Source organism: Streptosporangium sp. NPDC000396, from assembly GCF_042898655.1.
GTDB lineage: Bacteria > Actinomycetota > Actinomycetes > Streptosporangiales > Streptosporangiaceae > Streptosporangium.
This window is the reverse complement of record NZ_JBIAZA010000013.1, coordinates 1-110,905: the sequence shown is the minus strand read 5'-3', so window position 1 is coordinate 110,905 and position 110,905 is coordinate 1. Positions and strand designations below refer to the sequence as shown.

Genomic DNA, 110,905 nt, shown 5'->3' with positions numbered 1-110,905 from the left:
GTCACCGAGCAGAACGCGAACGACATCGCCAGCCTGTGCGAGGCGCTCGACGGGATGCCGCTCGCCATCGAGCTGGCCGCCGCGCTGTGCCGGGTGCTGACCGTGGAGCAGATCCACGCCCGGATCAGGGACCGTTTCCGGCTCCTGTCCACCGGCGACCGGACCGCCCCGGCCAGGCACCAGACGCTCCGGGCGACCGTCGACTGGAGCTACCAGCAGCTCAAGGAGCCCGAGCGGATCCTGCTGCGGAGGCTGGCGGTCTTCACCGGAGGCTGGACGCTGGACATGGCCGAGCAGGTCTGCGCGGGCAACGGCCTGTGGGCCGAAGACATCCTGCGCGTGCTCTGTGGCCTGGTCGACAAGTCCCTGGTGCTGGCCGACGCGGAGATCGCGGGCGAGACGCGTTACCGGATGCTGGAGACGATCCGCGAATACGCCGCCGAGCAGCTCGACATCTCCGGAGAGGAGACCGAGCTGAGGCGGCGGCACCGGGATCACATGATCGAGATCGCCGGCCGCATCCATCAGATGATCGTCCGCCGCCCCCGCCCGACCTGGGTGGAGATCTGCCCGATGCTGGTCCTGCTGGACGAGTTGCAGGCCAACGTGTGGGCGGCGGTGCGCTGGTCGGCCGAGGCGGGTGATCCGGAGAGCGCGCTGCGCCTGCTGGTCCTGCTCCGCTGGCCGACCATCGCCGGCGGCAGGTTCACCCCCGCCGACCAGTGGCTGGATCGCCTGCTCGCGGTGGAACCGGCGAGGCTGACCCCGCGCGTGCGGGCCGACGCCCTCGTGCTGCGCGGGCAGGTGGCTTTCGGGCAGGGCGACCCCGACACCGCGCAGACCGTCTGCACGGTCGCGGCCGAGCTGTGCCGGGCGACGGGCCTGCACGGGCCGCTGGGCGGCGCGCTCGCCGTCCTGGCCTGGGTGGCCATCTACCAGCGGCGGCCGGACAGGGCCAGGTCCTTCCTGGACGAGGCGCTGGACGCCGTGCACAAGGTCGACGACCCATGGCACGAGATGGTGATCCGTTCCATGGAAGGGACGTTCGCGCTGTCGGAGGGGCGGGCCAAGGAGTCGCAGCGCTCCTTCGAGGCCGCGCTGGCCATCGCGCACGAGCTCGACAACCACTGGGCGGTCCCCGTCGCCCTCATCGGCCTGGCCCAGGTCGCCTGGCTCCGAGGTGACCTGGTGGAGGCCCGCGCCTACTACGAGCAGGCCCTCGACCTGCTCCAGGACATCACGGCCCACTGGGTGACCATCACCTGCCTGTCGGGGCTGGGCCGGATCGCCCTGGCGCAGGGAGACCTCGCCACGGCGCGCGCCAGGCTGATCGAGAGCCTTCGGCTGTGCCTGGGGACGGGCCAGCGGCTCGGCGTGGCCCGGCGGATCGAGGCACTCGCACAGCTCGCCCTGGCCGAGGAGGACGACCGCCGGGCGGTGCGCCTGGCGGGGGCCTCCGCCGCGATCCGGAGCGCGATGAACGGCGCCGTTCTGCCGTCCGGCTTCGGCGCGCGGATGGAGGAGCTGCTCCAGCCCGCCCGGGCACGGCTCGGCGACGCGCTGGTCGCCCAGCTGTGGTCGCACGGCCAGGAGATGACTCAGGAACAGGCGGTCCGCTACGCGTTGCAGTGCGACGAGCGGCCCGACGCGTCCCCGGCCGGCAGGCATCCGGTCGCCGCTCCGCTCACCACGCTCACCTGCCGGGAATGGGAGATCGCCGAACTGGTCGCCAGGGGCCTGAGCAACAAGGCCATCGCCGACGAGCTGGTGATCAGCCCCGCGACCGCGGCCCGGCACGTGGCCAACATCCTGGCCAAGCTCGGCTTCTCCTCCCGCACCCAGGTCGCCACCTGGGTCATCGGCCAAGACCGCCCCTGAGCTCGACCTCCGGCTCACGCACCGCCGGGCGGTCCCGGAAAACGGCTTCGCCGCAGGAGAGTCTCCGGACGCGTCGCCTACACACCCCGCCTACACATCGGCGACCACGCAGATACACCTCGGGATACGCAGTCCGGAGCATGCGCCGGACCCGCTGCCCGCCGTACGGTTCCCTCGTGTTCGACCGATGACGCCCAGCCTTTCGCGTCGCGCCCGCCACGACGGGGGCACGGTACGGCAGGCCCACACCATCCCCGGCGTCTCGGTCGAGCACGCCGGAGCGTCGCGTGTCTCTTTTGAAGGCCGGGGTCTTCTCGGAGGGGTGGGGGCCAAGGCCGCGGGTCACGCGGCGGCGGGCCTGGGTCGCGCAGGGTCCAGGCCCGCCCTCCAGGGCAGGACGAGCCCGTAGAGGAGTCTGCCCTCTGGGCGCCCTTTGTGGAAGGTCTCAGGAAGATCGGGAAGAACGGCCTCGAATACACACTCGGCTGCATACATCTGCCGATGCCCGGACGAAGAGGCCGGCCGTACCGTCGGCGGCATGAGACCCACGTCCGCCAGGAGCACCGTCACGGACGCGGTGTTCGGCTGCGCGTACGAGCGAGGCGACCGGCCCGCGCTGATCGACCTCGGCGCGGGGGTCATGTACGGCTACCGCCGCCTGGTGGGCGAGGTGATGATGGGAGCCTCGGGGCTGGTCCGGCGAGGTGCACGGAGGCGCCAGGTGGCTGGGATCCACGTGGACAACGCCGCCGCCCAGACCTTGGCGGTGCACACCGTCATCGCGGCCGGCGGGGTGGCCGCGCCCGTCGCGTCCAGGAACGGGGAGATCGTCGACCTGCTGGCCCGGTGGGACGCGCGGCTGCTCATCACGACACCTCACCTGGCGGAGACGTCGTTACGGGCCGCCGAGGCCTCACGGGTCCGCCAGGTGATCGCGTTCGGCCGGGCGCGTGACACCGTCGACTTCGCCGACCTGCTGCTGCTCGAACCCGGCCCGTTGCCTCTCCTCGACCCGTCCGACCAGCCCGCGTTGCTGACCGAGGACGGGGGCGTGCTCACCCACGACGACCTGATCGCGCGGATGCACGCGCTGGACGGGATCGCCGAGCTGGGCAAGTCGGACGTTCTGCTGGTGACCTGGCCCCTGACGTGCGTCCTGGCGATGACGACGCTGGTCGGGCTGGCGCTGATGCGCGGCGCGCTGGTCGTGGTGGCTCCTGGTCTCCAGGCCACCGGGCTGTCGGCGACCATCCACGACTTCGGCGTCACCGTCATGGCCCTGTCCGACGGGGCCGTCCAGCGTGTCTAGTGCGGTGACCGCATACCTTCACCGGGTTCGTGGTGTTTCTGGGTGCCGGTACGGCGAGCAGCGGCACGGGCGTGACCGGCGCCTTCGGACGGCGCGCAACCCGGTAGACCTTCCCGGTCACGGCACTAGGGACCGGCCTCGGGAAAAGCACCTCGCGCCCCGGTGCCGCCGGGCCCTCCGAGCCCATCGGGCCGCCCGTGGATCGTCGCCCCCACCCCCGGAACGATCCACGGAACGCCTGTGACACCGGATGCTCAGAAGTTATTCACACACACCTTGACGTCGCTCGGTGGCAAGTGGGTTGATTGATCTACTGACAACGTTGTCATCTTTCTCGGGGGACCTGTGAAACCTCGACCCCGAAGGGACGGGAAGCTATGCGACGACGGTGGATGGCGGCCGTCGCGGTCACCGTGGCAGGCCTGCTCACCCTGACCGCCTGCGGCGACGGCGGCGGCGCCAAGCAGAGCCCGCAGGCCGACGGCAAGAAGAAGGTTGAGGTCTTCTCCTGGTGGACGGGACCGGGTGAGGCCGACGGCCTGAAGGCCATGAAGGACATCTTCGAGAAGCAGAACAGCAACCTGACATTCTTCGACGCGGCCGTGGCGGGCGGATCCGGCGACAAGGCCCGCGCCCTGCTGGCCAGCAAGCTGCAGGCCAACACCCCACCGGACACCTTCCAGGGTCACGCGGGCGCCGAGCTGCAGGGATACATCAAGGCGGGGAACCTGGAGCCGGTCAACTTCCTCTACGACGAGCTCAAGCTGAAGGACGTCTTCCCGCAGCAGCTGATCGACCAGATCAGCGTGCAGGGCCAGATCTACTCGGTCCCGGTCAACATCCACCGCTCCAACGTGATGTGGTTCAACCCCTCCGTGCTGAAGGAGGCGGGCGTCACCGAGGTGCCCAAGACGATCGACGAGTTCGTCGCGGCGCTGGAGAAGGTCAAGAAGACGGGCAAGACCCCGCTCTCGATCGGCTCGGAGTGGACGATGGTCCACCTGCTGGAGAGCGTGCTGCTCGGCTCGCTCGGCACCGACGCCTACAACAAGCTCTGGACCGCGAACTCCGACTGGTCGGGTCCGGCGATGACCAAGGCGCTGAACGACTTCAAGACGATCCTGTCCTATGCCGGAGAGCCTGCCGACGACTGGCAGCCCGCCGCCAAGCAGGTGGCCGACGGTGAGGCCGCCTTCACCATCATGGGTGACTGGGCCTACGGCTACTTCCACAACCCGCCGGACGGCGGCCTGGGCAAGAAGTCCAAGACCGACTTCGACTGGGCGCCGTCGCCCGGCACCGGTGGCACCTTCATGTGGCTGTCGGACAGCTTCACCCTGCCCAAGGGCGCGCCGAACCGGGACGGAGCGGTGGCCTGGCTGAAGGTGGCCGCGAGCAAGGAGGGCCAGGACGCCTTCAACCCCAAGAAGGGCTCGATCCCGGCGCGCAAGGACGCCGACACCTCCCTCTACACCGACTACCTCGCCGACGCGCTGAAGGACTGGGGGAACAACAAGCTCGCCGGATCCATCCAGCACGGCGTCGTCGTCAACGACGCCTGGCGGGTGGCGATCAACGAGGCGGTCGGGTTGTTCCACACCGACAGGGACGTGGCCGCCCTCCAGAACTCGCTGGCCGCCGCCGCGAAGAGCTCGGGTCAGTGATATCCGGTACGGCCCGCGGCATCGCGGGCCGTACCCCGTGGAAGGGGTGTCCGTGACACGGGTGCGCAGGTGGCTGCCGGGGTTGCTGCTGGTCACGCCGTCGATCATCGCCATCGGGGTCTTCGTGTACGGCATGCTCGGCTGGAACTTCCGGCTGGCCATGACCGACAAGCACGACGAGGTCTCCGCGGGGAGTTTCATCGGCCTGGAGAACTTCATCACGCTCTGGGATCAGAAACGCTGGGGCATCTCGGTCAACCACGCGATCGTCTTCACCGTGGTGTTCGTGCTCGGGGCGCTCGCCCTGGGCTGGCTGCTGGCCTTTCTCATGGAGAAGGGGATCAGGGGCGAGGGGACGTTCCGGACGATCTACCTGTTCCCGATGGCGATCTCGTTCGTGGCGACCGGGGTCGTCTGGCGCTGGCTGATGAACTCCGGCCAGGGGGAGCGCGCGGTCGGGCTGAACCGGCTGTTCGACGGCATGGGTCTGGACTTCCTGCAGTGGCAGTGGTTTCGGGACCCGGACTGGGGGATGGCGGCCATGGCCATTCCGGCTATCTGGCAAATGTCGGGATATGTCATGGCGTTGTTCCTGGCGGGCTTCCGGGGCGTCCCGGAGGATCTCCGGGAGGCCGCCCGGGTGGACGGATGCACCGAGTGGCAGGTCTACCGGCACATCGTGCTGCCGCTGCTCCGCCCGGTGACCCTGTCCGCGCTGATCATCCTCGGCCACATCTCGCTGAAGGTCTTCGACCTGATCGTCGCGGTCTCCGGCAAGCAGATCATCACCGACGTTCCCGCGGTGTTCATGTGGGTGGCGGTCTACGACTCCCATGACCCGGCCAAGGGCGCCACCATCGCCTCCTACATCGTGCTCGCGGTGAGCCTGTTCGTCATCCCCTATCTGGCCTGGAGCCTTCGCCGGGAGAGGAAGTCATGACGGCCATACGGACACGGACTTCCCCCGTGCGCGGCCGCGAGCCGGGCGATCGGGCCGGGCGGCGGGTGAACTGGGCGAACGGCGTCCGGCTGGCGTTGCTGATCGCCTTCCTGACGGTTTTCCTGATCCCGGTCTACGTGCTGCTGGTCACCAGTTTCAAGCCGCTGACCGAGGCCGACCCCAGCCGGGCGTGGGCGCTGCCCGAGGTGTGGACGTTCGAGCCGTGGCGGGTGGCCTGGGAGAAGCTCGCGCCCGGCATCTGGAACAGCGTGCTGCTGGCCGTACCGGGTGCGCTGATCTCGGCGGCCCTGGGCTCCATGAACGGCTACGTGCTGTCGAAGTGGCGCTTTCCCGGTGCCGACGTGTTGTTCACGCTGTTCCTGTTCGGCATGTTCATCCCCTACCAGGGGGTCATGATCCCCCTGGTCCAGCTCCTGGTGAGGCTCAACGAGATCACCCAACCCCTCACCGGGACGCCGGGCGTCTTCTACGGGGCGATCCCGGGGCTGCTGCTGGCGCACGTGGTCTACGGCATCCCGATCTGCACGCTGATCTTCCGCAACTACTACGTCACCGTCCCCGACGAGCTCATCGAGGCCGCCCGGGTGGACGGCGCGGGGATGCTGCGGACGTACTGGTCGGTGGTGCTGCCCGTCTCCGGACCGGCCTTCGCGGTGGTGATCATCTGGCAGTTCACCTCGATGTGGAACGACTTCCTGTTCGCCGTCTTCCTCACCGGCCCGCAGAGCTGGCCCACCACGGTCATGCTCAACAACATCGCCGGAGCCCAGACCGTCCCCTACAGCCAGCAGATGGCCGCGGCCCTGCTGGCCTCGGTCCCAACGATGATCGTTTACGTCCTGCTCGGCCGGTTCTTCATGCGCGGCCTCATGGCCGGAGCCCTGAAGGGCTGACAAGGGAGTCGCCCAGCGCGGTGCGGTGATACAGGACGCCGCGGCCGACGCGGCTCCCGGTGACCAGGCCCGCCCCGCGCAGCGCGGCCAGATGGCCGCCGACGGTGCCGAGGCTCAGGCTGAGCAGGGCGACGAGCTGGCTGGTGGTCGCCGGACAGGCCAGTTCGAGCAGGACGCGGGTCCTGGTGCGGCCGATCAGCCCGGCGAGGCCGTCCGGCGTCTCGTGCGGGATCCCCACCCCGCGGGCCGGATAGCTGATCGCGTAGGGCCAGTCGTCCTCCAGATAGGAGCCCACCCCCTTTGAGAGCACGGTCGGCACGAAGAGCAGGCCGCGTCCGCCGAGCCGGTGCGTCTCGTCCGGGCTTTTCGCGTAGACCTCGATGACGCCGTCCGGGTGCCAGCGCACCTGGGGGCCGAGGTCGGCGAGCGCCGCCGCCCAGCCGTAGGTGGCCAGGCGGCCCGCTCGCTGGACCACGTCCCGCTCCAGGATCGCGTGGAAGCGCGGCCACGAGGGCGCGACGATCTCGTCCCAGACGGCCTGCAGCGCGTCGGCGAACAGCTGGACGACATCGGGGGAGAACAACACGTCCATGACGGCCTTCGGGGGCCGCGCCATGCCGTCCAGGTTCCTGGTGATCTCGGCGTGCGCCTGGGCGACCGGGGTGGCCCGCACGGTCGCCAGCTCCACCTCGAAGGAGGTGTTCACCCCCGTCGGTGGCGGCGCGGGGAAGTCGGCGTTGTATCGCCGGTCACGGAACAGCGACACCATGGGCCGCAGGCCAGGCCGTTCGGCCAACAGGTTCTCGTACGGCTCCCGCGCCCGGTCTGTCCAGGCGCGCCATGTTCCGGCTTCCCTCTTCCCGGACAGAAGCCAGAGCATGTGCTTGGTCACCATGAGCGGGGAGATGGCGAACCTGCTCGCCGCGATGTCCTGGGGGCTGACCTCGATCCGGTAAACCATCGCACGACCTTTCGGATATATCCGAAAGCTTAGCCACCCGCCCCCGGCCACCCGATCATGGCGCGCATGACCCCCACACCGATGACCACCTCACAAGAACGCGCCGCGACCTACGGCGAGGTCTTCGCGAACCGTGAGTTCCGGGTGCTGTTCGGCAGCTTCGCACTCCTGGTCGCCGGAGACCAGGTCAAGATAATGGCCCTGTCGGCGCTGGTGTACGCGCGGACCGGGTCGCCGGGACTGTCCGCCGCGACATACATGCTGGGCTTCCTCCCGTTCATCGTCGGCGGGACGTTCCTGCTCTCGCTGGCCGACCGGATCAGGCCGCGCACGATGATGATCATCGGTGAGCTGGTCCGGCTGGTGACCTGCCTGCTGCTGGCCTTCGCCGGGCTGCCCGTCTGGGCGATGCTGGTGCTGATCCTCGTCACCGGGCTGTTCTCGCCGGTCTTCATGGCGGCTCGCAGCGCCCTGCTGCCCGAGCTGCTGCCGGGCGACGCGTTCGTGCTGGCCAGGTCCGTGCTGTCGATGACCGCCGCCGGGTCGCAGATCGGCGGTCTCGCCCTGAGCGGCGGCATCCTCGTGGCCGCGGGCCCCGCCGGGGCGCTGTCCGTCACCGCCGCCCTGTCCGCCGTGGCCGCCGTTGTGCTGCGGTTCGGCCTGCCCGACTTCCCCGCCCGGGGCGTGGGGGAGGGCGGTGCCGTACGGGAGACCCTGCGGGTCAACCGGAGCCTGCTGGCGGACGCGAGGGTGCGCGGGCTGCTGCTCGCCCAGTGGCTGCCGGTGTCGCTCGTGACGGGAGCCGAGGCGATGCTCGTCCCCTACCTGGGCGACACGGCCGGGATCGCGCTCGCCTCCGCGTCCGCGGGCCTGGCGCTCGGCAACTTCGTCGTCGGCCGGTTCGCCCCGCCCCACGCGCGCGAGCGGCTGGCGCTGCCGCTCGCGGTGCTGGCGGGCGTGCCGCTGCTCGGGTTCGCCTTCCAGCCGGGGCTTGCGGGAGCCGCGCTGATCGCCCTGCTCGCCACGGCGGGCACCGCCTACCAGCTCGGCCTGCAGCGGAGGTTCGTGGAGGCGGTGCCGGAGGAGGTCAGGGGGCAGTCCTTCGGCCTGGCGAGCGCGGGGACGATGACCGGCCAGGCGGTGGGCGCCGCCCTGGTGGGAGGGGCCTCCGAGCTGAGCAGCCCGCACATGGCGGTCGTCCTCGCGGGGGTCGCGATCATCGGGTGTTCTCTCGCGCTGTACCGCCACCTCAGGCCCGCGGCGGAAGCTCTCCCGACCCTCGGGGGATGAGCCGGGTCGGCAGCACGATCCGCTCGGCGACGCCCGGTTTGCCCGCGATGCGGCGGAAGAGCAGCTCCGCCGCGGTCCGGCCGAGTCCGGCCGGGTCCTGGGCCACCACGGTCACCCCGGGGATCAGCAGGTCGGCCAGTTCGAAGTCGTCGAACCCGACCATGGGGAGCCGGTGCCCGGTGCGCAGCACGGCCACGGTGATCCTGCCGTTGCCGGTGAACACCGCCGTGGGCGGGTCGTCGCCGGAGAGCATCCGGGACAGCGCGGCCCCGGCCTGCCCGGCCGGCCCCATCGCGATCAGCGACTCGTCGGCGGCGAGGCCCGCGTCGCCGAGGGCGCGGCGGTAGCCGTACAGGCGCTCGGTGGCGGTGAAGATGGACGCGCTGTCGCCGAGGAAGGCGACGCGGCGGTGGCCGTGCCGGATCAGATGACTCACCCCGGCGTACGTGCCGCCCTTGTTGTCGCAGGTCACCGTGTCCACGTCCAGCCCTCCCGGCCGGTCGGCGAAGACGGCGGCGATGCCCGCGTTGAGCTCGGGCCTCAGGTATTCGTGGTCGGACCCGGCCGGCACGATGATCAGACCGTCCACCCGGCGGGAACAGAAGGTGAGGACGAGCTCCCGCTCGCGCCTGGGCTCCTCTCCGGAGGAGGCGCTGAGCACCAGCGAGCCGTGCCGGAGCGCCACATCCTCGACCGCGCGGCTGATCCCGGAGTAGAACGGGTCGGCCACGTCCTCGATGACCAGGCCGATGCTCGCGGTACGGCCCCGCCGGAGCACCCGTGCACTCTCGTTGCGCCGGTAGCCGAGCCGTTCGATGACGGACAGGACATGTTCGGCCGTGGCGGAGTTGACTCCCGGCTCCTCGTTGACGACCCGGGAGACGGTCTTGAGTGCGACCCCGGCCGCCACCGCGACATCCTTCATGGTGGGCCGTCCACGGATACTGTCTGCCACGGCCCGATCATCGCCCAAGTCCCGCCCGTTGACAACGTTGTCATCATCTCCGGGAGCAGCCGGAGACCGCGTTCACGCCTGTGTCTTCGCGTGGGCGTCGAGCGCCCGGTCGACGAAGACTCCGGCGGAGCCCAGGCAGCTCGACGGGTCCAGGGCGGAGTCCACCTCTCCGAACGCCAGGTCCACGCGGGGATCGGCGAGCAGCGCCTCCCGCAGCGTCACGCCCTCGGCGGCGGCCCTGGCGCAGGCGGCGTCCACCAGCTCGCGAGCCTGGGGCGTGCCACCGAGCCGGGTGACGACGTGCTCGGCCATCACCAGCCCTCCGGTCACGTCGAGGTTGCCCTGCATCCGTACGGTGTCCACGACCAGGCCCTCCAGCACCTCATGAAGCCAGGACGCGGCGCTGCCGGTCAGCCGGAGCAGCTCGCTCAGCGTCTCCCACTCGGCCTGCCAGGGCCCGGCGGCCCGCTCGTGCTCCTGCACCATGCCGCCGAGCACCGAGGCCACCAGCCCGGGAACGCGCTGGACGCAGGCGAGCGCGGACATCGCGCCCACCGGGTTGCTCTTGTGCGGCATCGCGCTGGAGCCACCCCGGCCGGGAGCGGAAGGCTCGGAGACCTCCCCCACCTCGGTCTGGGCCAGCAGCTTCACATCGGCGGCGATCTTGCCGAGGGTCCCGGCGGTCGTGCCGAGGGCGCATGCCAGCCAGGCGACCGGGGCGCGGTCGGTGTGCCAGGGGAGGACCGGCTCGGCCAGTCCCAGCTCGGCCGCCAGGCGAGGCGGCACCTCGTGGCCCCGGTCGCCGAGGACGGACAGGGTGCCTGCCGCTCCGCCGTACTGGACGGGCAGACGCAGGTCCGCCAGCCCCGCCCGCGACCGGTCGAGCGCGCTCAGCCAGCCCGCGGCCTTCAGCCCGAAGGTGACGGGCACGGCGTGTTGCAGGAGCGTGCGCCCGGCCATCACGGTGTCGCGGTGCGTCCGAGCCAGCCGCGCACAGGCGTCGGAACAGGCCGACAGGTCGGCCAGGAGTGGCGCGACGGCGCGCGCGGCGACCAGCATCGACGCCGTGTCGTTGATGTCCTGGCTGGTCGCGCCGTAGTGCACGAACCGCCTCAGGTCGGGCTCGACCCGCTCGCGCAGGGCGGCGACCAGGGGGATCACCGGGTTCCCGGCCGGGGCGGCCGCGCCGCCCAGCTCGGCCAGGTCGAAGAACTCAGGGCGGCAGGCCTTCTCCACCGCCGCGGCCGCCTCGTCCGGTACCAGGCCGATCCCCGCCTGGGCGGCGGTCAGTGCCGCCTCGACGTCCAGCATCGCGGCCAGCCAGGCCGCGTCCGAGACCTCCGGCGAGACCCCGCCCCTGGCGAACATCCCCGAGAACAGCCCGTCGCGTGCTGACGAGGTCATGCTCACCTCCTGATGTGTTGACCACAACAGAGTGTCACGTGCGCAGGTGGGCGTCCCGGGCAACCGGCAAACGCCTTCGGGGGCGAGGCCGTGTCGCTCCCGCCGGACGGCCGTGTGCCCGGTCTCTCGCGGGGGAGCGGCCGGAGGCGTTCCGGCGATCACGGACGTCACGAGGGGCCCGCTGAGGAGCCCGCTTGCGCCCCCCGCCCCGACCCCCGTCGCCGGGGCTGTGGGAGAGTGGGGCAATGTCTGAGCGGGGAGTCAGGGTGTCGCGGGTGCTGCTGATCGCGGGATTCGTGCTCGCCTCGCTCAACCTGAGGCCCGCGCTGGCCGGGATCTCGCCGGTGCTGGGCGAAATCATGGACGACCTGGGGCTGAGCGCCGCCGGGGGCGGGGCGATCACCACGATCATGGTCGTCTGCCTGGGAGTGCTCGGCCCGCTCGCCCCGCCGCTCGCCCGCCGGTTCGGCCTGGACCGCACGCTCATGGCCGGGTTGCTGATCCTGGCCGCCGGGGTGGTGCTGCGCGGCGCGGGCGACGTCCCGGCGCTCTACGCGGGCGCGGCCGTCGCGGGTGTGGCGATCGCCATCATGAACGTGGTCATGCCCGGCATCGTCCGGCAGCACTTCCCCGCGAGGATCGGCCTGTTCACCGGGATATACGTCTCCGGTCTCGTCCTGGGCTCCGCCGCGGCGTCCGGGCTGATGGTCCCCCTGGAACGTGCCACCGCGTACGGCTGGCGCGAGGTGACCGCGATGACCGCGATCCCGGCGATGGCGGCGGCTCTGCTCTGGCTGCCCCAGACGCTGCGGCCCCCGGCGCGCCAGGAGACCGTGCCGAGGCCGTTCCACATGCTGCTGCGCACCCCGATGACCTGGTTCGTCACCTTCTACATGGGCCTGCAGTCGCTGACCTTCTACATCGTGCTGGCCTGGGTGCCGACGATCTTCCGGGACGCGGGGATTCCCGCGGACCAGGCGGGATACCTGCTCAGCCTGACCAACCTGGCCCAGGTGGTGGCCACTCTCACGGTCCCGGTGCACGCGGGACGGGCAAGATCGCAGGTGCCGCACGTCACGGCCGCCGCCGTGCTCACCATCGCCGGGTACGCCGGCGTGCTGGCCGCCCCGGTCACCGTCCCCTGGCTGTGGATGATCATCCTGGGCCTGGGACAGGGAGCCTCGATCGCGCTGGCCCTGCTCATCATCACGCTCCGCGCCCCCGACCCCACCTCGGTGACCGCGCTGTCGGCCGTCGCCCAGTCCGCCGGATACCTGCTCGCGGCGGTCGGCCCGTTCCTGATCGGCGTTCTCCACCAGGCCTCGGGTGGTTGGACGTGGCCGTTGCTGGCCGGTCTCGGCGCGTGCGCGCTCCAGCTGGCCGTGGGATTCCTGGCCGGCCGCCCGGTGGCGTCCGCCCGGACGGAGAAGGCCCACCGTTACCTGAAGTGTGATCGAATGTGAGCACCCATCAGGCAGCCCGCGACTTACGCCGCGAACGTTCTCCCGGAGGGAGTTCCCGCTTCTCCGCCGACCGCCCACCATCGGTGGGTCTCACACCGGCTCCACGGGCGTTTTCCGTCTCCCCGCAACTCTGGGCGACGTCGTGCTCATACCGGGCCGCCAGCGCGGCCAGGTTGCGCGCGGCGTTGGCGTCCCGATCCAGGACCAGGCCACAGGCCGCACAGGAGTAGGTGCGCTCGGACAGGGCGAGCTTGGCTTTCACCGCGCCACAGCCGGAACACGTCTTGGAGGAGGGGTACCAGCGGTCGGCCACGATGAGCCGCCCGCCGCGCCAGGCGGTCTTGTAGGTGAGCTGCCTGCGGGTCTCGGCCATGCCGACATCGGCGATGGCGCGAGCCAGCCGCCGGTTCTTTGTCATCCCGGCCACGTGGAGGTCTTCGACCACGACCGTGCCATAGGTCGCCGCCAGCCGGGTGGTGAGCTGGTGCAGGCCGTCGCGCCGCTGGGCGGCCACCCGGGCGTGCACCCGGGCCAGGTGAATCTTGGTTTTGTGCCAGCGCTTGGAGGCCTGGCGTCTGCTCCCGTCCGGGGTGCGCGGCCCGGCGCGGCGGGCGAGCCGCTTGTTGAGTTTGCGGAGTGTGCGCAGCGCCGCGCGGTGGTGTTTGGGGTTGTCGACCGTCTCGCCGGTGGACAGCACCGCCAGCGCCCTCACCCCGAGATCCACCCCCACCACCGCGTCCGGCTGGGCCAGGGCGCGGTCGTCGCGGTCGATCTGGCAGGTGAACGCCACGAACCAGCGCCCCCCTCGAACCGGATGGTGGCCGACAGGATCCGGCCCGTCCCGCGTTCCAGGTGCCGGGCCAGTTTGCGGGTGGACTCGGCCGTGCGGATCGTGCCCAGCCGGGGCAGCGTGACGTGACGGCGGTCGGCCTCCACCCGGATCGTCCCGGTGGTGAACCGGCACGACAGCGCGGCGCGATGCTTGGACTTGAACCGGGGAAACCCGACCGGGTTTCCTTTCCGGCTGCCGTTGCGGGAGGCGGCCCAGTTCTTCAACGCCCGCGCCAGAGCGTCCAGGCCCGTGTTGTAGGCCTCCTTGGAGTTGTCCGCCCACCACGGCGCGATGCGGCCCTTGGTGGCGTTCCACGCCCGGCGCAGGGCGTACAGCGACCACGGCACCTCGGTCAGCAACTCCTCCGGCACCTCGGAGGACTGCTCGGCCGCCCGTTGGTCGAGCGCATCCTTGACCAGGGCAAGCCCCCAGTTGAACGCGAACCGCGCCGCGCCGCAGTGCGACGCCAACGCGGTGGCCTGCGCGGGGGTGGGGTCGAGGGCGAACCGGTAGGCCTGGGCAACCTTCACGAGGGCACCCGGGCATACGGCGCGGCCCCGCGAGAGTCGGCTGGGCCGGGGTCGTCCACGACGATCGTGCCGGTGGGCAGACGGCGCGCCGGGACGGGCATCTTGCCCTCCCGGAACCATCGGTAAGCGGTTTGCGGGTGAATGCCCTGCGACCGCGCCCACTGGGCAAGCTTCACACCCTCATCGAAACATGCGGTCACTCACGTTCGCCCGCGTTTTCTCAAACAGTTCTGAACCCCCTGTGACAGGGCCGTCCCCCGCGGTAGGCCCGTCTCCTGCCTCCTCGACGTCCCTCCTGTCCACCTCGGCGTGCGATACCCGTTGGGTTGAAGGCACCTGGCGGCCATCTCCCGCTCCTACGGTCCTTGACATGATCCGTAGGCTCCTGGCCGTGACGATGGCCGCCCTCGTGGGCGGTACCGTCGCCGTTGTGCTGCAACAACCCGAACCCGCGACGGCCGATCACCGTGGCCGCGACCCCATCGTCATCGGACACCGGGGTGCGAGCGCGCACCGGCCCGAACACACGCTGCTCTCCTACGAGACCGCCATCGCGCTCGGCGCCGACTACATCGAGCCCGACCTGGTCTCCACCAAGGACCACGTGCTGGTGGCCAGGCACGAGAACGAGATCTCCGGCACCACCGACGTCGAAAGCCGTCCCGAGTTCGCGGCTCGCCGTACCACCAAGACGATCGACGGGCGCCCGGTGACCGGCTGGTTCACCGAGGACTTCACCCTCGCCGAGCTGAAGACGCTCAAGGCCGAGGAGCGCATCCCCGACCTGCGCCCGGACAACACCGTCTTCAACGGCATGGCCCAGATCCCGACCTTCGAGGAGATCGTCCAGCTCGCGCAGCGCCACGGCGTCGGCGTCTACCCCGAGACCAAGCACCCCAGCTACTTCGACTCCATCGGGCTCTCCCTGGAGGAGCCGCTGCTGGAGGTGCTCACCCGGTACGGCTGGCACGGGCGGCGCGACCCGGTCTTCATCCAGTCGTTCGAAACGGCCAACCTCCGCGAGCTCAGGAAGAAGACCCGGCTGCCGCTGATCCAGCTGATCGCCGCCACCGGTGCGCCGTACGACTGGACGGCGGCCGGAGACCCGCGCACCTACGACACCATGGTCACCCCCGAGGGGTTGCGCGAGGTGGCGGACTACGCGGACGGCGTCGGCGTGGACACCCGGCGGATCGTCCCTGCCGGCCCGGACGGCCGCCTCCTGGAGCCCACCACGCTCATCGACGACGCCCACCGGGTCCGCCTGAAGGTCCACACCTGGACCATCAGAAACGAGAACTCCCAGCTTCCGGTGGACTTCCGGCTCGGCGACCCGGCCAATCCCGCCTTCCCGCGCGCCACGGGCAACGTCATGGGCTGGCTGGAGAAGCTCTATCGGCTCGGTCTGGACGGCGTCTTCGCCGACGACCCGGGCATGGCCCGGGCCGTCAGGGAGCGGGTGCTGTAGGACTCTCCCTAGGCGACGGCGGCCTCGTCCATCCGCTCGATCTCGTCCATGGGACGCAACTCGTCGGCGTAGCTGACCGAGACGCGGCGCATCACTCCGCTGTCGCTGATCGAATACTGGCCGAGGCGCCAGAGCGGCGGCGAGTAGGCGTGGATCGAGACGCTGCCGTCCACCGCGCCGGTCAGCCGGTGGATGTGGTCGGGGCCGAAGGAGAACGACTCGCCGGCCGAGACGACGGTCTCCATGTGTTCGCCGCCGATGCGGGGGTTGCACTCCAGCAACGTCCCGGCCACCACCCGGACCGCGCCGGAGGAGATGTCGTGGTCGTGCCAGCCGGTGTCGTCCTCGGGCCGCCAGCACAGGAGCCAGACGTCGACGTAGGCGTCCCGGTAGAGGGAGGCGTAGTGGCGGCCTCCCTCTTCGGGGAAGTTCACCTGCTCCTCCCACAGGGACGGGTCTGCGGCCAGTTCGTCGACCAGGTCGCGAAGTTCGCGCCGGTCGAGGGCGCGGGCGGGAAGGGCCTCGTAGCTCATCGCCGGCCTCCGGACAGCTCACAGCGCTCACGGCCCTGGGACTGGTTCACTTGCTCGACTCCTTTCGGTTCAGCAGGCGGTTGGGGTTGGTGACCGCGATGGCGTGCCGGGCGGCGTCGCCGAGCGCGGGGTCGGGGGCTTCGGCGTAGGGCTGGTCGGAGCCGTTGACCACGACGTCGACGCCGAGCTCGCGGATGATCGCGTCGATGGCGCGCGGGCCGTAGGAGGAGGTCTCCACGAACGTCTCGGGGTCCACCAGGCCCCGGCCCTCACCGCCCCGGTTGATCAGCCGCTCGGAGTGGAGCGGGGCCAGCCCGGCCAGCAGCGCGAAGCAGACCCGTAGCCCCGGGTGGCGCGGGCGGCCGAACGTGGCGAAGGCGAACCAGGCGGCGTGCATCTGCTGCACGTACGGCACGACGGCGGGCCACCAGCCGGGCCCCCCGGGCTCGGCGGCGGGACCGGGATGCACGAAGAGCGGCAGGTCGCGCTCGGTGAGCACGTCGAGCAACGGGGCGACCCTCGCGAGGTCCTCCGCGTTCCGTACGGCTGTCGCCGGTAACTGCAGCCCGGCGAGCCCGTGGTCGAGGGCCTTGGCGAGCCTGGGCGGGTCGATGTGGCTGAGGCAGGTGGCGGCCCATGCGCCGAACGGGGCGGGCAGGGCGCGGGCGTCCTCGTGGTAGGCGTCGATGATCGGCCAGGCGTCCTCGGGTGGCAGCGACTCGATGCCGAGCGGGCTGGACAGTGAGACCAGGGCCAGATCGAGGTTCTCGTTCAGCGCCAGACGCCTGGTGAGGTCGTGGTCGTCGGGATTCACCTCGTAGGCGGGCTCGCCGTCCAGGTGGAGGGTCCAGCCGTCGAGACGCGGCGAGGCGGTGCGACGCCGTAGCGCGTCCACGAACGCGGGCGCCCACAGATGCTGGTGCACGTCGACGGTCATCTCCCTCCTCCTTTCGAGGTATTCCCTACCTAGAATATAGGTAACCTGTCTGACCTTACTACTCACCCGGATGACACGGTTCACTGAAACGGTTCACTGAACCGTTTCAGTGAACCGTTTCACTTAATGTCTGTCAATGCCTGACCAAGCTGATGCGACAGAGGACACCCCACGGAAAGGTTGGAGGCATAGGCTGGCCTGATGTCCCAGCCCCGGAAACGAGCGACGATACGTGAGGTGGCGAAGGCGACCGGCCTCTCGCCGGCCTCGGTTTCGTATGCCTTGCGCGGCATGCAGGTATCCGAGGAAACCAAGGAGCGGGTGCGCCGGGCCGCCGCCGAGCTCGGCTACGAGGCTGATCCGATCGCCCGCGCGCTGGCCAGCGGCCGGACGGGGATGATCGGCCTGCTCTGCGGCTCCCTTGAGGACCTCTGGCAACAGGCACTGGCCGTCGGCATCGGCCGGGCGCTCAAGGACAACGATCGCTATGCGCTCATACTGGACGCCGCGGGTGACCCGGCCCGAGAGCGCACGCTGGCCCGGCAGCTTCGTGACCAGCGGGTGGACGCTCTCATCGTGCAGCCGGTGGACCCGGCGGCGCCACTGTGGAACGAGCTGTGCGAGAGCCTGCCGGTGGTGTCCATCGGTGACGCGCTGGCCGGGGCCCGCACGGCGGGAGAAGTCGTCTTCGACAACCGCGCCGGGGTGACCCTGGCGCTGGAGCACCTGCGAGACCGGGGTCACCGGCGCGTCGCCGTTCTCACCCCGACCCGGGCCAGCACCCCTGACCGGCCCGCCGACGTGCATGTCCTGGCCGAGGCGGAGCGGCTGGGGCTGGACATAGAGGTGGCCACCGCGCCCCAGGCGTTGACGGCCGCCACCGACGTCGCCCGTCAGATGCTGGCCGACGGGCACCGGGCGTTCTTCTGTTTCGCCGACTCGATCGCCTACGGGGTGTACGCGGCGTCGGCCGAGCAGGACCTGCGGATTCCTTTCGACGTGTCCGTGATGGGCTACGACGACCACCCGATGTCGGGCCTGCTCAGCCCTGGGCTGACCACCGTCGACTGGGACATCGACGGCATCGTCCGCGCGGCCGTCCGCATGGTCGTGGCCGCCGCCGACGGCAACACCCGCCGGCGGCGCATCGTCCAGGCCCCCGAGCTCCGCGAGCGCGGCTCGGTCGGCTGAGCCCCGAGCCGGCTCAGTCGCCGAGCACCAGGTCGAGCAGCCAGCTCACCAGGCCGACGATGATCGCTCCCCAGAACGCGGCCCAGAAGCCCTCCACGTGGAAGGGCAGTTGGAGCTGGGCGGCGATCCAGCTCGTGAGCAGCAGCAGGCCGGCGTTCACGACCAGGGCGAACAGCCCGAGGGTGAGCACGTAGAAGGCACAGCCGAGGACCTTGATGATCGGCTTGAGGACCGCGTTGACCAAGCCGAAGACGAGGGCGACCGCGACGAGCGTGCCGATCTGGGTGGTGGTGGTCGAGGCGGACACCGTGATGCCGCTCACGATCCGGGTGGCAGCCCATAAGGCGGCTGCGACGGCCAGGACCTTAATGACGATTCTCATTTTCGGCATCCTCGCACGGAGATTGGATGAGCGATAGATCCGTGCTGTCGGGAGCCCGAGGGGCGGCTCCGTGCATGATCGACCCGGACTCTGGGCAAGAGGGGCGTGAGGGGGTGAGTCTGTTGGAAACGGACGAGCTTGAGGCGCTGTCGGCCCACGAACTACATGATCGCGCGGTCCGTTACGCCGTGCGCCACGGAGACCTCGCCTTCCTGTGGGAGCTGCTCAAGGTGATTCCGGCGGCGGAGGCGTCCGCGGGAAACGAGGGAGAGACGGTCAACGACCTCAGCCGGGTGTCGGCGCTGCTCAGCGATGCCATGGCGTCCGGTGAGGGCGAACTCGGCGAGGCCTTGCGCCCGTTCTACATCGATTATCTGTCCAAACATCCAGAAGCCTAGGCTGCTGTCCGCTCTGACCGTTTCGATAGGCTGATCGGCCAGAGTTATGGGAGGAGCGTCATGGCGTTGGTGAATGTGGAACGAACCGAGAACGGCTTCGTGGCTCGCAACGATCGCGGGGCCGAGGTCGCCATGGGCGGCGGCGACGAGAAGGGGGTGTTCACTCCCGTGGAGCTGCTGCTCGCCGCGCTCGGCGGATGCAACATCGTCACGGTTGAGCCGCTCACCGCCCAGCGCGGCCACCGGCTGGTTCGCCTGGCGATGACCGTCCAGGCGGAGAAAGTCGAGCCGACGCTGCTCGGGCCGATCACCATCACCTACGATGTGGAGCTCCCCGAGGGAGATGAGAAGGCCGACGAGGTCTTCCGCGCGGTCGCTCACCGTGTGGAGGAGAAATACTGCACGGTGAGCCGGGCGCTGCGGGAGAACAGTGAGGTCAGGCTCGAACTGCCCGAATAGCCGGGTGTGCCGCCCAGGCCGTGGACGGTGGTCGTGACCGCGAGCCTGGCACGGCTATACCGGGTCAAGTATGGGTGTAGGGCCAAAATCAACCCTTGTATGACGCGCTCGTTACATTCGGCTCGGTACTGTTGAAGCAGGTCAAGGGGTTCTGCGAAGCCCGGGGGGAGCATTGCAGAGACTTTTCACCGGATAAGGACGCGAGGGGGATCGCGTCCCTGAGCGGAGCCGCCGGCGTCTTGGGGGAGACAAAGGATCAGGCCCGCGAGGAGGCCGGAGCCGGACAGTTGGGGGACTGTCCGGCTCCGAGTCTTTCAGGGATGGGGCCGGACGGTTGGGGGACCGTCCGGCCCACTTCTTTTCGGGGTCACCGAGCGGACATCTGATGTGCACCCGCACCGAAGCTGCTGCTAGAGTTACCTCCGTCGCAAGCGCCGCTAGCTCAGTTGGTTAGAGCAGCTGACTCTTAATCAGCGGGTCCGGGGTTCGAGTCCCTGGCGGCGCACTCGATGCCAAGGGCGCCCTCCACATCGTGGAGGGCGCCCTTGGTCGTTCTGGGCTCCAATGACCGGGCCGGGCCAACTGCACCGGCCGGCCCGCGGTCAATTCCCACTACGCCGCCACGGTGTGATCCCGAGCGCGGTCAGCACGGCTCGTGCCTTGACCTCAATATTGGTTGAGGTTGCAAGCTGGAGGCCGGTAAAGACGAGTGAAGGGGTTGTCGATGAAGGCCGCTGCTTTTTCCGAGTTCGGTGGACCCGAGGTGCTGCGGGTGATGGAGGTCGAGACGCCCGAGGCGGGCGAGGGCCAGGTGAGGGTGCGGGTCAAGGCCGCGGGCGTACAGCCGTTCGACGTGGCCGTGAGGCAGGGCTGGACTCCCGCCGGGGTGACGGGAGACCTGCCGAGGATTCCCGGAAACGAGTTCTCGGGAGTTGTCGACCAGGTGGGCGCGGGGGTCGAGGGGCTCTTGCCCGGTGACGAGGTGCTGGGCTTCACCCTGCTGAACGCCTATGCCGAGTACGTGGTGGTCCCCGCCGAGAACGTCACGGCCAAGCCCGCGAACATGCCCTGGGAGGTGGCGGGCGGCTTCACCGCCGGAACCCAGACCGCGCACATCGCTCTGAAGCAGCTGGGAGTGGGGGAGGGGAACACGGTTCTGATCCATGCCGCGGCAGGCTCGGTCGGCACCGCGGCGGTGCAGCTCGCCCGGCTGTGGGGGGCCGAGGTCATCGGTACCGCACGCGAGGAGAACCATGACTATCTGCGCTCCCTCGGGGCGATTCCCGTCACCTACGGCGAGGGCCTGCTGGAGCAGGTGCGCGAACTGGCTCCCGGAGGAGTGGACATGGTCCTGGACGGCGCGGGCGGCGCGGCACTCGACGTGTCGCTGCGGCTGGTGAAGGGCGACCGCGTCGTCACGCTGGTCGAGCACGCCAAAGCCGAGGAGCTGGGCGTCCAGGTGACTCAGGGGGTACGGCTGGCCTCCCGCCTCGCCGAGCTCGCGGATCTCTATGCCCAGGGCAGGCTCACCTTCCCCGTCCGCCGGGCCTATCCGCTGGACCAGGCCGCGGACGCTCACCGCGAGGTCGAGACCGGCCACGGCCGCGGCAAGGTCGTCCTCGCCGTCGGCTGACAAGACGGGAACCTCCCCAGGGAGGTTCCCCTCGGCAGATATGCCGGGACGTATGGCCTTGCGAACCTAATCTTTAGTAAGGTTTCTTGTTAATAACGTGCTATCCGTCGGCCGTTGGACATCTCTCGCCTGTTCCCCGTCAGGAGGAGTCCACGTGCGTCCACGACACAAGATGGCCACCGGAGCCGCCGCGCTCACCGCCGGATCCCTGCTCGCCCTACTGCCGTCCGCCCCGGCGGTCGCCCACGGATCCATGTCGAACCCGCCCAGCCGTGCCTACGTCTGCAAGACGGAAGGGCCGGAAACCCCCAGGTCGGCGGCGTGTAAAGCGGCGATAGAGGCCGGTGGCACCCAGGCGTTCTACGACTGGAACGAGGTCTCCCGGCTTGAGGCGGGAGGCAACCATCGCGCGATCATTCCGGACGGCAAGCTGTGCGGCGCCGGGCGCGACAAATACCGAGGTCTGGACCTCACCAGAGCCGACTGGCCCGCCACGCGGGTCTCTCCGGGACCGTTGACGATCACCTACCACGCGACCGCGCCCCACGCGAACAGCAACTTCGAGTTCTACATCACCAAGCAGAGCTGGGACCCGACCCAGCCGTTGCGCTGGTCGGATCTGGAGCACATCAAGACGTTCACCAACCAGAACCCCAGCACGTTCACCAACTGGACGATCAACCTCCCGCAGCGGAGCGGACGCCAGCTCATCTACTCGATCTGGCAGCGCGTGGTGGGCAGCACCGAGGCCTTCTACACCTGCTCCGACGTGGACTTCGGCGGCGGTAACCCGACCCCCACGCCCACTCCGACCCCTACTCCCACGCCCACGCCGACCCCGACGCCCACGCCGACCTCGACCCAGCCGGGCGGCACCTGGAGCGCGGGCGTCGCCTACACGGCCGGCGCGCGGGTGACCTACGGTGGCTTGACCTACCTGTGCCGGCAGTCGCACACCTCGCTGCCGGGGTGGGAGCCGCCGAACGTCCCCGCCCTGTGGGAGCTCGTCTGATCCATGGTGACCGGGGCGGTGGGGTGCCCCGGTCCGAGCATCCGTCTCTTCAGAGGTTTTCGTCAGGAGTGTCCCGCCGGCTTCCTCTCCGAGCCGAAGCCCGGGCTTTCGCGCTCTTCGCGATCAAGGAGTTTCGATGAAACGCGCGGTCCTGGTCGTTCTGGGCATACTCCTCCTGGCCGGCTGCGGCGCCCACAGCATCCAGGAGCTTCGCGGCGGACATGCGGGGCATGGCGGGCCTGCGGGGCACGGCGGCGCGAGCACGGGCGTGGGCGTGAGCACGGGTGCGGGTGCCAGTGCGAGTACGGGCGTGGGTGTGAGCACGGGTGCGGGCGGGGGCTTCAACCCCGCCGACGTGATGTTCCTGCAGATGATGGTGCCCCACAACGGTCAGGGCGTGGGGCTGGTACGGCTGGCGCGGGGCCGTGCCGCCCGGCAGGAGGTCAGGACGCTGGCCGAGGCGATCGCCACGACCCAGGAAGTGGAAGCGGCGTCGATGGCCGCCTGGCTGCGGGGCTGGGGTCAGCCCGCCACGGCGGAAGCCGAGGAGCACGCGGCCCACGGCGGCATGCCGGGAGTGAGCGAGGAGGAGATCGCCGCCGTCGCGGGCGCGGCGCCGGCCGACTTCGAGAAGAAGTTCCTCAACATGATGATCGCCCAGCAGGACGACGCCATCCAGATGGCCAGGGTGGAGACGGCCACCGGCCTGAACGCCGAGGTGAAGAAGCTGGCGGCGCGGATCGAGGCCTCACGCGCGGCGCAGATCAAGCAGATGCTGGCGCTGCTGGGCCAATGATCGATTTGGCCGCGCACTCCGCTATATGCAATATTTCCTACTGAATATAAGGGAAATATTGGAGAGTCATGCGTAAGTTGTTCGGGGTTGTGGCCGGTCTGATCCTGGCCGGAGCTCTCACGGCGTGCGGTGGAACCTCGGCCGACACGGCCGGGTCCGCCACCGCACCCAAGGCCGACGCCCCGCTCAAGGTCGGGGTGAACCCCGTGCCCCATGGTGAGGTGCTCAAATACGTCAAGGACAACCTGGCGGCCAAGGCCGGGCTGAATCTGGAGATCGTCGAGTTCACCGACTATGTCCAGCCCAACACCCAGCTCGACGAGGGACAACTGGATGCGAACTACTTCCAGCACATCCCCTACCTGGAGGAGTTCTCCAAGGGCAAGAACATCAAGCTGAGCTGGGTCGCTCCGGTCCACATCGAGCCGCTCGGCCTTTACTCCAAGAAGATCAAGAATGTCTCCGAGCTCGCCCAGGGTGCCTCGGTGGCCCTGCCGAACGACACGAGCAACCTGGGCCGTTCGCTCAAGCTCCTCGCGGACAACGGCGTGATCACTCTGAAGGAGGGGGTCGGCGTCAAGGCCACCGAGCGCGACGTGGCCGGAAACCCCAAGGGGCTGCAGTTCAAGCCGCTGGAGGCCGCCCAGCTGCCCCGCTCCCTGGAGGACGTGGATGCCGCGATCATCAACGGCAACTACGCCCTGGAGGCCGGTCTCCAGCCTGCGACCGACTCCCTGATCCTGGAGAAGGGCGAGGGCAACCCCTACGCCAACGGTCTGGTGACCGTGCCCTCCAAGGTGAACGACCCCCGGATCAAGAAGCTCGCCGAACTCCTGGGCGGCCCGGAGGTCAAGAAGTTCATCGAGGACAAGTACAAGGGCGCGGTCCTGCCTGCGGGACAGTGACCTCCGGTCGCCGGCGGGAGGCACGTCCTTGGGACAGTGCCCCTCAGCCACGGGCGGGAGGCGCGCCTTCCACCGGCGACCCCCGGCCACCGGCGGGAGGCGCGCCCTTCCGCGGGTGGAGCGTCCGCCTCGCCGTACGGCCCCGCGCCGGGGTGACTTTCCCCTGCTTGTGAGGCCTGTGCCGGTGACCGGGCCGCCGTACGTCACGGCGCCCTCGAAAGGGCCGACGTTTGAGATCCGCGTGAGGGATAGGGGAGGAGGCGTTGGCTCGAAGGAGGGATTTCCATGACCATCGCAGGCGGCATCGTCCTCATCATGCTCGGTGCCATCCTCACCTGGGCGGTGGAGTTCGACATCGCCGGATTCGACATCAACGTCGTCGGCGTCATCCTGATGCTCGGCGGTCTGGCGTGGCTGCTGTTCGCGGTCTACCGGCTCAGGGTCGCCCGCCGGGCGATGGCGCCCACCACGGTGATCGAGGACCCGGTGACCCACCGTCGTGTCTACGAGGAACGCTACGACGACCCGCCGGTCGTGTGATTCGCACCCACCCTCCGTCATGAGGGCTTCGGCCGTAGAGGGCCCGCTCGCTCATCCCGCTGTGGGCGTATCCGTTAGTGCCCGGTCATACGGGGTAGGCGTGGTCTTTGCCAAGCGTGAACGGGGGACGGGACATTGGGCAGGATCGTATCCCGGGGGGCGGGCGCCGTCAGTGGAATGATCGGTGGTGCCATCGCCGGGGCCATCTTCAAGCGGATCTGGAAGTTCGCGGTGGGGAAGGACGACGCGCCCCAGGCGACGTCCGACGAGTATGGCTGGAGGGAAGTCCTGGTCGCGGCGGCCATCCAAGGTGCGATCTTCGGCACGGTCAGGGCCGTGATCGACAGGGTCGCGGTCCGGAGCATGCACAGAGCCACAGGTAAATGATCTTTCGTGAAGGACCCCGGCCCTGCTGACAGGGCCGGGGTCCTTCGTTCTTGGCGGGGGGTTTTGAACGCGTTTGACCTCGGGCTTCTCGGGAACGCGAGCTTTTTGAACGAGAGGAGTTCGACGATGGAGGCTCCGCAGTACATCGCCGCCCGTGTGCAGCGCGCGCTGGCCGAGGACGAGAGAACCCATGAGCTGGGCATCCGGGTCGTTGTCCGGGGCGAACAGCTCTTCCTGCGCGGCCAGGTGCCCGGCGCCGAGCGCCGGACGCTGATCGCCAGCGTGGCCAGCGAGGCGGCTCCCGGACTGACGGTCCACAACGAGATCACCGTCACAGAGGTCCGGGGCCCCGGGGAGGAGGAGAAGCTGTGAGAGAGCTGCGGATCGCAGCGGTCGGGGACGTGCACCTGGATGAGAGCCTCAGGGGGCGTTACCGCGAACAGCTGCGTGACATCGACCGGCACGCCGACGTGTTGCTGCTGGCAGGGGACCTGACCCGGCACGGCACGCTGGAGGAGGCGCAGGTCGTGGCGGACGAGTTCCGCGACCTGCCGATCCCCGTGGTCGCCGTGCTCGGCAACCACGACCATCATTCCGACCTTCCCGCGGAGATCGCGACCCTGCTGTCCGACGCCGGGATCAAGGTCCTGCACGACGACGCGGCCGTGCTCGACATCGACGGAGTACGGCTCGGCGTGGTCGGCGGCAAGGGCTTCGGCGGAGGCTACGCGGGCAAGTGCGCCAGCGATTTCGGCGAGCGCGAGATCAAGGCGTTCGTCGAGCACACCAAGCGGATCGCGGACCGCTGGCGGGTGGCGCTCAAGGAGCTCCAGGCCGACCGCAGGATCGTGCTGTCGCACTATTCGCCGGTGAAGGACACCCTGGAGGGAGAACCGCTGGAAATCTACCCCTTCCTCGGCAGCTACCTGCTGGCAGAGGCGGTGGACGCCGAGGGCGCGGACCTGATCATTCACGGTCACGCGCACGCGGGGAAGGAGAAGGGCATCACGCCGGGCGGCATCCGCGTGCGCAACGTGGCCCTGCCGGTGCTGGGGCGGGCGTACGGGGTGTACTGCCTGTAGTCCGAGCCGGAGGTGGAATCGACAGACGCTCCAGCGCATGGGATGGCGGTGCGGAGTGCCTCCCGGTCGTCTGGCGGTGGGGAAGCTTTCCGGGCGTCTGGCGGTGCGGAGTGCCTCCCGGTCGTCTGGCGGTGCGAAGAGCTTTCATGGGCGTCAGGCGAACCGTGAACCGCGGACCACTCGGCTTCGACCGGGAATTCCGGTCTTTCGGGGACCGGGGCGCCAAATAGGACCGCTACAGGTGATGACATGAAGAAGCGGGCCGGGTGTGAACCCGGCCCGTTGTTTTCTTCGGTAATGCGGGGTGAGTCTGGCGTTGGGCGTGAAGTGCTGCGAGTTGTCCGCCCACGTCAGACATTGAAGATGCTCACACCTCCAGGGCCTACGAGGAAGCCGAGGACGATAAGGACGATCCCCCAGAGGAGGTCGCGACGAGCCAGGATCACATAGATCCCGGAGATAACCAGAACGACTGCGATGATCCAGAGCAAAGTAGCCATAAGGGGCACCTGCCCTCCTAATTCACGATTTAACGCCTTTGGCTTGATACAGATCGACAATTGGTTGAAGGAACCAGAGCCAGGCACTGGACAGCGCTATCGAGGCGCCGAGCAGCGCGGCCGGCCATCCGGGGATGACCGTTTCCGCGACGAGTGCGACCGAACTGGTCATTGCGATCGCGAGCGCCACGGCCCCCACGACGCTGAGTTCGTTGGCGCGGCGCACCATCCTCTCCTTCAGCCCCGTCCGAAACAGCAGGCGGTGCTGGGTGGCGGGGGCGATGAAGCAGACAGAGGCCAGAGCGGCGCTCAGCAGCGCGATGAAGAACAGCCAGTAGCCGAGGATGTCGATCTTGTGGAAACCCGCGGCGAACGGCAACGTCAGCAGGAAGGCGAACAAGACCTGCACACCGGTGACGGCGACCCGAAGGCCCTGGAGGAGCTCGACGAGCTCCCGGTCCACGCGTTCCTTGTGGCTCTCGCCGGGCTCCGCCCCTTCGTTCTGTACCTGTTTCGGCTGATTCATAGGCCCCAATTACCCGGGTCAAGGTTTCCCATGCCTACCTGGGGGTTTGTGGGGTACGCGGGGGTTATGGGAAGCCACAGCCATGAGGTAACCGACGCGATCCTGGAAACGCTGAAGCGGGCAAGCACCGGGCTGAAGGACGCGGACGTCAGGTTCGCGCTCGCCGGAGGCTGTGCCGCGTACGCACGTGGGGCCGCGCCTTCGCTGCACGATGTTGACTTCGTCCTTCCGCAGGAGGACGTGCCGACCGCTCTGGAAGCACTGCGCGATCTGGGTTTCGAGACGGTCAAACCGCCGGAGGACTGGCTGGTCAAGGCCTACGACGAGGGGAGGCTGGTGGACCTGATCTTCAGTCTCTGCAACCACCCCGTCACTCCGGAGTTGCTGAAGCGGGCCGAGCCGATGAAGGTGCCCGCGGTGATCGTGCCCGTCCTGGAGGCCACCGACCTGGTCATCTCGTGGCTGCTGCCGCTCTCGGAACACAACTGCGACTACAGCTCGCTGCTTCCGCAGGTCCGGGCGCTGCGCGAGCAGGTCGACTGGAACCGGGTCGCGGCGGTCCTGTGGGACTCGCCGTACGCGTCCACCTTTCTGACCCTGCTGGAACGGCTTGACGTGATCAAAGGCCCCATCGACCCGACAGGCGACCCGTCCTGGCCTTGATCGTCCTGCCCAGGCTGAGGCCCGAGGTCTCCACGCTTGGGGGGCTTCGGCGGGCGCCCGTTCGGCGGGGCCCGCCGAACGGGCGCACTTCGGATGAGCGCCCGCTGGACAGGCGCTTGTTGGATGGGCGTCCGTCGGGTGCGAGCGGGTTGAGGGCGGGTTGAGGGCGGGCGAGGTGGGCGAGGGTGAGTTGAGGGTGTGAGCTGAAGGTGGGCGAGAGGGTGAGTTCAGGGCGAACGGAAGGGCCCCGCCGTGGCGGGGCCCTTTCTCATGGTGCCGGGTCAGTAAACACCGCCGCCGAAGGGGAAACGGTTGTAGTACTCGCCCAGGGTGCTGCGGTAGGCAGACTCCTTGAAGGTCGCCTCGTCGAACTCCGGAGCGTTCTTGATCTCTTCCTTGGTGCGCGCGAGATAGACCTTGCGTTCCTGCGGGTCGATCTTGGTCACGGTGCTCGCCGGGAGCATGACCTTCTTTCCGAAGATCCACGGACCGGTGTCGACGATGATGTAGCTCTCGCCGACTTCGTAGGTCGCCTCGTCGACGGAGCCGATCTTCCCGTCGGTGGCCTCCACGTGGTAGCCCACGATGTCGAGACTCTTGTTGACGTCATAAACATCGGCTCGGTAGTTCCAGAGCTCAGGCTGCATGGTGTACATCTCCCTTTTGGGTTGATTCTCCGTGCCCAACCCCAGTACCCGAGAGAAGAGGGCTAAACGGCCTGCCTTCGATTCGTGGAAACGAACGCGGTGTTGCCTCACCCAGGCCGGAGAACCATGGGATCTAGCCGGGAAAATGATGGCCGAGCCGTTCCGGTCGATGTCAGCGCTGGAACCCGACCTCGGGGTAGCGCTTGGACGGCCGTTCGAGCAGCGGCTGGGACTTCTTGCGCAGGTGCAGGTCGAAGAAGGCGCCGACGTACTTCCGGGTGATCTCCACTGCGCGGCGTCCGGAAAGCGAGCCGCCCGCGCCGGCACTGAGTTGCTCGGTGAGCAGCGGAAAGTCGGTGAACGACCCGTGATCCGCGCCGTCGACCGTGAGCCAGCGCTTCCACCCGGTCATGCGGCTCCAGTCGCGCTTCCACGTGGGATCCGTCGGGCCTTTCCCCGCGCCGATCAGAAGGAACGGGCGGGAAAGCCCTTTCCGGGGGAGCGGGATGAAGAACGTGCCGTCCATGTTGATTCCGGCGCGCACCCGGGAGTCGGCGAGCATGGCCCAGGGGGCGCTGTTGCCGCCGATGGAGTGGCCGGCCATCGCGATCCGGGACGGGTCGATCAGCCGTGCGCCCTTCCAGGCCGGCTTCGGGCCGGTCAGCCGGTCGAGCACGAAAGAGACGTCCGCGGCCCGGCCCCTGGTCACCTTCTCGGAGACCCCCGGAGAGGTTTCGGAACCGCAGGGGACGCAGGTGACGGTGCGGCCGTCGGGGAGGGTCGTGCCGTAGGACTCGTGGGTGTGGTCGATTCCGGCCACGACGTATCCCCTGCTCGCCAGGTCTTCTGCCAGGGCGGTCAGTGAGCCGCGGGGTGCGCTGAAGCCCGGCGACAACACGACGAGGGGCAGGCCGTGCTCGTGGCCGAGCGGCTTGGCGTCGACGACCGCGTTGGTCCGCGTCCCGCTCAGCACGGCCGGGGGCACGCCGTCGACGCCCTGCCCCTTCAGCAGCAGCTCCGACTCCCGCGTGGTCATGTAGGGCGCCCGGCGCCCGTGGGAGGTGCGCGCGGGGTACCACAGCGAGACCATCAGCTGCCGCGACTTCTCCTCGGCCACCCACGGGTCCGGGCGGGAATCGTCGACCAGGTGCAGCGTCGTCATGCCCACCGGGTTCGGGCCGGTCGGCCGGGGCAGGGCGAGGGTCCCCCTCGGGGCGGAGGCGTTGCCCGGCACGACGGCACCGGCCGCGGCGGGTACGGCGGGCGCGGCGGTGGCACCGGTCGCGGCGGGCACGGTGGCCGCACCGGTCGCGGCGGGTGCGGTAGTGGCACCGGCTGTGGCGGGCGCGGCGAGTGCGAACAGGGCGACGGCGGCGGCAAGAGCGCCACGAACGACTGAGGTTGGCATGTGAGCCACCTTCGCGGCGACCGGCCGGAAGCACATTGGCCGAGAGACGATCGGAGAGATACGACTTTGGTAGGGGGTCAGCGCGACGATCGTCGCGGGTGCGTGCCGCCGGGTGCCCTCTACGCTCGGACTATGGAGTACGGCGAGGCGGTGCCGGTCGGTGATCAGGCGTTGAAGCGGATCAACCGTCTGATCGACCGGATCAGTCCCTGGTTGGCCGGTTCGGCGATCTTTCTGCTCTCATGGGTGTCCGGAGAGGGCGTCACGGGAGTGTCCTCTCTCCTGAACCGCCCCGAGATCCTCGTGATGGGGGCGGCGTCGGGGGTGGCGGCAGGGCTCGCGCGGCGGGTCCGATGGCCGCTGTTCGTCCTGGCGGCCATCGGCTGGGTGGCGTTCGGGCTGTGGCCCGCCGTGTTCCTCGCGTCCTACTACGCGGGCACGAGCCCGCGCCGGCGAATCGGCGTCGCCGCCTACGCCGCGGCCGCCATGGTGGTCACGGGCGTGTCCGTGGCGCTGGACGCCGCGACCGGGGATTCCCCGCCCGGCATGGATGAGGCCGTGGTGAAGGGCGTCATGTCGTTCGCGGCTCTGGTGGCGCTGCCACTGGTCGCGGGGCTGTGGGTCAGCGCTCGCCGGCAGGTCGTCGAGGCGCTGCGCGACCGCGCGGAGCGGCTCGAACGCGAGCAGCGGGCCCGCACCGACCGGGCCAGGGCACAGGAGCGCACGAGGATCGCGCGTGAGATGCACGACATCGTCGCGCACCGGGTCTCGTTGATGGTCCTGCACGCCGGCGCGCTGGAGATGGGAACCTCCGAGGAGCGCAGCGCGCAGGAGGCGGCTCTCATCCAGTCCATCGGCCGCGAGGCGCTCACGAACCTTCGGGAGGTGCTCGGCGTGCTGCGCTCGCCGTACTCCGACACCGCGACCGGCGGAGCCGGCGCCGGCACGGACGCGGACGCCGACGTCCCGCTCGCCCCGCAGCCGATGCTCGCCGACCTCGACCGGCTTCTCGACCAGTCGAGGGCGCTCGGCATCCCCGTCACCCGGCACGACGAGGGATCCGCCCGTCCGCTGCCGGCCATGGTGGAGCGGACCGCTTACCGGCTGGTCCAGGAGGCGCTGACGAATGTCCACAAGCATGCCGGTGACACGTCCGCCGACGTCTTCCTGCGGTACCTTCCCCGAACGTTTGAGGTGATGGTGCAGAACGGCCTGTCCACGGCGACCGCCGCCGGCCCGCTTCCCGGCGCCGGGCTGGGCCTGACCGGAATACGGGAGCGCGTCGAGCTGGTGGGCGGGGAGTTCGAGGTGGGACGGCTGCCCAGTGGTGGGTTCAAGACACTCGCCCGGCTTCCCGCGGAGCGTATGGAGGGATCGGCGTGATCCGCGTACTGATCGTTGACGACGAGATCCTCGTCCGCTCGGGTTTGCGCATGATCCTGGAGGCCACCGGCGACATCGTCGTCGTCGGCGAGGCGTGTGACGGTGCCGACGCGATCAGCGCCGCCGTCCGGCTCCGTCCCGACGTCATCCTCATGGACGTCCGCATGCCGGGCACGGACGGCCTCACCGCCGCGGCGGAGATCGGCGAGCTGCCCGAGGCCCCCAAGGTGATCATGTTGACGACGTTCGACCTCGACGAGTACGTCCATCTGGCCCTGCGTGCCGGTGCGGTCGGCTTCCTGCTCAAGGACACGCCGCCACGAGACTTCGCGACCGCCATCCGCGCGGTCGCCGCGGGCAACGCCATGCTCGCTCCTACCGTCACCAAGCGGTTGATCAGCTCGTTCGTCGAGAAGGGGCCGTCGCAGGCCGAGGTGGCGCGCAAACGCCTGGCCGTGCTCACCTACCGCGAGCAGCAGGTCATACGGGCGGTCGCCCAAGGCCTGTCCAACGCGGAGATCGGCCGTCGGCTGACGATGAGCGAGGCGACGGTCAAGGCGCACGTGAGTCACTCACTCGCCAAGCTCGGTGTCGCCAACCGTGTCCAGGCGGCGATCCTCGTTCATGACGCGGGGTTGCTCTCCTGCCAGCAATGACCTTTCCAGTGGATGCGCCCGCTTCCAGAGAGTGTGGCCTGGTTGCGTGTTTCGTGTACGGACCACGGCTTCGAATCCGGTACTCTTATTGAGGTCAAGCGCCGCTAGCTCAGTTGGTTAGAGCAGCTGACTCTTAATCAGCGGGTCCGGGGTTCGAGTCCCTGGCGGCGCACTTTGCGGAAAACCCAGGCCGACAGATCGGCCTGGGTTTTCTCATATGCCCGACGGCCACGAACGCGGATGCCCGTGGACGGGCCCATGGGGGAGTGTAAAAGCCCAGGTCACTGGAGTGACCTGGGCTTTCCTGCATTTGGGCCGGCCTCGCGACCAACATCGTCATCGTGATCACGGTTGGTCGCTCGCCGGGTCTCCGTCCGTCGAGGGCCCGGTGGCCGGTGGCAGGCCGAGTCGCGCGCGGAGCTCCGCTTCGGCCCGTTCGAGATCCCAGATCGGTTCGTCCGGTGCCTGGCCGAGCTGCTCGTCGTCGCCCAGCGCGTCCAGCACCTCCAACAGCTTCACGAGGGCCCTCTCGTCTCCTTTCCTCGGGTCGGTGTTGTCGAATTCCTTCTGCATGGCAGCTTCTCTCTTCAGTCGGCGCTGCTGGTCAGGAGGCGGATTGCGTCACTCAAGCGTCTCTTCGAAGTGCCGGGCCGTATGTCGAGACGCTGCGCGATCTGCGCGTGTGTGAGGTCGTCAAAGATCTTGAGTTCTGCGACCTCGCGTAACTTGTCGGGTAGTCGAGAGAGGATTTCACGGATGGAACGCTCTTCGTCCGAGCGGATGCTGTGCTCCTCCGGGCCGATTTCGAAGGAGACCTGGCAGTTCACGATGTCGTTTTCGTCGAGGCTGGCGTGGCGGACGTTCGCACGTCTCATATCCGCATCGGCACGTCGATCGTTGCTGAACTTCTGATAGACGACGGTTTTCCTCAGGTAGCCGCGAGAGGATTCCGTCACGGCGGGTAGCGCACCTCCCTTGAGTTTTTTAATCAGTTTTTCCAGGACATCGTGAGCGAGGTCTTCCGCATCCTCCTGTTTGCGTTCGAGGGACCACGCGACGCTGAGTACGTACTTCAGTGCCTCACCGATGGTGAGCCCGAAGTGCTGTTCGAACTGTATGGCGAGGTCGTTGTGGGTCTCGCCTGGTCGCCCGACTGAGCGCGATCGATCAATAGGTTCTGTAATCACCGCAGTGGTCCTTTGGTGTCGGCGTGCTGCGTAGAGAATGACGCGATTTACGGTCGAGGCGGTTCGGGTCGTCGACGTGGTGGCCACGGGCTGGCCCGCATGGACGGCCGGTTGTTGCGCGGGCTCTGCGTGTCGGTGGCGGCCGTTTCGATGAGTTGCGCTTCATCAGGTCATCTTAGGTCATATTGTACTTTTTGTTACATTATTACCTATTTATAGTTATTACAACTAGTTTATGGGCTTCCGAACCGTTTTGCGGTTTTTGTGCGTCGGCTCAGTACAGACGCTGCGTAACCCGGAGCGTCCACACGGAAGGGGTCGCGCCATGGCACCTGTCTCCCACAACAAGATCACCATTGTCGGCGCTGGACTCACCGGACCGCTGATGGCGATCATGCTGGCCCGGCGCGGATTCGTCGTCGACATCTTCGAAGGCGGGGGAGACCTGCGCCGGGAGGGGGTGAGAGGCCTGCGGTCGATCAATCTCACGATCGCCGAGCGCGGCCTGGCGGCACTCCGCAAGATCGGCCTGGACGAGGAGGCGCTGCGGCTGTGCACGCCGCTGCGCGCCCGAGCCGTCCACGACGACTCGGGCCGCGTCGAGCTCATGCCCTACGGTGTCAGGGGAGGAGACGTGCTGTATGCGATCTCCCGCGCCGACCTGACGAAGCTCCTGCTTGACGCGGCGGAGCACGAGCCTCGCGTCAACCTGCACTTCCACCACCGCTGCACGGACATCGACAAGCACAACGCGATAGCCGTATTCGCCCGTGGCGAGACCAGCGCCATCCGGACGGTCCACTCCGACCTGCTCATCGGCGCCGACGGGGTCAACTCCGTGGTCCGCCGCCGAATGCAGCGGGGCGAGTTCGTCGACCACAGCCAGCACTATGTGCCATGGCGCTACAAGGAGCTCACCATAACGGCCACCGCCACCGAGGTGGGTGGCTTCGACCGGGAGGCTCTGCACGTATGGCCTCGCGGGGAGCTCATGATGTTCGCCCTTCCCAATCTGGACGGATCCTTCAACGGCGTCATCGTGTTCCCCGCACGAGGCGCCGAGGGACCCGCCGCGCCGTACGGCGGAGGCGATCTACGGGACGTCTTCGTCAGGAACTTCGCGGACGTCGTGCCGCACATACCGAATCTGGCCGAAGAGCTGCGCGAGCGCCCCGCCGCCGCCTTCCCCACGCTCAAGACCAGCTCCTGGTTCTACCGCGACAAGGTGGTGCTGATCGGAGACGCCTGTCACGCCGTCGTGCCCTTCTACGGGCAGGGAATGAACGCGGGCCTGGAGGACTGCGTCGCGCTTGACGAGTGCCTGGCCGCGTACGGCTCCGACCGGGCTTCCGCGCTGGCCGCCTACCAGGAGCGACGCCGGTGCCACACCGATGTGCTCGCCGAGCTGTCGATCGAGAACTTCGCCGAGCTGCGCGACACCGGACGTCCGTCCATCGCGGCGAAGAAGAAGATCATGCTGGCCGTGAGCCGGGTCACCCGCGGCAAGATCCTGCCGTTGTCCGTCATGGTCTCGCACACGACCATGCCCTACGGCGAATGCGTTCGCCGGGCCAGGAGGCAGGAGCAGATCGCCCGCTCTCTCGGACTGAGCATCGCGGTCGGTGCCCTCGTGGCCGCGGCCAACCTCAAGGATGCCTTCGTCACCGCGAACAGGCGACTCCAGGCCACCTCACGGGTGCGGACCTGAGCGGCCGGGCGCCTGGAAGGCGGTGCCGCCGGATTCGGCGCCGCTGGGGATCAACCGGCTGGAGATCAGCCAGTGGGGGCTCAGCCGGCGGGAGATCAGCCGGCGGCGAGCACGATCACCATGTCGCCGGGCTCGAACGTGACGTCACTGCTCTTCGGGGGATTCAGGATGATGCCGCCTTCATCGAGGCCGGTGGCCGTACGGTCGCTGCGATAGCCGATCACGACCTCGTCGTATGCTCGCGCCGCCGCCACCACCGTCGCGTAACTGACCGGTGCCGACAGCCGTACGTAGTCTTCCGCGGGCTTGATGTAGATCTCCTGCCCTCCGGCGTCGAACAGGTCGGCGAACAGCCGGTAGCGGTACGGATTCTCGGCGAGCTGAATCATCAGGAGGCTGGTGATCTTTGAGCTGATGATGAAGTCGTCGACCTTGGTGATCTCGACGAGACGCCTGTCGCGGTCCTTGACGATCTCCGTCACCAGGCTGTGGCGCCATCCGTTGCTTCCGCTCATGTCCCTGACGTGCAGAAGGGTGAGGAGCGTGCGCGAGTCGGCGACGTGGGGGCTGATCCGGTCGTCGGCCAGGATCAGGACATGGTCGTAACCCCCGAGATTCAGCGCCTCCAGGGTGTCGCGACGCGTGACGTCCTGGGTGTCGTAGGTGAGAGCCAGGTTGCCGAGCCGGGTCGACAGGGTGCGTACTTGCGAGGTCATCCGGCTGTCGTCGGCCACGACCGCCACCTGCGAGCCCTGCCGCATGTAGCGGTCGAACTCCGTGACGATCGCGGCGCCGCAGTCGTTCCACCCGAGGACCAGGACGCGACGCGCCACGGGTCCGTGCTCGCCGGTGGTGGCGATCGCTTCCTCGTCCACGTCGGCGGACGCGCGGACCGGTTCCGTGCTGTCGTCGTCCGCGATCACGATGAGCCGGTCGTCCGCGCAGACGAGGGTCTCTCCGGCGGGGTTGAGAATGATCCGCCCCTCGCACTCCAGGCCGATGAGGGAGCAGTTCTCAAGGGCCAGCAGGGCGTCGCCGAACTTCATCCCCGCCAGCTCTCCCGGCGGGTGGAAGTAGACCTCGTCGCCCTGGAATCCGAGGAGGTTTCGGTAGACCGTGGACAGACCGGCGTGCAGGCAGGTCTGAACCATGATCCGCGCGGAGATCTCGTCGACGTCGATGATCTGCGCGTTCTCGCCGCCGGCGAGGCGGGCCACGGCGAGGTTGTGGGGGTCGCGGACGCCCGCGACCACCTGGACCCCCGCCCCCACCCCTGCGGCGCCGAGTGCCAGGAGACTCTTGATCGTCCTCGCATCGGAGTCGTCGTCCTCGGATCCGAGCACGATGACCGCGTGTGCCCGCTCAGGGCTGACGATGGCCACGTCGATCGGATCGGTCGGGTTTCCGGTGCGGCACACGACGCGCAGGTGACGGGGAAGGTCCACTCTGTCCCTGACGGCCTCTTCCATGGACACCCGGTCCTGCTCGGCGAGGACCGCAACGCAGGTCTTGCCCCTGCTGGCGTTGGCGACGGCGAACTCCGACAGGATGAGGAACACCTGCTCCGACCAGCCGAGCACGACGATGTGATCGTGTTCGAGCACCTGGGACCGGCCCTTGCGCAGGCGGGCCAGCTTTCGGTCGAGCCCCGTCTTGATCAGGCCGATGAGCGTGCTGAAGATCACGATCCCGGCCAGACCCAGAACCAGCATGCTCGCGAGGAACAGCGGTGAGCCCGTGTCCCGGGTCACCATGACCGGAGACATCGTGCGCATCAGGCCCGACCACAGGGCGGACGGCAGATCCGTCGGTCTGGGGGCGAGGACGAGAATGGCCGTCGCGCCGATGACCGCCATGACCAGCGCCACGACGGCGAGCAGGCCGATCATCGCCCAGGCTCCCCGGGAGACGAGGTTGTCGAAGCGATATCGCAGACGCTTCAATCGTGACCTTCCATGTGCTTGCGTTGGGTTGCCGGCCGCAACGGAAAGTGATCGCCGGCGGTCGCGGAGGGAAGCGGGGTGACCGTCCTGGCCTTGCGGCTGTGCCTGACAAAAAGGCTCTGGCCAGGCCTCGTGAGGCCTGGCCAGAGCCGGGAGCGGGGTTAGCTGACGCTGGCGCAGATCACGTAGACGCTGATGCCGACGTCGTTGTAGTTGTTCTGGCGGCCGAGGCCGATCCAGCCGGTGCCGTCATCGGTCGGGAAGGAGCCGACCAGGATCGCGTCGTTGCCCTGGGCCTCGGCGCCGCCGCCGACGGCCCTCTTGCCGGAGGGGCACCTGACCACACGGCGGGTGAAGTTGGGGACGTTGGCGTTGGGCAGCTTGACGAGCTGGTAGCCGGTGAAGTCGGCGGCGGGGACGGAGGCCGCCGGGGCGGAGGCCGTGGCCGGTGCGGCGGCGACGGTTGTCAGGCCCGCGCAGCCGATGGCGGCGGCCAGGGCGATAGTCGTGAGCTTCCTGTGTCGCATGTTCTCTCCTGGGACAGGGGGTGCTGGAGCTGTCACGGAAAGTAAATAGAACATCACGGAGAGTTGTCCAGTCTTGGTTTTGTGGCCGTGAGGCGAGTTGTGCCGGACCGGTTGGCTGAGGCATGCCCCGGCGGGCGCGCAGCCGGATGTCCCGGGAGCGTTTGCGGAGTACCCGCCGGGAATGGAAAGACATGACGGCCGGTCGGGTCTTCTTGCCCCGGCTTGAGTAGGGTTCCTGTGTTATGCACCAGATAGAGCACGGGGGGTGACCGGGTTGACCACGTCGGCCCCGTCGGACACCAGGTCCGGACTTCGCAGATGGTTATTGGACGGCCTGCACCGGCCGGAATTGAAGACCCTCGGGCCGCACCGGGAGGAGACGCCGCACAAGCAGCACGCGTGGTGGCAGGTCATGTGCCTCACGGGTGTCGACTACTTCTCCACCCTCGGCTACCAGCCCGGCATCGCCGCCCTCGCGGCCGGCACCCTCAGCCCTATCGCCACCCTGCTTCTTGTCGCGCTCACCCTGTTCGGCGCGTTGCCGACCTACCGCGCGGTCGCCAAGGAAAGCCCGAACGGCCTGGGCTCGCTGTCGATGCTGGAGAGCCTGCTGCCCGGCTGGCGCGGCAAGCTGCTGGTGCTGTTCCTGCTGGGGTTCGTCGCCACCGCGTTCATCGTGACGATCACCCTCTCGGCGGCCGACGCCACCGCGCACATCCTGCACAACCCGTTCGTCCCCGAGTTCTGGCAGAGCTGGCAGGTGCCGGTGACGCTGGCCCTGATCGCGGCCCTGGGAGCGGTGTTCCTGCTCGGGTTCAGTGAGGCGATCTCCATCGCGGTCGTCCTCGTCGCGGTCTATCTGGTGCTCAACGTGGTCGTGCTGGCGGTGGCCGTACAGCACATCATCGCCGACCCCGGCCTGATCGCCGGCTGGCAGTCGAAGCTCACCGCCGACTACTCCAGCCCGATCGCGATGATCGCCATGTCACTCTACGTGATGCCCAAGCTCGCTCTGGGCCTGTCCGGGTTCGAGACCGGTGTGGCGGTGATGCCGCTGGTCGAGGGCAATCTGACGGAGCGGATCAAAGGCGCGAAGAAGCTGCTCACCACGGCGGCGCTCATCATGAGCGGCTTCCTGGTCACTTCCAGCTTCGCCACCACCCTGCTGATTCCGGAGCAGGAGTTCGCCGAGGGCGGCCAGGCCAACGGCCGCGCCCTGGCCTACCTGGCCCACGGCTATCTGGGCGACTGGTTCGGCACCGCCTATGACATCAGCACCATCGCGATCCTGTGGTTCGCCGGGGCGTCGGCGATGGCGGGCCTGCTCAACATCGTGCCGCGCTACCTTCCCCGGTACGGCATGGCCCCCGACTGGTCACGCGCGGCCCGGCCGATGGTGCTGGTCTTCACCATCATCTCCTTCGCGATCACGGTTTTCTTCGGGGCGGACGTGGAGTCGCAGGGCGGTGCCTACGCCACCGGCGTCCTGGCGCTGATCCTGTCGGCGGCGGTCGCCGTGACGCTGTCGGCCTGGAAGAACGGCAGAAAGGCCGCGATCCCCTTCGGGATCATCACGCTGATCTTCGCCTACGCCACGGTGGCCAACATCATCGAGCGCCCCGACGGCCTGGTCATCGCGTTCTTCTTCGTCCTCGCGATCGTGGCGACCTCGCTGGTCTCCCGCGCCACCCGCTCGACCGAACTGCGCGTCACCCGCATCACCATGGACGACCAGGCCCGCTGCTTCATCAACGAGGCCGCTGAGATCCATCTGATCGCCAACGAGCCGAACGAGCGCGACTGCAAGGAATACGTCGACAAGGCCCGGGAGGCGTGGGAGCGTCACCGGCTCCGCTGCACCGAGGGTCTGCTGTTCCTGGAGGTGACGGTCCCGGACGCCTCGGAGTTCGAAACCGAGCTCCGGGTGATCGGCGAGGAGCGCTGTGGTTTTCGCATCCTGCGGGTGGAGAGCCCGAGCATCCCCAACGCGATCGCCGCGATCCTGCTCTACCTGCGCGACCAGACCGGCAAGCTGCCGAACGTCTACTTCCACTGGGCCGAGGGCAATCCCATCGGTGCCCTGCTGCGTTACCTGGTCTTCGGCGGCGGTGACGTCCCTCCGCTCACCAGGGAGGTTCTCCGCCAGGCCGAAGCCGACATAGAGAACCGTCCTCGCGTCCACGTCGGCTGACCCGGAAAGCAGAGGCCGGCCGGCCCGGGAGTCCAGGGACCGGCCGGCCGGGGAGCCCGGAGAAAGAGCCGGGGACGGTCACACCTCCGGGGGCGGCCAGGGCACGCCGATCGGGTTCGGCACCGGGAGCGTGCCCGACTCGATCACTGCGCCGGCCAGGGGGCGCAGCAGCCCGGCGAGGGTGGCGGTGGGCCCGCGGCCGAGGGCCTGCCAGGGGCGGGCCGCCGCCTCGTCGGTCAGCCGCTCGATCCGGTCCCGTTCTCGTGCGCCCAGGGCCGTCAGGCGGCCCGAACCGTCGAGCCACCCCCGCTCGCACAGGCTGTCGACGCCGGAGGCCCAGTCGTCGCCGTCCCACCGGCGGGCCTGGCGAAGCGTGTCCACGCGGCTCTCGTCCGCCGCGGTCTTGAGCAGGTGGGCTTGGATCGGGGACACGCCGTGGGCGACGAGGGCGGCCACGTGCCCGTCGCCCCGGTGCTCGCGCAGCGTGGTCGCGGCCTGCCACAGCCGCAGGTGCGGCTCGGCCGGTGCGGGGAGGGCCTGGTTCGCCGCGCCGAGCACCCGCCCCGCGGTGTCGGCGTGCCCGGCGGCCTCCCAGGCGAGCGTGGCGGCCGTGCGCAGCTCCGCCGAGTCGATCACCGCGTCGGTGAGCAGGCGCCGCAGGGCGGCCCCCGCCCCGTCGAGCCGGGCCCGCAGCACGGCGGCGGGGGTCGCGAACGTCCAGGCGTCGGGGAGGGCCCGGGAGACCTGGGCGGAAGGGAAACCGTGGAACGCGGCGGTGACGACTTCCGGGCCGACGGGCCCGAGTGGAGCAGCCCGCATCGCGAAGTAGCCCATCCAGAACCCGCGCATGCCGACCGCGTCGGCGGCCGCCCGCACCTCCGGCGCGAAGTAGGTGACGGCGTGCAGGGGTTCCAGCAACTGCCACATCACGCGCGGGATGTTCACGTTCATCCGGGTTCCTTCCGTCGGCCGTCAGTTGCCGATCAAGTATCCGACAGCCCTCCCCGGCTCGTTCCGAGTGGACGTCCCTGCCGCGGGTAGCCGCAGGCCATGGCGACTTATGGCTTCCACTCATCACATGAGCAGATTCACCCGGCCGAACTGCTGAAGGCGGTGACACGGGCCGAGCAGGCGGGCTTCACGGCGGCGATGTCGTCGGATCACTTCTCCCCGTGGAGCGGACGGCAGGGGCACTCCGGCTTCGCCTGGTCCTGGCTCGGCGCGGCCCTGCAGGCCACGAGGCTGCCTTTCGGCGTTGTCAGCGCGCCCGGTCAGCGCTACCACCCCGCGATCATCGCCCAGGCGATCGGCACCCTCGGGGCGATGTTCCCCGGCCGGTTCTGGGCGGCGCTGGGCACCGGGGAGGCGAGCAACGAGCACATCACCGGTGGTGGCTGGCCGCGCAAGGATGTCCGTACGGCACGCCTGCGGGAGTGCGTCGACATCATCCGGGCGCTGCTGGCGGGGGAGGAGGTCAGCCACGACGGCCTGGTGACCGTTGACCGCGCCCGCCTGTGGACCCGACCAGACGTCCCGCCCAGGCTGGTCGGGGCCGCGGTGAGCGCACGGACGGCCCGGTGGTGCGCCGGGTGGGCCGACGGCCTGATCACCGTCAACGGCCCGATCGAGACGCTGCGCGAGGTCGTCGGCACCTACCGGGAGGCCGGAGGAAAGGGGAAGACGGCCCTCCAGGTCCATCTGAGCTGGGCGGAAAGCGAGGAGGAGGCCCTGGCGATCGCTCACGACCAGTGGCGGAGCAACGTCTTCGGCCCGCCGGTGAGCTGGGACCTCGAAACCGTGGAACAGTTCGACATGATCACTGCCGATGTGCAGCCGTCCAAGGTCGCCGAGGTGGTCAACGTCTCGGCCGACCTCGGACGGCACGCGGCCTGGATCAACGAGTACGCGGAGCTGGGCTTCGACGAGATCTACCTGCACCACGTCGGCCGGGAGCAGAGCGCGTACATCGACGCTTTCGGAGCGAAGGTCCTGCCTCGGCTCGGCTGACGACGCCGCGTGGTGATCGCCGGCAGGCGGCCGACGACATGGTCACGCCGGTCGCGTCTAGAGCGGGTTCCGGTATGCGGTCACACGTGATTACCGCGCCGGGCCGAAATGGTTCACGCTCGCTTTCGCGATGCCTGGAGCACGGTCGCCGACAGGGGTGTCAAGCCTGCGGGAGCGGGACGGTTTAGGTGCCAGCGCCAATCCCGCGGACAGGAAGGCGAGAGGCAACGCGGGAATCGCGTACCTCGCATCGAAGCCGGTGACGAACGGCGGCGCGATCACGAGGGCGGTGGCGACCGCCCAGGGCAGCAGGATCTCCATGCGCCGGCGCACCACCACACCGCCCAGTCCCACCAGCAGGATCACGAGCAGGACCGGGCCGGGCGTATACGCCCATCTCTGGTAGGCGCGCATCCAGGAGGCGTACGGTTGCACGATCCGGGTGTCCGGGTCGCCGCTGTCGTAGCCGGTGGCGAGGTTGCGGGGTGAGGAGGGCTGTGAGCTGTCGCCGGGCACTTTCCACGGCCTGCCGGGAAACTCGTAGGGATTGCGCTTGCTCGCGGACGAGTCCCGGAGCCTGCGCGACCAGCGGAACACGGAGACGAGGTCGGCCGTCCCCGTGGCGAGGAAGTCACCCGGCTGGGCCATGATGGCCCGGCGCGCGAATCGGCTCGCGACCGCGTTGACGTCGGTTCCCTTCGGGAGCGCCCCGCGGTTGATGGGGGAGAAACCGTGCCAGATCCAATTGGCCGGAGGAGGCCGTCTGCGCCTCGGCATCCGCGGGCACAACGCCGCCTCCTCCGGAGGAGGCATGATCCGCGAGCAGTCGGCGAACGTCGTCGTGCGCGCCCACAGGAAGATGCCGTCGGCCTCCGTCAACCCGAACGTTCCGCGCTCGGCCTGAACCCAGGCGGAGTAGGACGCGATCGGGATCGTGGCGGCGAGCACGCATGCGGACACCGCTCGCCATCCCGCCCGGCGGACGATCAGGCAGACGGCGGCGACGGCCACCAGCGGCAGGCCGATCACGCGGGTGACGGCCGCCAGGCCGAGCAGCGCTCCACCGGCCGCCGCGGAGACGACCGGTGCGGCCCGCCGCATGAGTACGGCCACAGCCCCCGTCACCAGCAGCGTGAACAGCGTCTCGGCCAGGATCATGTGTTCCAGCAGGATTTGGAGCTCGTCGAACAGCACCGGGACGACCACCAGCGTCGCCGCCCAGCCAGGCAGGACGCGGCGCAGCGGCACGTAGACGAGCACGGCGACCGCGAGACCGATCAGATGCTGGAGTACGGCCACCGCCTCGAGACTGTGCAGGGGCTGGAGCAGCTTGAGCAGGAATGAGTAGCCGATCGGCCGGAACGCGCTCGGTTCCTGAACGGTGGCGCCCCGTAAATAGCTAAAGGAATCCGCCCAGAACCATAGGACCGGGGGGTAGGCGGCCATCGTGACCGCCCGCACGACCGCGGCGAGAGCCAGGGCGGCGATCATCGCCCGATGCTCCCGCAGCCAGGGTTTTCCGGGCAGCCTGAAGAGAACCGCCGACAGCTTGATCAAAAAGTGCGCCTTCGCGTCAAGAGACCGACGCCGGGAAGGTCAGCGCCGTGAGGGGCGTGCCGAGGGGTTCAGCGGCGCAAGCCGGTGCCGGCCGAATGACCGCGCGGATCTCCGGGCCGGACACCGGTCTCCGTCGGAGCGATGCTCATGACGGCACCGGTGCGGTGGGAGATGTCGCGTTCCGCCGCCCTTCCTGAAGAACGTGATGACCCGAGCTCGGAGGCCGGCCCGCTCCGTGTGCGAATCCTTTCGAGTGGGTTGCCGACATTGGTAATTGCCGCGAGGGCTCCGAAAGGTTCACGGCTGTTCCGGGCGAATTCGGGCGGGGGCGAGATGGAGCGGCATGCCGAGGCGCATCGGCCGCGCTCCCTTCGTCGCCCTCCCGGAGACACCTCTGCCTGGAAGGAGGCGGATGGAGCGTCACATGACAGAACAAAAGAAATGAAAGGAAAGGTCGCCGGGGTGGTCCGGCTATTCGTGATCTCCGGTGAGGGGAGGGGTGGCCGCGCTGAGCTGGCGGTCGTACGCGGTCACGATGGTGCCGAGAAGACTGGGGAAGCGGGCGTCGAGATCTTCGAGGCGGAGCGCGCTCCACCGGCGGTTGCCGTCCTCGCGCTGACGGATGACCCCGGCCTCGCGCAGGACCCGGAAGTGATGGGTGAGCGTGGAAGGCGCGACGTCCACCGGGAAGGTTCCGCACGCCCGTTCCCGCTCGGCGAGCAAGATCTTCACGATGGTCATGCGGGTCGGCTCGGCCAGGGCATGCAGGACGTCCAGCACGTCGAACTCGCTGACATCGGGATGGGCCAGCGTCGCGGACCGGCGGCGTGATCGGGGCATCTCACACCTCTCTTTCGACAAACATCGTACAACTGTGCTACGACTTTCGTTGTACGACGAACGTCGAAATAGGAGATGATGATGCGCGCTCTGGTGATGACGGAACCGTCACAGGGGTCGGACCGTACGGAGATCCGCGAGGTGGACGCACCTCGGCCGGGCGCGGGAGAGGTGACCATCGACGTCGCCTACGCCGGGATCAACTTCCTCGACGTGATGGTGCGCCGCGGCGATGCCGGGTATGCGAAGGCGTGGCCGTACGTTCCCGGCACCGAGGTCGCCGGCACCGTGCGGGAAGTGGGCCCGGGCGTGACCGGCCTGTCCGCCGGCCAGCGGGTGGCCGCGTTCACCCTGGGGGGCGGCGGGCTGGCCGAGGTCGCCCGCGCCCAGGCGGCGCTCACCGTGCCGATACCGGACGAGGTCCCGTCGCCGGTCGCGGCCGCGGCCCCGCTGATGCTCTCGACGGCGCTTCTGCTGCTGACCGACGCCGCAAGGCTCCGCTCCGGAGAGAGCGTGCTGGTGCATTCCGCCAGCGGCGGTGTGGGCAGTGTCCTGGCGCAACTGGTGCCCGTCCTGGGCGGCGGGCTGCGCATCGGCACCGTCGGCCGCCCGGAAAAGGTTCCCTCGGCGCGTGACGGCGGCTACGACGTCGCGATCGCGCGTGGTGACGGCCTGGCCGAAGCGGTGCGCGCCGCCAACGGCGGCGAAGGCGTGGACGTCGTGCTGGACCCCCTGGGCACCAGCCTGCTCGACGTCGACCTGGAGGTGGTCGCACCCGGTGGGCGCATCGTGCTGTTCGGCAACGCCGGCGGCGGGCAGCCCGCGCCGTTGCCGCCCGTCGGGCAGCTGACCCGCGGCAACATCGCGATCGTCGGCTTCAGCATCAGCGGCCTGTCCGCCACCGCGCCACGGCGCGTGGCCGCGGCCACGCGCCGTGTCCTGGACCTGGTCGCCACCGGTCGGCTGGACGTCCCTCTCACCGAGGTCGGTTCCCTCGCCGAGGCGCCCGCCGTACACCAGCTGCTCGCGGACGGCCGGGGCAACGGCAAGTACGTCGTGCGACTCGCCTCTCCGGCGTAGAAGGGCCGCCTTCTCGGTACGGATCGGCATGGATCGGTATGGATGATGCGGAGAGGTCCTCCCCCGGCATGCCGAGTCAGGTCGTGCCGTCAGGGGGTCTCGGGTTCCCCGCGTTCGCCGGTCCGGGGGCTTGAGTGCAGGTGGGTGAGCGTCTGCGGGGTCAGGCGTCGTGCGAGTGCCTCCAGGGTGGCGACGACCTCCTGGATCTCCCCGGGGTCGTCGGTGCCGAGCGCCGCGGCGAGCGCGTCGTCGACGGTGGCCGAACGGACCGCCGTCACCCGATCGGAGGCCTCGGGGGCCTGCCGGACGAGAAGCCGGCGGCGGTCTTTGGGGTCGGCCGCCGTCACGATCGAGCCCGCCTCCCTGAGCCTGGTGATGCACGCGGACACCTGGCTCTGCGGGAAACCCGTCCGCGTGGCGATCTCGCCGACGGAGCTGTCCGGGTGTTCGCGGATGTCGCTGATCACGATGAGGACCGATCGATGACTGGCGGGCTGCGGGCCGAGGCCTTTCGTCGGAAGGGCCTCCTCGCCGATCTTCATCAGGGTCCGTCCCAGCAGGAACAGGTCGACTCCGTTCATGCTCACGACAATACATCAAATTAGATGCATCATAATCGATGCTTTTTGGGGTCATGGTCGATCGTCGGTGAACGGGGTACCGGCGTGCACGCCGCTTCATCCGGTGCGATGACCGGCCAGAATGAGGGCTTGGGCGGCCCGAGACGGCCGGGAGGTGTTCCGATGACGGATGAGGGCGACAGAGCGGAGCGGGGTGGCGTGTCCGGAGAGGAAGTCAAGACCGGAGAAGGAGTGAGGGCCGGAAAGGGGGCGGAGTCCGGAGAAGGAGTGAGGGCCGGAGAGGGGGCGGAGTCCGGGGAGGGAGCGAAGGCCGGAGAGGGGGCGGAGATTCTTGTCTCGGTCGCGGAGCGGGTGCGGCGCAGTCTGGCCGGTTCCTCGGCGGGGGAGCGGCTGGTCGCCCGAACCCTGCTGGCGAACTATCCCGCGGCCGGGCTGGAGACCGCGGCACGGCTGGCCGAACGGGCGGGGGTGAGCGCGCCGACCGTGGTCCGGTTCGTGGCCCGGCTGGGGTTCGAGGGTTACCGGGCATTCCAGCAGGCCCTGCGGGACGAGATCGAGGCGCGACGGGCCTCGCCGCTCACGCTTGCCCAGCAACTCGGCGACGGGATGACCCCGGCCTCCCTGCGGGTGTCGGCCGGGGCGATCTTCCGGCAGCGGCTGGACGAGTCGTTCGCCGCGCTGTCCGACCCCGAGCTGGAGGCGGTGCTGGACCTGCTGGCCGACCCGGCCCGCCGGATCGCGATGATCGGAGGGCGCTTCTCGCACATCCTCGCCGAATATCTCGACCTGCATCTACGGCTGCTGCGGCCGGGCACCCGCGTGCTCGATCCGCGCCCCGAGAGCCTGGCCGCGTTCTCCGTGGACGTCGGGCGCCGGGACGTCGTCGTCGTGTTCGACTACCGGCGCTACCAGCGCGACGTCGTCGAGTTCGCCCGCCGCGTGCATGGCAGGGGAGCCAAGGTCGTGCTCTTCACCGATCCGTGGCTGTCTCCCGCGTCGGAGGTCGCCGACCTGGTGATTCCCGTCAGGGTCGAGGCGCCGAGCCCGTTCGACAGTCTCGTCCCGGCACTCGCGCTCGTGGAGACGGTGGTCGCGGGTGTGATGGCGCGGCTGGGGAAGGCGGGTGAGGAGCGGCTGCGGCAGTGCGAGGAGATCGCGGGTGACGTCACCCTCGGCTGAGGCGCCCGGGGTGCTCGATCGGGATGCGGAACCGAGATGCAACAAATATTTCATGACACCTTGTTGATGGTCTTCATGAAAGATACGTTTCATCTTCATATGCAGGTCACCCCCCATCGCTCCTATCAGGAGGTGCCATGACCGGAGAACCGCGCTTACCTCGCAAACTACGTCTATGGGAGGTCTTGGCCCTATCGGTCGGGCTCATGGGCCCCACCCTCGCCATGGCCCTCAACGGCGCCGGCGTGTCGGCCACGGTCGGCAAGGCCGTGCCGCTGGTCTTCGTGCTAGGCCTGATCGGGGTGGCGCTGGTCGCCTACGGGTTCGTACGGCTGACGCGGCACTTCAACCACGCCGGGTCGGTCTACGCCCTGGCCGGAGTGACCCTGGGACCCCGCGCCGGGTTCTTCGGCGGATTCGCGTTGCTGGGAACCTATCTTTTCTTCGCCGTGTGCACTCTGGCGGCGACCGCGGTGTTCGCCGAGGCGTTCGCAGCCGCGCTGGGCCTCTCATGGAACGTCCCGTGGTTCGCCGTGGCCGCGGTGACGGCCGCGGCCGTCTGGATGGTGAACTCCCGCGAGTCCCGCGTGACGGCACGGACCCTGCTGGTCGTGGAAGGCGTCGGCATCCTGGGGATGCTGGTGCTCAGCCTCATCATCGTCGCCCGCACCGGGACCGGCAGCGCGCCGGCCGGGCAGACGCTGGACCTCTCGGTGTTCGGGCTGGGAGGCACCACGGTGAGCGCGGTGACGACCGCCACGGTGTTCGCGTTCCTGTCGTGGGCGGGCTTCGAGGCGTGTGCGTCGCTGGGCGAGGAGACCGCCGACCCGCACCGCAACGTCCCTCGTGCCCTGGCGGGCAGCGTGCTGCTCACCGGCGGCCTGTACGTCTTCGTGATGTTCGCCCAGACCATCGGCTTCGGCACCGACGACAAGGGAGTCGCCGCCTTCTCCGGCTCGGCCTCCTCCCTGTCGGCGTTGGCGCAGGCCTACGTCGGCACGTGGTTCTCGCTGGTCATCGCCTTCACCGCGGTGGCGTCGGCGTTCGCGGCCTCGATCAGCTCGACCGCGGCGGCCAGTCGTCTCATGTTCGCCCTCGCGCGGGACGGCTTCGGCCCCCAGATCCTCGCCCGCACCGACCGGCGCACCGCGACCCCCACCGTCGCGCTGGTCGCCGCGCTGATCATCGCCGCGGCCGGTGACATGATCCTCGACCTGACCGGGGTCTCCGCCTTCGACGCCTACTACTGGTTCGCCACACTCGGCGTGCTGTGCCTGCTGGTGGCGTACGCGGTCGCCGGAGCGGGCGTGATCGCGTTCATCACGTCCGGGCGAGGGCGGATCCCCCGGCACGAGATCGTGATACCGGTGCTGGCGATCGCCTACCTGTGCTTCGTCTTCTACAACCAGTCGATGGGGCAGGCCAGCCCGCTCAGCTACTTCCCGTGGGTCGCCGCGGCCTGGTGCCTGGCGGGCCTGGTGGCCGTGCTCGCCGCGCCGAAGCTGGCACGTCGCATCGGTGAGCGCCTCACCGCCGAACTGACCCAGCCCGGCGGCTCCGCTCCCGAGGTTCCCGGAGCCCACGAGAAGGCCACCCAGATATGACGTTCCCAATCCAGGAGCACCCTGCCATGACCGGCGCCCCCACCGTCTTCGTCGCGACCTGTGACCTGGCGGCACAGCTCCGCGGCCGTGCCGTACCCATCTCCCGTGAGGAGGCGGTGCTGCGGTCGGGGACCGGCTGGGTCCCCGCGGACCTGGCCATCACCTGCTTCGGGCCGATCGCCGACAACGTGTTCGGCTCCGCGGGTGACCTGCGGCTCCTGCCCGAGCCAGCCACCCGCGTCGACGTTCCCGCCGACGGTGACCTGCCGGGCACGCGGCTGTACCTGGCGAACCAGACACTGCCCGACGGGACGCCCTGGGAGTGCTGCCCCCGGACGTTCCTGACCACGGCCGTCGAAGAACTCCGGGCGGAACTGGGCATCACCGTGGTCGCCTCGTTCGAGCACGAGTTCACCCTGGCGGGTCTGCCCTCGTCGCCACCGTTCTCCTTCGAGAGATACCGGAGCGCTGAGCCGTTCGGCTCCGGCCTGGTGACCCTCCTCGACCAGGCGGGGTTCGATCCCGAGACATGGCTCCCGGAGTACGGCGACGCCCAGCACGAGATCACGCTCAGCCCGGCGGACGCCGTCGTCGCCGCCGACCGGGCGGTGCTGCTGCGCGAACTCGTGCGCGACCTCGCCCGGCGGCGTGGGCTGCGAGCCTGCTTCGCGCCGCTCCTCGACCCGATAGGCACCGGGAACGGCGTGCACATCCACCTGTCGTTCCGCGACGCCGACGGCAACCCCGCCCTTTACGACCCGGCCAGGCCGGGCGGGCTGTCGGAGCTGGGGGCGCGCTTCTCCGCCGGAATCCTGCGCCACGCTCCCGCGCTGACGGCTGTGACGGCCGCGAGCCCGGTGTCGTTCCTGCGCCTGACCCCGCATCGGTGGAGCGCGGGCGGGGTGTTCCTCGCCGAGCGCAACCGGGAGGCCATGCTCCGCATCTGCCCGGGAACCGGGCCTGATGCCGGAGCCCAGCTCAACCTCGAATACCGGGCCGCGGACGCGACCGCCAATCCCTGGCTCGCGCTCGGTGTCCTGCTACGGGCAGGCCTGGAGGGGATCCGGCGCGGGTACCCCGAACCCACCGTCTGGCCGGAGTCGGCCACAGAGGAGGAGCTTTCCGCCGTGCCGCCTCTGCCCAAGACGCAGGACGAGGCGCTGAACGCCCTGGAGAAGGATGAGGTCGTGGGCGGGTTCTTCGCGCCTGACCTGCTCACCACCTATCTCGCGGTCAAACGGGCCGAGGCGGTCTCGCTGGGCGGGCTGGACGACGCGGAGCGCTGCCGGAGGATCGCCGATGTCCACTGAGTCGACTGAGCCCCGGGAAGGGGCGGAATTCATGAAACGGAGCGGATCTCCCATGCGGGTCGAGCCCCTGGAATCCCTGAGGCGGGCGATCGAGGCGATCCCGCTGGTGGACCATCACGTTCACGGCGCCCTGGCCGACGACGTGCCGCGCCGGCAGTTCGAGGAACTGATCACCGAATCGGACCGGCCGGTGCCCGGCTGGATGACCCAGTTCGACTCCCAGGTCGGATTCGCCATCCTGCGACACTGCGCGCCCGTTCTCGGTCTCGAGCCGCACCCGGACCCGGAGACCTATCTCGCCCGCCGCGCCGAGCTCGGGACCGAGGAGGTGAACAGGCGCCTGCTCGCCGCCAGCGGGATCGGTCACTTCCTGATCGAGACGGGCTATCGCGGAGACGAGATTCTCGGTCCGGTACAGATGGCCGCTGTCACCGGCCGGCCCGCCGACGAGGTCGTCCGGCTGGAGGCGATCGCCGAGCGAGTCGCCGCCGAGGGCACCGACGCCGCCGGATTCGCCGCCGCCTTCGAGACGGCCCTGTGGGAGCGCAGCCGTACGGCACGCGGCCTGAAGACCATCGTCGCCTACCGCCACGGGCTCGACTTCGACCCCAGCCCGCCCGCTCCGAACGAGGTGACGGCGGCGGCCGGTCGCTGGTTGCGGACGGCCGAGCAGACGGGGAAGATCCGCGTTGACGACCCGGTCCTGCTGCGCCACCTGATCTGGACGGGGATCGAGCGCGGCCTGCCGCTGCAGTTTCACATCGGGTACGGCGACCCCGACGTCGACCTGCACCGCTCCGACCCGTTGCTGCTGCGCGGCCTCATCGAGCTGGCCGAACCCCGGGGCGTTCCCCTGCTCCTGCTGCACTGCTACCCGTTCCACCGCAACGCCGGCTTCCTCGCGCAGGTCTATCCGAACGTCTACTTCGACGTCGGGCTGGGAGTGAACTACACCGGGGCACGCAGCGTGGCCGTCGTGGCCGAGAGCCTGGAGCTGGCTCCGTTCGCCAAGATCCTCTTCTCCTCGGACGCCTGGGGTCCCGCCGAGCTGCACCATCTGGGCGCCCTGCTCTGGCGGCGTGCGATGACCCGCGTGCTTTCGGAATTCGTGACGGACGGGGAGTGGAACGAGGAACAGGCGGTGCGGGTCGCCACAATGATCGGCGCCCAGAACGCCCGCCGCGTTTACGGCCTCGGAGAAACCGCGTGACCCGCATTCATGACCGACGGCGTGCCTGCCGGACCGAAAAACGCGTCACCGGCATCCACGTCCACCAGCGCGGGGAGACTGCGTGACCGCCCTCCACGAACGACTCCGAACCGCCCTCCACGACGAGCTGCCCGCCGCCTTTGACCTGCGACGAGAGCTGCACGCCGAGCCGTGCGTGTCCGGCAGGGAGGAACCGACGCTCAAGCGCGTGCTGGACGCGCTGCCCGAAGGCACCGCGCTGGAGCGGGTGGCCGGGACCGGCGCGCTCCTCCGCATCGGCGGAGACGGCCCGGCCGTCGGGGTGCGCGGTGAGCTGGATGCCCTGCCGATCGTCGAGGAGACGGATGTCCCCTGGGCCGCGTGCAACGGCGCCATGCACGCCTGCGGCCATGATGTCCACCTCGCCGCACTGGTCGCGCTGGCCAGGGCGGTCGAGCGCGTGGGGGCGCCCGCACCGATGGTCGCGGTGCTGCAACCACGGGAGGAGACCTACCCCTCCGGTGCCCTCGACATCGTCGAGTCGGGCGCGCTCGACCGCCACCGGATCGGCGCGATGGTCGCGGCACACGTCCAGCCGGTGCTCGCCGCCGGTGAGACGGCCTGTACTCCCGGCGCCGTCAACGCCTCCTCTGACGAGTTCACGCTGACCGTACGGGGCCGGGGAGGACACGCGGCCTACCCCCAGCTGTCCCGCGACCCGGTTCTGGCGCTGGCCCAGATCATCGTGGCCGCCCAGCAGCTCGTCAGCCGTGACGCCGACCCGATGACGCCGACCGTGGTCACCTTCGGGGTGGTCTCCGCGGGCACCGCCCCCAACGCCACCCCTTCCGACGCCGTCGCCCGAGGCACGCTCCGCACCATGTCGGAAGGCTGGCGCGACCAGCTCCACGACCGGTTTCGTGAGATCGCCGACGGGGTCGCCCGTGCTCACGGCTGTGAGGCGGAGGTGCGGATCGCACGAGGGGAGCCGGTGCTCGTCAACGACACCCGGCTCGCCGAGGAAACCGCACGGCTTCTCGCCGGTGCCGCTCATCACACGCCGGCCACCCTGCGTTCCTGCGGAGCCGACGACTTCGCCTACTTCGCCTCGGTCATGCCGTCCCTGATGATGTTCGTGGGCACCGACACGGCGGCGGGGCTGCACAGCCCGGCCTTCCTGCCGGGAGACGAGACCGTGACGGCGGTCGCCGAGAGTCTGCTCGCCGCCTACCTCGCCGCCACCCGCGTGATCCGATCCGCCTCGCACGGGTAACGGCCATATGCGGGCGGGGTGCCACCGCATTGATCGGTGGCACCCCATTGGAACGGAGGCGGATGCTTCCAGAGGACAGGCCGTCGACCTGTCAGCTGTTGACCGTGTCAGCCGTTGACCGTGTCGAGACCGGGCCAGTCGCGGGTCGCCGTGCCGAAGTCCTGGAAGATGAGCCATTCCCTGCCCGAGCCGTTCGCGGCGTAGCCGGTCATGGTCCCTATGGCACGGACCGCAGAGGAGCCGTTCTCCAGGTTGAAGATCGGGCCGCCGCTGTCACCGGGCCGCGGGGGTGGGGCTGAATCCGATGGCGGTCAGAGACGCGGCCATGAGTATGGCGGCCGCACCCTTCCTGATCACTGCTTTCGGTTCCTTTCGCCGATGGGGGCCGCGCGAAGATGACCTTTGCCGTGATGGCGGCAGACGTCACCCCTGTTGTTCACGACCTGTTCACGCCGTGGGCCCCCGAGTGATCTGTAGGCTGCCGACGGAACCCGGCAGATGGATGGCAGCCCGCTGGAGGCGAGGCCTCGGTTTTCAGGCATGTGTTCGCAAGGGGGGAGCGGGATGGAGATCCGACTGCTGGGCCCGCTGGAGGTGCGTGACCAGCGGGGCGTGCTCGTCCCGGTGACCTCCGCGAAGCAGCGAGTGGTGCTCGCCGCGCTGGCGCTCCAGGCCCGGCAGGTGGTGTCGGTCGAGGAACTGGTGGACTGCCTGTGGGACGACCGGCCCCCGGTGACCGCGCGGGAGACCCTGCACAGCCACGTCATGCGACTGCGCAAGGCGCTGTCGGCGACCGGGCAGGTGCCGTTGGCGACCCGCACGCCTGGCTACGTCCTCGACATCGCACCGGACGCCGTCGACGTGCACCAGGTGCGGGCGCTGCGTACCCGGGCCGCCCAGGCGGCGGGGGAGCGAAATCTGGCCGAGGTCGCCGCCCTGCTGGGAGAGGCGTTCACCCGGTGGCGGGGATCGCCGCTGGCCGATGTCGACTCGGTGATGCTGCGCGCGCGGCACGTCCAGGCGTGGGAGGACATCCGGCTCCAGACGCTGGAGGACCGCATCGACGCCGACCTGGCACTGGGACGGCACACGGAGCTGCTGGGTGAGCTACGGTCCCTGGTCGCCTGCCATCCCCTCAGGGAACACTTCCGCGGCCAGCTGATGATCGCCCTGGTCGCCTGCGGTCAGCGGGCCGAGGCCCTGCGGGAGTATCAGGATGCCCGCGGGACGCTGGTCGAGGAGCTGGGGATCGAGCCGGGCTCCTACCTGCGCCGGATCCAGCGGCAGATCCTCAACGCCGTCACCGGTGATGACGCCCTCACCGGCGCCGAGGGATCGGTGCCGTCTCACGGGACGGCAACTCGCCCGCCGATACGCTCCGAGGAGGTGGTGCCGGACGCGTCGGTGGACGCCGGGGAGCGGCCTCAGACGGCGGCGTGTGAGGACTCCGGTCGGGTCGTGCCCGCCCCGGCGGCGGAGGCGGCGCCGACGTCCGGGCAGGTGGCGGCTCGGGCCGTGCCCGCCCCAGTGATGGGAACGGCACCGACGGCTCGGGTCGTGCCCGCCCCGGGGGTGGGGTCGGGGCCGGCGGGCGGACCGGCGGTGGGGACGGGATCGGCACCGATCGCCGGGCAGGTGGCGGCGTTGCTGCCGTTGGACGTGTACGGCTTCACCGGCCGGGCCGGTGAGCTGGAACGGCTGGACGGCCTGCTGACCGCGGCCGGACGGCAACCCACCGCCGTGCTCGTCGCGGTGCTGTCCGGCACCGCCGGGGTGGGCAAGAGCGCGCTGGCGGTGCACTGGGCCCACCGGGTCCGCGACCGCTTCCCCGACGGGCAGCTGTATGTCAACCTGCGCGGCTTCGACCCCGGCGGAACGGCGATGACCCCCACCGAGGCGGTACGCGCCTTCCTGGACGCGCTCGGCGTGCCCGCCACGCAGATCCCCGCCACCCCGCAGGCCCAGGCCGGCCTGTATCGCAGCCTGCTGGCCGGCCGGCGCATCCTGATCGTGGCCGACAACGCCCGGGACGCCGCGCAGGTGCGCCCGCTGCTGCCCGGCGCGCCGGGCTGCCTGGTGGTGGTCACCAGCCGCGACCAGCTGACCGGGCTGGTCGCGGTCGAGGGCGCCCAAGCGCTGGCGCTGGACCTGCTGCCGGCCGCCGAGGCCCGCGAGCTGCTGGCCCGCCGCCTGGGCAGCGCCCGGGTGGCCGTCGAACCGGAGGCGACCGGTCAGATCATCGCCCGGTGCGCGCGGCTGCCTTTGGCGCTGGCGGTGGTGGCCGCCCGCGCCGCCGCCCATCCGCATTTTCCGCTGGCCGCGCTGGCCGCCGAGCTGGGCGCGGCGCACGGCGGCCTGGACGCCCTGGACGGCGGTGATCCCAGCACCCAGGTCCGGGCGGTGTTCTCCTGCTCCTACCAGGCCCTCGACCCTGCCGCGGCGCAGCTGTTCCGGTGGCTGGGCCTGCACCCCGGCCCCGACCTGACCGCACCCGCCGCCGCCAGCCTGGCCGGCATCCCGCTCGCCCGGACACGCCCGCTGCTGGCCGAGCTGGCCCGCGCCCACCTGATCACCGAACACGCCCCCGGCCGCTACGCCTTCCACGACCTGATGCGCGCCTACGCCACCGAGCTGGCCCACGCCCAGGACTCCGCCCCCGACCGGCGCGCCGCGCTGCATCGCCTGTTCGACCATTATCTGCACACCGCGCACGCCGCCGCGCTGCTACTCAACCCGCACCGTGACCCCATCGTCGTGACCCCACCCGAGCTCGGGGTCACCGTGAACCAGCCCGTCGGCCACGAGCGGGCGATGGCCTGGCTCACCGCCGAGCACGTCATCTTGGCCGCGGTGGTCGCGCAGGCCGCCGAAGCCGGGTTCAACACCCATGCCTGGCAGCTGGCCTGGTCCCTGACCGACTTCCTGGACCGCCGGGGCCTGTGGCCCGACCAGGTCGCCGTCCACGAGACCGCGCTGCAGGCCGCCCGCCGGGCGGGCGACCGGACCGGGCAGGCGCATACCCACCGCTATCTCGGCTGGGCGCACAGCCGGTTGGGCCGCCACGACGTCGCCCCCGCCCATTTCCGCAGCGCCCTCGACCTGTATGGCGAACTCGGCGACCCGATCGGTCAGGCCAGCACGCACGGCAACCTGTGCGTGGCGCTGTCCCACCAGGGCCACCACCGCGACGCCCTCGACCATGCCGAGCGGGCCCTGGAGCTGTATCAGGCCGCGGGGCATCGGGCCGGGCAGGCTCGCGCGCTCAACGCGGTCGGCTGGCACCACACCCTGCTCGGCGACCACCACCGGGCCCTGCTCTACTGCGCCCGGGCGCTGGCGATCCTGGAGGAACTCGGCGATCATCAGGAGCAGGCCCACACCTGGGACAGCCTGGGCTATGCCCATCACCGTCTGGGCCGGCACCGGCAGGCCATGACCTGCTACCAGCGCGCCCTGGAGCTGTTCCGCCGGGCCAGCCATCGCTACAACGAGGCCGAGACGCTCATCCACCTCGGCGACATCCACCATGTCATCCAGGAGCCGGAGGCCGCCCGCCACAGCTGGCGGCACGCGCTGGACATCCTCGACCAGCTCGGCCATCCCGACGCCGACCAGGTCCGGGCCAAACTCGACCGGCCCGTCTCCCAGAAGGTTTTGACGAACGCGCCGGTGCGCGCACAGGCATCGGCCTGCGGCGCAGGCCGATAACGATCACTGTGAGCTGGGCGCCGACCCGCGCCGGATGGGATTGCTGAGAGGCTGACGGTATGCGCATCGATCTGCACGCTCACTCCACCGCCAGTGACGGCACGGACTCCCCCGAAACACTGATGATGGAAGCGGCCGCAGCCGGGCTGGACGTGGTGGCGCTCACCGATCACGACACGACCGCCGGGTGGGAGGCCGCCGCGGCCGCGTTGCCTCCGGGGCTGACGCTGGTGCGCGGTGCCGAGCTGTCGGGACGGTGGTACGGCGGCGAGCCGACGGTGGGGCTGCACCTTCTGGCCTATCTGTTCGACCCCGGCTATGAGCCGCTGGTCGCGGAGCTGACCCGGGTGCGCCGGTCTCGTGAACATCGGGCGGAGAAGATCGTGGCGTTGCTGAACGCCGACGGCATCGACGTCACGGTCCCCGAAGTACAGGCTTATGCGGCCGGGGGCACGGTGGGACGCCCCCATCTTGCCCAGGCACTCATCCGGCGAGGCCTGGTCGCGACCGTGGACGAGGCCTTCGCCCCCGAATGGCTGGGCCGCCGCTATCGCCTGGCCAAGGTCGACATCGACGTTTTCACCGCGATCCGGCTGGTGAACGAGGCCGGTGGCGTCTCGGTGCTGGCGCACCCACGGGCGGACGTCCGGGGTCACATCGTGCCCGACACGCTGATCGCCGAACTCGCGGCGGCGGGTCTGTGGGGCGTCGAGGCGGATCACATCGACCACTCGACGGCCGACCGTGTGCACACCCAGCTGCTCGCCCGCAAGCTGGGTCTTCGCTTCACCGGTTCCAGCGACTACCACGGAACCAACAAAACCGTCCGGCTCGGTACCTTCACCACCGACCCACTCGTCTACGAAGAAATGATCGCCACCGCCACGGGCACCACCCCGGTCACCGGATCGTGACGGGACGGCCATCGGCATCGTCCGATTCTCACGGTTGGCCATTCGGCTGGATCAGTTCCGCGAGGAACTCGCGAGTCTCCTCATCGACGGCGTAGATGATCGTTCCGGCCAGTCCTCTTGTCAGCAGCACCTTGTAGGTGTTGCGGATCAGCCGGTCCGCCTGCTCGTCCGTGACGTTCCTGGAGAGAGCGGGATCCTTGCTCGCCTTCCGGATGGTGACGAGTTTGCCGTCGCGGTAAACCAGGTCGGGGCCGATGATCACACCATTCCAGTCGTACTCGAACCCCTGGGCCGTGTAGACGCAGCCGACCTGCCCGAAGCCGCCGTCCATGGTCGCCCACAAGGCGCTCGCCGGGGCACTGCCGAATATGCTCGGCTGCCTCCGCAACGGAACTGCTCGCCGAGGGAGATTTCGTGAACCCGTGAGTAGCCGCGTGACTTCTGATCTCGGTGACGCTGCCCATCTCGCCAGGCCGTACGACCTGGTGTTCGTCCAGCAGGAAGACGGGAACCCGCGCGGCGTCCATCAGCTCGTCGAGTTGGCGGCGGTTGCTGCGCAGGTAGGCCGGGGTATAGCGGTTCTGTGACGTCTCCCGGACCCGATGGGCTTCGTCGCAGACGAGGACGTCGAGGCCATTGCGTTCGGCCGCCATGAAGCTGTTGAAATATTTGAAGAGGTTCTTCACTTTCGAGGCGCCCTTGCCCGGCACCCGGCGCAGCGTCTCGGTGAACGAGCGGGAACGCGTGGCGTGCAGGACGGAGCGTCCTTGCCGTGACAGCTCACCCAGCAGGGACAGCGCGATGACACTCTAGCCCGTCGGGCCGCATCACTACGTCAGGCACATTACAGCGGTCATCCGGAAAAATCAGACGAGTGGGGGCGCCTTTCTGGCCGACCCGCGATAGGCCTCCACGGGGTAGCGCCTCTCACTCTCGTCGAGCTTGGCGTGGGCTGCCTTGAGGAGGTCGATTTTCAGCGCGTCGGCGAGCCTGGTCAGATAGATCATGACGTCGGCGACCTCGGATTCGAGACGTGCAGCCGACTCGGGGTCCTCCATGATTTTGGAGGACTCCTCGGGCGTCAGCCACTGGAGTTCCGCGAGTAGTTCACCGACCTCTCCGGCCAGCGCCATCGCGAGGTTCTTCGGCGTGTGGAACTGTTCCCAGTCTCTGACCTTGGAGAATCGCCGCAGTCTGCCGACCAGTTTTTCAAGCTCCGTCATGGAAGCACGTTATAAGGAGAGAGGAGGGCCTGGGCGCGGCGAAAGACTGTTCCGATGCCCGGAATCCATTTCGATGGGCAGATTCGCTAGGATTGGGCGCTTTGTTCGCCTGATCCTTCTCGTCCCCAGGGAAATACGCGTGCGCCTCCATCAAACGACGGCCCGGAGGCCGATCGGCACCTGTCGCAGGTCAGCATGATCACCATAAGCTGATCGATTATGGACTGGATCGAGCGGATCGCCGGGATCCGGCGCTGGGCTCGCGGTGGCGAGCGGGCGCCACACAAACCGCTCCTGCTGTTGTACGTCCTGGGCCGTTTCCAGCAGCACGGGAACCTGCCGATCCTCTTTAACGCCGCCGAGGCCGACCTCAAGCAACTGCTCAAGGAGTACGGTCCACCGCGAAACACCAGTCCTGGCTACCCGTTCCACCACCTGACCAGCGACGGCCTGTGGCTGGTCGACACCGCCACCGGTCCCGGCAGCCCCGGCCCGGAACTGGGTCGCTTGCGCGACAGCCAGGCCGCCGGCCGGCTGCATCCCGACCTTGCTCGTGCCCTCTCCGAAGACCCCCGCCTGGCAACAGGGATCGCCCGCTTCCTGTTGGACGCGAACTTTCCACCTTCACTGCACGCCGACATCTGCCGACTGGCCGGCCTGGACCTGGACAGCTTGGAGACGGTCACCACAGCCAAACCGACCCCCGTCGACCCGGTCCGCCGTGATCCCGCCTTCCGTGAGAAGGTGCTCATGGCCTACGAGTACGCCTGCGCCTTCTGCGCGTACGACGGATGGCTGGACGGCACCGCGGTCGGCCTGGATGCCGCCCACGTGCGCTGGTGGGCCTTCGACGGACCCGACGACCTGGCCAACGGGCTGTGCCTGTGTGTCATCCACCACAAGCTGTTCGACAAGGGCGTTCTGGGTCTGACGCTCGACCGTACCATCACCGTCTCAGCCAAGTTCGTCGGCCGATCGGCATCGGCACGGGACATGGTGCTGTCCTTGGCCGGGCGATCCGTCCGCGACCCGCAACCAGGCCTGGATGCCATCGGGTCCGACCACATCGACTGGCACGGCCGCCAGGTCTTCCGCACGCCCGCTCGAAACACCTGAACGTCGGCAGACGCCTGGGGTCGCTCCGGATCTGATACTCCAACCCGGTGGTGGAGGAGCAAGCACCGGCGCGCGGCATGGGCCTCCCTCACGAGGCCCATGCCGCCGCTCCCCACTGGGGGTCACGTGGAGGACGACCGGGCCGGTGCGTCGTCGGCGGTCGGCACTCGGCGGTCGTACCGTGGAGGTATCCGCACGCGGCACAGGCCGCGGCAGCGCCCGATCGGGTAGAGGCCCATGTCAGAGGATGCCCTCAGACCTCCAAAGGAGCTGTCGACGCTCCGGGAACGGCGTGTCCACCTGCGGCGCGCCTGTCACGGCCTGGAGATCGCCCTGGCCGCGCCACTGACGGGCCGTGCCGGTGACTGGGCCCGGCAGGTGGCGCCGGCGGTGGCACGCACACGGGAGGCGTTCGCCGCGCACATCTCGATCACGGAAGGCCCTGACGGGCTGTTCGACGAGGTTCGTACGGCAGCGCCCCGGCTGGATGGCATGCTGCGGCAGCTGCATCGCGAACACGACGACATCTCCGCTCGGCTGGCCGCTGCGGAGGAGGAGCTGCGCTCCCCCGAGGAAGTCGACCTGGAGCGGTTGAGAGAGCGGCTGACCACGGTCCTGGCGGTGCTGAGCCGCCATCGCCAGCGAGGCGCTGACCTGCTCTATCAGGCCTATGAGATCGACATCGGCGGTGAGTGACCGTACGGCACGCGGCCTCGCCCACCCTCGGCTCGGCCAGGTGGTGATCTGGTTCAGGGCGGTCTGGCCCGCTGGGCCGGGCTTGAGACGGCCGAGGGCGAGCATCGCGATCGGCGATGCCGGAGTCCTGATCGGAGATCGGGAGGGACCGCGGGAACCGCTGTGCCGGATTCGCGGCGGTACGGTGATCATGTGGTTGAGAACTGGAGTGTGAATGATGCCGGCGTGATGCGGCTGCCCTCGGGGAGGTTGGTCCGGGGCCGTGGGCTTCGCCGCCCGCTCCCTGACGGAGCGGTGCCCACCTTCGCCGTCTATCTACTCGGCAAGCAGCCTCCCGAGGTTCCCTGGGAGGCGCGCTGGCTGCGCTGGCCGGACTTCTGGTTGCCCAGCAGCCGGACGCAGGCTCAAGAGCTGCTCGGTGAGGCATGGGCCCGTGCCGCCGAAGAACGCGTCGAGCTTGCCTGCGGCGGGGGCCGTGGCCGGACCGGAACGGCCCTGGCCTGCCTCGCCGTCCTCGACGGTGTGCCGGCGGACCAGGCGGTGGACTTCGTACGGCGGAACTACAGCCCGCACGCCGTCGAGACCCCCTGGCAGCGTCGCTACGTGCTTCGATTCGCCGGCTGACCGCTACTACGCCACAAGTCACCGCGTCCCGCAGCGCGGGGGAGAAAGGCGCGGGCTCTGGCAGCGGGGCGGCCTTTTCCATCGAGGCGTGGGGGATGCCGAGTTCATGCTTCCGCCAGTTGGAACCAGACCACGCGCCCGGCTGGAGTCTCGTGCCAGCCCCAGGCCGAGGACAGCTCGTGAACCAGCCAGAGCTCGCGTCCTCCTCCGCTGTCGGGGCTCACATCCGGGCAGAGCTGAGGCCAGTGCCCGGCTGACCCGCCGTCGATCACGTCGATGTGGAGCGTTCCATCATGGTTGGCGACGGCCACAGTGACCCGCCCACCGGGAGTACGGCCTGAGTCGGAGTGGCGCACCGAGTTGGTGACGAGTTCGGTGACGAGCAGCAGCGCGTCGTCGGCCTGCGCGTGACTCACGATTTCCAGCAGGTCGCGGACGTACTGCCGCGCCTTGGGAACGGACGCGACCTCTCCGGGAAGATGAACCTGGCCCAGCAGCCCCAGTGCCTTCACTGCGCCGCCTCCATGATCCGCTCCGCCGCCACCCGCATCCTGGTACGGTCCCGCCGGTCACGATCCGGCCGGGTGCCGCCTCGGCTCCAGGTGAAAACCGAGGTGCGGCCCCGCTGTTCTGCGGTCGCCCTGGGCCGACCCGGCGGAAGGAAGATCTCGACACTCGGCCGTCGGCCGGGAGGGAACCTGACCACGGAATCGAACCCGAGATCGTTCAACTCCCAGGCCAGCTCCACCAACCGCCCGCCCCACCCTTGAAGATCGCTCACCCTCATCTGACCACCCGCCCTTCGTGGTTCCCGTAGCTGGTCGGCGCTGGCCACAACCGTCATAGCTACGGAGAGTCGCTGTCCATACGCATAGAGCATGCATCTTGGCCAGCTAGCGCGCTATCGAAAACGCAAATTGCGTCCAAGAAAGCTCCGGAACTCTCTGTGAGCAGTCCGCTACTGTTGGCTTCAACTCAAGGGAGGGTGACCATGAGGCGAGCGGCAAGTCCCACGGTGCGTAGGCGTCGTCTGGCCTCTGAGCTCCGCCGATTGCGAGAGCGCAGGCAGTTGACTTTGGAAGAGGTTGCCGAGCGACTCGCCTGGTCCGCCACGAAGGTCTCGCGGATCGAGACGTGCCGAGTGGGTGTCACCCTCAAGGACGTCGGACGTCTTCTGGACTTCTACGAGGTAAGTGCTTCCAGGCGGGAGGAGCTGATCGACCTGGCGCGCGACTCTCGAAAGAAAGGCTGGTGGCAGGCGTACGACGACCTCCCGACGGAGTACGCCACCTATATCGGGCTGGAAGCTGAGACCGCCTCTATGCGGGGCTTCGCCGCCATGATCGTTCCTGGCCTTCTCCAGACTGAGGAGTATGCGCGGGCCGTCATTCGCGGGGCCCTGGTCATCTCACCTCCAGGCGAGATCGAACGTCGAGTCGAGGTCCGGATGGCTCGCCAGACCCTGCTCTTCCGGGATAACCCCTTGCGCTTCTGGACGATCTTGGATGAAGCCACCATTCGCCGTGCTATCGGTGATTCTGCCGTAATGCAGTGCCAGCTCAAGCGGCTCCTTGAAGTGGCCGACCTGCCCAACATCACTGTTCAAGTGCTTCCCTTCGCTGTCGGAGCTCATGCGGCTACCGGTGGTGCGTTCCATATCCTGGAATTTCCTCAGCCCGCTGACCCGGGTGTGGTCTTCGTGGAGAACCTGACGGGCAACCTATATGTAGAGCGCGAGGCAGACGTTTATCGTTATACGGTGGCATTTGACCATCTTTGCGCCAAAGCGCTGGATCCAGATGATTCCCGGCGTTTCATCGCGAAGGCGGCTGCTCAACTTGGTTGACCCTGCGAAAGGGATATGGCATGTCTGAGCTAGATCTGTCCCATGTCGTGTGGCGGAAGAGTTCCCTCAGTGGAAACGGTCCAGACTGCGTTGAGATCGGTGTCTGGCACAAGAGTTCTTGCAGCGGGGCTGGTCAAAACTGTGTCGAAGTTGCACTTGTTGACAACGCTCAGGCCGAAGTCAAGCACAACACAAACACCGAGCGCCTCTTCCTGGTTCGAGACTCCAAGGACCCCGACGGCCCGATCCTGGCCTTCACTCCTTCCGAATGGGACGCCTTCCTCGCCGGTATCAAGAGCGGTGACTTCGAGGATCTAGTCTGATCACCTGGGCGGTTCGACTCCGTGCGCACGATGCGAATCGGCGACAGAGGGCGGCTGGAGGAGCGGTCACGAGGGTGCGCAGATCGGACGGCTTGATGCCTCCGAGACCAGTTCGGCGGCATCAAGCCGGAGTGTGAACATCAGTCGCTACGACGTCGAGGCCCACTCGTGGGTGGAAGTGCTGTCCCCACCCGAAAGTATCGAAGTAGCTATGGGCGAGATCGTGTAATGCCTGATCAGCTGCGAGAGATTTGCGATGATGCAGGGCAGGAGTTCAGTTCACGATGTGCGTAAGGGGTGAAGTGATGGCTTATGACCCGAAATTAGCTGCGGCGCTGTCGGGTGCCACGCTCCGCCAGCTTGCACACTGGCGTAAAGCCGGTGGGAGTCGTGGCGCGGTGTTGATACCGGAGATCTCCAGTACGCGACCCGTCCTCTATTCCTTCCGTGATGTGGTGGCGCTGAGAACCTGCGTCAAGCTGCGTAACGACGCCTCACTGCAGAAGATCAGAAGGGCTCTCGACACGCTCCGTGACGATCTGAAAGAGCGGGACCATCTGTCGTCCTACACGCTGGTCGCCGACGGCAACACCATTTATCTGGCCGCACTTGATCAAGCGATCGACCTGGTGCGGAAGAAGGCCAACGTGGTCATCCACGAGATGGTGGATGTTCTGCAGCCGTTCTACCGCGACGGCAGGCACATACCGCCATTGCTGCAGCCTCGCTCACACGTGACGGTGGATCCGGCGATCCGTGGTGGGGTGCCTGTGATCGAGGGCACCCGCGTCCCCTATGACGAGGTCGCGGCACTGCTCCGTGACGGGGTCTCGCCGGAGCGGATTTCCGACTACTACCCGAGTGTCACCGCCACGGCTGCTTTGGATGCCGCCGATTTCGCCGACTACGTTGACAGCTACGATCCCCCCAGGGAGCCGCGTGAGGCTGCTGCTGGATGAGAACGTCTCCAGGCCGCTCCACCAAGCCATTGCCGCCTTCGTTCTGGGGCACGAGATCGTCCATCTCCTCGATCTCGACCGTTGGTCCGGAACCCGGGATGAGCATCTCTATCCCCGGGCGGCGGCCGAGGGGTTCCATGTCATTCTGACCAACGATGCTCGACAGATGCAGCGCCCCAGAGAAGTCGAGGCGATCGCCGCTTCCGGACTGCATCGGATCGAATATCCACACAAGCATCCCGGCCTGGTCGGGATTGGCCTTGCGATCGCCACGGTCGCCGCCGGGCTGCCCGCTGCCATGGTCCTCCTCGCCGAGGCGGACGGGCAACGCCTTGTGACGTTGCGTGGCATCGACCCGACCCCGGCCAGTCGTCTGCGCGTCGTCGACCCGGCCGTTGCCCCGCCCAAGTACTGGCCGGACCTGGCGTAGTTCTTCAGCGCGGTGCGGTGTCTCCCGATTGGTGCGTGGCTTCAAGGAGAGCTGCCTGGTGCATCAATGTCGTGCGGCGGAAGGCGGAACCTTCGCTGGGATGGATCGGATCTCTTCTTCGAGGGTGTCGACGAGCGCCCTGGCCGCCTGGCGTAGCCGTACACGACGGGCGCTGAGATCTCGGCGAACCTCCGGGCCGTCGGCCCCACCCACACGGGCTGGCCGGTGAACTGACCGTGGGCGGGGTCGAGCGCCGCCTCCAGGATGGCGACCCGCGCCTTGACCTCCGCCAATGTCTGTTCCAGCATCTGGCGCCGCGGATTGGGCACCAGATCCTCCGGGCGAGGATTCATATATCCCTCTTCGGATGTGGATACATCGAGCAGATCTATGGACATTATTGGATCTACGGCACATCGGCCAGCCTTGGAGGAATTCATGGCACGTTCTGTATGGCGCGGCGTCGTGATTTGCGGGGTGGCGTTGCTGGCGGTGTCCGGATGCGGTGATAGGGGTCCTACTGCGGCAGAGGCGGGCGAGACGCTCAAAGCCCACATCACTGAGTTGATGAAGAAGCGCTATGCCTTGGATGTCCGAATTACTGACCCGGGTGGACGTGATCTTCCTTGCAGCAAAGGCGGAGCGAAACGGACATTTGCTGTTACCGGCAGAGATCCTGCATCGGAGCGCAAGTCGGACAGTCTCAATACCCTTCTGATGGGCACGCTTTCAGGGGTTGCCCCCTACCGGATTGTCGAAGACCGTGGTAATGCTCCCATCCGGCTCGCCAATGACGAATACAAGACGGTGATCATTCTAGAGTCGCGGGACAACGGGCAGTATGCGGTTCGGGGCGAGACCGAGTGCCTTTCGACCTCGTGAGCTAACTGTCGAAGGCCAACCCGCGTTCCCGACCCCGCTTATTTCCGCCTTCGAACCAGCTTGATGTGTCGTTGGACAGCCTTCCAAGGGCAACCTTGTCATCACCACCCATACCGTTGGCCGCCGCCCACTTCTCGAAGGCCTCAAGCCCTCGGTTGCCCTGTTTGATCAATTCCGAGAACGGCTTGAGGTTGCCGCCGGCGTCGGCGATGGCCACGCCGGGCGGGCAGGTGGCCTGGTATTCGGCGGGTGTCACCTTCGGGGTGAAGCCGTTGGCCATGAGGATCTGCGCGTAGGTGTGCTGGCGGCCGAGGGTTTCGATGTCGTCCTTCTTGTCGACTCGGTCCATCCGGGTCTCGTCCTCTTCGCCGAAGGCGCCGTCAGCGGAGAAGGAGGTGCTCAGTGCGAACCAGGCGAAGTCGTACGCCAGGGTCGGCGCGGCGAATATGCTCGTCAGCCCGATGGCGGCATCGCGGGTGAAGTTCAGCAGATCCTTCCGCTGTTTGTCGATCATGTCCAGATTTCCTTGGACCTTCTCGACGGCGGCCAGTTCGAAGCCGCGCACGTTGCCCAGGGCGGTGAACACCTGGTCCAGGCGCTTGACGTCTCCGGTCCGCTGAACCGTCGCCGAGGCGTCGGCAATGAGTCTCTGGGAGAAACCACCCATTGCCCGATCGAACGGAGCGAGGTTCTTGTCGGAGTCGGCGAAGGTCTTCAGGAAACGGTAGGTGTCCCTCGGACTGAGGCTGAACGCCGACGTCGTGCCGAAGGCCGAGGTGAAAGACTTCAGTGTGCTCGCCTCGGTCATGTTGGCGTCGCCGATGTTCGCGCCCTCGGTGATCTCGGTGGCGTAGGCGCCGGCCAGCGTCGACATGAAGATCCTGGCTCCTGGCGCGACCTCCATCGGTGTGGCCGAGGAGTCGTCGGTGCCGTCGGTGTCTCTGAGGTCTCCCATGATGAGCATGGTGTTGAAGGCGAACTTCGCGGCCTCAGGGCTGTGCGGGCCCTTCTCGAAGGCTCCGCCTCCGGCGGCGAGCATCCGGCCGAACTCCGCGCTGACGTCGAAGTCCACGCCCGGAGGGCGCTTGAAGGGTAGCGGGGTCTCCGTGCGGTTGAGCTCGGTGAACAGGTCCCTGAGGTCTTCGCGTGACATGGCGTTGAACAGGCCCCTGGCCACGTCGGGGTTGTTCGCCAGGGCGGGCAGGAACGGGACGAGGTCGGTCTTCCAGCGCCGGGGGCGGGTACCGTCACCGTCACCGACCGGTTTCCCCACCCTGCTCCGCACCATCTCGGTGAGCCACGCGGCGGGGAACGTTCCGTACTGGAGCAGGGACCCCAGTTCGCCGTCCGAGGTCTTCTTGAGGTTGCCCGCCTTCCACGCCGAGCCGAGAAGGCCCGGCTGCGCGCCGACCGCCGTGCCCAGGGCATCGCCGATGACCTGCCGATGCTTGGCGCCTGCCTTCCTGTCGTACCTCTCCAGGCGGTGGATCATGTCGAGCATGCCCTTGGGTCCGATGATCCGGAAGAACCCGGCGGTGAGGTAGGGGTCTTTCTGCCCGTGGGCGAGCTTGTCGAGAATCCGGTTGTAGGCGGCATTGGGCAACCCGAGGGGAGACGGCGGGAGACGGCTGAACTCGAAGGCGAGTTCGGTGCCTTTTTTGGCGCTGCCCGCAGGGGATTTCCCCGTCTTCTCGTCATAGGGCAGCAGCCCCCACTCGACCGGCTCCCGGACGCGTTCGCCGGCCCGCCCGGCGCGCTGCCCCGGCAGGTCGAGCGTCCCTTCCAGCATGGGAAGGTCCTGGTTGATCGTCTGTAGGCGTTCGCGCAGTCTCGGGAGTTCGTCGCCGATCCAGCCCTCGATCTGCTTGATCGATTGCAGGCCCGCCGCCGACACTTGCGCCGTGGCGAGCAACAGGCGGATCCTCTCGGACTGCTCGCCGATCACGTCGCGACCGCGTTCCAGTGCGGTGACGAAGCCCTGCATCAGGTCGGGGTCGATTCCGGTGAAGTCCGGCGACAGGGGCCCCGTTCCCGACGGCATCGACTCCACCATTCCCTTCGCCCTATTTTCGCTTTTTTCACTCTAACCATGTAATGGGCATATTAAAGAGGGAAAGATATGGAACCGCTATCAAGGCCGATGGCCTCGGCATCCCGGTCTGACCGTCTGGCTGTTCGTTCCTCGGCGTGATGGCCCGTGAGTTCCCCGCGGACACCTGGCCGGCGAACCGGCCGCCTGACGGCTGCGCTGGACCTGGTGCCACAATCGGCTGACAACGTCATGTGTGAGAGAGTTTGTCGGATTTTTTGTAGGCGTTGGAGGGGGCAGGGCTCTGCCGGGAGCGGTGTCGAGTTAGCGATGCTGATTTCTGTCGGATTCAGGTGGTATTCATGGCCACCACAATGATTCCGATGATTTGTGGAGATGTGGCATGGCAGCAGTCACCTTCCGGGATGAGACCGCGACGGGAAAACCGATAGAGGAGTTCACACTCCCCGACCTGCCCGAAAGCATCTCCGCGCGGGAGCTTGTACGGCTGCGCGTCCGCGAGGAGGTCGCCCGGTACAACGCCGCCCCCTCCGCCCGGTTCAACGGCCTGGTCCGTCCCATGGACGCCGAGGTGGAGCTGAACGGCTACCGGATGGGCGCGCGGCGGATCGATTGGGAGAAGCAGGCGGACATCGCCGAGCGAGCCTTTCAGCGCAACGGGTTCGTGCTGCTGATCGGGGAGCGCCAGGTCGAGGACCTGTCCGAGGTGATCGATCTGACCGCCGACCCGGTCGTGTCGTTCATCAAGCTCGTCCCGCTGGTCGGTGGCTGACATGATCGAGATCGACGAGATCAATCGTGCTTACAGCTACTTGCTCGGATACATGGACGATGAGACCAGGGAGACCTACCGCCGTTTTGAAGCGCTCTTCGAGCAGGGGCTGCAGCCCGGGCCGGACACCGACTGGCGGGAGTACGGGCACTGGGCGCAACTGAAGCTGAGCCTGGGACCGGACGGAGGACACGAGCACGACGAGCGGGTCCTGCGACTGATCCGCGCGATGGCCGAGCGCGACATCGACTGGACGCCCGGAGACGCGCGGGTCCTCATATACCGGGCGGAGGCGCTGGCCCGCCACGGCCACACCCGTTATGAGGAGATCTTCCGGCTCCCGCTCGCCGTGACAGGCCGCTTCGGCTTCCAGGAGCGTCGCGAGATCCTCGGATGGCTGGGGGAACCGTCCCGGCGCTCCCGGTCCCGCATGCCGGCCTGGGAGGTGTGGGCCGAGCAGGTACGGGAGGCGCTGGCCGGGCAGCTGGAGGAGCTGCTGATCGAGCCGGCCGAGCACGGTCCGGCCGGCGTGGTGCGGAACGTGATCTGGGAGTGCGACCCCTTCGCCCGGCTGCTGGCGGAGGAGTACGGCACGCGCCTGGCCGACCCCGCGGTCCTGCCGCTGCTGCGCCACTGGAACACCGCCGGGTCCACCAAGCCGAGCGGCAAGTGGCTCCGGACCGCCAGGGCGCTGCTCACCCCTGACATGGTCGCCCTGGTCCGGGAGATCCTCGGCAGGCTGGTGGCCCATCGGGAGAGGAAGGTCGACCACCGCAGCGACGGCGACGAATGGACGGAGACCGTCTTCCTGCACGAGCGCACCATCGTGCCGGTGCGCGGCATGATCTGGACGTGCGAGCTGATCGAAGAGCGGTGGGTGACCTCACTCCTCGGTGACGTCGCACTGACCTGCGGCACCGGAAGCAACGGGTCGGGCTCCACCTGCCGTAGCGAGAAGCTCACCAATGCCGCCGTCGGTGTTCTGGCCCGCCGCGGCGGGCTGGGGGCGATCGTGCCGCTGGCCAGGGTCCAGGCTAAGGTTCGCGCGAGGTCCGTGCTGGCCAACGTGGCGCGCACCCTGGACGCGGTGGCCGAGCAGGCGGGGCTGACCCGCGAGCAGCTGCTGGACCGCACCGTGCCGACCTTCGGCCTCGGCCCGGACGGGATCCGTGAGGAGAAGATCGGCGACTACCTCGTGCGGCTGTGCGCCGACGGCCCCGCACTGCGGTTCGTCAATATGGCGGGCAAGACCGTCAAGTCGGCCCCGCAGGCCATCCGCAAGGATCCGGCGCTGGCCGAGCTCAAGATCACGTTGAAAGAGCTCAAGCAGACGCTCGCGGCCGAGCGGTTCCGGTTGGAGCAGGCACTGATCAAGGAACGCACGTGGTGCTGGCAGGAGGTGACCGAATTCTTTCTCGACCATCCGGTCACCGGCCTGTACGCCCGCACCCTCATCTGGCAGACCCCACAGGGCCCCGCAGGGGTCCCCGTCCGGACCGAATCGGGATGGGAGCTGACCGACCCGCAGGGCCACCTTGTCCAGCCGGACCCCGACGCCCCGGTCGGGCTCTGGCACCCGATCCACGCGGCCGCCGAGGAAGTGCGGGCCTGGCGCGACCACCTGCTGGAGCACGGGATCCGCCAGCCGTACAAGCAGGCGTTCCGCGAGGTCTATCTGCTGACTCCAGCCGAGGAGCGCACGGGCAGCTTCTCCAACCGGTTCGCCGGGCACGTGTTGCGCTACGGCCAGGCCAAGACACTGCTGAACCAGCGCGGCTGGACCAGCCTGGCGATCGGCCACTGGGACTACGAATGCGGCGGAGACCAGGGTGAGGCGGTCAAGGAACTGTCCGGCTGGCGGGCCCGCTGGGGCATGCACGTGGTCGGCGACCCGGGGGCCGATGGATGGGGCACCGCCTCTTTCTGCGCCAGCGAGCAGATCACCTTCTACCGGGACGGGCAGGAGGAGCTCTCCGGCCACAACTGGGCGGGCAACCGCGTCGCCCACGAGGGTGTGCCGCTGGTCGAGGTGCCGCCGCTGGTGCTGTCGGAAGTGCTCCGCGACGCCGACCTGGCCGTGGGGGTCACCTCGGTCGGACTCGACCAGCAGGCCGCCCGCGGGCATGAGGAGTACTGGCACTCCTACGGGTTCGGCGAACTCACCGAGACCGCCAAGACCCGGCGTGACACGCTCGCCTGTCTCCTGCCCCGGTTGAAGATCGCCGATAGGGCGGAGCTGACGGACCGGTTCCTGCGGGTGCGCGGAGACCGGCGGACCTACAAGATCCACCTGGGGTCGGGCAACATCCTGATGGAGCCCAACGACGCCTATCTGTGCATCGTCCCCGGGCACGACCGCAGCACCACATCCGTCTTCCTGCCCTTCGAGGAGGACGGCGGCATGTTGTCGGTCATCCTGTCCAAGGCGTTCCTGCTCGCCGACGACACGACCATCACCGATCCGTCGATTACCCGTCAGCTCGGCGTCTGAAAGCGCCGTGGCGGCCTCTCCGGGGCGGATTTCCGACTACTACCCGAGTGTCACCGCCACGGCGGCCCTGGATGCCGCTGATTTTGCGGACTACGTTGACAGCTACGATCCCCTCAGGGGGCAGCGTGAGGTTGCTGCTTATAGCTCAATGCGCTTGTCTGATCACTTTTGGTGATGCACGCTGAAGAGTGCCGCACCCCCGGTGGGTGCTGGAAGTGAGGCCGGGACTACCGATGGAATCGGGTGCCCGGCCTTCGCGTTTCTTCTCTCGGCCAAGGCAGATCAAGATGGCGAAGGCTCTCGTCGATATAGGCGGTGAGCTGTGACTGAGCGCTTCAGTTGGCGGGAATCGCCCGCTGAAACGCTAAGTCACCACAACTGATCGTTACGAGGTGCTGTTAGTCGGCTTCTAGAACGAAGAACAGGAAGCTCAGGAACCTCGTGCGGGTGAGCTCGAACTCGCGGAACTCCTCGGGGAACAAATCGCGGGCTTCCGGCACAAACGGCGGTTCGCTGATGACGCTGATGCGAAAGCCGGCCGCGGTGAAGGCATCGGTCATCGCGTGCAGTGGCCGCTCCCAGAAGCTCATCTGGGCGGTCTGTCCACCCATGGTCCATTCTTCGGTCCGGTTACGGGTCTCGAAATAGTTGATCTTTTCCCCGGCCATGTGACGCATGAGGGTGGTGACGAAAGGATGGTCGACCGAGACGAGGAGTCGGCCGCCAGGTCTCAGCACGCGTCGCAGCTCGGCCAGGGTCGGTCCCCAGTCTTCCAGGTAGTGCAGCACCAGGGACGCGATGACGTCGTCGAACGCGTCGTCGGGGAAGGGCAGTGGGCTGGTCAGGTCGGCGACCCGCAGGTCCGCGTCGGCGCCCAGCCGCTGTCGGGCCATCTCCAGCATCCCGGCACTCGCGTCGATGCCGGTGACGATGGCGCCTCGATCGCGCAGTTCGGAGAACAGGGGTCCTGAGCCGCAGCCGGCGTCGAGGATCCGCCGGCCGGTCACGTTCCCGGCGAGCTTCAGCATCGCGGGCCGCTCGTAGTACGCGTTCAGGAGGCTGGTCTCGTTCTCGGCCGAGTACCCCTCGGCGAGACGGTCATAGTCGTTGAATCGGGACGGATGTGCGGTCTCAACATGGGTTTCGGGCGTACTAGGCATGCGGGCCATTTTGGCCCACCAATCTCGGCAGCACAGACGTACGGTCCGTTTGCCGTGGCTGAGGGCTTAATCGGCGAAAATCGCCACCTTGCCTAGTAACGGTCTACTCGCGTTGCGCTGAAGTCGCGAGAGTCTGATTCCTTGACGTGCTGAGCTAACTACATGCCGTTATCGGCCGGTGTGTTCGAGGTCTGCGATGAGGCGATCTGGTATCACCGGGCGCGCAAAGCCCGCCAACTCAAGCGCACATCCGCCAACTGAAGTGCTAATTCGCCGACTGAAGCGCTAAGTCACATGATCATTGAGTAAATACATTGCTACGAAGTGTGAGGTAAGTGTGATTCTCTCGTGGCCGGGCACGCCGGAATCCCCGGTCGCTGAGGCGCTTCGCATCGAGTGCGGCGCATGTTGTGCCCGAAGGCGCGGAGTCCGAGATTGACAGGTACCTGTCATTGTTGGCAGGGTGATGGCCATGGAACAGCTCAACTCGCACGGGCTGGCGTTCTCCGAGCTGGTCATCGAGGTGTTCCGCGCCAATGGTCTGCTGCTGGCGGCCGGTGACGACCTCGCCCGGCCTGTCGGGCTGACCAGCGCGCGCTGGCAGGTGCTCGGGGTGATCGAGCACGAGCCCAGTTCGGTGGCCCAGGTGGCCCGTGCGATGGGGCTGGCCCGGCAGAGCGTCCAGCAGACCGCGGACTCCCTCGCGGCGGACGGCCTGATCACTTTTGAGGAGAATCCCCGCCACCGGCGGTCCAAGCTGATGGCGCTGACGCCGCAGGGGCACGCGGCACTCGATCACGTCGCGCGGTGCCAGGCAGAGTGGGCCAACCGGATCGCGGAGCGCATGACACTCACCGAGCTGAACGCCGCGATCGAGACGCTCCGCAAGGTCGGCCGCGAACTCGGCGCGGAACCACGAGAAGCGGAACCACGAGAACAGGAGAGCGCATGGCCGACGAGATGACCGTTCCGCTGCTGCCCTGCGGATCCATCGACGAGATCGCGAAGTTCTACGGCGTGCTCGGATTCGAGCAGACCCATTACCAGGTCCGCCCGAACCCCTACATCGCGCTCCAGCGCGAGGACCTCCAGCTGCACTTCTTCGGACTCCCGGACTTCGATCCCGAGCAGTCCTACGGAACCTGCCTGGTGTTCGTCCCCGACACCGGGGACCTGTACCAGTCGTTCGCCGAGGGGATGCGCGCCGCCTACGGCAAGGTCCTGGCCTCGGGGATCCCTCGGATGACCCGTCCTCGCAAGCGGAAGAACACCGGCGACCTGGCGGGATTCAGCGTCGTCGACCCGGGCGGAAACTGGATCCGGATCTTCCCGTTCCCCAAGGAGGGGAACTCCAGTGTCGGCGAGACCGCGGAAGGCAAGCTCGCCAGGGCGCTGCAGAACGCCATCGTGCTCGGCGACGCCAAAGGCGATCACCGCCAGGCGGCACGGATCCTCGACGGTGCGATCGCCCGCGAGCAGGACTCCGCGCCGGTCGTCGACCTGGTCGAAGCGCTGGTCTACCTGGCGGAGCTCGTCCTGAGGGCGGGCGACGCAGAGCGTGCGGGCGCGCTGCTGACGCGCGTGCGCGAGACGGCACTGGACGACTCCGACCGCGAGAAACTCGCCGACGCGTTGGCCAACGCTCAGGTTCTGGAAGACACCCTGGGCTCCGGCCAGGCCTGACGCATCGCCCCGGGCTCCGGACAGGTCTGATCCATTGTTCTGCGCTCCGGTCAGGTCTGACCAGGTCTGACATATCGTTCAGCATTCCAGCCAGGTCTGGCACGTCGCCCTGGGATCCAGCCTGGCCTGACGCATTGTCCTAGGCTCCGGCCTGGCCCGACACCCGGCGTCCATCGCGGCCTCGCTCTCCTGGCCGAGGGGTCGGGCGTCGGGCGCCGGGTCAGGGATGTCCTTCGGGTCTACTCGCCTGCAGCGCCCGCCACGGCGAAGACTCGCCTGCCCCGCCACGGCGAAGATCCGAAGGACGTTCCTCAGGCGGCTGTCCCGAGGCGGTCCCGGAGGTAGTCCCTCAGCACCACGGCGTTGTTGTGCTCGGTGTCCTTCGCCGCGTAAAGGAGGGTGATCGGCCCCCTGCGCGCGGCGTCCAGCAGTGAGCGTACGGTGTCCGGATTCCGGTCCAGCTCCTCCCGGTAACGGGTACGGAACTCCTCGAAGCGCTCCGGGCGGTGCCCGAACCAGCGTCGTAGATCCGGTGAGGGCGCGATGTCGCGCACCCATCCGTCGAGGTTGAGATCGTCCTTGCGGACGCCTCGCGGCCAGATCCCGTCGATGAGGAACACCTCCCCTTTGGACCCTTTGGGCCCTTTGGAGCTCTCCGCGTCGTACACCCGGCTGATAATGATCTCCCCCATTCCCCGTGCCTACCCGGATGATGTGTCTCCAAGCGATGAGCGATGAGCGATGGGGGCGGGTTCCCCGCCGGGTGAGCCCGGAGGTCAGGTGCCGGGATACTTCCTGAGCCATGCGTCGGTGATCGTGTGCTCCCCGGCGGAGTGGGCCGCGAAGTCGTCGGCGAGTTCGGTGATGACGTCGCGGCCTTCGAGGTGGGTGAGCCATTCGGCGGGCAGCGCCGCCTCGCCGTGGAGGGCTCCCAGCAGGTTGCCGCAGATGGCGCCGGTGGAGTCGCTGTCGCCGGAGTGGTTGACCGACAGCAGCAGGGCTTCCCGGAAGTCACCGGGGTTCGGGTGCGCCAGGGCACAGTAGACCGCGATCGCGAGAGCCTCCTCCGCGATCCACGCCCCGCCGAGCGACTCGACCTTCTCCGGGCTCGGGTCGCCCTTCGCGGCGAGGGCCACGGCGGCGCGCAGGGCCAGGGTGGTCTCCTCATGGGAGGGGTAGGTCGCCAGCAGGTCCATCGCATTCCGTACGGCCAGCGCGAGCGGCCCGTCGCCCGTCGCGAGGTCGCCGGTCGTGAGGTCGTCCGTCGCCGAGCCGCTCGACGCGGAGCCGCTCGTCGCGGAGCCGCTCGACGGGAAGCCGTTCATCAGGAAGTGGACGATGGCGGCGAAGGCACCGGCGGCGAGGTACCCGGTGGGATGGCCGTGGGTGATCTGGGCGCATTTGGCCGCCAGCTCGAACGCGTGCCGGGCGCTCCGCGCGCGAAGCCCGAAGGGGGCCGAGCGCATGACCGTTCCGCACCCCTTGGAATCGGGGTTGACCGGTCCCGGCTTGCCGAACGGTGCGGCGGGGGCCTGCCCGTGGCGCAGTCCTGACAGGCAGGCGTTCCCGGGGGCGCGTCTGGAGTAGAGCCACTTCTGCTCGCGGAGCCAGCCACTGCGGATCGAGCCTCCGGCCGGGGGAGGGGAGGAGTGCCGCTGGGTGTCCAGCCAGCGCAGGTAGGCCTGCCGGATGGCGGAGGAATCGCCTCCCCGGATCAACCCTTCCACGGTGAACAGTGTCATCTGCGTGTCGTCGGTGATCAGGCCGACCTCGCCGCGCCAGTCGGCGGCCAGCTCGGTCAGGCCGGCGGAGCCGTACTGCCTGCGGATTCTTCCGATCGACTCGAACTCGACGGGGGCTCCCAGCGCGTCACCGAGCGCACCGCCCAGGAGGCAGCCTCTCACGCGGCCGCGGTGCTCGGGGAGGTCATCGGTGGAACGGCGCACAATCATGATCCTCTGGTTCTCGTCGAAAAACTTTTCCCTGAATTCTCGCCAGGATGTAGAGAACGCGGGAGTGTGCTTCGACCTATAAGTGAGAGCGTCGAAGGGGGCGCGCGAGCGAAGGAGCGAGGACATGAAGTACATGCTGCTGATGCAGTGCGGCGAGCAGAGCGATCTCCCCCCGATCAGCACCTGGCTCCCGGAGGAGGTCAAGGCCCATATCGAGTTCATGCACGACACGAACAAGAAGCTCGTCGAGGCGGGGGAGTTCGTGGAGGCGCAGGGGCTGGCGGGTCCGGAACAGGCCAGGATCGTGCGGGCCGGTGACGGCGGGACCCCCGTCGTCACGGACGGACCCTTCCCGGAGACGAAGGAGTTCCTGGTCGGCTACTGGATCGTCGACTGCGAAAGCTCGGAGCGGGCGGTCGAGATCGCCGCGTACGTCTCGGCCGCGCCCGGGCCCGGCGGTAAGCCGTTGAACATGCCGATCGAGGTGCGCCAGGTGATGTCGGGCGCGCCCGAGGAGCTGTGACGTTGGGCGGTCAAGCCATCGACGACCTGCTGCGCGAGCTTGCGCCGCAGGTCGTCGGCGTGCTCACCCGGCGCTTCGGAGATTTCGACGCCGCCGAGGACGCGGTCCAGGAGTCGCTGCTGGCCGCCGCGGCTCAGTGGCCCGAGGAGGGTGTGCCCGGCAATCCGCGGGGTTGGCTCATCCAGGTCGCGTACCGCCGGATGACCGAGCAACTGCGCAGCGAGCAGGCGCGGCGCCGCCGGGAGGAACTGGTGGCCTCCCAAACGCCCCCGGACCGGTGGGCGGCGCCACCGGCGGACGACGCGCCCGAGACGGACCGGGACGACACGCTGATCATGCTGTTCCTGTGCTGCCATCCCGCGCTGACCCCGGCATCGGCGATCGCCCTCACCCTGCGGTCCGTGGGCGGTCTCACCACGGCTCAGATCGCCAAGGCCTTCATGGTGCCCGAGGCGACCATGGCTCAGCGGATCAACAGGGCCAAGCAGAGCATCAAGGCGTCCGGCGTCCCGTTCCGCATGCCCGCCCCTCAGGAACGGGCGCGGCGGCTCGGCTCGGTCTTGCACGTGCTGTATCTCATCTTCAACGAGGGTTACGCCAGCAGCGTCGGCCCCGATCTGCAGCGCGTGGAGCTGTCCCGCGAGGCGATCCGGCTGACCAGGATGGCCCATGACCTGCTTCCGGACGACTGCGAGGTGGCCGGGCTTCTCGCGCTGATGTTGCTCACCGACGCCCGGCGCCTCGCTCGGACCGGCGTGGGCGGCACCCCGATCCCGCTGGCCGAGCAGGACCGGAGCCTGTGGGACGGCAAGGCCGTCGCCGAGGGGGTCGCGCTCATCACCGCCACCCTGGCCAGGGGCGCGGTCGGTCCCTACCAGCTCCAGGCGGCGATAGCCGCGGTCCACGACGAGGCGCCGACGGCCGAGGAGACCGACTGGCCGCAGATTCTGGCGCTGTACGGCCTGCTGGAACGTATGTCCGACAACCCGATGGTCTCGCTCAACCGCGCCGTCGCCGCCGCCATGGCGCACGGCGCCACGACCGGCCTCGACATGCTCAAGACACTCGGCGCCGACGGACGCCTGGCGGGACATCATCGCTTCTACACGGCCCGAGCCCACCTCCTGGAGATGACCGGCGACCGGCAGGCGGCCGTTGAGGACTATCGTGCGGCGGCGAGCCGTACGACGAGCATCGCGGAGCGGGACTATCTCACCACCCGTGCCGCCCGGCTCGCCGCGGCGGACCAGCCGGAACAGGGCGCCCCGCCCGGCTCGGCCGAGCAGGATGCGCCGTTCAACAGGGCCGGATGAGGTGTCCCGCCGCGACCGGGCGGTCAGCCGATCGGGTGCGGGCGGGTCAGGCTTGCCGATTCCACCGCGATCGCCAGGCGGGCGGGTCGAACGGGTCCCCGAAGTACTGCGTCTCGTGCACGACCTTCCCGTCTTCGAACTCCATGATGCTCACGGCGTTCACCGGCCGGCCCTCATGATCGAGCACGCACTCGGAGATCCAGAGATCGCCGCTTCCGATGATGCGGCGCACGGTGAAGCCGGGCCTGACCGGATTGTTCCTGTGCAGTTCCTCGATGTTCTTCCGGCCGCGGATCCGCTCTCCCGACTGGGGGTACTCCACGAGAACGTCGTCGTGATAGATCGAGTGCTCGGCCGCCAGGTTGCCCGCGGCCGACGCGTCCCAGTGTCGTTCCACCGCCGCTCGGATGTCGATGTCCGCCATCGATCGTCTCCTCTGACTCGATCGTGCCTCGACCCTGCCTCGATTCTGCTTCGATGAGCCTCGATGAGCAGCGTCCCCCGGACCACCCGCGAGGATGGAGCGGCGGTTCTCCCAGTACAGCACGATAGGAGACAGGGGCAGGTCCGTACCCTGGGCCGCGAGGGGAGGGGTGACAGGGTGAACGTAGTGGTCCTCGCCGACACGCACGCGCCGCGACGATGGAAATCCTGCCCGCCGCGAGTGGCCGAGCATCTCCGCGGCGCAGACCTGATCCTGCACGCCGGTGACGTGTGCACCGCCGATGTGCTCGGCGAACTGGCCGCCTACGCGCCGGTCCACGCCGTCAAGGGCAACAATGACGGACCCGAGGTCACGGCGCCCGAAACGCTCGAACTCGACCTCGGCGGGCTGAGGGTGGCGATGATCCACGACAGCGGCGCGGCCCGGGGACGGCTTGCCCGGATGCGCCGCCGGTTCCCCGAAGCCGATCTGGTGATCTTCGGGCACTCCCACATCCCGCTCGACGAGAGCGGCGACGGGCTGCGCATTTTCAACCCGGGGTCGCCGACCGACCGGCGCCGCCAGCCCCACGGCACCGTGGGCCTGCTGCGGATCGAGGACGGCTCCCTCGTCGAGGCCAGGATCGTCCCGGTCACCTGACCGGGCACCCGGCGCCGGACACTTGCGGGCCGGCCGCCCCGGGTGGATCGGCGTGACGGTCGGGAGTCGAGCCCGCTGTATTACGGGAGTCGAGCCCGCTGCATTAGGTAAAGGTTAAGTGGTATTGCGGGGAAGATTAAGGGTCTGGAGCATTCACTGCCTTCTGCCACTATTGCCTCATGCCTGTTCTTCGCCTCATGCGCGCCGCGGTGTTCGCGGTCGTGTGCGTGATGGCGTCGCTGGCCATGCACATGCTGGCCGGAGGTGCCCCGGTGGAACCGGGCGCCCTGGCCGGGGCGGTGCTGCTGACCGGGTTGGGGGCGTTCGTCCTCGCCCGGCGGCAACGGGGGTTCGGCGTGCTGATGGGCGCGAGTTTCGCCACCCAGTACGGCCTGCACACCTGGTTCTCCGCCGGTGCGATCTCGCAGCCGGTGCTGCTGGAGTCCCAGCACGGCGGCGGTCTGTCCGTGTTGCTGGAGCACCAGCACCGTGGCGGCCTGTCCATGCTGCTGGTGCACGTCGCGATGGCGCTGCTGTCCGCCTACTGGCTGGAGCGCGGGGAGTCCGCCTTGGCGACGCTCCTGCGCCTGCTCGTCGCCTCGGTCCTCACCATCCTGGCGTGGTGGGCCCCCGTCGTCACGCGCGTCGTCCTCCCGGCGGCCCGCGCCGGCGGCTGGGTCCCGTCCGCCACCCGGCTGCTCGCCGCGGCCGTTTCCCGGCGCGGACCGCCGGAGCCTCTCTCCGTCATCTGATCGGGCCCGTGCGCCCGAGTTTCGCCATGCCCACGCGGAGGTCTGTGTGGATGCCCGCGTGGATGCCTGTGTGGCGGCCTTTCGAGTGAACCCGTGCCGGTGTGACGTGTGTCCGCCGATCGCCGGGCTCGCGTGATTCGAGCGAGCTCATGCCGGTGTGACGCCTGTCCACCGGACCGTGCGCTCCCGTGACTCGACTGAACCCCCTTGCCGAGGTGACGCGTACCTTCTGGCGTGCGCGTTCCCGTGAACGGAGAACACTCCATGACGTCCGACGTCGAGGTCCAGACGGCCGCCGAGCCGTACCCGCCCCTTTCCCCCTCATCCTCCGCCTCCTCTTCCACCTGGGCCGATCTGCGGTCGCTGGTGCTTCGCCTGCACTTCTACGCCGGGATCCTCGTCGCGCCCTTCCTGCTCGTCGCGGCGACGACCGGCCTGCTCTACGCGGCCTCCTTCCAGGTGGAGAAGCTGGTCTACGCCCACGAGCTGACGGTTCCGGCGGGCGGTGCGGGCAGGGCCGAGCTGCCGCTGTCTCAGCAGATCGCCGCGGCCCGCGCCGCGCACCCCGAGGGGACCGTCGCCGCCGTACGGCCCGCCGCCGAGGCAGGGCAGACCACCCGCGTCCTGCTCAATGTGCCTGGTCTGGCCGAGAGCACCCGGCTCGCGGTCTTCGTCGCTCCCCACACCGGCGAGGTCCGGGGGGCGTTGGAGAGCTATGGCAGCTCGGGCGCGCTGCCGGTGCGCGCCTGGATCTCCACCCTCCACCGCCAGCTGCACCTGGGCGAGCCGGGACGGCTCTACAGCGAGCTGGCCGCCAGCTGGCTGTGGGCGGTCGTTCTCGGCGGGTTGCTGCTGTGGTTGAGCCGCCGCCGCAGGGCCGGACGCCGTCTGCGCGGCATGATCGCGCCCGAGCGCGGGGCCGCCGGTTCGCGGCGGACGCTGTCCTGGCACGGTTCGGTGGGCCTGTGGGCGGCGCTCGGCCTGCTCTTCCTGTCCGCGACCGGCCTGACCTGGTCGAAGTACGCGGGGGCGAACGTCGACGTGATCCAGGAGTCGCTGGGCTGGTCGACCCCGGCACTGAGCGCCTCCACCGGAGACCACGCCGCCCACTCCGGTGACCACGGCGCGCACGGTTCCACCGGTGCCGCCGATGTCGGCGTCGACCAGATCGCCCAAGCCGCCGCAGGCAAGGGACTGTCCGGGCCCATGGAGATCGTCTGGCCGGGTAAGCCCGGCGGCGCCTACGTGGTCAAGGAGATGGATCGCACCTGGCCCCAGCACAACGACCAGGTCGCCGTCGACCCGGCCACCGGCCAGGTCGTCGGGGAGCTGCGCTTCGACGACTTCCCGCTCGTCGCCAAGTTGATCCGCTGGGGCATCGACGGACATATGGGCGTGCTGTTCGGGCTGCCGAACCAGATCCTTCTGGGCACGCTGGCCGCCGGGCTGGTCCTCCTCATCGTGTGGGGGTATCGCATGTGGGGGCTGCGCCGTCCCACGCGTGGGTTCGGCCGGCCGTACGAACGCGGTGGCCTGCGGAGGCTCCCTCTCGCCGTGCTGCTGCCGATGGCCGCGGCGGCGATCGCGGTGGGCGTGTTCCTGCCGCTGTTCGGGATCTCGCTTCTGGCCTTCCTCGTGGTCGACGTGGTGCTCGGCCGGATCAGGACCTCCGGCTGATCACCGGCGGGGGTACGGCATGCCGTACCCCCGCCTGCCGGTTCACGACTTGATCGACGGGCGGCCGGCCACGAAGTTCTGGAAGCCGACCTTCACCTGCTCGACCGGCTCCCGGATCTTCTTCTCCCGCCACTCGGCCCTGTGCAGTTTCCCCGAATCCGGCTCGTAACGCCGCCGCGCCCAGGGCGAGCCGGGACGGGCCAGCCGGATCGCGCCGACCAGCGCCAGCGGGGTGACGTAGATCCCGATCAGACCGGTCCAGATCTTCCCCTTGAACAGGGTGACCAGGGAAAGGAGCGTGTTGAAGCCGACGATCAGGGCGATCTCGGGGGTGGACAGGAGCTCGCCGTCAGGCTGGGGGGCGAGCAGGTCGCCGAGCTCCAGCGGGCTCGCGCCGAGCAGGGCCAGGCCGCACAGCGCGGCCGCGACGAACACGGCGTCCACCGACAGGCGGCCCTGCTCCTTCCAGTAGACGTCGTCGAGGTGGAGCACCAGCGCGAACTCGTCCAGCACGAGCGAGGTCCCGACGCCGAAGAGCGCGGCGAGCAGCCCGGCGGGGATCGAGGTGCCGTCCTCCACGGCCAGCCCGCTGATCCCGCCTACGCACATGAAGACCAGGCCGAACACGACATGGTGGATGTGCGTGCCGCCGGGCGTCACGTTTCCCGGCCACCACTTCACCTGCGCCCGGATCATGCGCACGCTGATCCGGATGAACAGGAACGTGGCGATGAAGAAGACGAAGAAGCAGAACAGCCGGAGCTTGCCGGCCGCCACGATCTCCGTCGAGAACCATGACCCCACGCGTGCCTCGCCTCGCGAAAAAAGAGGGGAGTCCGGGCAGGGTATCAACCGGGGCGGGGCGGCCTCGCCGACGGGATGCCGTCGTGGTCCCGGCGGGGGACCTAGTCCGGGTGATGCTGGTGCTGCAGGTAGGCGGCGGTCTCGGGGTTGGCGGGAAAGTAGGCTTCGACGGCCAGTTCGGCGACGGTGATGTCCAGCGGGGTGCCGAAGGTGGTCATCGTGCTGAAGAAGACCAGCTCGCGATAACCGCGGCGGAGCCGGAGCGGTATCACGATCTGCCCTGGGCCCGCCCCTATCTCGGGCTCGGGCTGGTCACAGGGGTAGTCGTCGAGCTCCCGCCAGAGCGCGGCGAGGTCGGGGTCGGCGGTCAAGCTGATCTGGCGGCGCAGCCGGTGCAGCAGGTGGGCCCGCCATTCGCCCAGGTTGAGGATCCGCTGGGCCATCCCTTTGGGGTGCAGGCTCAGCCGGAGCACGTTGACCGGCGGTTCGAGCAGCTCGGGTGCGACCCCGCGCAGCATCAGGCCGGTCGCGGAGTTACGGTCCACCAGGTTCCAGCGCTGGTCCACGACCACGGCGGGGTGCGGTTCGTGCCCGCGCAGCACCTGCCCGAGCGCTTCGCGGACCGAGGCCATCTCGGGGGAGCTGAGCGGGGTCTCGGCGAAGACCGGGGCGAAGCCGCCGGCGAGCAGGAGGTGATTGCGTTCGCGGAGGGGGAGGTCCAGCTCCTCGGCGAGATGGAGGATCATGTCCCGGCTCGGCTTGGACCGGCCGGTCTCCACGAAGCTCAGGTGCCGGGTGGAGATGTCCGCCTGGATGGCGAGATCCATCTGGCTCATCCGCCGGCGTTCCCGCCACTGGCGCAGCAGTTCGCCGACTGGCCGAGACGCGCTGGTGGTGGTCACAAATCCCACCATAACTGGCCAAGGCTTGGTGAAACCATTACCACCTGTGTAACGAAAGTCGTGATGTTTCCCCGTTCGGCTGCCCACTTTCATGGCTTGCCGGCTCTGGCCGCCTGTGATCCGCCTGACCATGGACGGCTGCGACTACGCCACGCCGCGCACCGGGACGGAGCCGGCCGAGCTGATGAGCAAGGCCGGGATTCGCCGGGTCACGCTTCGGTTCCGCTGACGACCTCCTCGCGGGTGAGTTGCGACAGTGTTCGTACGGCGCGCAGGAAGCTCTCGCGCTCACTCGCGGGCAGCCGGGCGAGCAGACGATCCTCGTTGGCCTGGATGTCGGCCCGCGCCGATCGGCAGACCTCGCTGCCCTGAGCGGTGATCGTGAGGACGCGTGCCCGCCGGTCCCGGGGGTCGGGATCGCGGGTGATGAGCCTGGCATCCTGCAGCCTGTCGAGGGTGCTGATGATGCGGGTCTTGTCGGCGCCGATCGCCTCCGCCAGGGCGGCCTGGGTGCGCACGGCGTTGTCCTCAAGGGCGGTGAGCACCGCGTACGCCCACATGGAGATCCCGTGCGCGGCCAGCACGGGCCGCTCGGCGGCGATGAGCGACTGCACCAGGGGGTGGAGCATCGCGGCGAGGTCGTGGCGATCTGTCACGGGAATAATGGTACGCTTTGACAGATGGTAAGCCAACATAGATCATATGCATGTGCCTACTAATTCTGGCGTCCGCCTGATTCGCAACGACCGCCTCGCACAGACAGTCGAATACGCCTACGCCGCCGTGGCCGACGCGCCCGTGCGCTCCATCTGGGTGGCCGGTGCATGCCCCCTCGACCTCGACGGCAAGACCGTCGCCGTCGGCGACTACGCGGGCCAGACACACCAGGTGATGCGCAACCTCGTGACCGCCCTGGAGGGCGCCGGCGCGTCACTGGCCGACGTCGCCAAGACCACCGTTTATGTGGCCTCCTCCAGTCGGGCCGACCTGGTCACCGCATGGGAGGTCTACCGCGAGTACATGGGCGAGCACGACGTGCCCAGCACGCTGCTCGGTGTCGCCGTCCTCGGCTACAACGACCAACTGGTCGAGGTCGAGGCCGTGGCGGTGATTCCCGGCTGATGGATGCCAGACCTTCTGGGCGTGGAAAAATCTGCGCCATGCCCAACCGGATCATGGCCCTGGTGGCCGCCCTCACGTTCGCCGCGACCGGGTGCGGGGTGCTGCCCACGAACAACGCCGCGGCGCCGCCCTCCTCCGAGACTCCGCCGTCGAGTGAACCGGCCGCGAGTGAACCGGCCGCGAGTGAACCGGCCGCCACCCCGGCAGCGCAAGAGACCAAGGACGACCGCCCCGCCCTGGCCGAGACCCGCAGCACCATGACCGAGCACCTCAAGGTCGAGGTCGTCGGCCTCAACCGGGTCAAGGGCAAACACCTCATCGTGCAGCTGCGCTTGTCCAACACCGGCACGAAAGACCTGCCGTGGACCGGCGAGATGGGCGACGGCACCCGCCCGCTCGGCCGGATCCTGTGGGCCTCCGGCATCGGCGTCCTCGACGCGGCGGCCCGCGTGTGGCTCCTGCCCTACCAGCCGAAGGACTCCCCGTGCCTGTGTAGCGATCAGGAGCGCGACGATCTCGGCTATTTCATCGATCCTGACCAGTCGATCGCCGTGTACGCGGTGCTGCCCGCCCCGTCGGGCAACCCCTCTACCGCCACGGTCGTCACCCCGGTGGGCCCGCCCATGCTGAACGTGCCCATCAGCGACGAGCCGCCCGCCGGTGACTTCCCCGACCCCGACGCCGAGCCCGTCACGCCGGTCACGCGCCGCATCGTGCTGCCCTCCGAGTCGCTGGACAAGTCGGAGGAGACTGCGGACGACGGCAAGGAGCTCCAGGTCAGCCTCTCCTCCGACGTGCTGTTCGCGGTGAACAAGGACACGCTCACCCCCAGGGCCAAGGCCGTGCTGGCGCGTACGGCGAAGCTCGTCGACGCCTCGCCCGCCTCCGTGGTCAAGGTCGAGGGCCACGCCGACTCTTCCGGCACCGACGCCATCAACGACCCGCTGTCGCAGCGCCGCGCCCAGGCGGTACAGCGCGCCCTGGCGGCGCTGCTGGCACGTGACGGCGTGCGCTTCCAGGCCCGTGGGTACGGCTCCCGCCGCCCCCTGTACGGTAACGACACCGACGAGGGCAGGCGCCGCAACCGCCGGGTGAGCGTCACCTTCGCCAAGCCCCAGCCCAAGACCGAGCAGGCAGACCCGGCCGAGGACCTCGCGCAGACGTTCGGGCCGGAGGCGGGCGAGCTCAAGGCCACCGGCGAGGCCGAGGGCCAGCCGATCGCCATGAAGATCACCGGGCTGCGACGACTGCCGGGTGGGATCGGCCTCCTGACGTATACGATCACCAACGAGGGGTCGGCCGAGACCACGTACAACGACCTGCACCACGCGCAGGACTGGCAGAGCTACAAGTACCAGGCCGCCAGCAACGTCCGGCTGACCGATGTGGCAGCCCGCCGCCAGTACCTGCCGGGTCGCCTGGAGGTGCCCGCCGACGGCGGCGTGGACTACTACTGCTCCTGCACGGACCTCTCCGGCGTGCGCATCCGCACCGAGACCTTCGCCCCGGGCCAGACCCGTGAGTTCTACGGCCTGTTCGCCCTGCCGGACAACGCGACGACCCTCAACGTCAAGATCGCCGGTTTCCGCGACCTTGAGGTGCCGGTCCGGTAACGAGCGGTCATCCGGCATCGGCAGGAGGCAAGCAGGAAGCCGCCGGCCGGCAGCGCCCACCCGTCAAGTGTTCCCGCGCCGCTGGCCGTCGTGGTGCTCGTCCCGTCAGCGGCGGCGGACCTTGGTGCTCAGGCGGTTGAGGATGCGCTCCCACTCGGTGCCGAAAGGGTTGTCCTGGACGAGGTAGGTCCAGGTGGCGGTGGGGCGCTTGAGACCCGCGCCGTCGAGGTCGAGGCCGTCGGCGGTGATCGTCGCGGTCTCGAAGGTGGCGATCGAGCGCGACTCGATCTCGGCCAGCATGCGCTGGTAGGCGGGCTTGGCCTCCTTGTTGAACTCGTCGATCGGGTTGAGGCGGCCAAGGGCGCGCAGGTGGATGCCCTCGCGGAGCTCGGCCAGATCGGCCAGGTGGTCGGCCCAGCAGCGGTCGAGGTGGAACAGCACGACCTGCCGGGCGGCGTCGTGCAGCACATCCTCGCCGACGGTCTCCTCCAGCTCCGCCCACCGCTGCGGAACGCCCGCCGCGAGGGCGTCACCGGCCGAGCGGCCGCGCAGGACCTTGTCGCGGAGCTCCAGGACCATGCTTCGGTGGAGCTCGGTGAGGCGGGTGTAGCGCCAGGTGTTGCGGTGGATCTCCATGTTGACGCCCTCGGCGACGCGCTGGGCATGACCCACGAGACCGCGGTCGGGTACGCCCCTGGCGTACTCGTCGGCCACGTAGTGGGTGATCAGCTCGTCCTCCCCGCTCACGAGGAAGACCGAGCCGCCGGGGTCGCCCTGGCGACCGGCACGGCCACGGAGCTGGTCGTCCAGGCGACTGCTGGTGTGGCGGCCGGAGCCGATGACGTACAGCCCGCCCAGCTCGTCCACGCCGTCTCCGAGACGGATGTCGGTGCCGCGCCCGGCCATCTGGGTGGAGACCGTGATCGCGCCGCGTTCTCCGGCTCCGGCGATGATCGACGCCTCTTCGGCGTCGTTCTTGGCGTTGAGGACCACGCACTCCAGGCCGCGGCCGCTCAGGGTCAGCGCCAGCCGCTCGGACTCGGCCACGTCCAGGGTGCCGATCAGGATCGGCCGCCCGGTGGCGTGCACCCGGACGACCTCATCGACCAGGGCGTGGTCCTTTTCCATGGCGTGCTCGAACAGCCGGTCGGGCTCGTCGATCCGTACACACGGCCGGTTGGACGGGACCACGGCCACCTTGAGGTCGTAGAACTCGCGGAGCTGGTCTCCGACCGCGACCGCCGTGCCGGTCATGCCGCACCGCTGGGGGTAACGGGTGATCAGCCCTTGAACGGTGATCGAGTCGAGGATCTCGCCGGTCTCCGAGGGCGGGAGCTTCTCCTTCGCCTCGACCGCGGCCTGCAGCCCGTCGGGCCAGCGTTGCAGCAGCGCCACCCGGCCCCGGGACGGGTTGACCAGGTGCACCTTGCCCTCGCGCACGATGTAGTCGACGTCCTTGGTCAGCAGCGCGTGGGCGTGCAGGGCGAGGTTGACCTCGGTCAGCGTGGCGGGACTGTCGTAGAGATCCAGGTCCAGCGCCTGCTCGACGGCGTCGATGCCCTTGGTGGTCAGGTGGACGTTGCGCGCCTGGTCGTCGAGCTCGTAGTGATAGCCCTTGACCAGCAGGCGGACCAGCGCGGCCATCTCCGGCACGGCGTTACCCGGGTCGGCGGCCCCGGCCAGCACCAGCGGCACCCTGGCCTCGTCGACCAGCACCGAGTCGGCCTCGTCGACCAGTGCCACCTCCGGCTCGGGCACGAGCAGGTCGGCCACGTCGACGCGGGTCCGGTCGCGGAGCACGTCGAAGCCGATCTCGCTGACCGAGCCGTACGTCACGTTCTTGGCGTAGGCCGCCCGGCGCTCGTCGGGAGTGGAGGTCTCCCCGACCCAGCCGACCGAGACGCCCAGCGTTTCGTACAGCGGGCCCATCCACTCGGCGTCCCGCCGGGCCAGGTAGTCGTTGACCGAGATCACGTGGACGCGCTTGCCCTGCAGGGCGTATCCGGCGGCGGCCATCGCCCCGGACAGGGTCTTCCCCTCGCCGGTGGCCATCTCCGCGACGTTTCCCGACAGCATGGCGAGCGTGCCGACCAGCTGCACGTCGTACGGCCGCAGGCCCAGCGTGCGGTGCGCGGCCTCCCGCGCGATCGCGCAGAACTCGGCCAGGTCGTCGGTGGAGGGAACCGGCAGCTCGGCGAGCCCGCTGATCCGCTCCTCGCGCGTCCCGGCATCCGCGACGATCCGCTCGAAGGGTTTCAGGTCGATCGAGCCGGGGCGCTCCAGGAACCGCCTGACGAACCGAGTTATCGAGGCCACGTCCCCTCCAACGCCCATCTCCGGGTCCACGTTCCCGGTCGTCGCCCCACCGTACAGACCTGGTGGATCATCCGTCCCGGGACAGGACCCCGTTTCGGGGTGTTGGGACCCGCGCCCTACCGGTGCGGCCCGGGCTTATCCGCCGATGAGCGGCTTTTCCAGGCCGGTGCCCTCCCGCTGAACAGAATTCAATTCTGTGAGATATGGACATGGAAGGTGATGGGGGACAGGCTAGGCCGGTGGCCTTCTCCGACTACCAATACGAGATCTACCTCAACGGTCTGGCAGGGGTGCGCCCGCCGTATCCGACGGATCTGACCAAGCTCGAACAGGCTGCGAAAGAATGGCTCGGTTCCGAGCCCTACTGGTACGTGGCCGGTTCGGCGGGGACCGGGGCGACCGATCGGGCCAACCGCGAGGCGTTCGACCGCTGGCGGATCGTCCCCAGGATGCTCCGCGACGTCTCGGTCAGAGACCTCAGCACCGAGCTCTTCGGCAGAACGTATCCCGCGCCCGTCGCGCTCGCCCCGATCGGCGTGCAGTCGATCGTGCACCCGCAGGGAGAGCTCGCGACCGCCAGGGCTGCCGCCTCGCTCGGCATCCCCACGGTGCTGAGCACCGCCGCCTCCCACACCCTTGAGGAGGTCGCCGAAGCGGACGGCCCCCGGTGGTACCAGCTCTACTGGCCACACGACGACGGCGTCACGCTCAGCCTGCTCGACCGGGCCGCCAAGAGCGGCTACGACACCCTGGTCGTCACCCTCGACACCTGGACACTGGCCTGGCGGCCCAACGACCTCGACCACGGCTACCTGCCGTTCCTGCGCGGCAGCGGCCTGGCGATCCCGTTGTCGGACCCGGTGTTCAGATCCCGGCTGGAACGTCCGGTCGAGGAGGACCTGAGCGCGGCGATCATGCAGTGGGCGCCGATGTTCAACGGCCGCTCCCACACCTGGGACCAGCTGTCCCTGCTCCGCGACAACTGGGACGGGCCGATCGTCCTGAAGGGCATCCAGCACCCGGACGACGCCCGGCGCGCGGCCGACGCCGGAATGGACGGCGTCGTCGTCTCCAACCACGGAGGCCGGCAGATCGACGGCGCCGTGGCCTCGCTGGAGGCGCTCCCCGGGATCGCCGCGGCCGTGGGCGACCGGCTGACCGTGCTGTTCGACTCGGGCATCCGCACCGGATCCGACATCTTCAAGGCGCTCGCCCTCGGAGCACGTGCCGTACTGCTGGGCCGGCCGTACGTCTGGGGTCTGGCCGGAGGCGGCGAGGACGGCGTGCGCCACGTGGTGCGGAGCCTGCTCGCCGAGCTCGACCTCACTCTCGGGCTGGCGGGTTACCGTACACCCGCAGATCTTGATTCTTCCGCTCTGGAGGCACGATGAGCCTGTCCGACCTGCAGCCGATCCCCGCCGACCGGCTCACCTTCCGGCTGCCGCAGAAGTTCGAGACAGTGGAGGAGGAACGCCGCCACCGCCAGGAGCGCCTGGTGGCCGCCTTGAGGCTGTTCGGCCGGTTCGGCTTCGAGGAGGGTGTGGCCGGGCACATCACCGCCCGCGACCCCGAGCACACCGACCACTTCTGGGTGAACCCGTTCGGCATGTCGTTCAAGCAGATCAAGGTCAGTGATCTGATCCTCGTCAACCACGAGGGCCAGGTCGTGGAGGGCCGCTACCACGTCAACCAGGCGGCGTTCGCGATCCACTCGATGGTCCACCAGGCCAGGCCGGACGCGGTCGCCGCCGCGCACAGCCACTCGGTGCACGGCAAGGCCCTGTCGTCGATGGGCGTGCTCCTGGAACCGCTGACCCAGGACGCCTGCGCGTTCTACGAGGACCACGGACTGTTCGACGACTACACCGGCGTGGTCGTGGAGACCGAGGAGGGCCGCCGTATCGCCCAGGCTCTCGGCTCTTACAAGGCGGTCATCCTGCGAAACCACGGCCTGCTGACCGTCGGCGACACCGTGGACGCCGCCGCCTGGTGGTTCATCACGATGGAGCGCTCGTGCCAGGCCCAGCTCCTGGCCAAGGCCGCCGGCCCCACGGTCTCGATCGAGCACGAGAACGCCAAGCTCACCTACGAGCAGATCGGCAACGACCTGGTCGGATGGATCAACTTCCAGCCCCTCTACGACCAGATCACCGCCGCCGAGCCCGACATGTTCGACTGACAGAGATGATGTAGGTGAGCATCTCCCGCGGGGTCTGACCCATCGACTGACCGACACCCTTCTCGCGGGGCCCGCGTCCCGGGCCCCGCGATCCGGTGTGTCCTTCCGGCGAAGCCGGGTTTTCAACGGAACCGGCTTTTCGGCGGAGCCGGGCTTCTAGCAAAGCTCCTGGTGACCGGCGTTGTAACCGTCCACCCAGCCCTTTCTGTCCCAGTCATCCGATTCCTTGTAAGAGAAGCCGGCCTGTTTGTCGCACATCTTGCCGGCGTCGTCGTAACCCTTTTCGTAGGCCGCCCAGTATTCCTGCGGCTTGTTCGGAGTGGGCTCGGCCCGGGTCGCCCTGCTCGCCGCCGCGCTTTGCGGGGTATTAGCCCCTGCCGCCGGTGCCGGAGCCGAGGCGGCCGAGGACGGGGAGGTCGCGGCCGGTCCGAGGGTGAGGGTTGCGAGAAGCGCTGAGCCGAGCAACATCAGGCGTCGCCTGCCGTTCATGGGCATCTCCTCCTTGGTCGGCCGCCGGCAGGGATCGTTCGGCGGCCCGGCGTTTATAGGATCACGATATGAGGTGAATTATCGGAAATGAAGTGATTAATTCCCTTATTGTCCTGTTTTTTGGGTAAGTGTGGAGGAGTTGGCTTTCTTTGGCTTGGCCGGCTCTTGTGTTTTTTGAGAAATCATAAAATCTCCGTATTAATGTTGAATGTCGTGGTTTAGTGGTCGTGAGGGAGAAATTTCCGGCGGAAGCCGGGCGTGTCCGGGGCGTCGATTCGCCGGGAGCGGCTCACGCCGATGGCCGGGCACCCTTCTTCTCGCTGAGAGCGAGCAGAGCGACGGCGAAGAGCAGCAGGACCGCACCCGCGACGGCCTGCGGGGTGAGCCGCTCGTCCAGGACGAACACCCCGATGAGCGCCGCGCCGACCGGCTCCACAAGGGAGATCACGGCGGCCGTCGTGGCCCGCACCGTGGCGAGGCCGGTGAAGAAGAGGCCGTAGGCCAGGGCCGTCGGAATCGCGCCGAGATAGACGATGATCGCCGAGGAGGAGAGCGGATCGCTTTCCGGCAGAAGACCCTGGGCCAGCGCGACGGGGAGCAGACAGAGCCCTCCGACGACGAAGCCCCCCATCGCCGTGGAGTACGGCTCGCCGGCGGAGGCGCGGTTGAGCAGGGTCACACCCGCGTAGCCGGCCGCCGAGACCAGCGCCCAGCAGACGCCGGGCACGGAGAAGGTGGCCGACCCGTCGTCGAGGGTCAGCATGACCAGGCCGATCAGGGCGATCGCGACGGAGCCCAGCCCGGCCGCGCCCAGCCGCTCGCGCAGCAGCAGGCGCGCGCCGGCGGCCACGAAGACGGGCGTGGCGCCGATCGTGACCACGGTGGCCACGGCCAGGCCGGATTCGGCGATCGCCGCGAAGTAGGCGGTCTGGTAGACGGCCATCGCCACACCCGTGATCACGGTTCGCCCGAGGCCGGAAAGCCTGTCAGGCGTGATCCGCCCGAGGGCGGAGCCGCGCCCCCGGCCGAAGAGGTGGGACGCCAGCAGGAGCATCATCGCCCCGGCGGCGAACCGCCAGAACGAGACCGCGACGGGACCGAGGCCGCCCGCCCGGTAGAGCAGCGCTCCGGCGGCGCCGCCGGTGCCCCAGGCGGTCGCCGCGATGGATACGTAGAGCAGGCCCCGCCGTACGGAGACATGCGTCATGAAGATCTCTCCAGATGAAGTGATTGTCGCCAGGTCGCACGTATGCGGGCAGCAACCACTCACCGGGTCGCCCGGACCCGGTCGTCAGGAGAGAGAACCGCCCGCTATCGGGCGGTGGGCGGGGAGAAGATGAGCGTCGGCACGCGCCGACCCTACCGAGGCGGCCGAGGCGTCATCCACTGGTTAACCGGCGGCCCGTCCGATCGAGGAACATTCGCTGGAAATCCTGACGTCACGTGACAGGTATGGGCGGCACGATGAGCGTCATGACGATCACCGCACAACTCATCGCCGTGAACATCGACTGCGCCGAGCCCAAGCGGCTCGCCGAGTTCTACGCGGCGGTTCTCGGTTACGAGGTCCAGTACGCCGAGGACACCTACGCCGGCATCGGCGACGGCACGACGAGCATCTACTTCCAGCAGAACCTGGACCGCAAGCCGGCCTCCTGGCCGGGCGCCGACAAGCAGTTCCACCTCGATGTCCGGGTCCCCGACCTGGACGCGGCCGTGGAGCACTACCTGACCCTCGGGGCCACCAAGCCCGACTTCCAGCCCGGAGAAGGCAGCTGGGTCGTGCTCGCCGACCCCGAAGGCCACCTGTTCTGCGTCTGCCCGCCCCGGGAGTAGCCCCGTCCGGGATTCCCCGCTCAGGACTCCTCGCGCCGCCATCCGTCCCGGGAGTGAACAATGCCGGCCCGGGGTTTCCTGAGGCCCGTCGGTGGAATTCGGAGGCCGAATACGAGGCCGTTCCGCGTTTTCTTCTGCTTCGACCGCTCCGGCCGCTCCGAAGGACGGGATCCGCGCGGTGGGGTCTTGGTGCCCGATCCGTGAGCCGCGTCACAAGGAACGCGATAGAGCATTAGGAATCACGAAGAATCGCGAGAAATCATGAAGAATATGGGGGCTTGCGGTGCTCTGCGAACATTCGCCGTTGTGGCTGCCACCTGGCCCGACGGCCGCCCCGGCCATGGACGGGGATCTGATCCGGGCTTGGGTGAGCCGTTACATGTTCGCCAGGCGCTCTAAGCTTGCGGGATGACCCGAGAATCATTCTTTTACCCATGCCCGATCATCTCCGGTGGGTGGCGATGACTTGGGTCGGGATGTCGATCGCTCTGATCGGCGCACTGGGATACGCGCTGGGGGCCGCGCTCCAGCAGTTCGAGGCGGTTTCCGAGGGAGCCTCTCTCAAGCTGATGAAGCGCCCCCGCTGGTGGCTGGGCGGCGTGATCGGGTTCACCGGCGCGTCCCTGCACGCCGTCGCGCTCAGTTTCGCGCCGCTGGTCGCGGTGCAGCCGATCAGCGTGGCGACACTGGTTTTCGCGGTGCCGCTGGCGGCGATGCTCCACGGCAGGCGGCCGCACAGGGCGGAGATTTTCGGGTCGGTCGCGGTGGCCGTCGGGCTGCTCGGGTTGATGCTGCTGGTCCCCAGCCACTCCGTGAAACCTCACATGACGAACCAGGAGGCGTTCGCCTTCCTCGGCTGCGTCGGGCTGGTCGTGCTCGCGGCTCATCTGGGCGCGCGGAAGGTGAAAGGCTCGGCCAAGGCGTTGCTGCTGTCGGTCGGCGCCGGTGCGGTGACGGCCAGCGTGTCCACCTTCGTCCGGGTGGTGGGCGGAGGTCTGGAGGGTGACCTGAGCAGGCTGCTGAGCTGGTTCACGCTCGCGATCCCGGTGTTGCTCATCTGCGCGGTGGTTCTCCTGCAGAAGTCCTACGAGGTCGGCTACTTCGGCATCGCCTACGCGGCGGTCCAGGTGGTGGACCCCGTCACCTCGATTCTCGCCGGGGCGCTCCTGCTCGACGAGGCGATGCCGACCGGCCTGGTGAACGTGGTCCCCGCGCTCCTGGCCGCCGCGCTGCTGATCTGGGGAACCGTCACGCTGGGGCGGCTGTCCCCGGATCACAGCGGTACCCGCGCCTCCGCTCACGAGACCGCGCCGGGCGCCTCGGAGGAGCCCGCGCCGCTCGCGTCCCAGGGGACGGCGTCGGTCGCGTCCCAGGAGCCCGCGCCGGTCACGTCTTCGGAGACCACCTCGATCACGTCGTAGGCGGGTTCCAGCCGATCACCTCGTCCAGCGCGCCGTTCACGCGCTGCGGAGCGAGCCGCCAGGTGAGCGCGAGCATCGTGTCGCGCAGCCGTACGGCCAGCGGGTTGCGGATCCGGATGAGCCGGCAGATGGACGCGGACCGGGCCACGATCTTCGCGGTCCGCTCCAACCGGGCGGCGGTGTAGGCCGCCAGCCCGGCGCCCTTCCCGGCGACGTGGGCCAGCACCACCGCGTCCTCGATCGCCTGGCAGGCGCCCTGGCCCATGTTGGGGGTCATGGCGTGGGCCGCGTCGCCCAGCAGCGCGACCTTGCCCCGGTGCATCGCGGGCAGCGGGGTCTCAAGGTGGTAGACGTCGTTCCTGAGCACGTTCTCCGCCTTGGTCGCGGCGAGCAGTTCCGGGATCGGGTCGTGCCACCTTTCGAACAGGCGCAGCAACTCCGCCCGCTGGTCCCCGCCGCCCCCACCGGCCGGGACGGCGTCGGTGGCATAGCAGTAGGTCAGACCGCCGGCCAGAGGCAGGACCCCGAAGATCTTGCCGTGGCCCCAGCTCTCGTGGGTTTGACCGGGAATGCCTTCGCTGGGGACGAGCATCCGCCAGGCCGTGATCCCGGCATAGCGTGGAGCGGGGTGGCCGGGGAACAGCGTGGTTCGGGTGACCGAGTGGATGCCGTCGGCGGCGACCACCAGATCGGCCTCCACCTCGCCGGCGTCGGTGGTCACCCGGCCGTTCTCGGAGTCCACGCCCTTCACCGTGGTGTTCAGCCGGAGCATGCCGGGCTCCAGCCGCGCCGAAAGCGCGTCGACCAGGTCGGCGCGGCGCAGCAGCACCACGGAGTCGCCGTCGTGCCGGGCGGAGGTCGCCTCGTTGGTGGTCTTGATCAGCCACCGGCCGTCCGGGCGCCGCACGCCGCCCTCGCCCTGGAGCACGGACAGCTTGCGGATGTCGTCACCGACACCGATCGTGTCCAGGGCCTTGAGAGCGTTGGCGAAGACGGACAGCCCGGAGCCGACCGGTTCCAAGGACGCCGCCCGCTCGAACACCGTCACGTCCCAGCCCCGCTGCCGCAGCGCCACCGCCGCCGTCAGCCCGCCGATTCCCGCTCCGATCACCACTGCTCGTGCCATGACCTCTCCTTAACTACGGATGTAGTTGACGCTACTACACCTGTAGTTTGACTACAAATGTAGTATCGGAGGGTGAAGTCCAAGCGCGCCGAGATCATCGCGGAGACCGCCATCACCCTGCTCGCCGAGCGAGGCATGCGTGGTCTGACTCACCGGGCGGTGGACGAGGTGGCCGGGCTGCCGCCGGGTTCGACCTCCAACCTCGCCCGCACCCGCTCGGCGCTGCTGGCGCTGGCCCTGGAGCGGCTCACCGAGCTGGAGGTGACCATATTCGGGCCCATCCTCGACATGGCGAAGGACACCTCGAAGACGGATGCGCTGGACACGGCAGCCGAGATGACTGCCCGGGTGCTTTGGGTCCAGCTGACCGTCGACCGCCGCCGGACGATCGCCCGCTACGAGCTGGCCCTGGAGGCCACCCGCCGCCCCGAGCTGCGCAAGATCTATGACGAGGTGGGGGTCCGTTTCCGTGATCCCACGGTCGCGCTCCTCTCCGCCGTGGGATCACCGGATCCGGTACGGCACGGCCGCCAGATAGTCGCCTTCAGTGAAGGCGTGATGTTCGACGCCATCGTCGGAGCCGGTGCCGAGCCGACCCTGGACGACCTTCGCCTCGGCGCCAGGGAACTGCTGAGGGGAATGCTGGCCTAGCCTCTGGCACCGGGGCGTCAGGGGGCCAGGCCGGGGCGTCGGAGCGCCATGGGTGCGACGTCAGGGGTCACCGCGCCAGGAGACGGGCGCGGTGGGCGGGCCACTCGTCGTCGAGGATGCTGAAGTAGGCGGTGTCGCGCCAGGATCCGTCCGGGCGGCGGCGCTGGCGGCGCAGGACGCCCTCGGGGACGGCACCGATGCGCTGGATCGCGGCCTGGGAGCGGGTGTTGAGGATGTCGGTCTTGAGCTGGACCCGGTTCACGCCCAGCTTGTCGAAGGCGTGGTCGATCAGCAGGATCTTGCAGGCGGTGTTCACGGCCGAGCGCCACATGGCTCTGCCGTACCAGGTCCAGCCGATCTCGATGCTGTCGGCGTATCCCGGTGTGTCGATGTAGGTGGTCCAGCCGACCGCGCGGCCGGTCTCCTTGAGGATCACCGCGAACGGCACGCACTCCGGGCCGTCGATCACCTCTGCCGCGATGCTCGCCAGCTCGTTCTCGCTGCGCGGGGCGGGGACCGAAAGCCAGCGCCACACCTCGTCGTCGCCGCCACCGGCCAGGAACAGGTCGGGGACGTGGGCGAGGCTCAGCGGCTCCAGCCGTACGACGTCGCCTTCGAGAGTGACGGGGGCGGGCATGTTCGAGGTCATGAAGGCGACCCTACGGACGGCGGCGCGCTCGCCAGAAGGTCCACTCGGGGTATGTCCTCGGCGACCACTCCGCGGTCGGGCCGCCCGCGGAACCATGAGGGACGCGGGCTCCGTAGGTTCGGATGGAGAGCGTGTCGACATTCATACCGTCCGGTCGGTACGCTCCTGGGAGACGTGAGGAGAGCCATGGATTTCGCGTTCGACGCCACAACCGAGAAGCTGCGGGCACGGCTGCTCGACTTCATGGACGAGTGCGTGTACCCGGCGGAGGAGGCCTTCGAGGCCCAGGCGGCCGAGAGCGGGTGGGCCAGCCCCCCGCTGATGGATGACCTGAAGCAGGAAGCGCGCAGGCGGGGCCTGTGGAACCTGTTCCTGCCGGGCGAACACGGCGCGGGGCTGACCAACCTGCAGTACGCGCCGCTGGCCGAGATCATGGGACGCTCGCCGAGAATCGCCCCCACCGCGACCAACTGCGCCGCCCCCGACACCGGCAACATGGAGGTCCTCTCCATGTTCGGCAACGAGTGGCAGCGCAAGGAGTGGCTGGAGCCGCTGCTCCGCGGGGAGATCCGGTCGGCGTTCGCGATGACCGAGCCGGACACCGCGTCGTCGGACGCCACGAACATCGCGCTGTCGATCGCCCGGGACGGCTCCGAATACGTGATCAACGGGCGTAAGTGGTTCGCCTCCGGGGCGATGAACCCCAACTGCAAGATCTTCATCGTGATGGGGAAGACCGACCCCGAGGCCTCCTCGCACCGGCAGCAGTCAATGGTCCTGGTGCCTCGCGACACACCCGGGATGGACATCAGGCGGGGCATGCACGTGTTCGGCTACTCCGACGCCGACCACGGCGGGCACGCCGAGATCGTGTTCGACGACGTCAGGGTGCCGGTGGACAACCTGATCGGCGAGGAGGGCGGCGGCTTCGCGATCGCTCAGGCCCGTCTCGGGCCCGGGCGGATCCACCACTGCATGCGGCTGATCGGAATGGCCGAGCGGGCCGTCGAGCTGATGTGCACGCGGACCCTGTCGCGAACCGCGTTCGGCAAGCCGATCGCCCGGCAAGGCGTCGTCCAGGACTGGATAGCCGAGTCGCGGGTGAAGATCGAGCAGCTCCGGCTGCTCGTGCTGAAGACCGCCTGGCTGATGGACACCGTCGGCAACCGTGGCGCCCACACCGAGATCCAGGCCATCAAGATCGCCACCCCGCGGGACGTGGAATGGATCCTGGACAAGGCCATCCAGGCCCACGGCGCCGGTGGCGTCAGCCAGGACTTCCCGCTGGCGGCCCTGTGGGCGGGCGCGCGGTCGCTGAGGCTCGCCGACGGGCCCGACGAGGTCCACAAGCGCTCCCTGGCCTACCGCGAGCTCAAGAAACACATGACCTGACACCACCATGCCCCGCCTGCCGTACGGCACGCCGGTGAGGAAGCCGGACGCGGGCGGGGGCTCCGCCCAGAATTCCGATGAAGGGAACATTCGTGGCGTTGGATGAAGAGGCGATCAAGGGACGCGCCGTCGCCTTCCTCGCCGGGCACGACCCCGGGAACCGGCTGGAGTTCCTGCGAGCCCGGTTCGACGCCGGGCTGGCCTGGGTGCACTTCCCCGAGGGGCTCGGCGGGCTCGGTGCCCCCCGGGAGCTGCAGAACGTGGTGGAGCGAGAGCTGGCCGGGACACCGCAGCTCGACACCGGGGTGCAGGGGATCGGGCTCGGGATGGCGGCGCCGACGATCTTGACGTTCGGCACCGAAGAGCAGCGGAAACGATTCCTGCGGCCACTGTGGACCGGCGAGGAGATCTGGTGCCAGCTCTTCAGCGAGCCCGGCGCCGGATCGGACCTGGCGACGCTCGGCACGCGGGCGGTCCGCGACGGCGACGAGTGGGTCGTGGACGGGCAGAAGGTGTGGACCTCCGGAGCCCACCACGCCCGATGGGCGATCCTGGTCGCCAGAACCGACCCGGACGTGCCCAAACACCGAGGACTCACCTACTTCGTGTGCGACATGCACGCTCCGGGCGTCGAGGTCAGGCCGTTGCGGCAGATCACCGGGGAGGCGGAGTTCAACGAGGTCTTCCTCACGGGCGTACGGCTCAGCGACTCCCTGCGGCTCGGCGAGGTGGGCGACGGGTGGCGGGTCGCGCAGACCACGCTCATGAACGAGCGGGTGGCGATCGGCGGCGCGCCGGTCCGCCAGGGCGGCGGCATGGTCGGCGTGGTCGCCGAGACCTGGCGGTCCCGGCCCGACCTGCGTACCCACGACCTGCACCAGCGGCTGCTACGGCTCTGGGTGGAGTCGGAGGTGACGCGGCTGGCCGGGGCGCGGTTGCGCGAGCAACTGGCCGCCGGGCAGCCGGGCCCGGAGGGCTCGGGCATGAAGCTCTCCTTCGCCACGCTCAACCAGGCGCTGTCCGGGCTGGATGTGGAGCTGCGCGGGGAGGAGGGGCTCGGCTACGACGACTGGACCTTCCGCCGCTCCGACAGCGTGGACTTCTTCGGCAGGGACCCCGGATATCGCTACCTGCGGGCCAAGGGGAACTCGATCGAGGGCGGCACCTCGGAGATCCTGCGCAACATCGTCGCCGAGCGGGTGCTCGGCCTGCCGTCGGAGCCCCGCGTCGACAAGGACGTGCCCTGGAAGGACCTGCCGCGGTGACGGGACGAGTGCTCCGCGGAGCGAATGAGGAGTGGTGAGCGACCGGTGACGCGGAGGGAACCCGACGCAGTGAGTGGAGTGGGGCGCGAGGGACGAGTGCTCCGCGGAGCGAATGAGGAGTGGTGAGCGACCGGTGACGCGGAGGGAACCCGACGCAGTGAGTGGAGTGGGGCGCGAGGGACGAGTGCTCCGCGGAGCGAATGAGGAGTGGTGAGCGACCGGTGACACTGCTTTATACCGAGGTCGAGGAGGAGCTTCGGGCCTCCGTGCGGGACCTGCTCGCGGACCGCTGCGGTCCTGACGCCGTGCTGAGGCGGGTCGAGTCCGCCTCGCCGTACGACATGGATCTGTGGAAGACGCTGTCGCGGGAGATCGGGGTGGCGGGGCTGCTGGTGCCGGAGGAGTACGGCGGGGCGGGGGCGTCGGCGCGGGAGGCCGCGGTGGTGCTGGAGGAGCTGGGGCGGGCGGTGGCGCCGGTGCCGTTCCTCACCAGTTCCGTGCTCGCGACGGAGGCTCTGCTTCGGGCCGGTGAGGAAAACCTGGTCCGGCGGCTCGCCTCGGGTGAGATCACCGCGGCGCTCGCGATGTCTCTGGCGGCTTCGCCGTACCGGGCGTTGCCGGAGGGCGTGACCGTCACGGACCGGTCGATCCTGAACGGGGAGATCAGGGCGGTGGCCGGCGCGGATGTGGCCGATGTGCTGCTCGTCCCCGTGGGAACGGCGCTTTACGCGGTGGAGGCGGGCAACGCCCGGGTCGATGCGGTGCCGTCGCTGGACCTGACCCGGCCGATCGCCACCGTCACGCTCTCGGACGCCCCGGGCGAGATGACCGGTCACTTTGACGTGCGGGGAGTGCTGGCCTTCGGGGCGGGGTTGCTCGCCTCCGAGCAGCTCGGGGTCGCCGAGTGGTGCCTGAACACGACGCTCGCCTACATCAAGGAGCGCCACCAGTTCGCCAGGCCGGTCGGGTCCTTCCAAGCGATCAAGCATCGGATGGCCGATCTCTGGCTTGATGTGGTGCGTGCCCGTGCCGCGGCCAGGAACGCCGTCGACCTGCTGGCCACCGGCCCGGAACCGGCCGCGTCTCAAGGCGCGGAGGCGGTTCGCGGACGCGAGCTGGCGGCGGCGGTGGCCAAGGCCTGGTGCTCGGAGGTGGCGGTGCACGTCGCCGAGGAAGGCGTGCAGCTCCACGGCGGAATCGGGATGACCTGGGAGCATCCCATCCATCTCTATCTCAAGCGCGCCAAGGCGACGGAGATCGCGCTCGGCACCCCTGGCGCCCACCGGGACGCGCTGGCGGTCCTGGCGGACCTGCCCGCTCCCGTCTGACCCGTGTTCACGCCTTGGGTCGCAGCGAGGTGAGCAGCAGGTCGGCGAAGTATGCTCCGACCTCGGCGCCGGAGAGCGGGCCTTCGGCGTTGTACCAGGTGGCCAGGTGGTGGACCGAGCCGAAGAAGAAGTCGACGACGATCTCGGCGGGGGTGTCGGTCCTGAAGACGCCCTCGCGCTGGCCCTCGGAGACGAGGTCGCGAAAACGCTCGTGGTAGAGGCGGCGCTCGGCGCGGACGCTCTTGCGGGTGTCGGGCGCGAGCAGGTGCATCGAGCGGAAGAAGATCTTGGAGTCGTCCAGGTTCTCGACCGTGGTCCGCACGACGTCGGCGGCGGCGGTGTGGAGACGCTCGGCCACCGGGCCCGGCCCGTCGGCGATCCGGGTCAGCCGCTCCATCTGCATGCGGAGCACGCGTCCGTAGATCTCGCGGAGCAGATCATCTTTGGAGTCGAAATAGTGGTACATGGCGCCCTTGGTGACACCGGCCGCTGAGACGATCTCCTGCACCGAGGCGCTCTCGAAGCCCCGCTCGGCGAACAAGCGCGTGGCCTCGGCGAGCAGTCGCTGCCGTACTGGCTCCTGGTCCTGAGTCATCTGTCCCCCTGGTGTGGTGCGGCTAGCATACCGACTGGTCGGTTAAAGAATGAGCACGTATCTGCGCTGTGTTATTTCCATCACCTTTGGATGCCTGGAGCCCCCACTTGGGTATTTGATAGTCGGGGATCTTCAGCGTGGCAGATCCGCCTCTTTCCCACCACTTGACCCTCGGGGGTTCGCTGTGCCTGGCGGATCGATCTACGTGACGCCTGACGACCAGGTTCATGGGTTGTCGCCGCAGGTCATGTACGAACAGTTCTGGCGCAAGGAAGCCGACCAGCGCTGGAAGATGCGCGGGCTCAAGGCGGCCGGAGGCTTCGCCGCGGGCATCGTGCTCGCCTACCGGTTCGACCTTCCCGGACCGGTGGTGGTCGGGCTCGTGCTGGGCCTGCTGGTCGGCGTCGCCGACATGATCTGGGCCTGGTACTCATACGAGGCCACCGCGGTCTGGCGGGGCAGGCGCCGTGGAGAGACGATCACCGGCAAGCTGCTCCGGCGCAGGCTCCGCAGGTTCGGCTACCAGGTTCTCGACGGCCGCGCCGTGCCCGGACAGGCCTCGATCGACCATCTGGTCATCGGCCCCGGCGGCATCTGGGTGGTCGACAACGAGGCCTGGGACCCCGAGACCGAGATCGCCCGCTACGGCGACCGGCTGTTCCTCGGCGAGAAGTACGGCTCGTCGGTGGCCAAGGCGCTCGTCAGCGCCTCCGAGTCACTGGCCGAGGTGCTCTCCCGGGAGTCGGGCATCCCCGTGACGATCGAGCCACTGCTCGCGGTGCACGGCGGGAAACTCCGGGGGACGGTCACGGCCGAGGGGCTCACCCTGCTCAAGCCGCGTCTGACGGCGCGCTGGATCCTGGCCGGGCCGCGTACGGAGTTCGACGAGGCTCAGGTGGAGCTGCTGACCCGGACCGCCGCCCGGGTGCTGCGCCGGATGGGCTGACCTTCGCGAGCGCCGGAGTCCGGCGGAGTCCGGTCAGGCGAGTTCCTCGATGAAGGCCGCCAGCTGGACCACGTTCCGGCATTCGTACATCGGGACGACCCCGCCGTAGGCCGTGGCCACCGAGTCACCGGTGTCCCATTGGCTCATCGGTTCCGGATTGAGCCAGTAGGCGTGCCGGGCCTGCCGGCTCAGGCGGCTCAGCGTCTCCAGTGCGGGCGCCTGGTAGTTGGACCGCGCGTCGCCCAGGATCAGCAGGGACGTCTTCGGCCCGATGGCGTCGCCGTACCGCTCGGCGAACCGTTCGAGAGCCTGGCCGTAGTTGGTCCGGCCGAACCGCACCATGTCGGCCTCCCTGATCAGCCGAGTCATCGCCTCGACCACGTCGGCGCCGGGGACGAAGAAGCGGGTGATCTCGTCCACGGTGTCCACGAAGCCGAACGCGCGGACCCTGGCGAACTGCTCGCGCAGCGCGTAGGTCAGCAGCAACGTGAAGTGGGCGAAGGAGGCGACCGAGTCGCTGGTGTCGCAGAGGATGACCAGCTCGGGCTTGTGCGGGCGGCGTGGCCTGTTGAAGGTGCTCAGGGGCACCCCGCCGCTGGACAGCGAGGCCCGCACGGTCCGGCGGAAGTCCAGGCGGCCGCGGTGGCCGAGCCGGTGCTTGACGGTCAGCCGGGCGGCCAGGCGGCGGGCGAGCGGGTGGACCTCCCGGCGCAGCCTGGCCAGGTCGGCCTTCGTCACCCGGAGAAAGTCGATCTGCTCCAGCGGAGGCCGTACGGCGGAGCGCGCGATCCGCTCGATTCCCGAGTCTTCGGCGATTCGCCGGCGCACGTCGGCCGAGACGGCGTCCTCGAAACGCCGGATGTTCTGATTGATCCGCTGCCGGGCGACCTTCTCGGCCAGGCCGCCGCGTTCCTGGCCGGTCAGGACCTCGGCGAGCAGCCGGGCCATGAGCGTCTCCGGGGACAGCGCCCGCAGCACCGAGTAGGAGAACCAGTTCTGCCGTCCGGGGCTCGCGGGCTGGCGGCCGAAGCGCTCCACCATCGCGCGGGCGAACGCGTTCATCCCGTCGGCGCCCAGCAGCAGCTCGGCCAGCCGGTCTCGCAGCTCAGGGATCTCGGCGGTCCGCGGATCCGGCCCCGCGGGAGGCGGGCCGTCTTCCGGGCGCGGCTCCTGTTCGGGGCGCGGGCCGCCTTCCGGGCCGGAGCCGTACGGACCGGTGGTCGAGGCGGGGAACCAGAGGTCGAAGAGCGTGTCGAAACCCGGCCGGTGCGAGGACCGCTTGACCAGGGTCGAGGCGTAGGCGGCGCGCAGCGACTCCCGCTCGCTCAGGTCGATCACCTCCAGCGCCCTCGCCGCGTCCAGTCCCTCGGCCAGCGACACCGGCAGCCCGGCCGCGCGCAGGGCGTGTACGAAGCCGACATGCCGATCGAGCAGGCTCACGTCCCGGCCTCCGCTCCGGCTCCGCCGGTCCGGCCGCTCACAGGCCCAGCTCCTTGCGTGCCCGGGCCTGGTCGGAGGCGTGCTTGAGCACCACCCCGAGGGTGGCACCGACCGCGGCCTCGTCCAGCTCGGTCCGGCCCAGCGCGAGCAGAGTGTTGGCCCAGTCGACGGTCTCGGCGATGGAGGGGGATTTCTTCAGTTCGAGAGCGCGCATCGTGGCGACCGTGCGGGCGAGTTGCTCGGCCAGACTCGCCTCGATCGCGGGCACCTGAGCCAGCACGATGTCGCGCTCACGTTCCGGTGTCGGATACTCCAGGTGCAGGTAGAGGCAGCGGCGCTTGAGCGCCTCGGAGAGCTCGCGGGTCGCGTTGGAGGTCAGCACCACGTACGGCCTGCGCACGGCGGTGATAGTGCCGAGCTCGGGGATCGTGACCTGGTAGTCGGACAGGATCTCCAGCAGCAGCCCCTCGACCTCGACGTCGGCCTTGTCGGTCTCGTCGATCAGCAGGACCGTCGGGGTCTCGGAGCGGATCGCTCGCAGGAGCGGCCTTTCGAGCAGGAACTCCTCGGTGAAGATGTCATCGTGGGTGGTGTCCCAGTCCTGCCCGCTCCCGGCCTGGATCCGCAGCAGCTGTTTCTTGTAGTTCCACTCGTACAGCGCCCTGGCCTCGTCGAGTCCCTCGTAGCACTGCAACCGGACGAGCTGGGCACCGGTCGCCGCGGCCACGGCCTTGGCGAGCTGGGTCTTGCCCACGCCCGCCGGGCCTTCGGCGAGCAGTGGCTTGCCGAGCGCGCCGGCGAGGAAGATCGAGGTCGCTATGGAGTCGTCGGCGAGGTAGTCCACGGCGGTGAGCCGGTCGCGGACGTCGGCGGGCGAGGCGAACCACATGTGTGCTCCAAGACAGGACCGAATGTTGTTCTAGCTTAGCCGCTGATCTTGCGAGATTTCGAAGCTCTCCTCGAAGTGCGCTATCCTTCAAGGGCTTCACGCGCCGCTAGCTCAGTTGGTTAGAGCAGCTGACTCTTAATCAGCGGGTCCGGGGTTCGAGTCCCTGGCGGCGCACAGCACCCAACCAGCGGGTTCCTTGATTGACAAGGGGCCCGCTGGTTTTGTTTTGGGGTGTGTTGGGTGCGGGTGTGCTCCTGAGCCATGATCTCGTCGCAGGGTCGGGAGCTGTTCACTAAAACGCGAGCGAACGCGAACGAACGCATGTTCAATGGGTGCGTGAAGCTTGCCCAGTGGGCGCGGTCGCAGGGCATTCACCCGCAGACCGCTTACCGGTGGTTCCGGGAAGGCAAAATGCCCGTCCCGGCCCGCCGTCTGCCCACCGGCACGATCGTCGTGGACGCTCCGGCCGCCGACAGCCCGGGCGGGGCCGCGCTGTACGCACGGGTGTCCTCCCACGATCAGCGCGCCGACCTGGACCGGCAGACAGCCCGCCTGACCTCTTTCGCCACCAGCGCCGCACTGGCCGTGGTGGCGTCGGTGACCGAGATCGGCTCGGGGGTGAATGAGCGACGGCCCAAGCTGATGCGGCTGCTGTCGGATGCGTCCATCCCGGTCACCGCCGTCAAAGCCGCTGATCGCCAGACCTCGTGAAGGTCGTCCAGGCGTACCGGTACGCGCTCAGCCCCACGCCCTGGCAGCAGGGCGCGCTGGCCTCGCACTGCGGTGCGGCGCGGTTCGCCTTCAACTGGGGTCTGGCCCACGTTAAGGCCGCTCTGGAGCAGCGGGAGGCGGAGAAGACCTATGGGATGCCCGAGGAACTGCTGACCGAGGTGCCCTGGTCGCTGCCCGCGCTGCGCCGGGCGTGGAACGCCGCCAAGGGCGCGGTCGCGCCGTGGTGGGCGGACAACTCGAAAGAGGCCTACAGCAGCGGCCTGGACGGGCTGGCCCGGGCGTTGAAGAACTGGTCGGCCTCCCGCAGGGGCGAGCGGAAAGGCAAACCTGTGGGGTTCCCCCGGTTCAAGTCCAAGCACCGCACCGTGCTGTCGTGCCGGTTCACCACCGGTGTCATCCGGCTGGAGGCCGACCGCCGCCATGTGACCCTGCCCCGGCTGGGCACCATCCGCACCGCCGAATCCACCCGCAAGCTCGCCCGGCACCTGGAACGCGGCACGGGGCGGATCCTGTCGGCCACCATCCGGGCCGAGGGCGGGCGGTGGTTCGTCGCGTTCACCTGCCAGATCGACCGCGCCGATCGCGCCCCGGCCCGCCCGGACGCGGTGGTGGGGGTGGATCTCGGGGTGAGGGCGCTGGCGGTGCTGTCCACCGGCGAGACGATCGACAACCCCAAGCACCACCGGGCGGCGCTGCGCCGGTTGCGCCGGTTGAATAAGGAACTGGCCCGCCGCGTCGGGCCGCGCACCCCGGACGGCGGCAGGCGCCAGGCCTCCACGCGCTGGCACACGACCAAAGCCGCCTTGGGCAAGGCGCACGCCCGGGTGGCCGGCCAGCGACGCGACGGGCTGCACCAGCTCACCACCCGGCTGGCCGCCACCTACGGCACGGTCGTGGTCGAAGACCTCCACGTGGCCGGGATGCTGGCCAACCGGAAGCTCGCCCGCGCGGTCGCCGATGTCGGCATGGCCGAGACCCGCAGGCAGCTCGCCTACAAGACCGCCTGGCGCGGCGGGCGGCTGGTGGTGGCCGACCGCTGGTTCCCCTCCTCCAAGACGTGCTCGGCCTGTGGCGCGGTGAAAGCCAAGCTCGCCCTGTCGGAGCGCACCTACTCCTGTGCGGCCTGCGGCCTGGTCCTGGACCGGGACGTCAACGCCGCACGCAACCTGGCCGCACTCGCGGCCCGGTATGAGCACGACGTCGCCCAGAGTTGCGGGGAGACGCGAAACGCCCGTGGAGCCGGTGTAAGACCCACCCCGAGTGGGCGGTCGGCGGTGAAGCGGGAACCCCGGGAAACCGGGGAAGGCCGTGGCCGCAAGGCCACGGCTGCCTGACCTGTGCTCGCATTTGATCACATTTCAGGTAACGGTAGTGAGCCGTCGGAAACATTTGGGGCAAGAGTGAAGAGGACGAAGAGGGGGCGGCCGGTAGACGACGCCTTCAAGGGTGTGTTCAAGGGCGGTGAACCCTACCTCCGGGTGGGCAAGGGCCGTCCGCTGGTGTATATGGCCGGGCTCACGTTCAATCACACCCACCCCGAGGGCTGGGAGCGGTCGATCACGTTGGGGGCGGTGAAGCCGCTCGTTCGAGCGGGCTTCGAGGTCTACTTCACGAACCGGGCGCAGGGTCTTCCGGCGGGGACGACGTTCGCGGACATCGCCGCGAGCCATGCGGAGAGCCTGGCCGATCATTTCGGCGAGCCGGTCGACGTGCTGGGTCATTCGACTGGTGGTTCGCTCGCTCTGCAACTTGCTGCCGACCATCCAGAGGTGGTGCGCCGGGTGGTGGTGGCGAGTGCGGCTTACCGGTTGGGTCCGGTGGGCAAGCGGGCTCAGTTGGAGCTGCTGCGCGGTCTGGAGCGGAGCGGCCGGATCCGTGGGTCCGCGCTGGCCGCTGGGGTCACGCAGAACTGGGTGCTGCGGCGGCTGCTGGCGGTGCCGCTGAGGCTGATGGCGTTGATGAAGGTCGAGAACCCCGCCGACCCGATCGCGGTGTTGCGCGGGGAGGACGCGTTCGATGTGTATGAGCGGCTCGGCGGGATCGAGGCCGAGACGTTGGTGATCTGCGGCGGGCGGGACTACTTCTGGACGCCGGAGATGTTCGCCGAAACCGCCCATCGGATGCCACACGCGAAGTTCGTCATGTATCCCGAAGCGGGGCACGCGATCGTCACCCGTAAGGACTTCGTCGCCGAGGTGACGGCCTTTCTCGACGCGCCGTAAGCCGCGTACCGATCGGCCGGACGGTCCTAGACTCGGGGTGTGGCAGGTTGGACCAGGCCGCCGACACGCCGGGGAGTGGGTGTGGCACGTGTCCGATGAGCGTCTCACCGACGGGTGGGAGCCGGATCTGGAGGCCGGTGACTCCCTGCTGCGCCGGTTCGTGCTGGCCAACGCCGATCGCAACGCCTTCGTGGCGTCGTGTTCCGGTGGGCGGTCCGAGCGCTGGGATGACCTCGCCGTCGCCGACCCGGTGTCTCCGATCATGTTCGACAACGCCGCCGTGCTGCTCCGGCCGCCGGCCTACATCGATCTGCCGGACACGCTGCGGCGGCTCATGAACTTCTACCCGCCCGAGCGTCACTTCGTGCTCCTGTCGGCGTGGCCGACGCCCGACCTCGGCGCGACGGGCATGGAGCTGATGGGGCATCCCCCGTTCATGATGCGCCCGCCGGGAGGCATGCCGCCCCCGCTGCCCCGCGGGTTTGAGATCGTCCCGGTCACCGACCGGCGCACGCTGGACGATTTCGTGAACACCCTCGTCGAGGCGTATCCCCTGCCGGGGGCGCAGGGCACGATCCTCGGCGACGTGCGGGTCCTGCGGGGCCCGATCCGGCTCTTCGTCGGATATGCCGACGGCCGCCCGGTGGCCACCTCCGGTGCCCGTCTCGGGCACGGCATCGTGGACGTGGAGTGGGTGTCGACCCTGCCGTCGCATCGCGGCCGGGGCATCGGCGCGGCCCTCACGTGGGCGGCCACGCTCGTCGGGCCGGCCGAGCCGGCCACGCTCATCGCGAGCGACGACGGCCAGCCGGTTTACGAGGCGATGGGCTACATCCGGCTGATGCGGCTGACGATGTGGCACCGGCCGCCCCAGGTCTGACCGTACGCCCGGCCGACGGGATCGCGGACCGGTTGACAGACCTCCCGTCAATGGAGATCGTTTCCCAGAATGGATCATTCTCCCTCGGATCGAAGGCGAAAGACAGGGTGAAATTGATCATTCGTGGGCTGTTCATCGGTGTTCTCATGCTGGTCGCGGGTGCTTTCTGGGCTCGTCGGCGCTACATGGTGATCACCGTCAACGGGGTCAGCATGATGCCGACGCTGACCGACGGCGATCGCGTTCTGGTACGGCGGCGCCGGATCGACCAGGTGAGCCGGGGCGATGTCGTCGTGCTGGAGCCCCCGCTCGACTCTTCGGGCCGGTTCATGCCCGGACCGCCCGCATCGGACGGCCGGCACTGGAACATCAAGCGAGTCGTCGCGCTCCCCGGCGACCCGGTGCCGGCGGGGGTTCCCGCCGATGACGGTGTGGATCGTGTGCCCTCCGGGACGGTGGTGGTCTTCGGGGACAACCCCGACAGCGTCGACTCCCGGCAGCGGGGGTTCTTCCCCGCCGACCGGCTGCTCGGCGTCGCGCTGCGCCGCTTGGGCGGATCGGCCCTGTAGCCACTGCCGGAGGGCGTGAGAAGGACAAGATCGTGAAGTTTCGGATCCTCGGCCCGCTGCGCGTCCAGACCGGTGACGAACCCGTGCCGATCACGGCGCCCAAGCAGCGCACGGTCCTCGCCATGTTGCTGGCACGTGCCGGATACGTCGTCCCGATCCGGTCGCTGGTGGCTGAGGTGTGGGACGATCGGCCGCCTCGTTCGGCCGTGGCGAACCTGCGCACCTATCTCATGCAGCTGCGCAGGCTGCTGCCCCCGGCCGACGGCCTGGCAGGCGAGAGGCTGGTCACCTCGGAGGCGGGCTATCTGCTGCGGGTCGAGCCCACCGAGTTCGACCTCTTCCAGTTCGAGGCGCTGACCGCATGCGGCCGCCAGGCGTCGGTCCGGGGAGATCTCGACGTGGCGCAGGACGCCTACGCCCAGGCTCTCGCGCTGTGGCGGGGAACGGCGGCCGAGGACGTGCCGCCGGGGCCGACCCTGAGGGAGGTGGTCGCGCGCCTCACCGACCAGTATCTGAACACGGTGGAGGAGTACACGGAGATCCAGCTCTCGCTCGGCAGGCACACGACGGTGGCCACCCAGCTGCGCGAGCTGATCAGGCAGTATCCGCTGCGGGAGCGGCTGTACGGCCAGCTGATCGTGGCGCTGTACCGGTGTGGCGACGTCGCCGGGGCGCTGGACGTGTTCGGGGTGGCCCGCCGAGTTCTGGCCGACGAACTCGGGCTCGATCCGGGGCCGGAGCTGCGCCGGCTGCACCAGGCGGTCCTGCGCCGCGATGCGGATCTGATGCCGCCGGACAGGCCGCTGGCCGGTGAAGGCACCGTGGCCGTGCGAGCCGAGGACGGGCGCCGCCATCCCCGGCCCCGCCAGCTGCCGCGTGAGCCGACGATGTTCGTCGGCCGGTCGGCCGAGCTCGCCCGGATGCTCACCGTCCTGTGCGGCGATCCGGAGCCGTACGGTGATCCGGAGCTGGGTGGCGGTCCGGAGACGGGCGGTGATCTAAAACCGCGTGGTGGTTCGGAGCTGCGCGGTGGTCCGGGGCTGGGTGGCGGTTCGGAGACGGGCGCCGGGCCGCGGGTACTGGCGTTGCACGGTCCCGGCGGGGTCGGCAAGTCGACACTGGCGTTACGGGCGGCGTACGCCGTGGCCGATCACTACACCGACGGCCAGCTCTATGTCGATCTGCAGGGATCGAGTCCGGGCCTGCCGCCGTTGCAGCCCGCCGAGGTGCTCGGCCGCTTCCTGCGAGCCCTGGGGGTGCCGAGCGGAGAGGTTCCCGCGACACCGGCGGAGGCGGCCACCCACTACCAGTCGCTGCTGGCCGACCGGCGGGTCCTGGTCATTCTCGACAACGCGGTCGACGCCGCCCAGCTGGCGCCGTTGCTGCCTGCGGGCACCGGCTGCGCGGCGCTGGTCACCAGCCGGGTCGCGCTGACCACCATGGACGCCGTGCCGGTCGCCGTCGAGGTGCTCGACGAGACGGAGTCGGTGCGGATGCTCACGCTGCTGGTCGGGCACTCGCGAGTGGCCGCCGAGAGCGGGGCGGCGGCCGACATCGCGCGCTGGTGCGGCTACCATCCGCTGGCGTTGCGCATCGCCGGTGCCCGCCTCGCCGCCCGCCCTGACTGGTCGCTCGCGAGCTTCGGCGAGCGGCTGCGCAACCAGCGGCGGCGGCTGGACGAGCTGCAGGCCGCCGACCTGGCCATCCGGTCCTGCTTCGAGGTCAGCTACGAAACGCTGGCCGGTGGTGCGGGCCCCGCCAGGGATGTGGCGGCGCGTGCCTTCCGGCTGTTCGGCGTGCTCGACGTGCCCGAGGTCAGCGTCGAGCTCGCCGCCGCGTTCCTCGACGTCGATCCGAAGGCGGCCGAGGTCACGCTCGACGAGCTGACGGAGGTCCGCCTGCTGGAGCCGGCCGGCGACAGGCGGTTCCGCATGCACGACCTGCTGAGGTTGTTCGCCGCCGAGCTGGCCGTGGCCCATGATCCGCCGGACTACCGGGCGCAGGCCGTACGGCGCGCCCTGGACTGGTACCTCGCCCTGTGCGGGCAGGTGAACGATCTGATGCAACCGCACCTGCGGTCCGGCGGGAGCCCGCCGGGCGGGCGAGACACCGGGGTGACTTTCTGGAGTCCCGCCGAGGCGGTGCGGTGGTTCGAAACCGAGATGCCCTGCCTGGTAGCGGCCGTCACCCAGTCGGCCGGGGAGCCTGAGACCGCTCGCTTCGTCACCGATCTGGTGCCGCTGGTCAGGTCTCTGGCGACGAAGTGCGGATACTGGCAGGAGCTTGAGACCATCATCCGGCTCGCCGCCGAGGTGGCGCGGCGGCACGACGACCGGATCGGGGAGGCGTCCACGCTGGCGACGCTGGGAGTGGTGGAATGGCGGACCGGCCGGATCGACGCCGCTCGCGGGTGCCTGCGCCGCGCGCTCGAACTCTGGCGTGAGCTGGGCGATCAGGAGGCGGAAGGGCTGGCCCTGCACAACCTGGGCTGGCTGAGCATGCGTACCGGTGATCTCGACGACGCCCTCGCCCACATCACCGCGGCGCTGCGGTTGCTGGAGGCGCACGGGTCGAACCGGGTCGGGATGGTCAGGCACAACCTGGGCGAGGTCCTGCTCCAGCTCGGCCGGTCGGTGGAGGCGGCGGACTGCCTTGAGCGGTGCCTGTCCATCCGGAGGGCGGACCGCGACCTGTTCGGGGAGAGCATCACCCTGGCGGCGCTCGGCCGTGCCTACTGCCTGCTCGATCGCCGGGACGAGGCGCTGGTGACACTTGGGGAGGCGTTGCGTGTCTGCCGGGAGACCGGCAACCGGGAGGACGAGTGGGAGGTGCTGCTCAGCAGGTCCGAGATCTGGCTGCGGCAGGACGACCCGGCCGCCGCCGTGGCCGATCTGGCCCGGGCGTCGGAGCTGACCGCCCAGGTCGGTGACGCCTACGGCCAGGCCGCCGTGACCCGCCAGTTCGCCAGGGCACGCGCCGTGCTGGGCGACTCGCGTGCCGCGGCGGAGGACGCCCGCCGGGCCGGTGAACTCTTCGCGGCACCCGGCATGCGGCGTGATCCGGTGCTGGAGAAACTGCTCACCGCCCGGCTGTAGCTCGGCTGTATCGGCGGCTGTATTTCCTCAAAATAGCGTTTCGGTCGTCCACATCGCTCTACGAAGGAGTGAGTTCAGATGACCGGTGTTCTGGGAAAGCTCGGCGACCGGGTGCTCGAGAAGCTGGTGCCGAAGGCGACCGCGAAGGCTGACACCTACTTCTACCGGACCTGCTACTGCGACGGCATAAATTGGTACGCCAAGCTCTGCTGGGTCGTCGGCGGTCAGACCGGCTGCCTGTCCAGCTGTGAGAATCGCGGAAAGTGCTGACCGAGCGGAACCCGTAGATCCGGAGGCTGAGGTCGCCGCCGGGCTCCGGGCGTGGGGGGGGGGGGGCGCCCCCGGCGGGGGGGGGGGGGGGGCCCCCCCCCCCCCGCGGGGGGGGCGGGCGGGGGGGGGCCGGGGGGGGCCCCCCCCGCGGCGGCCGCGGGGGTGGGTTGAGAG

Annotated in this window: 110 protein-coding genes, 3 tRNA genes and 1 pseudogene (1 of these 114 cut by a window edge); 71 read left to right on the top strand and 43 right to left on the bottom strand. The window is 69.0% G+C overall.

All coding sequences use genetic code 11. The features are described from left to right. From ACFY2X_RS22125 to ACFY2X_RS22105, 5 genes are all read left to right on the top strand, one after another. On the top strand, positions 1-1,878 hold the 3' portion of the coding sequence (locus tag ACFY2X_RS22125; RefSeq protein WP_389940513.1) for an ATP-binding protein. The gene continues 594 nt to the left of window position 1, outside the view; 1,878 of the gene's 2,472 nt are visible here — the last part of the coding sequence; its start codon lies beyond the left edge, outside the window; it ends in the stop codon at positions 1,876-1,878. A gap of 538 nt (positions 1,879-2,416) precedes the next feature. Continuing rightward, on the top strand, positions 2,417-3,187 hold the full coding sequence (locus ACFY2X_RS22120; RefSeq protein ID WP_389940511.1) for an AMP-binding protein: 771 nt from the start codon (positions 2,417-2,419) through the stop codon (positions 3,185-3,187). Between the two features lie 377 nt (positions 3,188-3,564). Next, on the top strand, positions 3,565-4,851 hold the full coding sequence (locus ACFY2X_RS22115; RefSeq protein WP_389940509.1) for an ABC transporter substrate-binding protein: 1,287 nt from the start codon (positions 3,565-3,567) through the stop codon (positions 4,849-4,851). A gap of 52 nt (positions 4,852-4,903) precedes the next feature. Further along, a complete protein-coding gene (locus tag ACFY2X_RS22110) occupies positions 4,904-5,791 on the top strand; it encodes a carbohydrate ABC transporter permease (protein ID WP_389940507.1) in 888 nt (295 codons plus the stop codon). Then, positions 5,788-6,705 (top strand): carbohydrate ABC transporter permease, encoded by a 918-nt coding sequence (locus tag ACFY2X_RS22105; RefSeq protein WP_389940505.1) that lies wholly within the window; start codon positions 5,788-5,790, stop codon positions 6,703-6,705. Before ACFY2X_RS22110 ends, ACFY2X_RS22105 begins: the two co-directional genes overlap by 4 nt. Here ACFY2X_RS22105 and ACFY2X_RS22100 read toward each other — a convergent pair. Next, on the bottom strand, positions 6,680-7,666 hold the full coding sequence (locus ACFY2X_RS22100) for an ArsR family transcriptional regulator (RefSeq protein ID WP_389940503.1): 987 nt from the start codon (positions 7,664-7,666) through the stop codon (positions 6,680-6,682). The two genes, ACFY2X_RS22105 and ACFY2X_RS22100, sit on opposite strands and share 26 nt — an antisense overlap. Positions 7,667-7,732: 66 nt before the next feature. On the opposite strand from ACFY2X_RS22100, the gene ACFY2X_RS22095 reads away from it, so the two are divergent. After that, positions 7,733-8,956, top strand: coding sequence for an MFS transporter (locus ACFY2X_RS22095; protein WP_389940501.1), 1,224 nt, complete (start codon positions 7,733-7,735; stop codon positions 8,954-8,956). Here the strand turns inward: ACFY2X_RS22095 and ACFY2X_RS22090 are convergent. Beyond that, positions 8,916-9,911 (bottom strand): LacI family DNA-binding transcriptional regulator, encoded by a 996-nt coding sequence (locus ACFY2X_RS22090; RefSeq protein ID WP_389940499.1) that lies wholly within the window; start codon positions 9,909-9,911, stop codon positions 8,916-8,918. The genes ACFY2X_RS22095 and ACFY2X_RS22090 overlap by 41 nt on opposite strands. Before the next feature lie 72 nt (positions 9,912-9,983). Continuing rightward, on the bottom strand, positions 9,984-11,315 hold the full coding sequence (gene pcaB, locus ACFY2X_RS22085) for a 3-carboxy-cis,cis-muconate cycloisomerase (protein WP_389940497.1): 1,332 nt from the start codon (positions 11,313-11,315) through the stop codon (positions 9,984-9,986). 245 nt (positions 11,316-11,560) lie between these two features. Between pcaB and ACFY2X_RS22080 the strand changes: the two genes are divergently transcribed. Then, the gene (locus ACFY2X_RS22080) at positions 11,561-12,778 is read left to right on the top strand and encodes a CynX/NimT family MFS transporter (protein ID WP_389940495.1); all 1,218 of its coding nucleotides are present in this window, start codon (positions 11,561-11,563) and stop codon (positions 12,776-12,778) included. A gap of 7 nt (positions 12,779-12,785) precedes the next feature. Here the strand turns inward: ACFY2X_RS22080 and ACFY2X_RS22075 are convergent, their stop codons facing one another. The 3 genes from ACFY2X_RS22075 to ACFY2X_RS22065 are packed head-to-tail and all read right to left on the bottom strand — an operon-like array spanning position 12,786 to position 14,316. After that, complete coding sequence (locus tag ACFY2X_RS22075; RefSeq protein ID WP_389940493.1) at positions 12,786-13,568, bottom strand: RNA-guided endonuclease InsQ/TnpB family protein; 783 nt, start codon at positions 13,566-13,568, stop codon at positions 12,786-12,788. Continuing rightward, positions 13,487-14,140 carry a helix-turn-helix domain-containing protein gene (locus ACFY2X_RS22070; RefSeq protein ID WP_389940491.1) on the bottom strand — a complete coding sequence of 218 codons (654 nt, stop codon included), beginning with the start codon at positions 14,138-14,140 and terminating at the stop codon, positions 13,487-13,489. The genes ACFY2X_RS22075 and ACFY2X_RS22070 overlap by 82 nt, the downstream gene beginning before the upstream one ends. Next, positions 14,137-14,316 carry a hypothetical protein gene (locus ACFY2X_RS22065; protein ID WP_389940489.1) on the bottom strand — a complete coding sequence of 60 codons (180 nt, stop codon included), beginning with the start codon at positions 14,314-14,316 and terminating at the stop codon, positions 14,137-14,139. The genes ACFY2X_RS22070 and ACFY2X_RS22065 overlap by 4 nt, the downstream gene beginning before the upstream one ends. 194 nt (positions 14,317-14,510) lie before the next feature. On the opposite strand from ACFY2X_RS22065, the gene ACFY2X_RS22060 reads away from it, so the two are divergent. Continuing rightward, a complete protein-coding gene (locus ACFY2X_RS22060; RefSeq protein WP_389940487.1) occupies positions 14,511-15,608 on the top strand; it encodes a glycerophosphodiester phosphodiesterase in 1,098 nt (365 codons plus the stop codon). Between the two features lie 8 nt (positions 15,609-15,616). Here the strand turns inward: ACFY2X_RS22060 and ACFY2X_RS22055 are convergent, their stop codons facing one another. Next, a complete protein-coding gene (locus tag ACFY2X_RS22055) occupies positions 15,617-16,141 on the bottom strand; it encodes a cysteine dioxygenase (protein WP_389940485.1) in 525 nt (174 codons plus the stop codon). A gap of 46 nt (positions 16,142-16,187) precedes the next feature. Continuing rightward, positions 16,188-17,078, bottom strand: a complete 891-nt coding sequence (locus ACFY2X_RS22050; RefSeq protein WP_389940483.1) for an amidohydrolase family protein — start codon at positions 17,076-17,078, stop codon at positions 16,188-16,190. Between the two features lie 201 nt (positions 17,079-17,279). On the opposite strand from ACFY2X_RS22050, the gene ACFY2X_RS22045 reads away from it, so the two are divergent. After that, the gene (locus ACFY2X_RS22045; protein ID WP_389940481.1) at positions 17,280-18,269 is read left to right on the top strand and encodes a LacI family DNA-binding transcriptional regulator; all 990 of its coding nucleotides are present in this window, start codon (positions 17,280-17,282) and stop codon (positions 18,267-18,269) included. A 13-nt stretch (positions 18,270-18,282) separates the two neighbouring features. Here ACFY2X_RS22045 and ACFY2X_RS22040 read toward each other — a convergent pair whose 3' ends face one another. Next, positions 18,283-18,651 carry a phage holin family protein gene (locus ACFY2X_RS22040; protein WP_389940479.1) on the bottom strand — a complete coding sequence of 123 codons (369 nt, stop codon included), beginning with the start codon at positions 18,649-18,651 and terminating at the stop codon, positions 18,283-18,285. A 113-nt stretch (positions 18,652-18,764) separates the two neighbouring features. Between ACFY2X_RS22040 and ACFY2X_RS22035 the strand changes: the two genes are divergently transcribed. The 11 genes from ACFY2X_RS22035 to ACFY2X_RS21985 all read left to right on the top strand — a co-directional run bounded on the left by ACFY2X_RS22035 (position 18,765) and on the right by ACFY2X_RS21985 (position 25,863). Further along, positions 18,765-19,049 carry a hypothetical protein gene (locus ACFY2X_RS22035; RefSeq protein ID WP_389940477.1) on the top strand — a complete coding sequence of 95 codons (285 nt, stop codon included), beginning with the start codon at positions 18,765-18,767 and terminating at the stop codon, positions 19,047-19,049. Between the two features lie 60 nt (positions 19,050-19,109). Continuing rightward, positions 19,110-19,508: an OsmC family protein gene (locus tag ACFY2X_RS22030; protein WP_389940475.1), complete on the top strand. Its 399-nt coding sequence runs from the start codon at positions 19,110-19,112 to the stop codon at positions 19,506-19,508. A gap of 431 nt (positions 19,509-19,939) precedes the next feature. Next, a tRNA-Lys gene (locus ACFY2X_RS22025) sits at positions 19,940-20,013 on the top strand. 219 nt (positions 20,014-20,232) lie between these two features. After that, positions 20,233-21,141 carry an NADP-dependent oxidoreductase gene (locus tag ACFY2X_RS22020; protein ID WP_389940473.1) on the top strand — a complete coding sequence of 303 codons (909 nt, stop codon included), beginning with the start codon at positions 20,233-20,235 and terminating at the stop codon, positions 21,139-21,141. A 154-nt stretch (positions 21,142-21,295) separates the two neighbouring features. Further along, positions 21,296-22,153, top strand: a complete 858-nt coding sequence (locus ACFY2X_RS22015) for a lytic polysaccharide monooxygenase (protein WP_389940471.1) — start codon at positions 21,296-21,298, stop codon at positions 22,151-22,153. Positions 22,154-22,289: 136 nt separating this feature from the next. After that, complete coding sequence (locus tag ACFY2X_RS22010; RefSeq protein ID WP_389940469.1) at positions 22,290-22,949, top strand: DUF305 domain-containing protein; 660 nt, start codon at positions 22,290-22,292, stop codon at positions 22,947-22,949. A gap of 68 nt (positions 22,950-23,017) precedes the next feature. Continuing rightward, complete coding sequence (locus ACFY2X_RS22005; protein WP_389940467.1) at positions 23,018-23,854, top strand: MetQ/NlpA family ABC transporter substrate-binding protein; 837 nt, start codon at positions 23,018-23,020, stop codon at positions 23,852-23,854. Positions 23,855-24,139: 285 nt separating this feature from the next. Next, positions 24,140-24,394 carry a DUF6458 family protein gene (locus ACFY2X_RS22000; RefSeq protein WP_389940465.1) on the top strand — a complete coding sequence of 85 codons (255 nt, stop codon included), beginning with the start codon at positions 24,140-24,142 and terminating at the stop codon, positions 24,392-24,394. 135 nt (positions 24,395-24,529) lie between these two features. Next, on the top strand, positions 24,530-24,781 hold the full coding sequence (locus tag ACFY2X_RS21995; protein ID WP_389940463.1) for a DUF4235 domain-containing protein: 252 nt from the start codon (positions 24,530-24,532) through the stop codon (positions 24,779-24,781). Between the two features lie 126 nt (positions 24,782-24,907). Next, a complete protein-coding gene (locus ACFY2X_RS21990) occupies positions 24,908-25,153 on the top strand; it encodes a BON domain-containing protein (RefSeq protein ID WP_389940461.1) in 246 nt (81 codons plus the stop codon). After that, a complete protein-coding gene (locus ACFY2X_RS21985; protein WP_389940459.1) occupies positions 25,150-25,863 on the top strand; it encodes a metallophosphoesterase in 714 nt (237 codons plus the stop codon). Before ACFY2X_RS21990 ends, ACFY2X_RS21985 begins: the two co-directional genes overlap by 4 nt. 350 nt (positions 25,864-26,213) lie before the next feature. Here ACFY2X_RS21985 and ACFY2X_RS21980 read toward each other — a convergent pair whose 3' ends face one another. Together ACFY2X_RS21980 and ACFY2X_RS21975 are read right to left on the bottom strand one after the other, a co-directional pair. Further along, positions 26,214-26,363 (bottom strand): GPGG-motif small membrane protein, encoded by a 150-nt coding sequence (locus ACFY2X_RS21980; protein WP_184719841.1) that lies wholly within the window; start codon positions 26,361-26,363, stop codon positions 26,214-26,216. A 22-nt stretch (positions 26,364-26,385) separates the two neighbouring features. After that, complete coding sequence (locus ACFY2X_RS21975; protein ID WP_389940457.1) at positions 26,386-26,889, bottom strand: DUF6328 family protein; 504 nt, start codon at positions 26,887-26,889, stop codon at positions 26,386-26,388. Between the two features lie 66 nt (positions 26,890-26,955). Here ACFY2X_RS21975 and ACFY2X_RS21970 point away from each other — a divergent pair, with 66 nt between their 5' ends. Continuing rightward, positions 26,956-27,552 carry a nucleotidyltransferase family protein gene (locus tag ACFY2X_RS21970; protein WP_389940455.1) on the top strand — a complete coding sequence of 199 codons (597 nt, stop codon included), beginning with the start codon at positions 26,956-26,958 and terminating at the stop codon, positions 27,550-27,552. Between the two features lie 281 nt (positions 27,553-27,833). Here the strand turns inward: ACFY2X_RS21970 and ACFY2X_RS21965 are convergent, their stop codons facing one another. Both ACFY2X_RS21965 and ACFY2X_RS21960 read right to left on the bottom strand, forming a co-directional pair. Next, positions 27,834-28,199 (bottom strand): PRC-barrel domain containing protein, encoded by a 366-nt coding sequence (locus ACFY2X_RS21965; RefSeq protein ID WP_389940453.1) that lies wholly within the window; start codon positions 28,197-28,199, stop codon positions 27,834-27,836. A 172-nt stretch (positions 28,200-28,371) separates the two neighbouring features. Further along, positions 28,372-29,607: an alpha/beta hydrolase family protein gene (locus tag ACFY2X_RS21960; RefSeq protein ID WP_389940451.1), complete on the bottom strand. Its 1,236-nt coding sequence runs from the start codon at positions 29,605-29,607 to the stop codon at positions 28,372-28,374. A gap of 132 nt (positions 29,608-29,739) precedes the next feature. On the opposite strand from ACFY2X_RS21960, the gene ACFY2X_RS21955 reads away from it, so the two are divergent. From ACFY2X_RS21955 to ACFY2X_RS21945, 3 genes are all read left to right on the top strand, one after another. Next, positions 29,740-30,990, top strand: a complete 1,251-nt coding sequence (locus ACFY2X_RS21955; RefSeq protein ID WP_389940449.1) for a sensor histidine kinase — start codon at positions 29,740-29,742, stop codon at positions 30,988-30,990. Beyond that, a complete protein-coding gene (locus ACFY2X_RS21950) occupies positions 30,987-31,646 on the top strand; it encodes a response regulator (RefSeq protein ID WP_389940447.1) in 660 nt (219 codons plus the stop codon). Before ACFY2X_RS21955 ends, ACFY2X_RS21950 begins: the two co-directional genes overlap by 4 nt. A 98-nt stretch (positions 31,647-31,744) precedes the next feature. After that, positions 31,745-31,818: transfer RNA gene (locus ACFY2X_RS21945), tRNA-Lys, on the top strand. Between the two features lie 173 nt (positions 31,819-31,991). Here ACFY2X_RS21945 and ACFY2X_RS21940 read toward each other — a convergent pair. Together ACFY2X_RS21940 and ACFY2X_RS21935 are read right to left on the bottom strand one after the other, a co-directional pair. Then, entirely contained in the window at positions 31,992-32,219 is a 228-nt protein-coding gene (locus ACFY2X_RS21940; RefSeq protein ID WP_389940445.1) for a hypothetical protein, read from the bottom strand. 14 nt (positions 32,220-32,233) lie between these two features. Further along, positions 32,234-32,833 carry an RNA polymerase sigma factor gene (locus ACFY2X_RS21935; RefSeq protein WP_389940443.1) on the bottom strand — a complete coding sequence of 200 codons (600 nt, stop codon included), beginning with the start codon at positions 32,831-32,833 and terminating at the stop codon, positions 32,234-32,236. A gap of 325 nt (positions 32,834-33,158) precedes the next feature. Between ACFY2X_RS21935 and ACFY2X_RS21930 the strand changes: the two genes are divergently transcribed. Beyond that, positions 33,159-34,541, top strand: a complete 1,383-nt coding sequence (locus tag ACFY2X_RS21930) for an FAD-dependent oxidoreductase (protein ID WP_389940441.1) — start codon at positions 33,159-33,161, stop codon at positions 34,539-34,541. Between the two features lie 95 nt (positions 34,542-34,636). Here ACFY2X_RS21930 and ACFY2X_RS21925 read toward each other — a convergent pair whose 3' ends face one another. Together ACFY2X_RS21925 and ACFY2X_RS21920 are read right to left on the bottom strand one after the other, a co-directional pair. Continuing rightward, the gene (locus tag ACFY2X_RS21925) at positions 34,637-36,484 is read right to left on the bottom strand and encodes a potassium transporter TrkA (protein WP_389940439.1); all 1,848 of its coding nucleotides are present in this window, start codon (positions 36,482-36,484) and stop codon (positions 34,637-34,639) included. 161 nt (positions 36,485-36,645) lie between these two features. Further along, a complete protein-coding gene (locus tag ACFY2X_RS21920; RefSeq protein WP_389940437.1) occupies positions 36,646-37,011 on the bottom strand; it encodes a hypothetical protein in 366 nt (121 codons plus the stop codon). A gap of 349 nt (positions 37,012-37,360) precedes the next feature. Between ACFY2X_RS21920 and ACFY2X_RS21915 the strand changes: the two genes are divergently transcribed. After that, the gene (locus ACFY2X_RS21915; RefSeq protein WP_389940435.1) at positions 37,361-39,202 is read left to right on the top strand and encodes an amino acid transporter; all 1,842 of its coding nucleotides are present in this window, start codon (positions 37,361-37,363) and stop codon (positions 39,200-39,202) included. 78 nt (positions 39,203-39,280) lie between these two features. On the opposite strand, the gene ACFY2X_RS21910 is transcribed toward ACFY2X_RS21915, so the two are convergent. Continuing rightward, positions 39,281-40,153 carry a hypothetical protein gene (locus ACFY2X_RS21910; protein WP_389940433.1) on the bottom strand — a complete coding sequence of 291 codons (873 nt, stop codon included), beginning with the start codon at positions 40,151-40,153 and terminating at the stop codon, positions 39,281-39,283. Positions 40,154-40,252: 99 nt separating this feature from the next. On the opposite strand from ACFY2X_RS21910, the gene ACFY2X_RS21905 reads away from it, so the two are divergent. Next, entirely contained in the window at positions 40,253-41,209 is a 957-nt protein-coding gene (locus ACFY2X_RS21905; protein WP_389940431.1) for a TIGR03885 family FMN-dependent LLM class oxidoreductase, read from the top strand. A 90-nt stretch (positions 41,210-41,299) separates the two neighbouring features. On the opposite strand, the gene ACFY2X_RS21900 is transcribed toward ACFY2X_RS21905, so the two are convergent. Further along, positions 41,300-42,766 carry a hypothetical protein gene (locus tag ACFY2X_RS21900; RefSeq protein WP_389940429.1) on the bottom strand — a complete coding sequence of 489 codons (1,467 nt, stop codon included), beginning with the start codon at positions 42,764-42,766 and terminating at the stop codon, positions 41,300-41,302. A 471-nt stretch (positions 42,767-43,237) separates the two neighbouring features. Next, positions 43,238-43,606, bottom strand: a complete 369-nt coding sequence (locus tag ACFY2X_RS21895; RefSeq protein ID WP_389940427.1) for an ArsR/SmtB family transcription factor — start codon at positions 43,604-43,606, stop codon at positions 43,238-43,240. 81 nt (positions 43,607-43,687) lie between these two features. Between ACFY2X_RS21895 and ACFY2X_RS21890 the strand changes: the two genes are divergently transcribed. After that, complete coding sequence (locus ACFY2X_RS21890) at positions 43,688-44,686, top strand: zinc-binding alcohol dehydrogenase family protein (protein WP_389940425.1); 999 nt, start codon at positions 43,688-43,690, stop codon at positions 44,684-44,686. Between the two features lie 89 nt (positions 44,687-44,775). Here ACFY2X_RS21890 and ACFY2X_RS21885 read toward each other — a convergent pair whose 3' ends face one another. Continuing rightward, positions 44,776-45,267: a MarR family winged helix-turn-helix transcriptional regulator gene (locus ACFY2X_RS21885; protein WP_389940423.1), complete on the bottom strand. Its 492-nt coding sequence runs from the start codon at positions 45,265-45,267 to the stop codon at positions 44,776-44,778. Positions 45,268-45,429: 162 nt separating this feature from the next. On the opposite strand from ACFY2X_RS21885, the gene ACFY2X_RS21880 reads away from it, so the two are divergent. The 7 genes from ACFY2X_RS21880 to ACFY2X_RS21850 all read left to right on the top strand — a co-directional run bounded on the left by ACFY2X_RS21880 (position 45,430) and on the right by ACFY2X_RS21850 (position 56,444). Further along, positions 45,430-46,446, top strand: a complete 1,017-nt coding sequence (locus ACFY2X_RS21880) for a MurR/RpiR family transcriptional regulator (RefSeq protein ID WP_389940421.1) — start codon at positions 45,430-45,432, stop codon at positions 46,444-46,446. A gap of 137 nt (positions 46,447-46,583) precedes the next feature. After that, positions 46,584-48,050: an APC family permease gene (locus ACFY2X_RS21875; protein ID WP_389940419.1), complete on the top strand. Its 1,467-nt coding sequence runs from the start codon at positions 46,584-46,586 to the stop codon at positions 48,048-48,050. A 26-nt stretch (positions 48,051-48,076) separates the two neighbouring features. Beyond that, complete coding sequence (locus ACFY2X_RS21870; protein WP_389940417.1) at positions 48,077-49,360, top strand: glutamine synthetase family protein; 1,284 nt, start codon at positions 48,077-48,079, stop codon at positions 49,358-49,360. Positions 49,361-49,412: 52 nt separating this feature from the next. Further along, positions 49,413-50,570: an amidohydrolase family protein gene (locus ACFY2X_RS21865; RefSeq protein ID WP_389940415.1), complete on the top strand. Its 1,158-nt coding sequence runs from the start codon at positions 49,413-49,415 to the stop codon at positions 50,568-50,570. A gap of 82 nt (positions 50,571-50,652) precedes the next feature. Next, complete coding sequence (locus tag ACFY2X_RS21860) at positions 50,653-51,822, top strand: M20 family metallopeptidase (RefSeq protein WP_389940413.1); 1,170 nt, start codon at positions 50,653-50,655, stop codon at positions 51,820-51,822. A 564-nt stretch (positions 51,823-52,386) separates the two neighbouring features. Continuing rightward, on the top strand, positions 52,387-55,530 hold the full coding sequence (locus tag ACFY2X_RS21855) for a BTAD domain-containing putative transcriptional regulator (RefSeq protein ID WP_389940411.1): 3,144 nt from the start codon (positions 52,387-52,389) through the stop codon (positions 55,528-55,530). Positions 55,531-55,589: 59 nt separating this feature from the next. Further along, the gene (locus ACFY2X_RS21850) at positions 55,590-56,444 is read left to right on the top strand and encodes a PHP domain-containing protein (RefSeq protein ID WP_389940409.1); all 855 of its coding nucleotides are present in this window, start codon (positions 55,590-55,592) and stop codon (positions 56,442-56,444) included. Positions 56,445-56,472: 28 nt separating this feature from the next. Here ACFY2X_RS21850 and ACFY2X_RS21845 read toward each other — a convergent pair whose 3' ends face one another. From ACFY2X_RS21845 to ACFY2X_RS21835, 3 genes and pseudogenes are all read right to left on the bottom strand, one after another. After that, positions 56,473-56,832: a DNA/RNA helicase domain-containing protein gene (locus ACFY2X_RS21845; protein WP_389940407.1), complete on the bottom strand. Its 360-nt coding sequence runs from the start codon at positions 56,830-56,832 to the stop codon at positions 56,473-56,475. A gap of 79 nt (positions 56,833-56,911) precedes the next feature. Continuing rightward, positions 56,912-57,199, bottom strand: a pseudogene (locus ACFY2X_RS21840) (DNA/RNA helicase domain-containing protein); the annotation flags it as partial. Between the two features lie 111 nt (positions 57,200-57,310). Further along, the gene (locus ACFY2X_RS21835) at positions 57,311-57,667 is read right to left on the bottom strand and encodes a nucleotide pyrophosphohydrolase (RefSeq protein WP_389940405.1); all 357 of its coding nucleotides are present in this window, start codon (positions 57,665-57,667) and stop codon (positions 57,311-57,313) included. Positions 57,668-57,886: 219 nt separating this feature from the next. Between ACFY2X_RS21835 and ACFY2X_RS21830 the strand changes: the two genes are divergently transcribed. From ACFY2X_RS21830 to ACFY2X_RS21820, 3 genes are all read left to right on the top strand, one after another. Then, a complete protein-coding gene (locus ACFY2X_RS21830; RefSeq protein WP_389940403.1) occupies positions 57,887-58,783 on the top strand; it encodes a phosphorothioated DNA-binding restriction endonuclease in 897 nt (298 codons plus the stop codon). A 237-nt stretch (positions 58,784-59,020) separates the two neighbouring features. Beyond that, on the top strand, positions 59,021-59,479 hold the full coding sequence (locus ACFY2X_RS21825) for a hemerythrin domain-containing protein (protein ID WP_389940401.1): 459 nt from the start codon (positions 59,021-59,023) through the stop codon (positions 59,477-59,479). 228 nt (positions 59,480-59,707) lie between these two features. Beyond that, positions 59,708-60,103, top strand: coding sequence for a protein phosphatase (locus ACFY2X_RS21820; protein WP_389940745.1), 396 nt, complete (start codon positions 59,708-59,710; stop codon positions 60,101-60,103). Between the two features lie 104 nt (positions 60,104-60,207). Here the strand turns inward: ACFY2X_RS21820 and ACFY2X_RS21815 are convergent, their stop codons facing one another. Together ACFY2X_RS21815 and ACFY2X_RS21810 are read right to left on the bottom strand one after the other, a co-directional pair. Further along, on the bottom strand, positions 60,208-60,615 hold the full coding sequence (locus tag ACFY2X_RS21815) for an ATP-binding protein (protein ID WP_389940400.1): 408 nt from the start codon (positions 60,613-60,615) through the stop codon (positions 60,208-60,210). Continuing rightward, positions 60,612-60,884 carry a hypothetical protein gene (locus ACFY2X_RS21810; RefSeq protein WP_389940398.1) on the bottom strand — a complete coding sequence of 91 codons (273 nt, stop codon included), beginning with the start codon at positions 60,882-60,884 and terminating at the stop codon, positions 60,612-60,614. The genes ACFY2X_RS21815 and ACFY2X_RS21810 overlap by 4 nt, the downstream gene beginning before the upstream one ends. A gap of 210 nt (positions 60,885-61,094) precedes the next feature. Between ACFY2X_RS21810 and ACFY2X_RS21805 the strand changes: the two genes are divergently transcribed. The 4 genes from ACFY2X_RS21805 (at position 61,095) to ACFY2X_RS21790 (ending at position 63,661) form a co-directional block, all read left to right on the top strand. Continuing rightward, complete coding sequence (locus ACFY2X_RS21805; RefSeq protein ID WP_389940396.1) at positions 61,095-61,949, top strand: helix-turn-helix domain-containing protein; 855 nt, start codon at positions 61,095-61,097, stop codon at positions 61,947-61,949. A 20-nt stretch (positions 61,950-61,969) separates the two neighbouring features. Continuing rightward, on the top strand, positions 61,970-62,272 hold the full coding sequence (locus ACFY2X_RS21800) for a DUF397 domain-containing protein (RefSeq protein WP_389940394.1): 303 nt from the start codon (positions 61,970-61,972) through the stop codon (positions 62,270-62,272). A gap of 305 nt (positions 62,273-62,577) precedes the next feature. Continuing rightward, a complete protein-coding gene (locus tag ACFY2X_RS21795; protein ID WP_389940393.1) occupies positions 62,578-63,231 on the top strand; it encodes a DUF433 domain-containing protein in 654 nt (217 codons plus the stop codon). Next, positions 63,212-63,661: a DUF5615 family PIN-like protein gene (locus tag ACFY2X_RS21790; RefSeq protein ID WP_389940391.1), complete on the top strand. Its 450-nt coding sequence runs from the start codon at positions 63,212-63,214 to the stop codon at positions 63,659-63,661. The genes ACFY2X_RS21795 and ACFY2X_RS21790 overlap by 20 nt, the downstream gene beginning before the upstream one ends. Before the next feature lie 41 nt (positions 63,662-63,702). On the opposite strand, the gene ACFY2X_RS21785 is transcribed toward ACFY2X_RS21790, so the two are convergent. Continuing rightward, the gene (locus ACFY2X_RS21785) at positions 63,703-64,014 is read right to left on the bottom strand and encodes a hypothetical protein (protein WP_389940389.1); all 312 of its coding nucleotides are present in this window, start codon (positions 64,012-64,014) and stop codon (positions 63,703-63,705) included. Positions 64,015-64,099: 85 nt separating this feature from the next. Here ACFY2X_RS21785 and ACFY2X_RS21780 point away from each other — a divergent pair, with 85 nt between their 5' ends. Beyond that, positions 64,100-64,543, top strand: a complete 444-nt coding sequence (locus tag ACFY2X_RS21780; protein ID WP_389940387.1) for a hypothetical protein — start codon at positions 64,100-64,102, stop codon at positions 64,541-64,543. Between the two features lies 1 nt (position 64,544). Here ACFY2X_RS21780 and ACFY2X_RS21775 read toward each other — a convergent pair whose 3' ends face one another. After that, positions 64,545-66,584, bottom strand: coding sequence for a hypothetical protein (locus tag ACFY2X_RS21775; RefSeq protein WP_389940385.1), 2,040 nt, complete (start codon positions 66,582-66,584; stop codon positions 64,545-64,547). A gap of 391 nt (positions 66,585-66,975) precedes the next feature. On the opposite strand from ACFY2X_RS21775, the gene ACFY2X_RS21770 reads away from it, so the two are divergent. Then, positions 66,976-67,365, top strand: a complete 390-nt coding sequence (locus tag ACFY2X_RS21770; protein WP_389940383.1) for a hypothetical protein — start codon at positions 66,976-66,978, stop codon at positions 67,363-67,365. Between the two features lies 1 nt (position 67,366). After that, complete coding sequence (locus tag ACFY2X_RS21765) at positions 67,367-69,856, top strand: DUF4132 domain-containing protein (RefSeq protein WP_389940381.1); 2,490 nt, start codon at positions 67,367-67,369, stop codon at positions 69,854-69,856. Positions 69,857-70,254: 398 nt separating this feature from the next. Here the strand turns inward: ACFY2X_RS21765 and ACFY2X_RS21760 are convergent, their stop codons facing one another. Next, on the bottom strand, positions 70,255-71,025 hold the full coding sequence (locus ACFY2X_RS21760) for a class I SAM-dependent methyltransferase (protein WP_389940379.1): 771 nt from the start codon (positions 71,023-71,025) through the stop codon (positions 70,255-70,257). A gap of 463 nt (positions 71,026-71,488) precedes the next feature. Here ACFY2X_RS21760 and ACFY2X_RS21755 point away from each other — a divergent pair, with 463 nt between their 5' ends. Beyond that, a complete protein-coding gene (locus ACFY2X_RS21755) occupies positions 71,489-71,980 on the top strand; it encodes a MarR family winged helix-turn-helix transcriptional regulator (protein ID WP_389940377.1) in 492 nt (163 codons plus the stop codon). Next, positions 71,965-72,699, top strand: a complete 735-nt coding sequence (locus tag ACFY2X_RS21750; protein ID WP_389940375.1) for a VOC family protein — start codon at positions 71,965-71,967, stop codon at positions 72,697-72,699. The genes ACFY2X_RS21755 and ACFY2X_RS21750 overlap by 16 nt, the downstream gene beginning before the upstream one ends. A gap of 311 nt (positions 72,700-73,010) precedes the next feature. On the opposite strand, the gene ACFY2X_RS21745 is transcribed toward ACFY2X_RS21750, so the two are convergent. Then, a complete protein-coding gene (locus ACFY2X_RS21745) occupies positions 73,011-73,391 on the bottom strand; it encodes a DUF488 domain-containing protein (RefSeq protein ID WP_389940373.1) in 381 nt (126 codons plus the stop codon). Positions 73,392-73,475: 84 nt separating this feature from the next. Then, positions 73,476-74,645 carry an ADP-ribosylglycohydrolase family protein gene (locus ACFY2X_RS21740; protein ID WP_389940371.1) on the bottom strand — a complete coding sequence of 390 codons (1,170 nt, stop codon included), beginning with the start codon at positions 74,643-74,645 and terminating at the stop codon, positions 73,476-73,478. A 130-nt stretch (positions 74,646-74,775) separates the two neighbouring features. Between ACFY2X_RS21740 and ACFY2X_RS21735 the strand changes: the two genes are divergently transcribed. Then, positions 74,776-75,174, top strand: a complete 399-nt coding sequence (locus ACFY2X_RS21735; RefSeq protein WP_389940369.1) for a YciI family protein — start codon at positions 74,776-74,778, stop codon at positions 75,172-75,174. Positions 75,175-75,176: 2 nt separating this feature from the next. Beyond that, positions 75,177-76,487: an RNA polymerase sigma factor gene (locus ACFY2X_RS21730; protein ID WP_389940367.1), complete on the top strand. Its 1,311-nt coding sequence runs from the start codon at positions 75,177-75,179 to the stop codon at positions 76,485-76,487. Positions 76,488-76,533: 46 nt separating this feature from the next. On the opposite strand, the gene ACFY2X_RS21725 is transcribed toward ACFY2X_RS21730, so the two are convergent. Continuing rightward, the gene (locus ACFY2X_RS21725; RefSeq protein ID WP_389940365.1) at positions 76,534-76,911 is read right to left on the bottom strand and encodes a nuclear transport factor 2 family protein; all 378 of its coding nucleotides are present in this window, start codon (positions 76,909-76,911) and stop codon (positions 76,534-76,536) included. Between the two features lie 177 nt (positions 76,912-77,088). Between ACFY2X_RS21725 and ACFY2X_RS21720 the strand changes: the two genes are divergently transcribed. From ACFY2X_RS21720 to ACFY2X_RS21710, 3 genes are all read left to right on the top strand, one after another. Continuing rightward, positions 77,089-77,571, top strand: coding sequence for a metallophosphoesterase family protein (locus ACFY2X_RS21720; protein ID WP_389940363.1), 483 nt, complete (start codon positions 77,089-77,091; stop codon positions 77,569-77,571). A 179-nt stretch (positions 77,572-77,750) separates the two neighbouring features. Beyond that, positions 77,751-78,323: a hypothetical protein gene (locus ACFY2X_RS21715; RefSeq protein ID WP_389940361.1), complete on the top strand. Its 573-nt coding sequence runs from the start codon at positions 77,751-77,753 to the stop codon at positions 78,321-78,323. 264 nt (positions 78,324-78,587) lie between these two features. After that, positions 78,588-80,000, top strand: a complete 1,413-nt coding sequence (locus ACFY2X_RS21710) for a PepSY-associated TM helix domain-containing protein (RefSeq protein WP_389940359.1) — start codon at positions 78,588-78,590, stop codon at positions 79,998-80,000. 42 nt (positions 80,001-80,042) lie between these two features. On the opposite strand, the gene ACFY2X_RS21705 is transcribed toward ACFY2X_RS21710, so the two are convergent. The 3 genes from ACFY2X_RS21705 to ACFY2X_RS21695 form a co-directional block, all read right to left on the bottom strand. After that, a complete protein-coding gene (locus ACFY2X_RS21705; RefSeq protein ID WP_389940357.1) occupies positions 80,043-80,804 on the bottom strand; it encodes a hypothetical protein in 762 nt (253 codons plus the stop codon). Positions 80,805-80,905: 101 nt separating this feature from the next. Further along, positions 80,906-81,718 carry a helix-turn-helix domain-containing protein gene (locus tag ACFY2X_RS21700; protein ID WP_389940355.1) on the bottom strand — a complete coding sequence of 271 codons (813 nt, stop codon included), beginning with the start codon at positions 81,716-81,718 and terminating at the stop codon, positions 80,906-80,908. Positions 81,719-81,915: 197 nt separating this feature from the next. After that, entirely contained in the window at positions 81,916-82,362 is a 447-nt protein-coding gene (locus tag ACFY2X_RS21695; RefSeq protein ID WP_389940353.1) for a MarR family winged helix-turn-helix transcriptional regulator, read from the bottom strand. Between the two features lie 52 nt (positions 82,363-82,414). Between ACFY2X_RS21695 and ACFY2X_RS21690 the strand changes: the two genes are divergently transcribed. Both ACFY2X_RS21690 and ACFY2X_RS21685 read left to right on the top strand, forming a co-directional pair. Beyond that, complete coding sequence (locus ACFY2X_RS21690) at positions 82,415-82,828, top strand: RidA family protein (protein WP_389940351.1); 414 nt, start codon at positions 82,415-82,417, stop codon at positions 82,826-82,828. Between the two features lie 38 nt (positions 82,829-82,866). Beyond that, positions 82,867-84,441 (top strand): OmpA family protein, encoded by a 1,575-nt coding sequence (locus ACFY2X_RS21685; protein ID WP_389940349.1) that lies wholly within the window; start codon positions 82,867-82,869, stop codon positions 84,439-84,441. Positions 84,442-84,546: 105 nt separating this feature from the next. Here ACFY2X_RS21685 and secA2 read toward each other — a convergent pair whose 3' ends face one another. Beyond that, positions 84,547-86,757, bottom strand: a complete 2,211-nt coding sequence (gene secA2, locus ACFY2X_RS21680; protein ID WP_389940347.1) for an accessory Sec system translocase SecA2 — start codon at positions 86,755-86,757, stop codon at positions 84,547-84,549. Between the two features lie 239 nt (positions 86,758-86,996). Here secA2 and ACFY2X_RS21675 point away from each other — a divergent pair, with 239 nt between their 5' ends. Next, the gene (locus ACFY2X_RS21675; protein WP_389940345.1) at positions 86,997-88,148 is read left to right on the top strand and encodes a lactate 2-monooxygenase; all 1,152 of its coding nucleotides are present in this window, start codon (positions 86,997-86,999) and stop codon (positions 88,146-88,148) included. Continuing rightward, positions 88,145-88,936 (top strand): class II aldolase/adducin family protein, encoded by a 792-nt coding sequence (locus ACFY2X_RS21670; protein WP_389940343.1) that lies wholly within the window; start codon positions 88,145-88,147, stop codon positions 88,934-88,936. Before ACFY2X_RS21675 ends, ACFY2X_RS21670 begins: the two co-directional genes overlap by 4 nt. Positions 88,937-89,092: 156 nt before the next feature. Here ACFY2X_RS21670 and ACFY2X_RS21665 read toward each other — a convergent pair whose 3' ends face one another. Both ACFY2X_RS21665 and ACFY2X_RS21660 read right to left on the bottom strand, forming a co-directional pair. Further along, a complete protein-coding gene (locus ACFY2X_RS21665) occupies positions 89,093-89,425 on the bottom strand; it encodes a hypothetical protein (protein WP_389940342.1) in 333 nt (110 codons plus the stop codon). Between the two features lie 289 nt (positions 89,426-89,714). Further along, a complete protein-coding gene (locus ACFY2X_RS21660) occupies positions 89,715-90,632 on the bottom strand; it encodes a DMT family transporter (RefSeq protein WP_389940340.1) in 918 nt (305 codons plus the stop codon). Positions 90,633-90,898: 266 nt separating this feature from the next. On the opposite strand from ACFY2X_RS21660, the gene ACFY2X_RS21655 reads away from it, so the two are divergent. After that, the gene (locus tag ACFY2X_RS21655) at positions 90,899-91,261 is read left to right on the top strand and encodes a VOC family protein (RefSeq protein ID WP_389940338.1); all 363 of its coding nucleotides are present in this window, start codon (positions 90,899-90,901) and stop codon (positions 91,259-91,261) included. 434 nt (positions 91,262-91,695) lie between these two features. Beyond that, positions 91,696-92,682: a DMT family transporter gene (locus ACFY2X_RS21650; protein ID WP_389940336.1), complete on the top strand. Its 987-nt coding sequence runs from the start codon at positions 91,696-91,698 to the stop codon at positions 92,680-92,682. Here ACFY2X_RS21650 and ACFY2X_RS21645 read toward each other — a convergent pair. Beyond that, positions 92,672-93,808: an FAD-dependent oxidoreductase gene (locus tag ACFY2X_RS21645; RefSeq protein ID WP_389940334.1), complete on the bottom strand. Its 1,137-nt coding sequence runs from the start codon at positions 93,806-93,808 to the stop codon at positions 92,672-92,674. The two genes, ACFY2X_RS21650 and ACFY2X_RS21645, sit on opposite strands and share 11 nt — an antisense overlap. Before the next feature lie 72 nt (positions 93,809-93,880). On the opposite strand from ACFY2X_RS21645, the gene ACFY2X_RS21640 reads away from it, so the two are divergent. Further along, a complete protein-coding gene (locus tag ACFY2X_RS21640) occupies positions 93,881-94,459 on the top strand; it encodes a TetR/AcrR family transcriptional regulator (RefSeq protein ID WP_389940332.1) in 579 nt (192 codons plus the stop codon). Between the two features lie 67 nt (positions 94,460-94,526). Here the strand turns inward: ACFY2X_RS21640 and ACFY2X_RS21635 are convergent, their stop codons facing one another. After that, complete coding sequence (locus tag ACFY2X_RS21635; RefSeq protein ID WP_389940330.1) at positions 94,527-95,108, bottom strand: GNAT family N-acetyltransferase; 582 nt, start codon at positions 95,106-95,108, stop codon at positions 94,527-94,529. Between the two features lie 186 nt (positions 95,109-95,294). On the opposite strand from ACFY2X_RS21635, the gene ACFY2X_RS21630 reads away from it, so the two are divergent. The 3 genes from ACFY2X_RS21630 to ACFY2X_RS21620 all read left to right on the top strand — a co-directional run bounded on the left by ACFY2X_RS21630 (position 95,295) and on the right by ACFY2X_RS21620 (position 99,093). Further along, positions 95,295-96,500: an acyl-CoA dehydrogenase family protein gene (locus tag ACFY2X_RS21630; protein ID WP_389940328.1), complete on the top strand. Its 1,206-nt coding sequence runs from the start codon at positions 95,295-95,297 to the stop codon at positions 96,498-96,500. Positions 96,501-96,577: 77 nt separating this feature from the next. Beyond that, complete coding sequence (locus tag ACFY2X_RS21625) at positions 96,578-97,765, top strand: acyl-CoA dehydrogenase family protein (RefSeq protein WP_389940326.1); 1,188 nt, start codon at positions 96,578-96,580, stop codon at positions 97,763-97,765. Positions 97,766-97,986: 221 nt separating this feature from the next. Further along, positions 97,987-99,093 carry an acyl-CoA dehydrogenase family protein gene (locus tag ACFY2X_RS21620; RefSeq protein ID WP_389940324.1) on the top strand — a complete coding sequence of 369 codons (1,107 nt, stop codon included), beginning with the start codon at positions 97,987-97,989 and terminating at the stop codon, positions 99,091-99,093. Positions 99,094-99,100: 7 nt separating this feature from the next. On the opposite strand, the gene ACFY2X_RS21615 is transcribed toward ACFY2X_RS21620, so the two are convergent. Then, complete coding sequence (locus ACFY2X_RS21615; RefSeq protein WP_389940322.1) at positions 99,101-99,688, bottom strand: TetR/AcrR family transcriptional regulator; 588 nt, start codon at positions 99,686-99,688, stop codon at positions 99,101-99,103. A 205-nt stretch (positions 99,689-99,893) separates the two neighbouring features. On the opposite strand from ACFY2X_RS21615, the gene ACFY2X_RS21610 reads away from it, so the two are divergent. Continuing rightward, positions 99,894-100,634 (top strand): nuclease-related domain-containing protein, encoded by a 741-nt coding sequence (locus ACFY2X_RS21610; RefSeq protein ID WP_389940320.1) that lies wholly within the window; start codon positions 99,894-99,896, stop codon positions 100,632-100,634. Between the two features lie 33 nt (positions 100,635-100,667). Here ACFY2X_RS21610 and ACFY2X_RS21605 read toward each other — a convergent pair whose 3' ends face one another. Both ACFY2X_RS21605 and ACFY2X_RS21600 read right to left on the bottom strand, forming a co-directional pair. Continuing rightward, positions 100,668-102,074: a VWA domain-containing protein gene (locus ACFY2X_RS21605; protein ID WP_389940318.1), complete on the bottom strand. Its 1,407-nt coding sequence runs from the start codon at positions 102,072-102,074 to the stop codon at positions 100,668-100,670. Positions 102,075-102,111: 37 nt separating this feature from the next. After that, positions 102,112-102,963 (bottom strand): AAA family ATPase, encoded by an 852-nt coding sequence (locus ACFY2X_RS21600; protein ID WP_389940316.1) that lies wholly within the window; start codon positions 102,961-102,963, stop codon positions 102,112-102,114. A gap of 100 nt (positions 102,964-103,063) precedes the next feature. On the opposite strand from ACFY2X_RS21600, the gene ACFY2X_RS21595 reads away from it, so the two are divergent. The 8 genes from ACFY2X_RS21595 to ACFY2X_RS21560 all read left to right on the top strand — a co-directional run bounded on the left by ACFY2X_RS21595 (position 103,064) and on the right by ACFY2X_RS21560 (position 110,731). Then, positions 103,064-103,137: transfer RNA gene (locus tag ACFY2X_RS21595), tRNA-Lys, on the top strand. Positions 103,138-103,299: 162 nt separating this feature from the next. Next, positions 103,300-103,674 (top strand): recombinase family protein, encoded by a 375-nt coding sequence (locus tag ACFY2X_RS21590; RefSeq protein ID WP_389940315.1) that lies wholly within the window; start codon positions 103,300-103,302, stop codon positions 103,672-103,674. Beyond that, positions 103,671-105,029, top strand: a complete 1,359-nt coding sequence (gene tnpB, locus ACFY2X_RS21585; RefSeq protein ID WP_389940313.1) for an IS607 family element RNA-guided endonuclease TnpB — start codon at positions 103,671-103,673, stop codon at positions 105,027-105,029. The genes ACFY2X_RS21590 and tnpB overlap by 4 nt, the downstream gene beginning before the upstream one ends. A 114-nt stretch (positions 105,030-105,143) precedes the next feature. Continuing rightward, the gene (locus tag ACFY2X_RS21580) at positions 105,144-105,917 is read left to right on the top strand and encodes an alpha/beta fold hydrolase (RefSeq protein ID WP_389940312.1); all 774 of its coding nucleotides are present in this window, start codon (positions 105,144-105,146) and stop codon (positions 105,915-105,917) included. 88 nt (positions 105,918-106,005) lie between these two features. After that, a complete protein-coding gene (locus tag ACFY2X_RS21575) occupies positions 106,006-106,797 on the top strand; it encodes a GNAT family N-acetyltransferase (protein WP_389940310.1) in 792 nt (263 codons plus the stop codon). Between the two features lie 107 nt (positions 106,798-106,904). Then, positions 106,905-107,366, top strand: coding sequence for a signal peptidase I (lepB, locus tag ACFY2X_RS21570; RefSeq protein WP_389940308.1), 462 nt, complete (start codon positions 106,905-106,907; stop codon positions 107,364-107,366). 32 nt (positions 107,367-107,398) lie between these two features. Further along, positions 107,399-110,461: a BTAD domain-containing putative transcriptional regulator gene (locus ACFY2X_RS21565; RefSeq protein WP_389940306.1), complete on the top strand. Its 3,063-nt coding sequence runs from the start codon at positions 107,399-107,401 to the stop codon at positions 110,459-110,461. A 78-nt stretch (positions 110,462-110,539) separates the two neighbouring features. After that, positions 110,540-110,731, top strand: a complete 192-nt coding sequence (locus tag ACFY2X_RS21560) for a hypothetical protein (protein WP_389940304.1) — start codon at positions 110,540-110,542, stop codon at positions 110,729-110,731. Positions 110,732-110,905: the final 174 nt, after the last annotated feature.

Excerpts from the sequence above, each read along its gene's own strand:
- ACFY2X_RS22120 (WP_389940511.1), top strand. The coding sequence starts at position 2,417 with ATGAGACCCACGTCCGCCAGGAGCACCGTCACGGACGCGGTGTTCGGC.
- ACFY2X_RS22115 (WP_389940509.1), top strand. The coding sequence starts at position 3,565 with ATGCGACGACGGTGGATGGCGGCCGTCGCGGTCACCGTGGCAGGCCTG.
- ACFY2X_RS22105 (WP_389940505.1), top strand. The coding sequence starts at position 5,788 with ATGACGGCCATACGGACACGGACTTCCCCCGTGCGCGGCCGCGAGCCG.
- ACFY2X_RS22100 (WP_389940503.1), bottom strand. The coding sequence starts at position 7,666 with ATGGTTTACCGGATCGAGGTCAGCCCCCAGGACATCGCGGCGAGCAGG.
- ACFY2X_RS22095 (WP_389940501.1), top strand. The coding sequence starts at position 7,733 with ATGACCCCCACACCGATGACCACCTCACAAGAACGCGCCGCGACCTAC.
- pcaB (WP_389940497.1), bottom strand. The coding sequence starts at position 11,315 with ATGACCTCGTCAGCACGCGACGGGCTGTTCTCGGGGATGTTCGCCAGG.
- ACFY2X_RS22080 (WP_389940495.1), top strand. The coding sequence starts at position 11,561 with ATGTCTGAGCGGGGAGTCAGGGTGTCGCGGGTGCTGCTGATCGCGGGA.
- ACFY2X_RS22060 (WP_389940487.1), top strand. The coding sequence starts at position 14,511 with ATGATCCGTAGGCTCCTGGCCGTGACGATGGCCGCCCTCGTGGGCGGT.
- ACFY2X_RS22055 (WP_389940485.1), bottom strand. The coding sequence starts at position 16,141 with ATGAGCTACGAGGCCCTTCCCGCCCGCGCCCTCGACCGGCGCGAACTT.
- ACFY2X_RS22050 (WP_389940483.1), bottom strand. The coding sequence starts at position 17,078 with ATGACCGTCGACGTGCACCAGCATCTGTGGGCGCCCGCGTTCGTGGAC.
- ACFY2X_RS22045 (WP_389940481.1), top strand. The coding sequence starts at position 17,280 with ATGTCCCAGCCCCGGAAACGAGCGACGATACGTGAGGTGGCGAAGGCG.
- ACFY2X_RS22040 (WP_389940479.1), bottom strand. The coding sequence starts at position 18,651 with ATGAGAATCGTCATTAAGGTCCTGGCCGTCGCAGCCGCCTTATGGGCT.
- ACFY2X_RS22030 (WP_389940475.1), top strand. The coding sequence starts at position 19,110 with ATGGCGTTGGTGAATGTGGAACGAACCGAGAACGGCTTCGTGGCTCGC.
- ACFY2X_RS22020 (WP_389940473.1), top strand. The coding sequence starts at position 20,233 with ATGAAGGCCGCTGCTTTTTCCGAGTTCGGTGGACCCGAGGTGCTGCGG.
- ACFY2X_RS22010 (WP_389940469.1), top strand. The coding sequence starts at position 22,290 with ATGAAACGCGCGGTCCTGGTCGTTCTGGGCATACTCCTCCTGGCCGGC.
- ACFY2X_RS22005 (WP_389940467.1), top strand. The coding sequence starts at position 23,018 with ATGCGTAAGTTGTTCGGGGTTGTGGCCGGTCTGATCCTGGCCGGAGCT.
- ACFY2X_RS22000 (WP_389940465.1), top strand. The coding sequence starts at position 24,140 with ATGACCATCGCAGGCGGCATCGTCCTCATCATGCTCGGTGCCATCCTC.
- ACFY2X_RS21990 (WP_389940461.1), top strand. The coding sequence starts at position 24,908 with ATGGAGGCTCCGCAGTACATCGCCGCCCGTGTGCAGCGCGCGCTGGCC.
- ACFY2X_RS21980 (WP_184719841.1), bottom strand. The coding sequence starts at position 26,363 with ATGGCTACTTTGCTCTGGATCATCGCAGTCGTTCTGGTTATCTCCGGG.
- ACFY2X_RS21975 (WP_389940457.1), bottom strand. The coding sequence starts at position 26,889 with ATGAATCAGCCGAAACAGGTACAGAACGAAGGGGCGGAGCCCGGCGAG.
- ACFY2X_RS21970 (WP_389940455.1), top strand. The coding sequence starts at position 26,956 with ATGGGAAGCCACAGCCATGAGGTAACCGACGCGATCCTGGAAACGCTG.
- ACFY2X_RS21965 (WP_389940453.1), bottom strand. The coding sequence starts at position 28,199 with ATGCAGCCTGAGCTCTGGAACTACCGAGCCGATGTTTATGACGTCAAC.
- ACFY2X_RS21960 (WP_389940451.1), bottom strand. The coding sequence starts at position 29,607 with ATGCCAACCTCAGTCGTTCGTGGCGCTCTTGCCGCCGCCGTCGCCCTG.
- ACFY2X_RS21955 (WP_389940449.1), top strand. The coding sequence starts at position 29,740 with ATGGAGTACGGCGAGGCGGTGCCGGTCGGTGATCAGGCGTTGAAGCGG.
- ACFY2X_RS21940 (WP_389940445.1), bottom strand. The coding sequence starts at position 32,219 with ATGCAGAAGGAATTCGACAACACCGACCCGAGGAAAGGAGACGAGAGG.
- ACFY2X_RS21930 (WP_389940441.1), top strand. The coding sequence starts at position 33,159 with ATGGCACCTGTCTCCCACAACAAGATCACCATTGTCGGCGCTGGACTC.
- ACFY2X_RS21920 (WP_389940437.1), bottom strand. The coding sequence starts at position 37,011 with ATGCGACACAGGAAGCTCACGACTATCGCCCTGGCCGCCGCCATCGGC.
- ACFY2X_RS21910 (WP_389940433.1), bottom strand. The coding sequence starts at position 40,153 with ATGAACGTGAACATCCCGCGCGTGATGTGGCAGTTGCTGGAACCCCTG.
- ACFY2X_RS21905 (WP_389940431.1), top strand. The coding sequence starts at position 40,253 with ATGGCGACTTATGGCTTCCACTCATCACATGAGCAGATTCACCCGGCC.
- ACFY2X_RS21895 (WP_389940427.1), bottom strand. The coding sequence starts at position 43,606 with ATGCCCCGATCACGCCGCCGGTCCGCGACGCTGGCCCATCCCGATGTC.
- ACFY2X_RS21890 (WP_389940425.1), top strand. The coding sequence starts at position 43,688 with ATGCGCGCTCTGGTGATGACGGAACCGTCACAGGGGTCGGACCGTACG.
- ACFY2X_RS21885 (WP_389940423.1), bottom strand. The coding sequence starts at position 45,267 with ATGAACGGAGTCGACCTGTTCCTGCTGGGACGGACCCTGATGAAGATC.
- ACFY2X_RS21880 (WP_389940421.1), top strand. The coding sequence starts at position 45,430 with ATGACGGATGAGGGCGACAGAGCGGAGCGGGGTGGCGTGTCCGGAGAG.
- ACFY2X_RS21875 (WP_389940419.1), top strand. The coding sequence starts at position 46,584 with ATGACCGGAGAACCGCGCTTACCTCGCAAACTACGTCTATGGGAGGTC.
- ACFY2X_RS21870 (WP_389940417.1), top strand. The coding sequence starts at position 48,077 with ATGACCGGCGCCCCCACCGTCTTCGTCGCGACCTGTGACCTGGCGGCA.
- ACFY2X_RS21865 (WP_389940415.1), top strand. The coding sequence starts at position 49,413 with ATGCGGGTCGAGCCCCTGGAATCCCTGAGGCGGGCGATCGAGGCGATC.
- ACFY2X_RS21855 (WP_389940411.1), top strand. The coding sequence starts at position 52,387 with ATGGAGATCCGACTGCTGGGCCCGCTGGAGGTGCGTGACCAGCGGGGC.
- ACFY2X_RS21850 (WP_389940409.1), top strand. The coding sequence starts at position 55,590 with ATGCGCATCGATCTGCACGCTCACTCCACCGCCAGTGACGGCACGGAC.
- ACFY2X_RS21835 (WP_389940405.1), bottom strand. The coding sequence starts at position 57,667 with ATGACGGAGCTTGAAAAACTGGTCGGCAGACTGCGGCGATTCTCCAAG.
- ACFY2X_RS21830 (WP_389940403.1), top strand. The coding sequence starts at position 57,887 with ATGGACTGGATCGAGCGGATCGCCGGGATCCGGCGCTGGGCTCGCGGT.
- ACFY2X_RS21825 (WP_389940401.1), top strand. The coding sequence starts at position 59,021 with ATGTCAGAGGATGCCCTCAGACCTCCAAAGGAGCTGTCGACGCTCCGG.
- ACFY2X_RS21820 (WP_389940745.1), top strand. The coding sequence starts at position 59,708 with ATGCGGCTGCCCTCGGGGAGGTTGGTCCGGGGCCGTGGGCTTCGCCGC.
- ACFY2X_RS21805 (WP_389940396.1), top strand. The coding sequence starts at position 61,095 with ATGAGGCGAGCGGCAAGTCCCACGGTGCGTAGGCGTCGTCTGGCCTCT.
- ACFY2X_RS21800 (WP_389940394.1), top strand. The coding sequence starts at position 61,970 with ATGTCTGAGCTAGATCTGTCCCATGTCGTGTGGCGGAAGAGTTCCCTC.
- ACFY2X_RS21795 (WP_389940393.1), top strand. The coding sequence starts at position 62,578 with ATGGCTTATGACCCGAAATTAGCTGCGGCGCTGTCGGGTGCCACGCTC.
- ACFY2X_RS21785 (WP_389940389.1), bottom strand. The coding sequence starts at position 64,014 with ATGAATCCTCGCCCGGAGGATCTGGTGCCCAATCCGCGGCGCCAGATG.
- ACFY2X_RS21780 (WP_389940387.1), top strand. The coding sequence starts at position 64,100 with ATGGCACGTTCTGTATGGCGCGGCGTCGTGATTTGCGGGGTGGCGTTG.
- ACFY2X_RS21775 (WP_389940385.1), bottom strand. The coding sequence starts at position 66,584 with ATGCCGTCGGGAACGGGGCCCCTGTCGCCGGACTTCACCGGAATCGAC.
- ACFY2X_RS21770 (WP_389940383.1), top strand. The coding sequence starts at position 66,976 with ATGGCAGCAGTCACCTTCCGGGATGAGACCGCGACGGGAAAACCGATA.
- ACFY2X_RS21765 (WP_389940381.1), top strand. The coding sequence starts at position 67,367 with ATGATCGAGATCGACGAGATCAATCGTGCTTACAGCTACTTGCTCGGA.
- ACFY2X_RS21760 (WP_389940379.1), bottom strand. The coding sequence starts at position 71,025 with ATGGCCCGCATGCCTAGTACGCCCGAAACCCATGTTGAGACCGCACAT.
- ACFY2X_RS21755 (WP_389940377.1), top strand. The coding sequence starts at position 71,489 with ATGGAACAGCTCAACTCGCACGGGCTGGCGTTCTCCGAGCTGGTCATC.
- ACFY2X_RS21750 (WP_389940375.1), top strand. The coding sequence starts at position 71,965 with ATGGCCGACGAGATGACCGTTCCGCTGCTGCCCTGCGGATCCATCGAC.
- ACFY2X_RS21745 (WP_389940373.1), bottom strand. The coding sequence starts at position 73,391 with ATGGGGGAGATCATTATCAGCCGGGTGTACGACGCGGAGAGCTCCAAA.
- ACFY2X_RS21735 (WP_389940369.1), top strand. The coding sequence starts at position 74,776 with ATGAAGTACATGCTGCTGATGCAGTGCGGCGAGCAGAGCGATCTCCCC.
- ACFY2X_RS21725 (WP_389940365.1), bottom strand. The coding sequence starts at position 76,911 with ATGGCGGACATCGACATCCGAGCGGCGGTGGAACGACACTGGGACGCG.
- ACFY2X_RS21715 (WP_389940361.1), top strand. The coding sequence starts at position 77,751 with ATGCCTGTTCTTCGCCTCATGCGCGCCGCGGTGTTCGCGGTCGTGTGC.
- ACFY2X_RS21710 (WP_389940359.1), top strand. The coding sequence starts at position 78,588 with ATGACGTCCGACGTCGAGGTCCAGACGGCCGCCGAGCCGTACCCGCCC.
- ACFY2X_RS21700 (WP_389940355.1), bottom strand. The coding sequence starts at position 81,718 with ATGGTGGGATTTGTGACCACCACCAGCGCGTCTCGGCCAGTCGGCGAA.
- ACFY2X_RS21685 (WP_389940349.1), top strand. The coding sequence starts at position 82,867 with ATGCCCAACCGGATCATGGCCCTGGTGGCCGCCCTCACGTTCGCCGCG.
- ACFY2X_RS21670 (WP_389940343.1), top strand. The coding sequence starts at position 88,145 with ATGAGCCTGTCCGACCTGCAGCCGATCCCCGCCGACCGGCTCACCTTC.
- ACFY2X_RS21665 (WP_389940342.1), bottom strand. The coding sequence starts at position 89,425 with ATGAACGGCAGGCGACGCCTGATGTTGCTCGGCTCAGCGCTTCTCGCA.
- ACFY2X_RS21660 (WP_389940340.1), bottom strand. The coding sequence starts at position 90,632 with ATGACGCATGTCTCCGTACGGCGGGGCCTGCTCTACGTATCCATCGCG.
- ACFY2X_RS21655 (WP_389940338.1), top strand. The coding sequence starts at position 90,899 with ATGACGATCACCGCACAACTCATCGCCGTGAACATCGACTGCGCCGAG.
- ACFY2X_RS21650 (WP_389940336.1), top strand. The coding sequence starts at position 91,696 with ATGCCCGATCATCTCCGGTGGGTGGCGATGACTTGGGTCGGGATGTCG.
- ACFY2X_RS21645 (WP_389940334.1), bottom strand. The coding sequence starts at position 93,808 with ATGGCACGAGCAGTGGTGATCGGAGCGGGAATCGGCGGGCTGACGGCG.
- ACFY2X_RS21635 (WP_389940330.1), bottom strand. The coding sequence starts at position 95,108 with ATGACCTCGAACATGCCCGCCCCCGTCACTCTCGAAGGCGACGTCGTA.
- ACFY2X_RS21630 (WP_389940328.1), top strand. The coding sequence starts at position 95,295 with ATGGATTTCGCGTTCGACGCCACAACCGAGAAGCTGCGGGCACGGCTG.
- ACFY2X_RS21625 (WP_389940326.1), top strand. The coding sequence starts at position 96,578 with ATGAAGGGAACATTCGTGGCGTTGGATGAAGAGGCGATCAAGGGACGC.
- ACFY2X_RS21615 (WP_389940322.1), bottom strand. The coding sequence starts at position 99,688 with ATGACTCAGGACCAGGAGCCAGTACGGCAGCGACTGCTCGCCGAGGCC.
- ACFY2X_RS21600 (WP_389940316.1), bottom strand. The coding sequence starts at position 102,963 with ATGTGGTTCGCCTCGCCCGCCGACGTCCGCGACCGGCTCACCGCCGTG.
- ACFY2X_RS21560 (WP_389940304.1), top strand. The coding sequence starts at position 110,540 with ATGACCGGTGTTCTGGGAAAGCTCGGCGACCGGGTGCTCGAGAAGCTG.